The following is a 115,343-nucleotide window of genomic DNA, read 5'->3' as shown; positions in this document are numbered from 1 at the left end:
TGTCCCTACTCCAAAGCGACACGGGGCAATATCGATGTCATAATGAGGATCGTCTGATTTGACCTACATCGCTCTTCGGCGTTGAAGCTTTTGGCACCTCGCTCCCAGTCTGTTCCGGGTCAGATCATGATCATGCCCACATCGACGTGAATGTCCGCTTTCGATATCCGCGGGCTCGAAGCTGCCGGTCCGTTGTCGGCCCCATCAACGACGTTCGAGACCTTGATGCTAGGCAATGCCGACGACCCCACCTATCCCCCCGCCAACCGCGGCAGCAGAAAAATCTCCGCCCCTTCCGGCAGTTCCTTCGACCAGGTGTCGCGATAGATCGTCCCGTCGATGGCGACGGCGATGCCGCGATCGATGTATGGCTCGAGGCCGGGATACTGTTCGGCCAGTTTCCTGAACAGCTCCCGAATATCCTTGGCCTCGATTTCGACCTTGCTCTTGCCTCCGGCGATCGCGCCGAGCGACCCCCAGAGCGTTACTTCGACCATCAGCCTCCCCGTTCCGCCTCGAGCGCCGCCAGGATGCGCGGCGGCGACATCGGAATGTGCGTCATGCGCACGCCCGCGGCGTTCGACACCGCATTGGCGATCGCCGCCAGCGGCGGCACGATCGAGGTCTCGCCGACGCCGCGCACCCCGTAAGGATGGTTAGGATTGGGGATCTCGAGGATCTGCGTGTCGATCATCGGCAGGTCCGAGCAGACCGGGATGCGGTAATCCAGGAAGCCAGGGTTCTGCAGCCGCCCGTCCTTGCCGTAGATATACTCCTCGTTGAGCGCCCAGCCGATGCCTTGCGCGGCACCGCCCTGGTACTGTCCCTCGACATAGGTCGGATGCACCGCCTTGCCGGCGTCCTGAACGACGGTGTAGCGCAGCACCCTGGTCGAGCCTGTCTCGGGATCCACCTCGATATCGCAGATATGGGTGGCGAAGGAGACGCCGGCGCCGTCGGCGACGAGCTCACTATGGCCTGCGATGGGTCCGCCCGTCTTTCCGGAAGCGGCCGCGATCTCCTTCAGCGACAGCGGCGAGAGGTTGCCGTGCGTCGCGCCCTTGGCAATCGCATGACCCTCTTCCCAGACCACGTCGTCGACGGGTATGTCCCACATCTGCGCGGCGCGCTGCCTGAGGACCTTGATGGCGTTGCGAGCGGCGGAGATCGTCGCCATCGAAGACGAGAAGGTGCCGCGGCTGCCGTCCGTCATGTCGTTGTAGCCGAGGCTGGAGGTATCGGCGACCACCGCCTTGATCTGCTCATAGGGGATACCGAGCTCCTCCGCCGCCACCAGCGACAGCGACGCGCGGGAACCACCCACATCGACCGTGCCGACGGCAAGCGAGACCGAGCCATCCATGCCCATGTTGAGGTCGGTGCAGGTCTGGCCGCCGAAGTTGAACCAGAAGCCGCAAGCCATGCCGCGGCCCTGATTCTTGCCGAGCGGCGCCTTCATGTGCGGATGGTTCTTGGCCGCCTCCAGCGTCGGCCCGATGCCGATCGGCCCATATACCGGGCCGTAGGACGATCTGGTGCCTTCCTGCGCCGCGTTCCTGATCCGAAACTCGACCGGGTCCATGCCGATCTCCTTGGCCAGCTCGTCGACCGCGCTTTCCACCGCAAACGCTGCCATCGGCGCCGACGGCGCCCGATAGGCCGCGGTCTTGGGCCGGTTGACCAGCACTTCGTAGCCGACCGTCTTGACGTTCTCGAGCTTGTAGCAGGCAAAGGCGGTCATGGCGCCGATCTCGGCCCACATGCCGGCATAGGGGCCGCAGGAATAGCGCAGCGTCGCCTCGGCCGCCGTAATCGTGCCGTCCTTGCGGGCGCCGATCCGAACATCGATCGAGGTGGCGCTGGTCGGGCCGGAGGCGCGGAACACCTCGTCGCGCGTCATGACCAGCTTGACCGGCCGGCCGGCCTTGCGTGACAGCGCCAGTGCCACCGGCTCGGCCCAGACATGGGTCTTGCCGCCGAAACCGCCGCCGATCTCCGACGAGGTGACGCGCAGCTTCGAGGCTTCCATGCCAAGCAACTGGGCACAGTGCTGGCGGTAGACAAAATGGCCCTGCGTACAGACCCAGAGGTCGGCGGTGCCGTCGGAGCTGACATTGGCCACGCAGGCATGCGGCTCGATATAACCCTGGTGCGTCTGCTCGGTCTTGAAGGAGCGTTCGACGACGTAATCGGCCTGGCCGAAGCCTTCATGGATGTCGCCATGGCCGTACTGGGTTCGCTTGGTGACGTTTGAAGGCTTGACGGGCTTTTCCTCGAGGCCCTCGGTGAAGATGGCGTCGTTGATCAGGGGTGCGGAGTGCTTCATCGCCTCGTCGACGTCGGTGACATGCGGCAGCACCTCGTAGTCGACCTCGATCAGCTTCAGTGCCTGCCTCGCCGTGCGGGCATCGACCGCAGCGACCGCGGCCACGGCATGGCCGTCATAGAGCGCTTTCTTGCGCGCCATGCAGTTGTCGAGGATGTCGTACATGGCGGCATCGCCGTCGGTCAGGTCGGGCAGGTCGGCCGCGGTGATCACCGCCTTGACGCCGGGGAGCATCTGCGCCTTCGACGTGTCGATCTTCCTGATCGTGGCATGCGCATGGGGGCTTCTGAGAACGCGCCCGACCAACTGCCCGGCCATGTTGAAGTCGGCGCCATAGCGTGCGCGGCCCGTCACCTTGTCGACACCATCGGGACGAATGGGACGCGTGCCGACAGAGGTGAAATTGCGTCCGGAGTAACGCGGATCGAAATTCATCGTTATGCTCCCTTCATCACGCTTGTTTCATTACGATGGCGGCGTCCTGAACGGCACGCACGATCTTGTCATAGCCGGTGCAGCGGCAGAGGTTCCCGGCGAGGCCGAAGCGGATCTCCTCCTCGGTCGGATCGGGGTTCTTGGCCAAAAGGTCCTTGGCCGCCATGAGGAAGCCCGGCGTGCAGACGCCGCATTGAAGTGCGGCGTGCTCCAGGAATTTCTGCTGCAGCGGATGCAGCCTGTCGCCATGCGCCATACCCTCGATGGTCTCGAGGTGACGGCCCTCGGCTTCCGCACCGAGCACCAGGCACGAGCACACCAGCCGATCGTCGAGGATGATGCTGCAGGCGCCGCAGTCGCCGGTGCCGCAGCCTTCCTTGGCGCCCGTCAGCCCCAGGCGATCGCGCAGGACATCAAGCAGCGTCTCGTCCGGCTGGCAAAGGAACTCGACATTGTCGCCGTTGATTGTCGTTGATACTGCTACACCGGCCATCACTTGCCTCCTGCACGTGCATAGGCGGTCGTGGCGGCCCGCTTGGCCAGCACACCCGCAACTTTCCGTCTGAATTCGATAGTGCCTCGCTTGTCGTCGATCGGACGGCAGGCGCCCGAGCAGACTTTGGCGAGCCTTTCCAACGTGGCTTCGTCCAGCTTGGAGCCGATGAGAACCTCGGCAGCCTCCTCGACCAGAACCACCGTCGGCGCCACGGCGCCTAGCGCCAGGCGGGCGGATTTGACGCGACCTTGCTCATCGAGCGTCAGGTTCACGCCGGCGCTGACCACCGCGATGTCCATCTCGGTACGCGGAATGAAACGCAGATAGGCATCGCCCGAACGCGGCAGACGTTTGTCGAGCAGGATTGCCTCGATGATCTCGCCCTTGGCCAGCGACGTCTTGCCCGGCCCAGTCGGCACCGCTTCCACGGCAATCGGTCGCCTGGTTCCAGGGCCGACGACCACCGCCTTGGCGCCAGCGGCCACCAGTGCCGGCACGCTGTCGGCGGCCGGCGAGGCGTTGCAGAGATTGCCGACGATGGTGCAGCGTCCCTGCACCTGCTTCGAGCCGATCAGCTTGGCCGCTTCGACGACGCCGGGCCATGCCTTCTGCAGGGCCGTGTTCTCGCCCAGCACGGCGCATGGGACCGCCGCGCCGATGCTGAAGCCCTCGGCTGTTTCCCTGATCTCGCCAAGCCCGTCGATCGCCTTGATGTCGACGATCAGGTCGGGTTCGATAAAGCCGCCCTTCATTCTTACCAAGAGGTCGCTGCCTCCGGCGAGGATGGCGGCCGTGCCGGCTGAGTCGGCCAACAGGCCGGCGGCGTCTTCAATTGAAAGCGGACGTATGTAACGCATCGTCTCCCCTTACTGGTCATAGTCACATCAACTGATATAACCGTCTCTCGACAATGGCCATCCTGTTCGTGCATTCGCGGATTGGGCCAGGCGCCGCAATTTCATTTTGCTCGTCCAACTGGACGCACCGCCAGCCACTAATGCTCGATCGGCCCCTTCGGCATGACCAGCGCCGTGCCGGCTGTCGTCGGGCGCTCGATCATGCGGCGGACGCGCGGTGGCTCGTTGCCGCTGTGCAGCGCCCTTATACGCTCGCCGATGACGGCGTCCGCGTAGGTGGCGCGCCGATTGTGGCGGATATACTCGACCCAGGTCGGCGTGTGGTAGTGCTCGATCCATATCGACGGATTCTCGAGATCGCGCGCCAATGTCCAGTTGCGGGCGCCGTCACGGCGGCGGATGCGGCCGCGCTCGGCCATGGTGGCGAGGAATTCCGGCACGTCCTCGTTACGGATGACATATTCGATCATGATGGCGATTGGACCGCTGCGCGGCTTGAGATCAAGCGCCAGATGCGGCTCCTGGAAGCGGTTGAGCGGATCGAGGTTGAGCACCGCCTGCTGCGGCAGCGGCAGCAGCAGGCCGATGGCACCTCCCGCCAGCATGGCGACGCTGGCCGCCATCAGGGCGACTTCGGCGCCATGCGCGTCGGCGACGACGCCCCAGACCCAGCTGCCGAGCGCGATGCCGCCGAAGGTCGCGGTCTGGTAGACTGAGAGCACGCGGCCGACCACCCAGCGCGGCGTCGACATCTGTACGGTGACGTTGAAGTGCGACAGCGCCGTCACCCAGCAGGCGCCGCCGACCAGCAGGCCGAGCGACGTCTGCCACGCATGATTGCTGACGGCGGCGTTGACGGCGCAGACGGCGAAACCGGCGAATGCCGTGCGCACCATGGTTTCGCTGGACAGCAGCTGCCGTAGCCTGACGCTGATCAGCGCGCCGCCGACGGCGCCGATGCCGAAGGCGCCGAGCATGATGCCGTAGCTCAGGGCATCACCCTTGACGACGTCACGTGCGACCAGCGGCAGCAATGCCAGGACCGCGCCGGCGCTGAAGCCGAAAGCGGAGCTCCTGACCAGCACCTTGCCGATGTTAGGCGACATGGCGACGTAGCGCAGGCCAGCGCCCATTGCGGCGCCCAGCGTCTCGCGCGGCAAGGTCGATGCCGGCAGTTCCGGCTTCCAGCGGGCCAGCACGACGATGAGGCCGACATAGCTCAGCGTGTTGACGGCGAAGGCCGCGGCGGCACCTGCCGCGGCAACGATGATACCACCGATCGCCGGGCCGACGCTGCGCGTCAGGTTGAAGCCCATCGAGTTGAGCGCGATCGCCGCCGGCACCTTGGTGCGAGGCACCATGTCGCCAACCGAAGCCTGCCAGGACGGGCTGTTGAGCGCGGTGCCGCTGTCGATCAGGAAGGTGAAGGCGAGCAGCGTCCACGGCGTCATCAGGTCGAGATAGGTGAAGACGGTCAGAAGAGCCGAGACGACGAGCATGAACATCTGCGCGATCAGCATGATTTTGCGCCGGTTGAAGCTGTCGGCGATAGCGCCGGCCAGCAGCGCAAACAGCATGATCGGCAAGGTGGTCGAGGCCTGGACCAACGCGACCTGGTAGGACGAGGTGGCGATCGTCGTCATCATCCAGGCGGCGCCAACGCCCTGGATGAGACCGCCGAAATTGGAAACCAGGCTGGCGGACCACACCGCCCGGAAGATGCCGTGCCGGAACGGCGCCAGCGCCGAGGCGCTTTCGCTTTCCGGTGTGTCGTCCCTCATAAATGCTTTCCCGGGCTCAAATGCGTTTGTTCTTCCGATGAATCGGCCCCTCAAGCCATGGATTCAAAAAATAGAACATCACGTCGCAAAGGGCGAACGCATTCTGGAAAAACATCATGGTCCAACAACAAGATAGCGCCGGCCCGCCGTGGCGCTCGCCGCGCCGAGTGCGCCATATGAGTTGCGGGCACGGCGGCACTTTTAGCGGTCCTCGAAACCGGTCAGCACGCCGACGGCGTTGATGCCGATCTCCTCGACGGCGTAGCCGCCTTCCATGACGAACAGCGTCGGCAGGCCGAGCCTGGCGATGCGGCGGCCGATCCTGGGATAGTCGCCCGTTTTCAGCTTGAACTGGCTGATCGGGTCCTTCTCGAAGGTGTCGACGCCGAGCGAAACCACGACGACGTCAGGAGCATAAGCCAAAAGCCTCGTGCAGGCGTCCTCAAGTGAGGCGTTCCACACCTCCCAGCCGGTGCCGAAGGGCATCGGATAATTGTCGTTGAAGCCTTCGCCGTCGCCCTCGCCGCGCTCGTCGGCATGGCCGAGGAAGAAGGGATATTCGGTCATCGGATCGCCATGCAGGTTCAGCACCTGCACGTCGCCGCGGCGGTAGAAGATCTCCTGGGTGCCGTTGCCGTGGTGATAATCGACGTCGAGGATCGACACGCGCCCGGCGCCATGGTCGCGAAACCATTGCGCGGCGACGGCGGCGTTGTTGATGAAGCAATAGCCGCCCATGAAGGCTGCGCCGGCATGGTGCCCCGGCGGTCGGCAGAGCGCGAAGGCCGAACGGTCACCGGCCTTGACCAACGCGGCGGCTGTCAGCGCGACGTCATAGGACGACTTGATCGCGTCCCATGTACCTTTGACGAACGTCGCGCCGCCATCGAAGGAGTAGAAGCCGAGCAGCGCATCGATGCCATTCGGTCGCACGTCGCCGCGCAGGCCGCGCGTCGGCCAGGTGAAGGGAATGGCCGAACCGCTGCGGCCCGATGCTTCCCAGAGCGGCCACACGGTCGGCAGGAAATCGATGTAGTCGCTGTCATGCACCTTCCTGGCGGCGGCGAGGTCGTGGATTTCCGGCGGCAGGATCGGACCGAGTTTTTCGCTCTCCACCCGCGCCCTGATGAACTCGGCGCGCGAAGGCTTTTCAAATGCGGGCACGATGGCGCCGGCGATCAATTCGACATTGCCGGAATGGCCGGCATGGAGAGGCGAAAAAACAGTCTTCATGAACTTGTTCCGTGGTGAGACGCGGCGACCCTAACCGTCCTGCATGGCCCTCCACAAGGCGCTGGGCCAACCGGCCATGGCTTGCTGGCCCGGCAGCCGGTCGTCTAGCCTGTCGGCAGCGCAACCGAACCGCGGGTAATCATGAGTTCAAATGCCGACCTGATCGTCACCAATGCCCGTGTGCTGACCATGGACGAAGGCAATCCGACGGCCGAGGCGGTGGCGATAAAGGACGGCAACATCCTGGCGGTCGGCGATCGCCGGACGGTCGAGGCGCTGAAAGGGCCGGCCACGAAGGTCATCGATGCGCAAGGCGGGTCGGTGGTGCCGGGCTTCATCGAAGCGCATATGCATCTTTTCGGCGGCGCGGCCGAACTCGACAATCTGCACCTTCAGGGCGTGCATGGCTTCGATGCGCTGAGCGAAGCGATCCGTGCCTACGCGGCGGCACGACCGTACGCCAAGCTGCTGCTTGGGGCCGGCGTCGACTACACCATCCTGTCCAGGGAAGAGCCGGTCACCCGCCACCATCTCGACCGCATCATCCCCGACCGGCCGTTCGCGATGTCGGCTTCCGATCACCACACGATGTGGGCCAATACCAAGGCGCTGGAGCTGGCCGGCATCCTGCACGGCAGACAACTCGGGCCCGGCAACGAGATCGTCATGGGCGCCGACGGCCTCGCGGCCGGCGAATTGCGCGAGGGCGAGGCGTTCGGGCCGATCCTCGAGCTTTCCGGGCAGAACCGCGTGCGGCTCGGCCTTGCGACAGGCGGCGAGCCCGAGCCGTACCCTTCCGCCGCCGAAGTCGCTGCCGATCGCGACCTGATGCATCGCGGGCTGGAATGGTGCGCCCGCCACGGCATCACCTCGATCCAGAACATGGACGGCAATTTTTACCAGCTCCAGCTGCTAGCCGGGCTGGAACAGGAAGGGCGGCTGCTCTGCCGCACCAAGATACCTTTTCATTTCAAGAATTTCATGACGCTCGACATGCTGGAAAAGGCATCGAGCATGGCCAACTCCTACCAATCGGAATGGCTGTCGTCCGGCATGGTCAAGATGTTTTACGACGGCGTGCTGGAGGGCTGGACCGCGGTCATGGTCGATGACTATGCCGACCGGCCGGGCTGGCGCGGTGAGCCGCTGTTTACGCCCGAGCATTTCGCCGAGGTGGCGCTGGAGGCCGACAGGCGCGGCCTGCAGATCGCCGTGCATTCGATCGGCGACGGCGCGGTGCGCGCGGTTCTCGACGGTTACGAGGCGGCGCAGCGGAAGAACGGCAGGCGCGACAGCCGGCACCGGGTCGAGCACATCGAGGTCACAACTGCCGCCGACGTGCCGCGCTTCGCCGAACTCGGCGTCATCGCCTCGATGCAGCCGCCGCACCCGCCCGGCGCCATGGACTTCCCGCTGGAGCCGACGCTTTCGCGCATCGGCCGCGAAAGATGGCCGCTGAGCTATGCCTGGCGGACACTGAAACAGGCGGGCGCGCATGTCGTCTTCGCTTCCGACTGGCCGGTGTCGCGGGTCGACCCGATCCTGGGCATTCAGGCGGCGGTGCTGCGCAAGCCTTGGGCAGAGGGCGATCCAGACCAGAGCTTCTCGCTGATCGAGGCGCTTGCCGGTTATACGGTCGAAGGTGCCTATGCCGAATTCATGGAACACCGCAAAGGCCGGCTGAAACCAGGCTATCTGGCCGATCTGGTGGTGCTGTCGGCCGATATCGAGGCAACTGAACCGGGTTTGCTACACAAGGTGCATCCGGTCAGCACCATCTGCGGCGGCAAGATCACTTACCAGGGTTGATGATGACGCTGACGATGGCACGGAGCTTGCATTCTGAACCGAGGTCCAGATGCATGGTTGCCAAGCCGACCGGCATATGCTGACAATCGAATGGGAACTGGATCCGCCATCAAGAGCGGACATGAAAATGGGGTAATGCGTGCCGGATCAACCGGGTAAGAGTGCAATCGAGGTCCGCGGCGTCCGCAAGGTGTTCGGTACCGGGGACGCCCAAGTCGCCGCTCTCGACACGGTTTCGGTGTCGATCCGCGAGAACGAGTTCTTCACGCTGCTGGGGCCGTCGGGCTGCGGAAAGACGACGCTGCTGCGGCTGATCGCCGGCTTCGATTTTCCCAGCGAAGGCGAAATCCTGCTGCACGGGCACGACATCGCGCCGCTACCGCCGTTCAAGCGGCCAGTCAACACCGTGTTCCAGTCCTACGCGCTGTTCCCGCACATGACCGTGGCCGAGAATATCGGCTTCGGCCTGGAGATGCTGGGCAAGCCGAAGACCGAAATCAAGGCGCGCGTCGCCGAGATGCTGAAGCTGGTCAAGATGGAGGCGCTGAGTGCCCGCCGCACCAGCCAGATCTCCGGCGGCCAGCAGCAGCGCGTGGCACTGGCGCGCGCGCTGGCACCGCAGCCAAAAGTGCTGTTGCTCGACGAGCCGTTGTCGGCACTCGACTACAAGCTGCGCAAGGAAATGCAGATCGAACTGAAACGGCTGCAGCACCAGACCGGCATCACCTTCATCTTCGTCACCCATGACCAGGAAGAAGCGCTGACCATGTCGGACCGCATCGCGGTGATGTCGGCCGGCAAGATCCTGCAGGTCGGCACGCCGCGCGATATTTACGACCGGCCGGCCGAGCGCTTCGTTGCCGACTTCATTGGCGAAACCAATTTCCTCAAGGGCACTGTCGTGTCGAAGAAATCCGGTATCGCGATGGTGAAGATCGCCTCCGAAGCGACGGTGGCGGCGGGATTTCCGGAAAACTTCGACCCTTCCGGCGCGGTGACTGTTGTGGTGCGGCCGGAACATGCCGATCTCGTCGCCGATGCCGCCAAGGGCATGGTCTCGGGAACCCTGGCAAATGTCGTCTATTTCGGCACCGACACCCACTATCACGTGAAGCTCGACGGCGGCGACGATTTCATCGTGCGCCACCAGAATAGCCGCTCGGGCGCCGTCTCATTCGAGCCGGGCGTCAAGGTCGGTGTCGTGTTCGAGGACGATGGCGCGCGCATTTTGAGGGATTGATGGCAGTCACGTTTTCCAAGGCGGCGGTATTCGAAGCGGAGGCGGAGAAAGCCACTGCAAGGCGCCACCGCCTGCTTTCGCTACCGGCTTTGGTAATCATCGGCATCTTCGGCGTGCTGCCGCTTCTCATCATCCTCATCTATTCATTTCTCGCCGCAGCACCCTATGGCGGGGTGCAGTGGAAGTTCTCGACAGACGCCTATCTGAACTTCCTGTTCCAGCGCGATATTTTCGACGACACGCTGCAGTTCACGCCGGATTTCCTGATCATCTATTTGCGCTCGTTTCTGTTTGCCGTGGTGACGACGATCATCTGCCTGCTGCTCGGCTTTCCGACCGCCTATTTCATGGCGACGCGACCGCCGGCGCAGCGCAACTGGTGGGTGCTGCTGATGACCATCCCATTCTGGTCGAACCTTCTGGTGCGCACGCTCGCCATCATGTTCATCATCCGCGACGAAGGCCTCATCAACAACGCGCTGATGGCACTGGGGGTGATCGAGAAGCCGATCACCATGCTCTACACCAACTTCGCCATCCAGCTCGGCCTGCTCTATTCGTTCCTGCCGTTCATGGTGCTGCCGCTCTATTCCAGCCTGGAGAAGCTGGATTTCCGGCTGGTCGAGGCCGCCTACGACCTCTACGCGACACGTCGGCAGGTGCTGTGGCGCGTGATCATCCCGCTGTCGCGGCCCGGCATCATCGCCGGCTGCCTGCTGGTCTTCATTCCGGCCCTCGGCGCTTATGTGACGCCGCTGATCCTGGGCGGCGGCATCCATCTGATGATCGGCGATCTCATCGCCCAGCAGTTCGGTTCCGGGCGCAATTGGCCGCTCGGTTGCGCGCAGGCGCTGATCCTGATGGCTGCGGTGCTGGTGGCGCTCTACTTCTATGTCCGCAACACGTCGGGGAAGATGGCGCATGGCTGACCCCCGCAGTACCGATATCAAGGACCAGCCGGGGTTCCGCTCGATCGCCATCATCTGCCTCTGCGTGCTCTACGCGCCGATCCTGATCCTGATGATCTTTTCGCTGAATACAGGGTCTCTGGTGACGCGTTGGGAGGGCATCGGGTTCGGCTGGTATGGCAGGGCGCTGTTCAACCAGGAATTCCACAACGCCGCCAAGAACACGCTGATCATCTCTGTCACCGCCACGATCGTTTCGACGATCGCCGCGACGCTGGCGGCAATCGGCATGACCCGCGTGAAGCCGTGGCGCGGGCTGTCGGCCGCCTTCATGGTCATCAACCTGCCGCTGATGGTTCCAGAAATCATCACAGCGGTGGCGACGCTCTCTTTCTTTGCGTTGATCGCGGGCACTTTCGGGCTCAATTTCGGCATCGGCAATCTGATCCTCGCCCACACCGTTTTTTGCATTCCATTCGCCTATATGCCGATCCGGGCGCGGCTCGAGGACATGGACCTGACGCTCGAAGCTGCGGCGGCCGACCTCTATGCCACGCCGTGGCATGCTTTCAGGCGCATAACGCTGCCATTGCTGGTTCCCGGCATCCTGTCAGGTGGGGCGCTCGCCTTTATCGTCTCCTTCGACGATTTCACCATCACGCAGCTGGTCGCCGGCCCCGGGCAGACGACGCTGCCCCTCTACATCTGGAACCAGATCAGGCGGCCAATGACGCCGGAGATAAATGCCATCTCCACCATCCTGCTGCTGGTTTCGATCCTGTTCGTCTCAATCTCGTTCCTGATCGCGCGCCGACGCGCCAAGTAAATTATAGGCCAGTGAATCAATGCGAAGGCAAAGGAGAGCGTGATGTCTAGGAAAATGATGGCTGCCGTGTCGACGGCGGCGCTTTTATGGGCGGTGCCTGCGCTCGCCGACGGTGAGCTGCACATCTACAATTGGGGTGACTACACCAACCCGAAGCTGATCGAAAAATTCGAAAAACAGTACAACGTCAAAGTGACGCTGGACGACTACGATTCGAATGAGACGATGCTGTCGAAGGTACGCGCCGGCAATTCCGGCTATGACATCGTCGTCCCTTCCGACTACACCGTGAAGATCATGATCGATGAGGGCCTGCTCGAAAAGACCGAGCCCAATGCGATGCCGAACGGCAAGAACCTCGACCCGCGCTTCGTCGACATCTACTGGGACAATGGCCGTCACTACACCGTCCCGTGGCAATTCGGCACCACTGCGTTCGAAGTCAACACCGACAAATACAAGGGCGACATCGACACGCTGGCGATCCTGTTCGATCCGCCAGACGAGTTGAAGGGCCAGATCAACATGCTCGACGATGTCAACACTGTGATGCATGCGGCCGAGCGCTATGCCGGCGTGCCGCGCTGCGGCGCCGACAAGGCCAATCTGAAGAAGGTCAACGACATACTGATGGCCGCCAAGCCGTCATGGAAGACCTTCAGCTACGACACCATAACCAAGATCACCTCCGGCGACGTGATCGTTACCGAGGCTTGGAATGGCGCAACCTATCGTGCGCGCCAGAAAATCCCGGCGATCAAATATGCCTATCCCAAGGAAGGCATCGAAGGCTGGATGGACAATGTCGCCGTGTTGAAGGGCGCCAAGAATCTCGAAAACGCCAAGCTGTTCCAGGATTTCGTCATGGCTCCGGAAAACGCGGCGCTGATTTCGGAATTCGCCGGCTACGACAACGGCATTGCCGGCAGTCACAAGTTCCTGCCGCCCGATTTCGCCAGCGCGCCGGAAATCAATCCGCCGGCCGGTGCACCGGCGGCGGAATTCGTACCGCCTTGCCCACCGGAAGTGGTCGAGATCTACAACAAGATCTGGACCAATTTGCGCAAGTAGCCTTGCTCTAGGATCAGACTGAAGGGAGGCTTCGGCCTCCCTTCCTTGCGCAAGGGGGTTGGATGAAATCTTACCGCAACAGCGAACCGGCGCCGCCGATCATGCAGGGTTCGCCGCCGCAGATGGTTCCGCCGAAGCTCGACTGGGACCGGCCGCCATGGAACCGATGGGCGTTCCAGCATATCCGCGAAATTCTGCCGACCGTCGAAGTCTGGCGCGGCAACGGCCATCGCCACAGGCTGGACCGGGCCGAGGTCGATTTCGATGCGCTGCCGGTGAGCGACAGCACGGGTAAGGCGACGACGCTGGCCGGGCTGCTCGACGAGACCTACACCGACGGGTTCCTCGTGCTCAAGGACGGCAAGGTCGCCTATGAGCGCTACTTCAACGGCATGACCGAGCGCACGCTGCATCTGTCGCAGTCGATGGCGAAGTCGGTCACCGCATCGGTGTTCGGCATACTGGTCGGACGCGGGCTGATCGATCCGGCTTTGCCGGTGACGACCTATCTGCCGGAGCTGGAGGCGACCGGCTGGGCAGGCGCCAGTGTGCAGCATGCGCTCGACATGACGAGCGGGGTGAGCTTTTCCGAGGAATACACCGATCCCTATTCGGACATCGGCCAGGTCGATGTCGCCACCGGCTGGAAGCCGGTGCCGCCGGACAGCGATCCGGCCTTCCGCTGGCCGTCGCACATATTCGAGTTGATCCTGGGGCTTAAGGAAAAGAGCCGACCGCACGGCGCTGCCTTCGAATACCGCTCGATCGAGACCGACGTGCTTGCCTTCATCATGGAACGGGTGAGCGGCAAGCGCCTGGCGCAGCTGGTCTCGGAAGAGCTCTGGCAAAAGCTCGGCGCGGATGAAAGTGCCTGCTTCACCGTCGACAGCGCCGGTTATGCAGTTGCCGACGGCGGCTTCAACGCCACGCTGCGCGACTATGGCCGCTTCGGCCAGCTGATCCTCGACAATGGCGGCGGCGTGGTGCCGGCCGACTGGATCGAGGCGACGCGCAATGGCAGGCATGGACCGGACTTCAGTCCCAGCCTGCCGGAAGGCAGCTACCGCAACCAGTTCTGGATCGAGGACCCGCGCTCGCGGGCACTGATGTGCCGGGGCGTGTTCGGGCAGCTGATCCATATCGACTGGAACATGAAAATGGTCGTGGTGAAGCTTTCGAGCTATCCGGATTTTACCAACGTCGCCTATTCGGTGGCGACTTTGAAAGCCGTGCACGCGATCGCCGCGGCGCTCGCCTAGAACGCCAAGACCGAAGGAAGCTCCAATGGCCGGCAGGACCGCGTTCGAGACCAGGTATGGCTTTGCCCGAAACCAAGTGCTGCTCGGCAATTGGCGAGAAAGCCCGTTCAGCCGGTGGTCGTTCCAGAATGCCGGCGAGCTGGTGCCGAGCGCTGCCGTGGCGGCAAAGCCGGGCAGCAGCGAGGCGCCGGCGCAGGATTTCGGCGGGCTACTTGGTGAAAAGGTCGCTCTTGCAGGCGGCGCGGGGACTGTCGCAGCTTTTCTCAAGCGCTCCGATACCGACGCGCTGACGATCATGAAAGGCGGCAAATTCGTCGGCGACTGGTTCGCACCGCATATGGAGTTCGGGGCGCGCCACATCGTCTTTTCGATCAGCAAGTCGCTGACCGCGATTGTTGCCGGGATATTGGCAGGCGAGGGGATTTTCGATCCGCAGGCTCCGGTAAGCCGCTATCTGCCCGAAGCTGCCGGCTCGGCCTATGGCGATGCGAGTGTGCGGCACGTGCTCGACATGGGTGTCAGCCTCGACTTCGAAGAGGCCTATCTCGATCCGGAAAGCGCCTTCGCCCGCTATCGCCGCGCCATGCTGTGGAATCCAGGCGGGGGCACCGAGAGCCTGGCCACTTTCCTCATGACGCTGCAGGGCCTGGCCGAGCCGCATGGCCGGACGTTCCGCTACCGTTCGCCCAATTCCGACCTGCTCGGCATCCTGCTCGAACGTGCGTCGGGCCGGCGCTTCGCCGATCTGATGCGCGAGAAATTATGGGAGCCGCTCGGCGCTGTCAGCGAAGCTTCGGTAACCGTGGACATGGAAGGCACGGCGCGTACGGCCGGCGGCATTTCGGTGACGCCGCGCGACCTCGCCCGGGTCGGCGAGATGATGCGGCAAGGCGGCATGGCCAATGGCTGCCGTATCGTGCCGGAGAGCTGGGTGCGCGATACGACCGAAACTGGCGGTGACGCCGAGGCTTGGCAACGCGGCACGATGGCGTTCCTGTTTCCGCGTGGCCGCTATCGCAACAAATGGTACCAGACGGGCGCGGCAAGCGGCGCCTTCTGCGGCATCGGCATCCACGGCCAGTGGCTTTACGTCAATCCGAAGGCCGAAATTGTAATCGCAAAGATGTCGTCGCAGCCGGTACCGGTCGACGATCCGCTCGATCTGGATATGATTTCTTTCTTCGAGGCGCTGAGCCGGATGGTCTGATCCGATCCAGACAGCCCGCAGCTTCCTGTGGACCTCTCAGCGGGTTGAAAACGTCGCGGTTGGCGCAGCGGGCGTCTCCGCCTATGGTCGCTGCTCTTTTCGACCAACGACAGGTACGACATGGCATCCGACATCAAGCGCATCGCAATCATCATAGCCGCCGAAATCGGCGCGCGGCCCGAACAGGCTGCGGCGGCGATCGGTTTGCTGGACGACGGCGCGACAGTGCCGTTTGTGGCGCGTTACCGCAAGGAGGTCACCGGCGGCCTCGACGACACGCAGCTGCGCGATCTTGCCGAGCGGCTCGCCTATCTGCGCGAACTCGACGCGCGCCGCGACACCATCCTTGGTTCGATCCGCGAGCAGGGCAAGCTAACCGAGGAGCTTGAAGCGAAAATCGCTGCTGCCGTGACCAAGGCGGAACTCGAAGATATCTACCTGCCTTACAAGCCGAAGCGCCGGACCAAGGCGGAGATCGCGCGCGAGCATGGGCTGGGCCCGCTGGCGGAAGCTATTCTCGCCGACCGTGCGGCCATGCCCGCCGAGCTGGCGCTGGCCTACATCAGCGAAGACGTGGCAGACGCCAAGGCAGCGCTCGAGGGTGCGCGCGACATCCTGTCCGAGCAGTTCGCCGAGAATGCCGACCTGGTCGGCAGATTGCGGACTTATATGAAGGAACGCGCATTCCTGCGGTCGCGCGTCGTCGACGGCAAGCAGGAGGCCGGCGCCAAATTTTCGGACTATTTCGACCATGTAGAGCGCTGGGCCAACGTGCCGAGCCATCGCGCACTGGCCATGCTGCGTGGCCGCAACGAGGAGGTGCTGTCGCTCGACATCGAGGTCGATGCCGACGATGTGTCACCGGTGAAACCGGTCGAGCGGATGATCGCCGACGCCTACGCCATCGGCCGCCAGTTGCCAGGCGACCGCTGGCTGATGGAGGTCGCCGGCTGGACCTGGCGCATAAAGCTGTCGCTGCACCTGACGCTCGATCTGATGCGGGACTTGCGCGAGCGGGCCGAGGAGGAAGCAATCCATGTCTTCGCCCGCAATCTCAAGGATTTGCTGCTTGCCGCGCCCGCCGGCTCACGGCCGACGATGGGCCTCGATCCGGGCATCCGCACCGGGGTCAAAGTGGCGGTGGTGGACGGCACCGGCAAGGTTCTGGCGACGACGACGGTCTATCCGTTCCCGCCGAAGAACGATGTCCGCGGCACGCAGGCCGAACTGGCGAAGCTCATCCGGCTGCACAAGGTCGAGCTGATTTCGATCGGCAACGGCACTGGCAGCCGCGAGACCGAAAGGCTGGTGGCCGACATGCTGGCTGATATGCCGGCCGGGTCCGGGCCGAAGCCGCTCAAGGTGATCGTCAGCGAGGCCGGCGCCTCGGTCTATTCGGCGTCGGCAACGGCGGCGGCGGAATTTCCCGGCCTCGACGTGTCGCTGCGCGGGGCGGTGTCGATCGCGCGGCGCCTGCAGGATCCGCTCGCCGAACTGGTCAAGATCGAGCCGAAGTCGATAGGCGTCGGCCAGTATCAGCACGATGTCGACCAGTACCGGCTCGGCCGCTCGCTGGAAGCGGTGGTCGAGGATGCGGTCAACGCCGTCGGCGTCGATCTCAACACGGCGTCAGCGCCGCTTCTGGCGCGGGTTTCGGGTCTCGGCGCATCGCTGGCCGAGGCGATCGTCGCGCACCGGGACGCGACCGGCCCGTTCGCCAGCCGCCGCGAACTGTTGAAGGTCTCCCGCCTTGGACCCCGCGCGTTCGAGCAATGCGCCGGCTTCCTGCGCATTCCAAACGGCAGCGAACCCCTCGATGCCTCGGCCGTGCATCCGGAAGCCTATGGCGTTGCCAAGAAGATCGTTGCGGCCTGCGGGCGCGACGTCCGCTCGCTGATGGGCGACAGCGCCGCACTCAAGGCGCTCGATCCGCGCGTCTTCGTCGATGAGCGCTTCGGCGTGCCGACGGTGCGCGACATCCTGGCGGAGCTGGAAAAGCCCGGCCGCGATCCGCGCCCCGGCTTCAAGACCGCGACCTTTGCCGATGGCATCGACGACATCAAGGATCTGAAGCCCGGCATGCAGCTTGAAGGCACCGTCACCAATGTCGCGGCTTTCGGCGCCTTCGTCGATATCGGCGTGCACCAGGACGGATTGGTGCACGTCTCGCAACTGGCTGATCGGTTCATCAAGGACGCGCATGAAGTGGTCAAGGCGGGCGACGTGGTCAAAGTGCGCGTCGTCGACGTCGATATCAAGCGCAAGCGCATCGGCCTGTCGATGCGCAAGGACGGCGACGGTGGCGCACCGAAGCCACGCGACAATGGCAGCAGGCCGGTGCCGCGCGCGCCGGCGCCCCAACGCCAGCCGGAGCGGCCGGCGCAGCAGGGCGCGTTCGGCGCCGCGTTGGCCGATGCGTTAAAGCGGAAATAATTTCGCGAGCCGGGCTGTGCCAGGTCAGACGGCGGCGCTCGACATTGATGATCCATCACCAATGCTCATGGATCGGCGAAGCTATTTCGTTTGATTTTTTTAGGACGGGAGCCGATAAGCCGCGCGTTTCAAGATTTCTGTTTCGATGCATGTCGTTATCTCCAGGCTGCCGAACACCCTCGGGTCAGGCCCGCGGGCAAGCTTTGGGCGACATGCATGAGTTTGGGAGACCGAGAGCCATGGCCGCCGACAAGAACGCATTCGTCTGGGATGATCCTTTCCTGATCGAGGACCAGCTTTCGGAGGACGAGCGCATGGTGCGCGATGGCGCCGCGGCGTTTGCCGCCGACAAGCTCGCTCCGAAGATCGAGGAAGCCTACCTCGAGGAAAAGACCGACGCCGGGATCTTTCGCGAAATGGGCGAGGCGGGTCTGCTCGGCATCACCATCCCCGAGGAATATGGCGGGCTCGGCGCCAACTACGTCACCTACGGGCTGGTCGCGCGGGAAGTGGAGCGGATCGATTCCGGCTATCGCTCGATGATGAGCGTGCAGTCGTCGCTGGTGATGTATCCGATCCATGCCTATGGCTCGGAAGAACAGCGCAGGAAATACCTGCCGAAGCTGGCGTCGGGCGAATGGATCGGCTGCTTTGGCTTGACCGAACCTGATGCCGGTTCCGACCCGGGCGGCATGAATACGCGGGCCGAGAAGACCGCGAACGGCTACAGGATCTCCGGCTCGAAAATGTGGATTTCCAACGCGCCGATCGCCGACGTTTTCGTGGTCTGGGCAAAGTTGTCCGACGAAAGTGGGGGCGCGCATGACAACCAGATTCGCGGCTTTATCCTGGAAAAGGGCATGAACGGGCTGTCGGCGCCGAAGATCGGCGGCAAGCTGTCGCTGCGCGCCTCGATCACCGGCGAAGTGGTGATGGAAGGCGTCGAGGTCGGCGAAGATGCGTTGCTGCCCAATGTCTCGGGCCTGAAGGGTCCGTTCGGCTGTCTCAACCGGGCGCGCTACGGCATCTCCTGGGGTGCCATGGGCGCGGCCGAGGATTGCTGGCACCGCGCCCGCCAGTATGGCCTTGATCGCAAGCAGTTCGGCAAGCCGCTGGCCGGCACGCAGCTTTTCCAGAAGAAGCTCGCCGACATGCAGACCGAAATCGCGCTCGGCCTGCAGGGTAGCCTGCGCGTCGGGCGGCTGATGGATGAAGGCAAGATGGCGCCCGAGATGATCTCGCTCGTCAAGCGCAACAATTGCGGCAAGGCGCTCGACATCGCCCGCCAGGCCCGCGACATGCATGGCGGCAATGGCATCCAGATCGGCTACCACGTCATGCGCCACGCCCAGAACCTGGAAACCGTCAACACCTATGAGGGCACGCATGACGTGCATGCGCTGATCCTCGGACGGGCGCAGACCGGGTTGCAGGCGTTCTTCTAGCATTGGCAGGGGTCCTCCGCTTCCAGGGCGCCATTGCCTGGCATCCCCGCAAGGCGGGCGATCGGCAGCTTTCGTCGGCGGTGTCACATTTTGTTCTTGCTTTGTGCCGGCAGCTATGCTATTAATTTGGGTATGGTGCCAATGGGCGCCGACGACCCGCCCACCGAGGCGGGTTTTTCTTTCAGCTTCTTTTCGACCAAGCATCGCGCGTGCTGCCGATCATCGATATCGGCGGGACAGCGCCCGATGCTAACCCGCCGGCCTTCGGCCCAGCACCGTTGCAACGTCATGCCGCCACGCCGCGGAATCCCCGGGTCGGCGCTCCGTTTCGTGAAGCTATGAAAGCTGCTTGATTTAGGTGCAGCGCAACATCTCTGCTTGGAGAATGCTCAGCATTCGTGTCAGGGTTCAGCGAACTCCTTTTGAAACACCGACCTCAGGGGCACCATGGCAATTCTGGCAGCCGTCTATCACCTGACCCACTACAAATACGACAGGCCGGTCGTCTTGGGCCCGCAAGTCATAAGGTTGCAGCCTGCGCCGCATTCCCGCACGAAAGTGCTCAGCCATTCGCTGAAGGTCGGGCCGGCAAATCACTTCGTCAATTTGCAGCAGGACCCCTACGGCAATTTCCTTGCCCGCTTCGTCTTCCCCGAGCCGGTGACGGAACTGAAGATCGAGGTCGATCTCGTTGCCGACATGACGGTCTACAATCCGTTCGATTTCTTCGTCGAGCCCTCGGCCGAGACGTTTCCGTTCGAATACCCCGAAGAGATCAGGGACGATCTGACCATCTACCGGACGCCGGAACCGGCGGGGCCGCTGTTGGAGGCATTCCTCAAAACCCTCGACCGCGGCCCGACCAACACCGTCAATTTTGTCGTCGACCTCAATGCGCGGCTGCAGCGCGAGATCGCCTATATCGTGCGCATGGAAACCGGCGTCTTCTCGCCCGAGGAAACGCTGGCCGCCGGCAAGGGGTCGTGCCGGGATTCCAGCTGGCTCCTGGTGCAGATACTGAGGAACCTCGGCATCGCTGCGCGCTTCGTCTCCGGCTACCTGATCCAGCTGAAGCCCGACCTCGTCGCGCTTGACGGACCGCCCGGCACCGCCGTTGACTTCACCGATCTCCATGCCTGGTGCGAGGTGTATCTGCCGGGCGCCGGTTGGATCGGCTTCGACCCGACCTCCGGCCTGCTCACCGGCGAAAGCCATGTGCCGCTCGCGGCAACGCCGCATTTCCGCAATGCCGCGCCGATCTCCGGCATGGCGAGCTTCGCCAATGTCGAGTTCGGCTTCGACATGCGGGTCGACCGCATCGCCGAGCATCCGCGCATTACCAAGCCGTTCTCCGACGAGAGCTGGCAGGCGCTGGACGCGCTGGGGGTCGAGGTCGATGCCGCGCTCCAGGCCGGCGACGTGCGGCTGACCATGGGCGGCGAGCCGACCTTCGTCTCGATCGACGATTTCGAGGCTGCAGAGTGGAACACCGCCGCCGTCGGGCCGACCAAACGCGAAAAGGCCGATGCGCTGATCCGCCGGCTACGCGAGCGCTTCGCGCCGGGCGGCTTCCTGCATTACGGGCAAGGCAAGTGGTACCCCGGCGAAAGCCTGCCGCGCTGGACCTTCTCGCTCTACTGGCGCACCGACGGCGAGCCGGTGTGGAGCGACCCGTCGCTGATCGCGCATGAAAAGAGCGAGGCGGATGTCGGACCGATGCAGGCCGAGAGCCTGCTGACCGCGATTGCCGACGAACTCGGCATCGACAAGACGATGGTCAGCGAAGCCTATGAGGATCCCGCCGAATGGCTGCTCAAGGAGGGCAAGCTGCCTGACAACGTCGATCCTTCCAATTCGAAGCTGGAGGACCCGGAGGAGCGCAGCCGCATGGCGCGGGTGTTCGAACGCGGGCTGACCAAGCCGTCGGGCTATGTGCTGCCTGTCCAGCGCTGGAACAGCCAGGCGTCAGGACCGCGCTGGCGCTCGGAGAAGTGGAAGACGCGGCGCGGCAGGCTGTTCCTGGTGCCGGGAGATTCACCGGTAGGTTACCGCCTGCCGCTCGGCACGCTGCCTTACGTGCCGCCGGCGCAGTTCCCCTACATCGTGCCGGTCGACCCATCGCTGCCGCGCGGACCATTGCCGGCGCGTGAGGCGATCTTGCCCGATTCTGCTTCTTCGCCTGCGTCGGCCGAACTTGAAGGCGCCGACGAAATGGCGCGACGTCAGCAGGCCGTTTCCTTCACGGCCGTTACCGGCCAGCAGGACCGCGTCGAACAGGAGATCACCGAGATCGGCGGCGCCGTGCGCACGGCACTTTCGGTCGAGCCGCGCGACGGACGGCTTTGTGTGTTCATGCCGCCTGTCGAGGCGCTGGAGGACTATCTCGAACTGGTCGCGGCGGCGGAGAACGCGGCAAAGGCTATTGGCCTGCCTGTGCATATCGAGGGTTACGGCCCGCCGCACGATCCGCGCCTCAACGTCATCCGTGTGGCACCTGATCCCGGCGTCATCGAAGTCAATATCCACCCCGCTGCCAATTGGCAGGATTGCGTGGCGACGACCACGGCGATCTACGAGGAGGCGCGGCAGACGCGGCTTGGCGCCGACAAGTTCATGATCGATGGCCGCCATACCGGTACCGGCGGCGGCAACCACGTCGTCGTGGGCGGCGCAACGCCCAATGACAGTCCGTTCCTGCGCCGCCCCGACATGTTGAAAAGCTTGGTGCTGCAGTGGCAGCGGCATCCGTCGCTGTCCTATCTGTTCTCCGGCCTGTTCATCGGCCCGACCAGCCAGGCGCCGCGCTTCGACGAGGCACGCCACGATTCGCTCTACGAACTCGAAATCGCGATGGCGCAGGTGCCGCATCCGGACAAGGGCGCGGCACCCCTGCCGTGGCTGGTCGACCGGCTGTTCCGCAACCTTCTGACCGACGTGACCGGCAATACCCATCGCTCGGAAATCTGCATCGACAAGCTATTTTCGCCGGACGGGCCGACCGGCCGGCTCGGGCTGGTCGAATTCCGCGGCTTCGAGATGCCACCCAACGCGCGCATGAGCCTGGCGCAGCAATTGCTGGTGCGCGCCATCATCGCTCGGGCCTGGAAGAACCCGCTCGACGGCCGCTTCGTGCGCTGGGGCACCTCGCTGCACGACCGTTTCATGCTGCCGCATTATGTCTGGGCTGACTTTCTCGATGTGCTGGACGACCTCAAGCTGAACGGCTTTGCATTCCGTCCGGAATGGTTCGACGCCCAGCTCGAATTCCGCTTCCCGTTCTGCGGCGAGGTCCAGCATGCCGGTATCAAGCTGGAACTGCGGCAAGCGCTGGAGCCGTGGCATGTGATGGGCGAGCAAGGCGCGATCGGCGGCACCGTGCGCTTTGTCGATTCCTCCGTCGAGCGGCTGCAGGTGAAGACCGAGGGACTCAACCCGGAGCGTCACGCGGTCGTCTGCAACGGCCGCCTGGTGCCGATGAAGGTGACCGACAACCGCGAGATCGCGGTGGCGGGCGTTCGTTTCAAAGCCTGGCAGCCGGCGTCGGGCCTGCATCCGGCGCTGCCGGTCAACACGCCGCTGGTCTTCGACATCTATGACCGCTGGTCGGGCCGCGCGGTCGGCGGCTGCGTCTACCACGTCGCGCATCCCGGCGGGCGCAGCTACGACACGTTCCCGGTCAACGGCAACGAAGCGGAGGCGCGGCGGCTCGCCCGCTTCGAGCCGCGTGGCCATACGCCGTCCAGCTATGTGCTGCGCAACGAAGAAGCCTCTGAAGATTTCCCGATGACCCTTGACCTTCGGCGACCGCAAAGACTCTGATCAGCCATGGCGAAGGGGAATCACAAAAGGCTGCGCAGCAAGCCGCAGACCCACAGTCTGCTGGAGCACTACCAGCCGATCGACGGCGTCGTCGACGAGATGGTCGATGCGTCGGGCAATCCGCGGCCGGCCTGGCGGCACTTCATCGAGGCGCTGGAGGACCTGGGGCCGGAAAAGCTTGCCCAGCGCTTCGCCCGCGCCGACCAATACCTGCGCGACGCCGGCGTCTACTACCGCGTCTATGACAAGGCCGGCGCCAACGAGCGGGAATGGCCGCTGGCACATGTGCCGCTGCTGATCGAGGAGCAGGAATGGGCTGACATCAGCGCCGGCCTGATCCAGCGCGCCGATCTGTTCGAGGAGACCATCGCCGACATTTACGGGCCGAACCGGCTGGTCGAGAAAGGCATTCTGCCGGCCGGATTGATCGCGGCCAGCCCGGAATATTTGCGGCCGGTCGTCGGCACCAGGCCGGCCAGCGGCCATTTCCTGCATTTCTGCGCCTTCGAGCTCGGTCGTGGCCCGGACGGCCGCTGGTGGGTGCTTGGCGACCGCACACAGGCCCCATCTGGCGCCGGCTTCGCACTGGAAAACCGCGTCGCCACCACAAGGGCGCTGTCCGACATCTACGGCGAGATGCATGTGCACCGCCTGGCCGGCTTCTTCCGCCGTTTTCGCGATGCGCTGATCGGCATGGCCAAGCAAGCCGGTGGCCGTGTCGCCATCCTGACGCCGGGACCGCTGAACGAAACCTATTACGAACATGCCTATATCGCCCGCTATCTCGGCATCATGCTGCTCGAGGGCGAGGACCTGACTGTCTCGAGCGGCAGGCTGATGGTGCGCACGGTTTCGGGGCTGATGCCGGTGAGCGTCTTGTGGCGGCGGCTCGACGCCGCCTTCGCAGATCCGCTCGAACTGCGGCCGGACTCGCAGATCGGCACGCCGGGGCTGGTCGAAGCGGTCCGGCAGGGGGCGGTTTCGGCCGTCAACGCGCTGGGCTCCGGCCTGATGGAGACACGCGCGCTGCTCGCCTTCCTGCCGAAGATTTCGCGCGCCCTGCGCAATGAGGAGCTGCTGCTGCCGACCGTCGCGACGTGGTGGTGCGGGCAGGAGGCGGAGCGCGAGCATGTGCTCGCCAATATCGATAGCATGGTGATCGGTCCGGCGCTGTCGACGCGGCTCGCCTTCGAGGATGACGGCTCGACCAAGCTCGGGTCAGCGCTGTCGGTCGAGGAGCGGACCGAACTCGTCGCCCGGATCGAACGGGACGGCGGCGACTTCGTCGGCCAGGAAGCGGTGACGCTGTCGACCACCCCGGTCTATGTCGGCGGCTGGCTGGAGCCGCGGCCGGCCAGCCTGCGCGTCTATCTGGCGCGCACGCCGGAAGGCTGGACCGTGATGCCGGGCGGTTTTGCCCGTGTCGGCTTTTCGCTCGACCCGACGGCCATCGCCATGCAGCGCGGCGGCCAGGCGGCGGATGTCTGGGTGGTCAGCGACAGGCCGGTGGAGCGCGAGACGCTGCTGCCGCAGGAGCACGACAGCTTTACCCGAACCTTGCCAGGCAGCCTGCCCAGCCGCGCGGCGGAAAACCTGACATGGCTTGGGCGCTATATCGAGCGGTCGGAAGACACGGTGCGCATCCTGCGCGCCTACCATGTGCGGCTGGCCGAGACATCCGATCCCGAGATGCCGCTGCTCGCCGATATCAGGGACCATCTCGCGCCGTTCGGCATCGATGTCGAGACGGCAATCCCATTGGGGCTCATCAGCACCCTGGACAGCGCCGTGTACAGTGCCGGACAAATCCGAGACCGTTTCTCGCCGGATGGCTGGCTGGCATTGAAGGATCTGTCGAAGACCATCCATCAATTTGCCGCCACGGTGGCGCCGGGCGATGACGCGACAAGGGCAATGACGGTGATCCTGCGCAAGCTGGCCGGGTTTTCCGGTCTGCTGCACGAGAACATGTACCGCTTTGCCGGCTGGCGTTTCCTCGAAATCGGTCGCAGGCTCGAACGCGGCATCCAGATCGCCCGCACGCTCGCGCGGCTGACCAGAGCCCAGGCGCCTGAAGGCGCACTCGACATGATGCTGGAGATCGGCGACAGCGTCATGACGCACCGTCGGCAATATCCGGTGCAGGCGGGGCGGCGCACCGTGGTCGACCTTCTGGCGCTCGATCCGCTCAACCCACGCTCGATCCTTTTCCAGCTCGAACGGCTGAAAGCCGAAATCGCGCTGCTGCCCTCCGTCGGGGCTGAAGGCCATATGTCGCCGGCGGCCAAGGAAATTCTGCAGCTCAACACGTCGATCGCCATCAAGGAGCCCTCGGACATGACGGCCGAGGCCCTCGGCGATCTCGCCAATGAAATCGGCGGGCTCTACAACAGCCTCGCCAAAGCCTTTTTCGGGTAGAGACAGCATGCTCTACGACATCAGGCTTCACCTGCGTTACGACTATGATGCGGCGGCCGGCGGCGGCCGCCATCAGGTGCGCGTGCTGCCGCCGACCATCCCTGGCGTGCAGCGCGTCGTCGCCGCTTCACTGTCTTTTGTGCCGGCGCCCAGCGAACGCTCCGACTTTTCCGATTTTTTCGGCAACAGTGTCACCTCGATCGCCTTTCGTGACGCGCATGATGCGCTCGACATCAGGATGAGCGCGCGTGTTTCAGTGTCGCGGCCGGAGCCCGGGCTCGACGTATCGCCGGACATACGCCGGCTGAGGGAAGAACTCGGCGCCGTGCACTCGCTGGCGCCGGCGTCGCCGCATCACTTTCTGGCCGCCAGCGATCATGCCGGCATCGACGCGGCAATCACTGCCTATGCGAAAGGCAGTGCCGGCAGTTCGACAGTCGGCACGGCCATGGCTCTGTGCAACCGCATTCACCGCGATTTCACCTATGACGGCGATGCGACCACCGTGCAGACGCGGGCCAGCGACGCCTTCGGCCTGAAGCGCGGCGTCTGCCAGGATTTTTCCCACATCATGATCGCCGGCCTGCGCGGCCTCGGCATTCCTGCCGGCTATGTCAGCGGGTTCCTCCGCACCATCCCGCCGCGCGGAAAGCCGCGGCTCGAAGGCGCCGACGCCATGCATGCCTGGGTCAAGGTGTGGTGCGGGCGCGATGCCGGCTGGCAGGAATTCGATCCGACCAACGGCATGCGGGCAAGCAACGACCATATCACGGTCGGCTATGGCCGCGACTACTCCGATGTGGCGCCGATCGTCGGCGTGCTGAAAACCACGGGCGGGCAGGTTGGCGAGCAGGCAGTCGACGTCATACCGGTCGTGCTCGAAAAGGCGTGACGGTCTCGGGAACGCGAGCGTGATCATTCCATCGTCCAATGCGGCGGCAATCGTCACCGGAACGCTGGCCACGCTTCGGTCCGAGGCCGAGGTGATCGGCAGGTGCTGCTAGTCGACAATTCTTTCTGGATGACGACGCCTGCTGGCAGACGCCCCTGAACGAGCTGTCCCATGCCGTCGCCACCTGCGCGAGGAAGGCCTTCGCCATGCTTCGTTGCAGGACTTCTGTATCGAAGAGTTGTGAACACCTAAGCTTTTACCAGGAATAACCCCCTGCCAACATTGACCCCGCACCAGAGTCGGTAGAGTTTGACGCTGATATTTACTTGAGGGGTTCAAGGTGGCTTCCCATCCGTACATTTCCGGTGCACGCAACATTACCCAGATGATCGGGTTTCTGCGTAAAAGTTTTCCAGCCACTGTGTCGTCTGACACGGTCAAGAAGTTGGGCCTGGCGCCCAAGAACGAAAGCTACGTTATTAATGTGCTCCAGTTCCTCGGGATTATTGATAGCGAAGGTAAGCGCACCGACACGGGACATGCAGTCCTCACGAAGCATGAGGATACGGAGTTTCAGCAGGCATTCGCGGAACTTGTGAAGGCAGCCTACTCTGAACTTTTCGAGCTGCGCGGCGACGCTGCTTGGGAAATGAGCCGGGACCAGTTGATTGGCTACTTCCGAAGCGCCGATAAAACCGGCGACGTTATCGGAGGCCGACAAGCTGGCGTCTTTATGGCTTTACGAGAGTTAGCCGGTCACAACACGAGTGAGTCTGCTTCAGCGAGACCCAAGGCTTCCAGCGGGCCTAAGAAGCAGCAGCCTCCCAAGAAAGCGACTAAAGCTTCCGCGACCACCAAGTCCGAGGAGGTGATGGGGGAGCCGCCAACTGCCACGGTCTTGAAGGGACAAAAGGGCGACGTGGCGCTGACCGTCCGCATCGAAATAAACCTGCCAGCGGAAGGCACTCAGGAAACCTACGACGCCATCTTCAAGAGCATCCGGGCCAATCTCTTTCCATGAGCGTAGCGCTTGAGATTTTTGAACGGATTGCGCGCGCGACAAAGAGCGTTGGCCAGACCTCGCCTGCGGAAAGCCGGGGCGTCCACCCGTTCGATGAGCGCAACATCCACCCCGACATCGCGACCGTGTCTCAAAAGCTCTTCGATGACGGGCATTTTTCCCAAGCCACGTTCGAGGCCTTTAAGTTCATCGACAACCAGGTGAAGGTGCTCTCGGGCATTCAGGACAGCGGGTTTAACCTAATGATGAATGCTTTCAACGAAAAGGCACCGAAGATTCAGCTGACAGATCTTGTCTCGATAAGCGACAAGGACGAGCAACTGGGTTACCGGTATATTTTTGCCGGTTCAATGTCCGGCATCCGCAACCCCCTTGGTCATGACAATCGAGTCGACACCATCGGCCTCTGCCTTGACCACCTTTCAGTGGCTTCGGTGCTTTTGCGCAGGCTGGAGGCCCGCAAGGCCCCATAGTCCCCACAACTGGCGGCCAGAGCCATATCCAGCTTCAGTACCGCTCGCATGGTCTCGGCAGTGTGGTCGTCGCCCACGAAGAGCCTATTTGCTTAATGCGCGGTGCAACCGGCGCAGCTTGAGCTGGCGCACGGAATTAGTAGACGCTGGCTTTCTGCTATCCTTGGAAATCCGCCATATAAGGGATCGGCGGATCGGACAGCAATCGTCACGCAAGACGCCGCCGAGCAATTGTCGCCATTGCGCGTCCCAAAAGCAGTCCGCGATGCCGGCGACTCCCGATGCCCCGGCTTGTTGACGAATATTCAAAGTCGGTGAGCATGACGCCATTCTGAAGCGTGCCGGAACCAGCGGCCGGTCCGGCGCTTATCTATGGAAAAATTTCCGTGGAGAGGACATGCTCGACAAATCCGGATCGTCGTCTGGCCGATCGGCTGTGAGGAAAGCTGCACCAAAGAACGGGGTGCCGCAGAACGGGGCGCTGGAGAATGGCGCGCAAGCCTCGGCCGTTCGGGCCTCGCTCAACTATGTCAGCGACACTGAGCCCGGTATTCGCCGGCTGCGTTCGGGCAAGGGGTTCTCGTACAAAGGACCCGACGGGCGGATTGTCGACGGGGAGGCGCTGGCACGCATCAAGGCGCTCGCCATCCCACCGGCCTGGACGGATGTCTGGATCTCGCCGGATGCCGATGGTCATATCCAGGCGACCGGTAGGGACCAGCGTGGACGCAAACAATACCGCTATCACCCGCACTGGGCGGAGGAGCGTGACGGCGTCAAATATTCGAGCCTGGTCGCCTTCGCGGAGAGCCTGCCCGAACTGCGGCGGCAGATCGACGTCGATTTGCGCCGTCACGGCCTGCCGCTGGAACGCGTCGTTTCGGCTATCGTCTGGCTGCTCGACAACACGATGATCCGTGTCGGCAATGCCGCCTACGCGCGCGACAACAAGAGTTTTGGGCTGACCACCCTGCGCGACCGCCATGTCGACATCAAGGGCTCGAGCCTGCGCTTCGCCTTCATCGGCAAATCCGGCAAGGAATGGAGATTGAAGCTTGTCGATCGCCGGATTGCCAAGGTCGTGCGCGGAGCGCAGGACTTGCCGGGGCAGAAGTTGTTTCAGTATCTCGACGAGGACGGAAACAGGCATCCGGTGCGCTCAGACGACGTCAACCGCTATATCAGGGAAAACGCCGGAGCGGAGTTCAGCTCCAAGCACTTCAGAACCTGGGGCGGCACCATTCATGCCGCGTCGCTGTTTGCCCAAACCGAACGTCCCGAAAGCCAGGCGCAGCAAAAGCGGGTGATGAACAATGTCATCGACAAGGTTGCCGAGCGGCTCGGCAACACACGCGCGGTCTGTCGCCAATGCTACATCCATCCGGAAGTGTTCCGTGCCTGGTCCGAAGGACGGCTGCTTGACGAAATGGCGGATGCCAACAAAGGCAAGCGCTCGGTCGCCGGGCTCGACGACGAGGAGGCCCTGGTCTTGAGATGGCTGAAGGCGAGAGAAAGCTGACGTCGGACCGCGGCGTATTTTTTTGTCGACGCCATGTCGGCATCGGTCCTAGTGTTTCGTCCTTTGACAGAGAAAAGGACGAACCATGCTCTACGCGATCCTCTGCTATGCCTCTGAAGACGTCGTCTGCTCCTGGAGCAAGGAGCAGGACGATGCCGTCATGGAAAAACTTCTGGGTGTGCAGGAAAAATATGCCCAGGCGGGCCGGCTTGGCCCGGTGGCGCGGCTTTTGCCGACGACCGCGGCGACGACGCTGAGGAAGGTCAAGGGCGAATCGATCGTCATTGACGGCCCGTTTGCCGAAACCAAGGAACAGTTCCTCGGCTTCTACACGCTCGAATGCGCCGACCTCGATGAGGCCGTCGACTTCGCGCGTGAGCTTTCCGAGGTCAACCCGAGCGGCGGCTCCTATGAAATCCGGCCGGTCTCGCTCTTCAATCCCGCCAAGGTTTCCGCATGACCGAACTCGCCTGGATCAGCACGGCAATCAGCACCGCTCGCCCGCAGGTGATGGGGGCATTGCTGCGCTACTTCCGCGACCTCGACGCGGCGGAGGAAGCATTCCAGGACGCCTGCCTGAGGGCACTGAACAACTGGCCGAAAAACGGTCCTCCGCGCGATCCGGCCGCCTGGCTGATCTTCGTCGGCCGCAACAGCGGCATCGATGCCGTGCGCAAGCGCGCCAAGCAGGCGCCGCTGCCGGAGGAGGACCAGATCTCCGACCTGGAGGATGCCGAGAGCGACGTCGCCGAGCGGCTGGACGGGGCGCATTACCGCGACGATATTTTGCGGCTGCTGTTCATCTGCTGCCATCCCGACCTGCCGGCCACACAGCAGATCGCGGTGGCGTTGCGCATCGTCTCCGGCCTGACGGTCAAGCAGATCGCGCGCGCCTTCCTCGTCGGTGAGAGCGCCATGGAGCAGCGTATCACGCGCGCTAAGGCGCGCATCGCCGACGCCGGGGTGCCGTTCGAGACACCGGGAGCGGTCGAGCGCTCCGAACGCCTCGCCGCCGTCGCTGCCATGGTCTACCTGATCTTCAACGAAGGCTATTCCAGCAACAGCGGCGAGGCATCGGCGCGTGCGCCGCTTTGCGAAGAGGCGATCCGGCTGGCCCGGCTGCTGCTCAGGCTGTTCCAGACCGAGCCGGAGATCATGGGGCTGACGGCGCTGTTGCTGCTGCAGCATGCACGCGCGCCTGCCCGCTTCGACGAGAACGGCGAGATCGTGCTGCTCGAAGACCAGGACCGCAGCCTGTGGAGCCGCAAGATGATCGATGAAGGCCTGGCGCTGGTCGATAAGGCGTTGCGCCATCGCAAGCCCGGTCCGTACCAGGTGCAAGCTGCGATCGCCGCACTGCATGCGCGGGCGGAAAAGCCCGAGGATACGGACTGGAACGAGATCGACCTGCTCTACGGCTTGCTCGAGCAGATGCAGCCGTCGCCGGTGGTGACGCTCAACCGCGCCGTCGCGGTCTCCAAGGTGCGTGGACCGGAAGCCGCACTCGACATGATCGAGCCGCTGGAGGGGCGGCTTTCCGGCTATTTCCATTTCTTCGGCCTCAAGGGCGGACTGCTGATGCAGCTTGACCGCGGCGAGGAGGCGCGCGTCGCTTTCGACCGCGCCATCGCGCTTGCCAATACGGCCGCCGAGGCAGCGCATATCCGCATGCATATCGACCGGCTGATGAAAGAAGGCGCCAAGCAAACGGCGCATTGATCCGACGCCTTCGCCTGGTTCAACGGTCTGACCTTTGCTTAGACCATGCCGGGGTGGCGATTTTTCCCTGAAACGAGTAATGCCACGCCATGACAGCGCCTGGTGTGCCAACCGGCAGGGGGCGGGTATGGCGCCAGGCTTGGACCGACGCCATATGAGCGACGGGATCTGAAAGGGATGAAAATGACGATTGCGAAGGAAACGGCCGGGCTTCTGGCGAAACTGGGCGTTGCCGAAGGCGCGCTCACGGGCGGCGACCTCATCGTCCGCAGCCCGGTGACCGGCGAGCAGATCGCCGCGCTGAAGACCATCTCGCCGGCCGATGCGGCGACGACCATCGACAATGCCTACAAAGCTTTCCTGGCGTGGCGGCAGGTGCCAGCTCCCAAGCGTGGAGAACTGGTACGGCTGCTCGGCGAGGAATTGCGCACACACAAGGCCGAGCTTGGCCGGTTGGTATCGATCGAAGTCGGCAAGATCCCATCCGAGGGTCTTGGCGAAGTGCAGGAGATGATCGACATCTGCGATTTCGCCGTCGGTCTTTCCCGGCAACTGTACGGCCTGACCATCGCCACCGAGCGTCCCGGCCATCGTATGATGGAAACCTGGCATCCGCTCGGCGTCGTCGGGGTCATCTCGGCCTTCAACTTTCCGGTCGCGGTATGGTCGTGGAACGCAGCACTTGCGCTGGTCTGCGGCGACGCGGTGGTGTGGAAGCCGTCCGAGAAGACACCGCTGACGGCGCTCGCCTGCGAAGCGATCTTCAAGCGTGCAGCAGAGCGTTTCGGCGATGCGCCGAAGGGGCTGGCGCCGGTTCTGATCGGCGATCGCGCCGTCGGCGAGATCCTGGTCGATCATCCCAAGGTGCCGCTGGTCTCGGCGACCGGCTCGACGCGCATGGGCAGGGACGTCGGACCACGGCTGGCGAAGCGCTTTGCCCGTGCCGTGCTGGAGCTCGGCGGCAACAATGCCGGCATCGTCTGCCCGACGGCCGATCTCGACATGGCGCTCCGCGCAATCGCCTTCGGCGCCATGGGCACGGCCGGCCAGCGCTGCACGACGCTCAGGCGCCTGTTCGTGCATGAGAGCGTCTACGACCAGCTCGTTCCGCGCCTGAAGAAGGCCTTTGGAAGCGTCTCGGTCGGCAATCCGCTGGAGACAAGCGCTCTGGTCGGCCCGCTGATCGATAAGGCTGCCTACAAGAATATGCAGAAGGCGCTGGAGGAGGCGGCTTCGCATGGCGGTAAGATAACCGGCGGAATGCGGGTCGAGAACGGCCATCCCGAGGCCTACTATGTGCGTCCGGCGCTGGTCGAAATGCCGCGGCAGGTTTCGCCAGTGACGGAGGAGACCTTCGCGCCCATCCTCTACGTGATGAAATATTCGGACTTCGACGCCGTGCTAGAAGAACACAATGCGGTGGGAGCGGGGCTGTCATCGTCGATCTTTACCCGCGACCTGCAGGAATCCGAGCGCTTTCTTAGCGTCGACGGATCGGACTGCGGCATCGCCAACGTCAATATAGGCACGTCAGGGGCCGAGATCGGCGGCGCCTTCGGTGGCGAGAAGGAAACCGGCGGCGGCCGCGAGAGCGGTTCCGATGCCTGGAAGGCCTATATGCGGCGCGCTACCAATACGGTGAACTATTCCAAGGCGCTGCCGCTTGCGCAGGGCGTGTCGTTCGACATCGATTGAAATGCCAGACCTCCGTCGCGGCGGCGCCAAGGCCGCCACGACGGCGTTCGGCTTGCGGTTCAGCTGGCGTCGGGAGTTACAACACAATTGTCGAAGGCTGAATCGATGATGGCGAGCTTGACCGCCTGGGCGGTCATGTATTCCTGATAGAACTCGCTCGACACCCACATGACCGAATGACCGCGCTGGCCCAGCCAGCCGATGCTGCCGAGTTCCTCCGCATCGCGCAATTTGCGTGAAAGGTGGGTCCGGGAAAGCTTGAGCCAGTTCGCGAAATCTCCGATTGAGACGACACCGGTCGGAATTCGGTCCAGGTCGGCATGATCGGGATCGACGCCGGACATCAGCCAATCCATCACGATGCCGCCATTGTCGAGCCAGGTGAACAAGGAAAAAGTCTGTCTTGGCTCGCGCACGGCATGCGACGAAAGCAGGCCGTCGGCCACCAGCGGCTGCAGTTTGGCGAGCACGTCCGGTTGTGCGACGAATGCAGCCAGTCGAGATCCACCGTCCAGGCTGTCCAGCGTTTTCAGATGAGCCATGACCCAGCCGGCAACCGTCTCCAGAGTGCCCGCGACCGGCTCAAAGGGGCGGATGCGCCCGTATTTAATCGGCAGATGCCGGATGAAACCGTAATGCAGCATCTCCTTCAGGAAGGCATCGGCGGTGTTGCGGCTGGCCACCGAATGCCGGCGGATTCCGTCCATGAACCGTGCGGACGTAAGTCCCTTGCGATGGTCGTCCGGCTCTCGATCGAAATACAAGGCAAGGCCGATATGGGCCATCAGCCAGCGTTGTTGCGTGGCGAACACCGAAGCCAGCCGCGGGTTCGCTTCATAGGTCTGGAGCAGCGCCCGCGACTGAGCCTGGACGTGCCGACGCAATGCCGGATGGCTGGCAATGTCTTCAGAAACCAGCGCCATCCCCGCCGAGCCCAACAATTTGCAACTGGAAATACCGGTCACAATTTCAGCCTTCGCGGACCGTGTCCAGAGCCGGCGCATCAGGATACGAGCTGAATCCCGCCGGCCAGCAATTCCGCGACTTGGTCGCCGAGGACCTGATCTCGCGAGGCGCTGATCTTGCCGCGCGAGACTAGCCTGCTTGAACCCATAATGGTGGCTTCGCCTGGCCAGCCGGCATTCCCCGACGCGGCGCGGAACCAACACCAGTTTTGCTCGTTGAAGAACGCCGATTGGACCGAGACAGTGAGGAATTACAAAATGGAGAATGGGCTTTTCGCCACGCCGCCTGCAGCGTTCCGAAAAACAGAGTCGGTTTGGCTACGGGCGCTCAAGTGGCTGTTAAGCCGGGTGCGCAGCGCCTCCGACAGCTCCGGAACCATGTTGAAGCCAATCCTTGCTGGACCGGAGGATGATGGCGGGGTCCACTCCGCCTCGACGCGTTTGAGCCGATCTCGACGCGTTTGAGGCCGACCGCGCTGCGATTTTGACTCCAAAAATAGCCGCTCACATATTTTTTCTTTTTATGGCCGCCGCCGCAACCTCGCCCATAGCCGCTTCGAAGGCCGGCCACGGCGGCGTGTCGGCCTGATGCAGCAGGCGGGAACCATCGGGCATGCTTGGCTATTAGATACAGGCGGCTGCTGGTCTGCCGAGCCAGGAGCCATTGCTTATGATCATCGATCCCCCACCGAAAAGCGCCATCCCGGCATCAGTTCCGTCGGTCGATCCAAAAGCCGCCCCGACGCCTCGCAATGCCGAAGCGGAGGTCTTTTATATCGAAGCGATCCGCGAGCTTGTCGCGACCGGCATCCCCTTTCTCGTCGCCGGCACCTATGCCGTAAGCGCCTATACCGGGATCACCCGCCCGACCAAGGATCTGGACATTTTCTGCAAGGCCGGCGACTGCGCGCGCATCCTCGCCCATTTTAAGCAGATCGGCTACGCCGTCGTGGTCGAGGACGACCGGTGGCTGGGCAAAGTGTTCAAGGGCACGCATTTTTTCGACGTCATCTTCACCTCGATGAACGGCACAATGCCTGTCGACGACCAGTGGCTGGAGCATGCTCGCCAGGCCGAATTGCTGGGCAGCCAGGTGCGGATCATCGGCCCAACCGAGCTTATCTGGTCCAAATGCTTCATCCAGGATCGCGGCCGCCACGATGGGGCCGACGTCGCGCACGCCATCCTCAAGGCGCACGACCAGATCGACTGGCAAAGGCTGCTTTCCTACATGGAAGTCCATTGGGAAGTTCTGCTGATGCATCTCTTGAACTTCCGATGGATCTATCCGACGGAGCGCGACCGGGTGCCCGCGTGGCTGCTCGACGAACTGCTTGACCGGCTGGCCAAGCAGCGCGAATTGCCGCCTTCCCGGATGCGGATCTGCCGCGGGCGCATGCTTTCACGAACCGACTATGAGATCGACGTCAAGCAATGGGGCTTTGCCGACGTCGGCGGTGAAGGAGAATATAGCGATGGCTGACGAGCTCGAATCTGCTTCGGCAAAGGCGGAAAATGGCGGCACTCTCAAGGTCGCCGCCATCGGCGATCTGCATGTCGGCAAGGAGGACCAGCCCTCGTACCGCGACCTTTTCGGCGAAATGTCGCGGGAAGCCCAGGTTCTCGTGCTGACGGGCGACCTTACCAATCTCGGCAAGCCTAGGGAGGCCGAAATCCTTGCCGAGGAACTGCGTGCCTGCACGATCCCGGTCGTCGCCGTGCTTGGCAACCACGACTATGAGTCAGGCGCCGTCGAGCAGGTTACCGATATTCTGCGCCAGGCGGGCGTTCACCTCCTCGACGGCGAGGCGACGGAGATTCACGAGGTCGGGTTCGTGGGGGTCAAGGGTTTCGTTGGCGGTTTTGGATCGCGCATGCTCGGCTCCTTCGGCGAACCGGCCATCAAGTCGATGGTGGCGGAAAGCGTGAACGAAGCGATGCGGCTTGAAAACGCTATGCGGCAGGTCCGCGCCAAACGCACGCTTGTCGTTCTGCACTACGCGCCTGTCGTCGAGACGGTCGAAGGCGAGCCGCTGGAGATCTTCCCGTTTCTCGGTTCGTCACGTCTGGCCGAGACGATAGACCGGTTCCAGGTCAGCGCGGTTGTGCATGGTCATGCGCATCGCGGCGCTTACGAGGGCCGCACGCCGGGCGGGGCGTCGGTCTATAACGTTGCCATGCATGTCGCCAAGCCGACCGGCCGCCCCTACGCCATGCTCGAAATCTGACAGGCGGCGCCACTGGCGCAGGCAATCGCAGTACTTACTGCAGAACGATCACGGCAATTGCCGGCTAAAAAGCCGTCCGCTTCGGTGGAATGTCGTTTTCATCCGGGTTGGGAACGGGGTCCTCGTCGGGGAGCCTGTCGGGGTCCGGCTCACGCACGGGCTTGGGATCGGGAATAGGAGGCGGTGGCACCGGCGTCGGTGTCGGCTCGGGTGTGGGGATAGTGGCCATCGTAATCATCTCCTCTTGGCGCAGAACAACGCAACAGGTCGGCTGGTTCCCGGCTTGCCCGTTTTTGGAAAACCACACCGTCGCACTTGCCGGTCAGCCCATTTCGGGATTCGGCTGGCTGCCACCCGACTTGCTTGACCGCAGCAGCAGCGCCAGCGGAACCAGCAGGGCGGTTGCCACCGCGCAGTAGCGGAAGACATCGACATAGGCGAGCAGCGTGGCCTGGCGGGCGATCAACTGACCAAGCCAGCCGATCGCATGCTGCTTCGCCTCGACCATCGGCGAACCCTGGGCGACGAAATGCTCAGTCGCCTGCCGAAGCGCCTGCTGATAGGCGGGCGACGATTGCGCGGTGTGGCCGACCAGATTCGATTGATGGATCTGGGAGCTTTGCGAAATGACGGTGTTGGACAGCGAGACGCCGATGCTGCCGCCGATATTGCGTGCAACGTTGATCAGCGCCGACGCCTGGTTGGTCTTCTGCGGGGGCAGGCCGACATAGGCCGCGGTTGAAATGGGAATGAACAGGAACGGCAGCCCGACCATCAGGAAAACACGGGCAAAGGCAAAGAAGCGGAAGCTGGCGTCCGGAGTAAGCGAGGTCATGTGCCAAAGGGCCACTGCGACCACCGACATGCCCATCATGATCAGATATTTGGGCTGCACGATGCTGCCTACAAATCCGGACACCGGCATCAAGATCAGCATGGCGATGCCGCCCGGCATCATCGAAAGGCCCGAGAGCGTCGCGGTGTAGGCAAATGTCGTCTGCTGCAGCTGCGGCACGATCTGGGTGGTGCTGAACAGGATAGCACCGACTGCCATCATGACCAGGAACGCCGTGCCGAACTGGCGCGTGAACAATAGGTGCATGTCGACGACCGGATCGCTGCGACTGATTTCCCATGGGATAAGCAGCAGGAACGCGATCGCGGAAATCACTGCGAAAGTGGTGATGAAATTCGAGGCGAACCAATCGTAGCGCTGGCCCCGGTCGAGAAAGATCTCCAGGCACCCCAAGGCTATCGCCACCAGGACGAAACCGACCCCATCGATCTTCAGGCCGCCTTTCAGCCGTTCCTTGCGTTCGCGTTCGAGTACGTCCGGTTCGACCAAGAGCCACTGCACCAGCGCCAGCGACAGGATGCCGAACGGCACGTTGATGAAGAAGATCCAGTGCCAGGAGAAATGGTCCGTCAGCCAGCCGCCGATCGTCGGCCCGACCGTCGGTGCGACGATGACCGCAATGCCGTAAAGCGCGAAGGCCTGCGAGCGCTTTTCTGGCGGGAACGTATCGGCAAGGATCGATTGCTCGCTTGGCGCCATGCCGCCGCCGCCGAGTCCCTGAAGGACCCTGAACAGGATGAGCAGTTCCAGGTTGGGCGCCAGTCCGCACAGCAGCGACGCGACGGTGAAGGTCGCAACGCAGAGCATGTAGTAGCGCTTGCGGCCGATGACGTTTGCCAGCCAGCCGCTGACCGGGATGATCACCGAGTTGGCAACGAGATAGGTGGTAATCACCCAGGTGCTTTCGTCCATTCCGGCCGCCAGGCTGCCGGCGATATTGCGCAGGGCGACATTGGCGATCGAGGTGTCCAGCACCAGCATGAAAGTGGCGATGGAGACGACGACGGCGATAAGCCAGGGATTGTGCGTCCCGGCGGCGGATCGGCTTTCGCCCTGATTTCTGGCGGTTTCGCCGTTCATCGCACCTTGACCGTCGGCACCACCGACAGGCCGGGACCGAGAAGCACATCCGGCGGCTTGTCGAAGACGATCTTGACCGGCACGCGCTGCACCACCTTGACGTAATTGCCGGTGGCATTTTCAGCCGGCAGGAGGCTGAAGGCGGTGCCGCTGCCGGCCTGGATGCTGTCGACGCGGCCATGGAAGGACTTGTCCGGGTAGGCGTCGATGTCGATGTCGACCGGCTGTCCCTGCCGCATCAGATCGAGCTGCGTCTCCTTGAAGTTGGCCTTCACCCAGACCTCGTCGGGAACGAACATCATCAATACCTGGCCGGGTTGGGCGTAGGTGCCGTTCGCGGCGGAAATGCTCGTTGCGCGCCCGGCTGCGGGTGCTGTGATAGTCGTGCGCGACAGCGTCGTGCGAGCTTGCTCCTGGCTGGCCTTGGCCTGCTCGAGCTGCGCCTCGGCGCTCCTGGCCTGTGCCTGCAAGACCGAAACCTGGCTTTTTGCCGAGGCGACATTGGCCTCGGCGCTGTCCAGCGCGGCCTGGTCCTGACGCAACGTCGATGCCGCCTGCTGCGCCTGCTGCTGCGTTGCCGTGCCCCTGGCCAGGAGTTCGCGGTTGCGTTGATCCTCGGCCTTGGCGAAATCCAGCGCCGCCTTGGCCTGGGCAACCTGCCTCTGGGCAGCGTTCACCTTTGCGTTTTGAGCCTCGACCTGGGCGGTGACATTGACGATTGCGGCCTCGGCCGCAGCGACGCCGGCATCGGCCTGCTTCAGGTTTGCCTGATAGTCGCTGTCATCGATACGCAGGAGGACATCGCCGGCCTGTACATGCTGATTGTCGGTAACCGCCAGCTCGGTAACGCGGCCGGCTATTTGCGCGCCGATCGTCACCGTGCGCGCGTCTATGAAGGCGTCGTCGGTCGATTCGTACTGGCGAGCGTTCAGCCACCAGATCGCGATGCCTGCCGCGACGAGCAACAGCGCAAGTGCTATCGCTGCGGCCGCATAGGGATGGCGCCTGGGAAAGCCGAGCAGACCGGCCTTTCGTTGCGAGGCATTCCCGTCGGGCTGTTCCTGCCGGGGCTCTGCCGATCGCCCACGAGATTCTCGCACCCGGGCCGGTTGCTCCCGAGTTTCATTTACAGGCTCGACGTCTTGTTCGACGCTTTGAGGCTTCGTGTCCAACGGAATTGCTTTCAAGACTGATATTGCAGCCGCCGAAGCGGACGCAAAGCCAAACGGCAAGCTTCCGCAAAAGTTCCTGTCCGGAACGGGGTGGTCGGGTTAACGGGTCGACTTCGAACCCACCGAGCGGTGCCGGCGCGTTCGAACTAGAGCGCCGTTTCACCGGGCAGGTGATTCATATGCTTCATGTTGCGGCGGTCCGGCCTTGTCAGCGCTCCACGGCGCGATAATTGCTCATAAAGGCGTGGGCAAATTCACCTGTCGACAGGAGCCGACCATGAAACATCAAACACTCGACCAACTGCAAGCCGTCGCGGAAGTTGAGTCCTTCGCGGCGTATCCGGCGATGACTCGAAACCAGCGGATTGAACGTTGGGCGGAACTTCTCGAACAAAACCCGACGCGATGCCTTGGGGCGCTTCCAGGCACCGAATATATGAACAGGGAAGCGCGCGACAGATCGCGTGGTGCTGGAACGCCGCTCACCGTCGCCTTCGAGGATCCGGTTCTGCGTGCCATGGGGCTGAAGGACGATACCTACGGTGAGGCAAAGCGCTTCTTCGAACTGAGCGATCGGCAGTTGCACCAAATCGTTTGCCATTGCCATGTCGGTGCTACGATGCAAGCGCGATGGGCCGCTGCCAGGGTGCGCGGGATAGTCCGCGGCAACAGATTTGTTGCCTGGTTGAAGGGATTGATCGCGCATTGACGCGGTACGAGGAACGGCGGAACACGCGTTCTTTCCGCGCCGTGGAGAGCGCTTCCGAACTTGGAAGGGCACGTGCCACGTCGGGCCGCGCAGATTGTGAAAGTCCTCGACGCTTGGCTGCGCCTTGTCGCGGCCATGCGTCCGTTTTGATGCGAGAATTTGAGTTGGCCCGCCGCAAGTGAGAGCCGTCGTCCGACCGGCGTCCGAGCGCAGTCGAGGCAGGTGCGATCTGGCTAGGATGGACCCGCGACCCTTTGACGTGGCTAACGATCGATTTCTCCGAACACGATGTCGAGCGAGCCGATGATCGCGGCGACATCGGCGATCATATGGCCTCGGGACAGGAAATCCATCGCCTGCAGGTGGGCGAACGAAGGTGCGCGGATCTTGCATCGGTAGGGAACATTGCCTCCGTCCGAAACGAGGTAGACGCCGAACTCGCCCTTCGGCGCCTCGACGGCGGCGTAGACTTCACCGCTCGGCACGCGAATGCCTTCGGTGTAGAGTTTGAAATGGTGGATCGTCGCTTCCATCGAGCGCTTCATCGTGGCACGCGGCGGCGGCGTGATCTTGTGGTTCGGGATCGCGACCGGTCCCTGGCCTTCGGGTGAGCGCAACTTTTCCAGGCATTGCCGCATGATCCGGACCGACTGGCGCATTTCCTCCATGCGTACAAGATAGCGGTCGTAGCAGTCGCCATGCTTGCCGACCGGAATATCGAAATCCATCTCCGAATAGCATTCGTATGGCTGCGCCTTGCGCAGATCCCAGGATGCCCCCGATCCGCGCACCATCACGCCGGAAAAGCCCCAGGCCCAGGCATCATCGAGGCCGATCACGCCGACATCGACATTGCGCTGCTTGAAGATGCGGTTCTCGGTCAACAGCTCTTCGAGATTGTCGCAGACCTTGAGGAAGGGATCGCAGAACCTCCAGATGTCGTCGAGGAGTTCCGGCGGCAGATCCTGATGCACGCCGCCGACCCTGAAATAATTCGCGTGCATGCGGGCGCCGGACGCGCGCTCATAAAAGACCATCAGCTTCTCGCGCTCGGCGAAACCCCAGAGCGGCGGCGTCAGCGCGCCGATGTCCATGGCTTGCGTGGTGACGTTGAGGAGGTGCGATAGCAGCCGGCCTATTTCGCAGAAAAGCACGCGAATGAGCTGTCCGCGTTTCGGAACCGATATTTCGAGGAGCTTCTCGGCGGCGAGACAGAATGCATGCTCCTGGTTCATCGGCGCGACGTAGTCGAGCCGGTCGAAATAGGGCAAGGCCTGCAGGTAGTTCTTGTACTCGATGAGCTTTTCGGTGCCGCGATGCAGCAGGCCGATATGGGGATCGGCGCGTTCCACGATCTCGCCGTCGAGTTCGAGCACCAGCCGCAGGACGCCGTGAGCGGAGGGATGTTGTGGCCCGAAATTGATGGTGAAGTTGCGAACTGCAGCCTCGACCATGACAGTCCTCCGCGATCAGGCGGGCTTTGGTTCCGTGCCGGAGCCGGCTTGTCCGCTTTCAGCCGCTCACGTCGTCGTCTGGATGATCAGCGTCAGCGTGCCGTCGCCGTCGATATTGGCCGCCACGACCTGCGTGGAATTAAGCCCATTCGCCGCCAGTGCCGATGCCGCCTGCGGCGATGCGTCGATCGAACTTTGCAGGATGCGCAAATCCTCGGCGCTGGTCTGGGTGACGACGGCCTCCGCCTGTGCCTTGATGTCAGGAGGCAGATCCTCCATCGCCACGATTGTCACTGCGGTGAAATTCTGGGCGGAGAACGCATCCTCCGGTGTAGCCTGGTCGGGAGTGGTCCCTTGGGGCGTGGCTTGCTCTGGCAAGGTTTGCGGCGCCGTCGGCGGCACAGGGGCAAGCTCTGGTCCCACGGATTGCGCATAGACCGGCGAGGCAAGGGCCAGTGCCGAAAGTGTGGCAATTGTCGTCGATAGGCGCATGGCCGTTCCTTCCGTTTGCTCAGCGGACGATCAATTCGGTGACGACAAAACCATCGTGTCGAAATATGGTTCCGTGACTGAGGTGCTGTCTTGTACTGAGTGCTGTCTGGCCGAAAGCCGTGATTGTCGCGGAGAGCAGGGCGCGAAATCCGGCGTTGCCTGTCTCAGGCAGCGGCGTGGCTGCGATCGGGCTGCGGCCAGCGCTGCAAGGCTTCACGGCCCTGAGCGGTCAGTTCGTAGATCCCGCGATCGGTGCGCGCGAACCAGCGATACACGTTGTGCAGCAGAATCTTGGGTGCGTTCGGCAGGTTGGGCTTCAAGTCACGCGGCCGTTTTGGGCCGTCGGCGAGTGCTGCGGCGCATGCCAGTGCCTGCTGGCGATAAGCGGTCATGATCGGCGCACGTGAGCCGCCGCCGGCGACAGGATCGCCCTGCCGACGCCGATGTTCGTCGATTAGTTTCGAGCGGCGCCGGGGATCCCGACGCGGGGCCAATGCCGTCGGGCTGAGCAGCACCTGAACCTCGCCGTTCGGTCGCACGCCAAGCAGGCCAAAGCCGAGCCGACGGCAGAGATTGCGGTATCTCACATCGCTCTCGCGGCCCTTGCCACGGGCCGACATGCATGCCGCGAGCCAGACCTCGTCGCTCGCCGCCATACGGTCGACGCCCTGGAGGATGAGCTCGAGATTGAACTTCAGCTTCAGCTCGCAGATGACGACGATCGGTGGAGAGTCGGCACTCAGCGCCAGCAGGTCGCAGCCGCCGATCTCGCCCTTGACCATAAATCCCAGGCCTTCGAGGAAGGCCTTGACCGGGCTGTAGAGTGACGTTTCGAGCATGGGCCTTTGTTGGCTGCGAATCATCCCGCCGATCGGCGGGTCAGCGCGATGATCGCTCTTTGCCGTTGAACAGAGGTAAACGACGGGCAAACAAGTGGTCAGAGCAGTGCCGCGGCCGCTTGCGAATTTGGTATGCTGGTATAATGTGTACCTGAGGTAGCATGCTCCGCGTAGCTGCGCTGGACATCCGGGCGCCCGAGACACGTCCAGGCATCGTCATTTGAGCGACGGCTCCCCGCGTTTTTACCCGCCAGCCGGCGGCAATGTGCATACAAGTCAATGAGATGACGATCGGTAGGGCCGTCGTTGGAATTCAGGAGTAACGACATATGACAACGATTGCGCTGTTTGGTGCAGGCGGCAAAATGGGTTACCGTCTGGCAACCAATTTTCGCGGATCTTCGTATACGATACGCCATGTCGAGGTCAGCGACGCCGGCCGCGAGCGGCTGAAGTCGGGCCTCGGCATCGATGCCGTCAGCGCCGATGAGGCGCTTGATGGCGCCGATGTGGTGATCCTGGCGGTGCCGGACACGCACATCGGCAAGGTCGCGGCGAGTATCGAGAGCAAGCTTGCGTCAGGCACGATGGTCGTCGTGCTCGACGCCGCGGCACCTTTCGCCGGGCATTTGCCGAAGCGGCCGGATCTGACGTATTTCGTCACCCACCCCTGCCATCCGCCGATCTTCAACGACGAGACCGACATGGCGGCCAAGAAGGACTATTTCGGCGGCGTCAAGGCCAAGCAGCATATGGTCAGCGCCTTGATGCAGGGACCGGAGGAGGATTTCGCCAAGGGTGAGGCGATCGCAAAGATCATCTGGGCGCCGGTCATGCGCTCCCATCGCGTCACTGTCGATCAGATGGCCCTGCTCGAGCCCGGCCTTTCGGAAACGGTATGCGCTTCGCTGCTCGTCGTCATGAAAGAGGCGGTCGATGAGGTGGTGGCGCGCGGGGTCGACAAGCAGGCGGCGCTCGACTTCCTGCTTGGTCATATGAACGTGCTTGGCGCCGTCATCTTCGGCGAGACCAAAGGCGTGTTCTCCGACGCCTGCAACAAGGCGATAGAGTTCGGCAAGCCGGTTCTGATGCGCGACGACTGGAAACGGGTGTTCGAGCCGGAGGAGATTGCCGCGAGCATTCAGCGCATCACTTGAGGGCAGCGACGCGTTTTCGGAACATGTCACCTGAAATTGTCATTGACTCATTATACCAGTTGCCTTAGCTGTTCGATGGATCGGACCGTCAAGCTTCGCAGCAGGCTCAGGGGCCAGATGAGTGGAGGGTAGTGGGAAGCGATCCGTCGAAGTGAAGCCGGCAAAGGCTTGTGAATCTGACGCGACCCGCCACCTACGGCCGGCTGGCGAAATCGAATGCATATAGCCTTGGGACAAGGCGCGGATTTTCAACGGGAGGAATACATGAAACTGACACGCAGAATGACGCTTGCGGCTTTCGCCGGCATGCTGGCGCTTGGCACCGCCGCACCCGCCTACGCGGCGGATCTGATCGCCATCATCACGCCCTCGCACGACAATCCGTTCTTCAAGGCGGAAGCTGTCGGCGCGGAGGCCAAGGCCAAGGAACTCGGTTACGAGGCGTTGGTGCTCGTCCATGACGACGACGCCAACAAGCAGTCCGAATTGATCGACACGGCGATTGGCCGCGGCGCCAAGGCGATCATCCTCGATAATGCCGGCGCCGACGCCACCGTCGCCGCGGTGCAGAAGGCCAAGGACGCGGGCGTTCCTTCCTTCCTGATCGATCGCGAGATCAATGCCACCGGCGTTGCCGTCGCGCAGATCGTCTCCAACAATTATCAGGGCGCCCAGCTCGGCGCACAGGAATTCGTCAAGCTGATGGGCGAGAAGGGTAATTTCGTCGAGCTCGTCGGCAAGGAATCCGACACCAATGCCGGCATCCGCTCCAAGGGTTACCATGACGTCATCGACGACTATCCGGACCTGAAGATGGTGGCGCAGCAGTCGGCCAATTGGAGCCAGACCGAGGCCTATTCAAAGATGGAATCGATCCTCCAGGCCAATCCAGATATCAAGGGCGTGATCTCCGGCAACGACACGATGGCGATGGGCGCTTATGCGGCACTTGCCGCTGCCGGCCGCAAGGACGTGATCGTCGTCGGCTTCGACGGGTCGAACGACGTGCGCGACTCGATAACCTCCGGCGGCATCAAGGCGACGGTCCTGCAGCCGGCCTTCGCGCAGGCACAGATGGCGGTCGAGCAGGCCAACGACTTCATCAAGAACAAGAAGTCTCCGGCCGAGGAAAAGCAATTGATGGACTGCGTCCTGGTCAATGGCGACAATGCCGCCAAGCTGGAGACGTTCGCGCTCACCAACTGAGCCGGCGTAACATCAGCAGCAAGGGACGAGCCTCCGGTTCGTCCCTTGCTTCCATTTCGCCCTTGCTTCCATTTCTCTGGGTGCTCCTGACCGCCATGCCGAACGAGCCGACATGTTCAACACGCTGACCCGGCCGATCCTTGTCGTATCGCTCCTTGCAGCTATAGTCAGCCTGACCGCCTGCAAGATCCTGCCGACGCCGTCAGCGGAAAATGGCGGCACTGGCTCGGCCTTCAATCCCGACAAGAAGGTCGAGGACATCTGGGCGGCGAAAGCGATACCCTATCTGCAGCAGAAGGCCGGCCCGTTTGCCGAGGTTCATGCTTTGGCGAAGACCGATCCCGCCGCTGCCGGCGCCAAATACGGCAATCCGAAAAAGCAGGCGAATTCGCCATGGACCTTCGCCGTCCGGCTCGGGGGCAAGGTCGTTGCAGCCAATACACAGTCACGCGCGGCGACAATGGACGTCGATGCCGACGGCGACGGCAAGGCGGATGCGCGGGTGCAGATCGGACCCGCCATGCGCGGTACAGCGCTGCGCGACAGCCTCGACTTCATTCAATTCAACGATTTCACCAACCAGATCGACTTCGCCCAGTTCGGCAAGGCCTTCAACGCCTACGCCGACAAGACCGTGCTTTCCAAGCTGCCGCGCGAGGCACTCGAGGGCCGAAGCGTCAAGATCCTCGGTGCCTATACGCCAGGCAGCGGCCGGGACCTGCCGCTGGTGACGCCGGCGGAGGCAGAGCTCGGGCCGAAGCCATGACCGGCGATCAAGACGTCATCCTGAAGCTGGAGGATGTCTCGAAAGTGTATTCGGGCACCGTCGCGGTCAAACGTGCGAATTTTGAGGTGCGCAAGGGTGCGGTCAACGTGCTGGTCGGCGAAAACGGGGCCGGCAAATCGACGCTGATGAAGATCATCGCCGGCGTCGAGCAGCCGACGCTCGGGCGCATTCTGCTGGACGGCGAGGAGGTCTCCTTCTCGTCATCCGGGGACGCGGTAAATCGCGGCATCGGCATGGTGTTCCAGGAGCTCAACCTGTTCGGCAATCTGACCGTCGCCGAAAATATTTTTGCCACCCGCGAGGTCACCAACCGCTTCCGCAAGATCGACCGCAAAGAGCAGGAGCGCCGCGCGGCGGAATTTCTTGAACGCCTGGAGGCTGGCATCCGGCCGGACATGCTGGTCGAGGATCTGCGCATCGGCCAGCAGCAGCTGGTCGAGATCGCCAAGGCGGTTTCGCTCGATGCGCGCATCCTGATCATGGACGAGCCGACCTCGGCGCTCAGCGCGGCGGAAGTCGAGATCCTGTTCAAGGTGATTGCCGACCTCAAGGCGGGCGGCGTGGCAATCGTCTACATCTCGCATCGGCTCGAGGAATTGATCCGCATCGGCGACACCATCACGGTGCTGCGCGACGGGCGCATCACCGGCCAGGCGGAGATGAAAGACGTCGACACCCAGTGGATCGTGCGGCAGATGATCGGCTCGGACGCCAAGGACTTCGCCAAGGCCGACGGCCATGTGCCGGGCGAGGAGATATTCCGCGCCGAGGATATTTGCCTACCGCGCGTCACCGGCGGGCTTGCGGTCGACCACGTCTCGCTGTCGCTGCGCGCTGGCGAGATCCTCGGAATCTACGGCCTGATGGGCGCCGGACGCAGTGAGCTGTTCGATTGCATCATGGGCCGCCACGGCCATTCGACCGGCGCGATATTCATTGCCGGCAAAAAGGTGCACGAGCGCGACACGACACGGCGCATCCGGCGCGGGCTGGCGCTGATCCCCGAAGACCGCCAACGCGAAGGGCTGGTGTCGATCCTCTCCGTCGCCAGCAATCTGACTCTGGCCAGCCTGTCGCGGTTCGTGCGCCTGTTCCACATTCGTGGTGCCGCCGAACGACAGGCGGTGACTCAGACGGTGCGCGAACTGGCCATCAAGGTCGCCGATCCGACGCAGGAAGTCTCGTCGCTGTCGGGCGGCAACCAGCAGAAGGTGGTGATCGGCAAGGCGCTGCTCACCGGACCGAAGGTGCTGCTGATGGACGAGCCGAGCCGCGGCATCGACGTCGGCGCCAAGGCCGACGTTTTCCGCACCATGCGCAAGCTGTCGCGCGACGGTCTGGGGATCTTGTTTGCCACCTCCGATCTCGACGAAGTGATGGCGTTGTCCGACCGTATCGCAGTGATGAGCAATGGAAAATTGACCGGTATCTTCGATCGCGCGGAGGCGACTGAGGCCGCGCTCGTCGCTGCCTCGGCCCTCGGCCACGGCCCGGTCCCGCACGGAGAGCAAGGCGCATGACTGACATTCCAGCCAAGGCGGTGGTCAACTCCATTTCGAGCGGCTCGGTCCTGCTGACGCTGATGAAGGCGAGGACGTTCATCGCGCTGATCGCCGTGCTGTTATTCTTCTCGATAGCTGCCCCTAATTTCCTATCGGCCGCCAATCTTATCCTGATGTCGAAGCACGTGGCGTTGAACGCATTCCTCGCAATGGGCATGACCTTCGTCATCATCACCGGCGGCATCGACCTGTCGGTCGGCTCGATCGTCGGCCTGTGCGGCATGGTGGCCGGCTATCTCGTGCTGAACGGCATCGACCTGCAGGTCGGCTACACCATCTACTTCAACGTCTTCGAGATCGCGCTGATCACGCTTGCCGTCGGCATATTGATCGGCGCCGTCAACGGCTTGCTGATTACCAGGCTTAACGTTGCGCCGTTCATAGCCACGCTCGGCGTGCTCTATGTCGCACGCGGCCTGGCGCTGCTGTCGTCCGACGGGCGCACCTTCCCCAATCTCATCGGCAAGCCAGAGCTCGGCACCACGGGGTTCGGCTTCCTCGGCGCCGGCCGGCTGCTCGGCTTGCCGGTTTCGATATGGATCTTGGTCGTCGTGGCACTGGGGGCGGCCTATCTCGCCAGATACACCCCGCTCGGCCGCCATGTCTTCGCGGTTGGCGGCAATGAGCGGGCGGCGCGGATTTCGGGCGTCCGCGTCAACATGGTGAAGATGTTCGTCTACATGTTTTCCGGGTTCTGCGCGGCGATTGTCGGGCTGATCATCTCGTCCGAACTGATGGCCTCGCATCCGGCGACCGGAGAGAGCTTCGAACTCAACGCCATTGCCGCGGCAGTGCTCGGCGGCACCTCGATGTCGGGCGGACGCGGCACCATCGGCGGCACCATTGTCGGCGCCTTCGTAATCGGCATCCTTTCGGACGGGCTGGTGATGATGGGGGTGAGCTCGTTCTGGCAGATGGTAATCAAGGGCCTCGTCATCATCGTAGCCGTTGTCGTCGACCAGGCACAGCGCCGGCTGCAGAGCCGTGTCACGCTGATGCAGATGGCAAAGGCCGGCTGACATGGCGGAGCTGCGTGGCGCGCTGATCGGCTGCGGCTTCTTTGCCGTCAACCAGATGCATGCCTGGCGCGACATAGAGGGTGCTTCGATTGCCGCCATCTGCGACCGCGATCCGGACCGGTTGAGGGTCGTCGGCGACCAGTTCGGCATCACGCGGCGCTATACCGACGCGGCTGCGCTGTTTGCCGGCGAAAGGTTGGATTTCGTCGACATCGCTACCACCGCACCAAGCCACAGAACGCTGGTGGAGATGGCGGCGCAGTATGGCGTTCCGGTAATCTGCCAAAAGCCGTTCGCGCCGTCGCTTGCCGACGCCAAGGCCATGGTGAAAGCCTGCGCCGACGCCGGCGTGCCGTTGATGGTGCATGAAAATTTTCGCTGGCAGTCGCCGATCCAGGCGGTGCGTGCGGTGCTCGACAGCGGCGAAATCGGCACCCCCTTCTTCGGACGGATCTCGTTCCGATCGGCTTATGACGTGTTTTCCGGCCAGCCCTATCTGGCGACCGGAAGGCGCTTCATTATCGAGGATCTCGGCATCCATATCCTCGACATCGCCCGCTTTCTGCTGGGCGACGTCTCGACGGTCACCGCGCGAACGGCGCGCGTCAATCCCGGCATAACCGGCGAGGACGTTGCGACGATGCTGATGGACCACACGGGCGGCGCCACTTCCGTGGTCGACTGTAGCTACGCCAGCAAGCTCGCGACAGAGCCGTTCCCCGAGATGCTGATCGAGATCGACGGCAAGGACGGCACGATCCGGCTGGCGCAGGGCTACCACCTCACCGTCACCGGCAGGAGCGGGACGGTCGTTAGCGACGTCTCGCCGCCGCTGCTGGCCTGGGCATCGCGGCCGTGGCACAACATCCAGGAAAGCGTCGTCGCCATTCAAAAACATTGGGTCGATTGCCTGACCAACGGAACCGAGCCCGCGACCTCAGGCGCGGACAACCTCAAGACATTAGCGCTGGTCGAGGCAGCGTACGCCGGCGCCGCAAGCCGGGAGCCGGTGCAACTCGACGCCTTGCTGAAATGACAGCCGACCCCTTCCTCCTCTACGGCACACGTGCCGTTGAAGCCGAACCGGTCAGGCTGCAAGCCGGCGCGCTGACGGCGGACTTCGTCAACGGCAATCTGCGCACCATTCGGCATGGCGGCACCGAAGTTCTGCGCGCTATCGCCTACATCGTCAGGGATCGCGACTGGGGCACCTACGAGCCGAGACTGGCCGATCTTGCCATCAAACAAAATGCCGAGGCTTTTTCCGTCAGCTATACGGCAAGTTGCCAAGCACCGGACGGCAGCCGGCTCGGCTTTCGTGCGACCATCAAGGGCTCCTCCGATGGCCAGCTGGTCTTCGACGTGAGCGCTCTTCCCGACAGCGATTTCGAAACCAATCGCTGTGGCTTCTGCATCCTGCATCCGATTGCCGGCTTGGCCGGCAGCCCGGTCGCGATCGAGCATACCGATGGCAGCGTGGTCGCGACCAGGCTTCCAGAGCTGATCGATCCCTGGCAGCCTTTCAAGGATCTGCGGGCGATCACCCATGAGGTCCGGCCGGGCGTCACCGCTGAATGCCGGATGGAAGGCGACATTTTCGAGATGGAGGACCAGCGCAACTGGTCGGATGCCTCCTACAAGACCTATGTCCGGCCGCTCGCGCTGCCATGGTCATACATGCTGCCTGCCGGCGAGACCTTCCGCCAGACCATCAGCTTGCGGATGGAGGGTGGCGGGAAAGTGCCGGCTGCCGCGGCAAGCGCCGAACCGATTCGTGTCACGCTCGGCCAAGCCGGACCGGCGCTGCCGGATATCGCCGTGATCATCTATCCGGATGAGGTCGAGGCGGCGCTGGGCAAGCTGCCGATGCTGTCCGAGCTTGGCCCGCAGCAATTGATGTTCCACTATGACCCGACGCGCGGCCACGAGCTCGATGCCTTGCGATCCTACGCCCGGCTCGCCGCCGCCTATCCGGTCCGGACAACGCTCGAATGTGTCATTGCCGGCGACGGCGATCTCGACGCCGAGCTTTCAGGCGTCGCCGACAGGGTGCGGCAGGCCGGGCTCAAGCTTTCGGCCATTGCCGTTTCGCCCTCGGTCGACCGGCAGTCGACGCCACCGGGCAGCGCGTGGCCGCACTGCCCGCTGCTCGAGGACGTCTATGCCGCGACGCGGCGCGCCTTTCCCGACAGCCGCCTCGGCGGCGGCATGTTCAGCTATTTCACCGAACTCAATCGCAAGCGCGTGCCGGCCGATCCGCTCGATTTCGTCACGCATTGCACCTGCCCGATCGTGCACGCCGCCGACGATCTCAGCGTCATGCAATCGTTGGAGGCGCTGCCTTCCATCACAGCCTCGGTGAGGGCGATCTTCGGGCCAAAACCCTATCGGATCGGGCCGTCGACCATTGCCATGCGCCAGAACCCCTATGGCGGTGCGACCAAGGCCAATCCCGACAGTCAGCGCATTGCCATGGCCGACCGCGACCCTCGCCATACCGGGCTGTTCGGAGCCGCATGGACGATCGGCTATGCCGCACGTGTTGCGCCGGCCAAACTCGAAATGCTGACGCTCTGCAGCTTCACCGGACCATTCGGCGTGCTGGCCTCGTCGGGCGAACCTGTCGAAGAAGGTACACCCCGGCCGATTTTCCACGCGGTGAAAGGACTTTGCGATCTGGCCGGCCATGCGCATGTGGCGGCGACAACGACCGATGAGAGGCGGGTGCTGGCACTTGCCGGCCGCTCCGAGACAGGCAAGATCATCATCTGGCTGGCGAACCTTACCCCGGTCGACGTTCCGGTCGATGTTTCCGGGCTCGGCTCCGATCAGGGTCCTCTCATGATTTGGAATGGACGACTGTCACGCCAGATTCCGCGCGATACGTCGGGCCGAGACCATCTTGTGATGACACCCTACGCAATCGTCAGGATCGGCTGAAGTCATTTGCCGAGGCTCATGGGTAGCCTTCCGTAGTGGTTGCGTGTAGCCGCAGCACTCCGCTGCCGAGTTGTCACCGGATTTGCTTTCGAAACTCGCCCGGTGCCATTCCAGTTGTCTTGGAAAAAAGACGGCTGAACGAGGCGACGTCCTGATAACCCACCCGATAGCAAATTTCTGAAACGCTCAGTTTCGTTTCCTCAAGCATGGACCTTGCTAACTCCAGCCGCCTTTCCTGGATCCATTTTCCCGGCGTTGTCTGGAGTTCGTCGAAAAACCTGCGAGACAGGGTTCGCGAAGACATGCCCAATTCGGTTGCCAGAAATTTCAGATCGATTTCCGACATCTTGTCTTTCGAGAGCTCACGCAACTTGTCCTCGAATGGGCTGGCTCCGTTCGAAATTCCATCGAGGGAAAATTCGTAGGGACTCTGGAATGTGCGCGGCGGCGGGAGAACCAGAAGTTTTCGAATGATCCGCTCTTCCTTCGAGAAGCCCAGATCGATCAGCAAAGCCCTGGCGAGTTCGAGTCCGGAAAACCCGCCTCCGCATGTGTAGAGGCGGTCCTGGCGAATGAGGAGGCGGGAAGCGTCCCATCGCACTTGCGGAAACCGGCGGCTTGCCTCGGCTCTCAGCCACCAGGATATCGTCGCGCGTTTACCGTCCAATAATCCCGAATTGGCGAGCAGATAACATGCGCCGCAATGTGCTGCGATGATTGCGTCCTGCTGCTGCGCGAGCGCGATCAGCGGTTTTGAATGTTCGCTCTCCTCGTCGAGCGAGCGCAGAAGCTCCGGAATCTCTACACCCGGCATGGCAATGAGGATCAGGACATCCATTTTTCGGGATGGTTGAGCCTTTGTCGGGAAGGAAATTCCGGTGCTTGACGTCGACGGCGCGCCCCTTGAAACAAACTCACAGGAGAGAACCTGCGAACGGCAGACGTCATTCACAAGCTGAAACATTTCCACGAGCGTCGAGACGACGGCCGAATAGAAATTCGACGGCAGCCAGATCACAACGTGGAGGCTCCTGACAGCCATTGCGGTACTCCAGTGTCGTTCTCGTGGATGGCAAGCCTAGCATAGTCTTTGCAAGAATTGCCAATTCCAGAACAAGCGCGCGGGCTCCAGGAGGGCCTATGCGGGCTTGCTGATGAAGGCGGGGCCGCGGAAATCCATGGCTGCGAAGATGCAAATGCTGAAATCGTTGAATGAAAACACGCGGCAAATACATCGGATTCAGAGGGCAACAGAAAACTGCGTCGGTCCGGGCTCAGGCTGATCTGTGGTCAGTCAGTAGGCCGAGAGCAAGGTGCCGGCCGCTACGCCGGTCCGGACCTTGCTCTTGATTTTCAGCTGCCGGAGTTCATCACGTAAAGCGCACGCGAGCGTTCGAGGTGCTTGATCATCGCCTTCTCGGCGCCATCTGCATCCTTGGCTTCGATGCGTCCGATGATCTCTTCGTGCTCGGTCAGCGTGAACTTTTCCTTGCCGGTCCAGATCAGCATTTCGGTGTGGTATTCCTTTAGCCAGCCAAGCATTGCCTCGCTGACCGCGACATAGATCGGGTTGCCGGATATTGCCGAGATCTGGGTGTGGAATTTCATGTCGGCGGATATGAAGGCTTCCGAGTCGCCACGATGGCTGCGCTGCTCTGCAACCGTCGCGCGCAACCGCTGCACGTCCTCGGCGGTTGCCTTCTCCGCGGCTTCCCTGACCATGCCGCGCTCGAAGAAGATACGTGCGTTCTTGAGGTGCTCCAGCGTGTCCTTCGACGACGACAGGATGATCTTGGCGGCGCCGTCGACCTGTTTGATGATCGACTTGGCGGTCAGCTGCAGCACTTTCGCCCGCTCGCCATGCGAGATCGCGACGAGGCCCATATTGCTCAACGCCTGCATTGCCTCGCGGATCGCCGGCCTGCCGACCTCGAAGCGCTCCATCAATTCGCGCTCCGATGGCATGTCGTCACCCGGCAGCAATTCGCCGCTGGTGATCAGGCGCTTCAGTCTCAAGAATACTTCGTCGGAAAGCTTGCGCCGGACGATCGGCTCCGAACGGTTCATCGTCGCGAATCACTCCTTTGACCGGCCCCTATCTAGCATTTCCGGCGCGAATTCCGGAACGCCTGCTGCCGGCTCGCCCGGCTCTGCCCAGCCGGATAGGGCTTGCAAAGCTTATGTACTCATTATACCAGATTTCAAGGGCCAAGGAACCTTTTTCGAACCACCCCGGCAGGCCGCGCGAATATGATTGTTCTCACCTATCGCATCGAAACGCCCGGCAATATCGAGGCGCTGGCGGCCAAGATCGCAAGCGACCAGTCGACCGGAACCTTCGTCGCGCTGGCCGGCGAGACCGAAGAACTCAAGGCCAGGGTCGCGGCGCGAGTCCTGGCGATACGGCATCTGCCGGATGCGGATCGGCCGTCTCTTCCCGAAACCGGTCCCGAAGCGCGCAATGGCCCGGTCAAGCGCGCCGACGTCGACATCGCGTTTCCGCTAGACGCCATCGGCACCGATTTGTCGGCGTTGATGACCATCGCCATCGGCGGCACCTTTTCGATCAAAGGCCTGTCCGGTATCCGGGTCGTCGACATGAGGCTACCCGAGGAGTACCGGGGCGCGCATCCGGGCCCGCAATTCGGCGTCACGGGCAGCCGCAGGCTGACCGGTGTCGCGGATCGTCCGATCATCGGGACCATCGTCAAGCCGGCGCTGGGGCTCCGCCCGTCCGAGACGGCTGCAATGGTGCAAGAGCTGATTGCCGCCGGCGTCGATTTCATCAAGGACGACGAGAAGCTGATGAGCCCGGCCTATTCACCGCTGTCGGAGCGGGTGAGGGCAATCATGCCGTTGATCCTCGACCACGAGCAGAAGACCGGCAAGAAGGTCATGTATGCCTTCGGCATTTCACATGCCGATCCCGACGAGATGATGCGAAACCACGACCTGGTGGCAAACGCCGGCGGCAATTGCGCCGTGGTCAACATCAATTCCATCGGTTTCGGCGGCATGGCTTACCTTCGAAAACGCTCCAGCCTTGTGCTCCATGCCCACCGCAATGGCTGGGACATTCTCACCCGTCATCCTGGCCTCGGCATGGATTTCAAGGTCTGGCAGCAGTTTTGGCGGTTGCTCGGCGTCGACCAGTTCCAGATCAACGGCATCGCCTCGAAATACTGGGAACCCGACTGGTCCTTCGTCGAATCCTTCAAGGCGGTGGCCTCGCCGATCTTTTCGCCGGCCGATTGCGCATTGCCGGTCGCCGGTTCCGGCCAGTGGGGCGGGCAGGCGCCTGAAACGTTCCAGCGAACCGGCCGGACGGTGGATCTTCTCTATCTGTGCGGCGGTGGCATCGTCAGCCACCCGGACGGGCCGGGCGCCGGCGTGCGCGCCGTGCAGCAGGCCTGGCAGGCGGCGGTCCAGGACATTCCGTTGTCGGATTATGCCTTGAGCCATGTCGAGCTGGCGCGGTCGATCGAGAAGTTCGGCGACGGCAAGGCGGCCTGACGCCATGCAGAACCTGCTTCTGAGTTATTATGGCGACGACCTGACCGGCTCGACCGACGTGATGGAGGCGCTCGAGCTCGGCGGCGTGCCGACCGTCCTGTTCATGCGCCAGCCGGACGAGGCGCTGCTTTCGCAATTTGCGCATTGCCGCGCCCTTGGGCTGGCCGGCACCAGCCGCAGCGAGACGCCGCAGTGGATGGACACGCATCTGCGAGATGCCTTCGCCTGGCTGAAGACCCTTAACGCCGAGATCTGCCACTACAAGGTCTGCTCGACCTTCGATTCCAGCCCGGTGATCGGCAGCATCGGCCGGGCGATCGAGATCGGCTGCTCGGTTTTCCGGCAAGACGGCGTGCCGCTGGTGGTCGGCGCGCCGCAACTGAAGCGCTACACCGCCTTCGGCCATCTGTTCGCGGCCTATCGCGAAAAATATTTCCGCATCGACCGCCATCCCGTGATGAGCCGCCATCCGATCACGCCGATGGACGAATCCGACCTGCTGATCCACCTGTCGCGCCAGACCAGCCTCGCCTCGGGCCTGATCGACCTGGCGACGCTGCAGTCTGCGTCGCGGTCGGAAGCATTCGATCGGCTTGTGGAGGATGGCACAGGTATCGTGCTTGTCGATGTCGACAGCCTGGAAACCCAGGCGCTTGCCGGCAAGGAGATTTGGCGCGCTCGCAAGCCGGGCGGTTATTTCGTCGTCGGCTCTTCTGGCATCGAATATGCGTTGCTGGTCGAATGGGCATCGAACCGCATCGTGGATGCCAAACCCGCCTTTTCGCCGCCGGGCGCTGCCGACAGGATCGCCGTGGTCTCGGGGAGCTGCTCGCCGACGACGGAACGACAGATCCGGCATGCCCTGGCCGAAGGCTTCGACGGGATCGAGCTCGACCCGGTCGAACTGGTTTCTGAGGCTTCGAACGACGCTATTGCGCGCGCGGTCGCAACCGGCCGCTCCAGCCTACGGGCCGGGCGGAGCGTCATCCTCTACACCGCGCTAGGACCTGCGGCCGACCGCGGTGCTGAAATCGATCTCAGGGAAGGCGCCCGCCATAAGCTAGGCCGCGGCCTTGGCGAGCTTCTCCGCGAACTGACGCTTCAAGAGAAGCTACCGCGCGTGGTCATCGCCGGCGGCGACACGTCGAGCCATGCACTTGGCCAGATGGGCGTCGACGCGCTGACGGTGCGAATGCCGCTGCCGGCATCGCCGGGCTCGCCGCTTTGTGTGGCGCATTCGCGCGTAAAGGCGATCGACGGGCTGGAAATTGCCCTCAAGGGCGGGCAGGTCGGAACCGACCGCTATTTCTCCACTATTCGCGATGGGGTCGGCGGTTGAGAGCGGGAAACATCAGTTCAAATCGGTGATGCTCGATCGAGATCAGGGATAGTCATCAGCCGGCAAACCAGAAACCCCAGACATTTTAGGTCGGCGGCAATGCGACTCATTCCGCTGTCTTGTACGGCCCATTGCCCTGCTTGGATGATACTGACGGGCATAGGCGACACAGGCGTCCACCGTGCTGACACAGAGCGCATCGCGGTTGTTCGGCAGGTTGTTGTCGCCGGCGTAGGCAACCTCGGCAACACGACCGTCAACCATTCGAATTTGCGTGTTGCAATAGCCGCCGGGGGCGACGTTGACGGAACCTCCGAGCGCAGGGACCGGGCCAATGGCCACGGTCGGAACCACAATGTTGAGATTGCCGCGTTGTACGACCCGCTGATAGGTCCAGATCTGGCCGGATTTGCCGACATCGGCAGTGGCGGTCGGAAAGCCGGCGCACATTCGAACGTCCGCCTCGCTAAGGCCGACCATCTCCTTGCGAGCTGCCGCCGCCGTGGCGTCTTCCCTCGCGGTGCTCGAGGTGTCGTCGGCCATGACGCAGGAAGACAGGATGGCGGCGCCTGCCGATAGAAGGAGAAGGGCAAGCTTTCGGGTGTGGAAAGATGTCATACCGACTTCGGATTGCACGGGAGCCCCGAATGCCAGCCTAGGAAGTGGGCCAATCGTGTCAACCGGCAGAAAATTCACGAAGTCGTTTGGCACGTCATTCCGCCGCGCGCATCTGCTGCAAGAGGTTGAGGCTGCCGCCGTGACCCTCGCGCCCTACCTTCCGCCTGGGCATCGGATTCCCGATCCCTTCTTGTCAGATGTACTGGCGCACGGTGCTGTGACTTTGGTTCGGCCGACGGTGTGCTATTTTCCAGCCAATTGCTCCGGAGACGTCATGCCTATCAAGCTGCAAGAAATCGCCCTCGCTCTTCTGCTGCTGGTTGCCGGAACTGGGGTCGGTCATACGGAGACGGCCCAGCGGCCGCCGCCCACAGGCGGGGTTCTCTCGCTCCTGCCACCGCCGCAGACTTCCGATCATTCGATCGTCATTGCCGGACGGACGCTCGATTACGAGGCCAGGGCCGGCACGCTGTCATTACCGTCCGGCAAAGGCGATATCACCGCCGAGATTTTCTATGTCGGCTATGCTCTGCACGCCGGGAAAGAAACGGGACCGGATCCGCGTCGCCCGATCACCTTCGTTTTCAATGGCGGTCCGGGAGCAGCTTCCGCCTATCTTCATTTGGGCGCGCTCGGTCCGCGGGTTCTGGCGACAGCGGCCGATGGAAGTTTCCTGCCGCCGCCGCAGAGGCTGTTCGACAACCCCGACACTTGGCTCGACATGACCGACCTGGTCTTTGTGGACCCTGTCGGAACCGGTTACAGCCGTGAAGCGCCCGGCACGGAAGCACACAGCTTCTGGGGCGTCAGCCAGGACGCCGCGTCGATAGGCGCGTTTATCCGGCTCTATCTGGCGCAGACCAGCCGTACGGCATCGCCTGTCTTCCTGGCTGGCGAAAGCTATGGCGGCTTTCGAGCAGCATTGCTCGCCAGGAAGCTTCAGGAAGACATCGGCATCAGCCCGAGCGGCGTCGTGCTGATTTCGCCGGCCCTCGAATTCACGCTGGTGCGCCCGGACGAGTTCCAGCCGCTCCACTGGGCGCTGGAACTGCCGTCGCTGGCGGCAGTGCGCCTGCACAGCGAAGGCGTTTCCGGCCCGGCCCTGCAGAAGCGGCTGGCGGAAGTCGAACGCTATGCGCTCGGCGATTATCTGGCCGCGCTGGCAGGTGGGCTGGAGCAGGGTGGACGCCTGGCGAGTCAGCGTGTCGCCGCAATCACCGGTCTGCCGCTCGATCTCGTCCAGCGGCACTTTGCACGCATTCCCATAGGGCTGTTCGCCAAGGAGTTTGCACGGGCAAAGGGCAATGTTCTCAGCACCTATGACGGCAACATCGCAACGGCGGACGTGGCGCCAGAGAGCCTGGGAGTCGAGGGCCCCGATCCGGTGCTCGACCGAAGCGTGCCGGCGCTTACCTCCGCTTTCGTCGGCTATGTGCGTGATGAATTGAACTTCCGTACGGATATCAGCTATCGGCTGCTCAACCGCGAAGTCAGCGGCAATTGGGATTATGGAACGAGCCCGACGCGTCAGGGCTATGCGGGTGTCATGGACGACCTTCAGCAGGCGCGCACGCTGAACCCCAGCCTCGGCGTGCTGATCGTCAACGGCTATAGCGACCTGGTGACGCCGTACTTGGGCTCGCGCTACCTGCTTGGTCAAATTCCTTCGCTTGCCGGTGCAAAGCCCATTCGCAGCGAGGTGCTGGAAGGCGGGCACATGATGTATCTGAGGCCGGACGGGCGGGCGGCGCTGAAGCAGGCTGCGTCCGAGCTTTACCGAACGACGCAATGAGACGATTTGCGCAAAAAAGCGCCGGATGCGCTGTTCGCCCTCTCATCAGGCCCTAGTTCCATCGCGATTGATCGGTTACACACCTAGGATGGCGTCTTTTAGCGACGTTCGACAGCGGATTAGCCGGCTCTCCAGAATCGCGCCACTGGCGCGGCGTGCTGCCGAGCGGGCCATTCGGAATACCAGGCCGCACAGGCTGACAAGCCTCGTTGACCGCTGGAATGCGCTGTCGCTGGCCACGCAGTTCCTGCTCGCGGGTGGTCTATTCTCCCTGTCGGCCATGGTGGTGGTGGGGATTTCAGTCACGAACCACATAGAAACCGTGGTCACGCAGAATTCGGCTTCCGCTACGGCTCTTTACGTGGACAGCGTTATTGCACCGCTGCTTCCGGATATGCGCAAGAGCGAAGTCCTCGACGAGAGCGTAGCCCATGCGCTCGATGAAACGCTGGGACAAGGGGCACTCGGCACAAGGCTCGAATCCTTCAAGCTCTGGCGTCGCGACGGAACCATCCTGTATTCGACCGACAAGACATTGATCGGCAAGCGCTTTGAACCCAGCGACAATCTCCGGGCGGCATTCGCCGGCCAAATGGTTTCGGAGTTCGACAGGCTCGACGATCCGGACAGCGAGGCCGAAAGAGCCAGCGGCTTGCATCTCCTCGAGATCTACAATCCGGTGCTGCAGCCATGGTCGGGGGAAGTGGTGGCCGTTTCGGAATTCTACGAAGTCGCCACTGATTTTGAAAGAAACCTGCATCAGGCACTCATTCGAACCTGGCTGGACGTTGCCGCGGTCACAGCGGCCTTCTTTCTCGGGCTGTCGGCGATCGTGTTCCGTGGCAGCCGCACGATCAGTTCGCAGAGCCGCTCGTTGAAGCAGCGCATTGCCGAGCTTTCCGATCTGCTCGCTCAAAACAGATTTTTGAGGCTGCGGGTGCAGCGCGCTTCGCAGCGTGCCACCGCACTCAACGAACGCTATCTCAGGCGCATCGGCGCGGACTTGCACGATGGCCCCGCGCAACTGGTTGCTCTTGCGGCGCTGGGGATCGATAGCCCGGTCATTGCCGATCCTGCTACGTCGCAATCGAAGCGTGCGCAGGAATTGCGGGCCATCAAAGCACATCTGGACGATGCCATGCGCGAGATCAGGAGCATCAGCAAGGGCCTTGTCCTGCCGCATATAGAGCATGCCGAACTGGGTGAAATTCTCCAGATTGCCGTACAGGCGCACGAAGAACGAACCGGCGTCAAAGTGAGACTATCGATGACCGGCGGCCATACACCGCTGTCGCCGGCGGCCAGGATCTGTATCTTCCGCTTCGTCCAGGAGACGCTGAACAATGGATTCCGTCATGCCGGAGGTGAAGGTCAGTCGGTCGAGAAACATTTCGACGGCGAACGCGTTTGTATCGAAGTGTCCGACGCCGGCCCCGGCTTTGATCCACAAATCGTGCGTCCCGAGGGGCTGGGGCTCGTTGGGCTGCGAGAGCGGGTGGAAAGCCTCGGGGGCCAGTTTACCGTGACGTCCTCACAAAGTGGCACGATCGTGAAAATGGCTCTCAACATCGTTGAAATGGGGCAGACATGACAGCAGCCATCAGGCTCGCCATCGTTGACGACCACCCGCTGTTCAGGGAAGGCGTTGTGCGCACGCTCGATCAGATCGGCGGGTTCGAGATCGTCGGCGAAGGAAGCAGCAGGGATGATGCCTTGCGGATAGTCGAAGACCGGCGGCCCGACATTCTGCTGATGGACATCTCGGTGCCTGGGGGTGGTCTTGCCGTGATCGAACCGGCCCTGGAACGGCATTCGGCACTGAAAATCGTGATGCTGACCGTTTCGGAAGAAAACCAGCATGTGATGGCCGCGTTGCAGAGCGGGGCGAGAGGCTATGTTCTGAAAGGGGTCGGGTCGAGGACGTTGGCTGCGATCCTGCGCACGGTAGCCTCGGGCGAACGATATGTTTGTCCACAATTGTCGGCGCGCCTGCTGGCCGATCTGTCGGCTCAATCAAAAGAGCCAGCGAAAGTTGACGGACTTGCCGAACTCACCAGCCGCGAAAGGGAGATCCTGACGCTGGTTGCCGCGGGCCTGAGCAACAAACGGATCGGGCTTCGGCTGAACCTGCATGAGAAAACGATAAAGCACCACATGACGCGAATCCTGGCCAAGCTCAACGTCAGCAACAGGACCGAAGCCGCAATGACTTTACGCGATGCGACTGAGCGCCGGCATTCGCCTGTTCGCGATCATGCTTGAGCCGAAACAGCCTCACGGGGCGGCTGTGTGATCTGGCCGTCAGTTGATCATTTCAAGCAACCTGTCCCGATCGGAACGCGTCGCCAGGCGCCGAATGATGGTACGGCCCTTGGCATCGCGCATTTCATATTGGCCGCTATCAACGCGCTCGCTGAGGCCGTTCGAATGCACCACGCCAATGCTCGGCCCACTCACCTCGATCCGGTCTCCCGTGGTTGCATTGATAAAGAGTTTTGGCCTGCTGCCCGGGGTTACCGCGGCGGCGGGATCAGGGAGATTGTCGTCCTGCGACTTTGCTTTGCCCTTGCCGGCTCCGGCATTCGAGTTTGAATTGCCGGAGTTTCCACCCGGATTGCCGGAATTGCCGCCCCCATTCCCATTTCCGTTCCCGCCATTGCCGTTGCCGTTCCCGCCGTCTTTGGCCCAGGCAGCCAGCGGGCCGAGCGGCTGCGATAGTCCGTCGAACACGACGCGATAGGGGCTCACGACGAGAACGAAGGTCAAAACGACTACAGAAATGCCGACATGACGTCCTCGCGAAGATCCGGCCCTTCGTCTCCGGGTCGTCATCAATGAACTTGCCAGTCGCATGGCGGAAATCCCCTTAATCATACGGACCTTTCGTGCTGCCTCCTGTTCGAATTCGTGCGAATGCTTAAAACAATGGTTTGTATCGGTAAGGTCAAGACCCACCAGTCCCACGAGGGTAACTGGTGGGTCTCGCTGGCGCAGGAAGGGACTATTTACTGCGCAAGTCTTTTGCCTTCGCTTCGTTGCGTCTCTCGGCGGGGGCGCCGAGTTCTCACCGTCAGCCAACAATAAATCCAATGGCTGCGATCCCGAAACACAGGCCAAATAACGGAAAAAGCAGCCAACGCGCCTGGTGAACGCTCGAATCCATAGCGGCCTCCTGTAACAGTCGGCATCGCAACGGGGCTCTTCTGAACTCGGTTCCTGAAACTCTCGCGTTTCGGGCTTTTGCGATAGCAGCCTCGGACCAAAGTTCGGCTGTGCAGGCCCTTGGTCGACAGGCCTACAGACTGAAGTCCCTATGCAAGGAGCCGCCTGCATTCGGCGACCTTTGTGTCCACCAGGCGGCGCGATCCACCGGTCCCTTCGAATGCTTTACCTTCCTGGCTCTATGGCGAAGCGACATTGGTCCACTGCATGTCATTGAAACGTCACCAGTAGAGACCCATATGCGGATTGCGTCGGATGTCTCCTCCCATTGCGTCCGGCGCGTTCCCCTCTGGAGGTTACAGACCTTCACGCTTGGCCGGGCTCAACAGTCCGGCCTTTTCTTTTGGTCATCGCTGTCTGGGTCGAGCATCGTTCTGCCGCAGCGCGCCGCCTCAGCTGCGAGGTGGAATTTGCTGGACAGACCATGTGTTGCCGTCGGGATCCTCAAAGAAGACAAATCTGCCCCAGGGAAAATCCTTGATATCGCTGACCTCGATGCCTTGGGCGGCCAGGTGCCGGTGTGCCTCATCGATGTCGGGCACAACCAGCTGCAGACCCCGTATGGATCCCGGGGTGCTGTCGACGATGCCTTTGCCCATGGCAATCGAACAGGCCGAACCGGGCGGCGTCAATTGCACGAAACGTATCTCGTCGCTTACCGTGTGATCATGATCGAGGTGAAAGCCGACCTTCCCAACATAAAAGGCGATGGCATTGTCGACGTCCGATACGGGGACCGGGACCAGTTCCAGCTTCCAATCCATGACAACCCTTTCGCAGCTTTCGCCAAGTGGTGCCGAACACCGTGGGCGACATCCCGCCATCTTCCCAATGCCATTGTCGGCGCGGGCCGCTCAATCGGTCAAGAGATATCCGGCAAAAGCCGGGTTCGGGCAACGTGAGGACTGGTCTCATTGCTGACGGCGTTCGGAACCGATAAGCGCAAGCTCAGTGTGAGCGAAGGCGTTCTCGTGCTTTCCGCCACGCCCGAACCGGGCAGGGTGGCCGGTTCGGCCGAGTTTGCCGCGCGCTATGCAGCGCGCTTCGGACCGATCGGCAATTATGCCGTGAACGCCCACGATTCGGCCTGTCTTCTTCTTGCCGCGATCAAAGACGCCAGCACTGTATCCAAGGGACATCCGAGCCGGTGCAACGTTCTAGCGGCAGTGCGCGATATCCGTTTCAAGGGAATCGCCTATCGCGAGACCGTACGGTGGAATGAAAGGCGACAATCTGGCCGCGGTGACTGCACTCAATGTGGTGGCAAACGGCCACTTCCGACAGATCGCCGAAATCCGGCAGATGCAGAGTGTCGAGCAGACCAACCCCGACAGGCTCTCCGACCGAAACCGCTTTCCGCCGCTTTGCCAGGCGATTTTCACAGGACCGCGAAACAATTATCTCCGGTCGCCGTTTCGCCCGCAGAACCTTTCGAGGAGGCGACGATGAGTGCAACCGGCTTGGACGTTTTTGACAAAACGCTGCAGATAACAAACATCTGGCTTGACGAGATCATGGCGGATCTTGGTCCGGATCGACACGTCGCCTGGCATACATTGGGCGCCGTTCTGCGAACCCTTCGGGACCGGCTGCAGATCGGACTGGCGGCCAAATTGGGAGCGGAACTGCCGCTGCTCGTGCGCGGCGCCTACTATGATCGCTATCGGCCCGCCGACATGCCCGACAAGACACGCTCGCTCGAGGAGTTCCTGCAACACATCGCCGATGAATTGAAATCGACCCGTCCTGTCGATCCCGAGGATGCGGCACGCTCGGTGCTGCGTGTGCTTGCACGGCATATCGACCTTGGCCAGTCGGCAAAGGTGCGGGATGCGCTTCCAAAGGAAATCCAGGCGCTCTGGCCTGAAAGCGTGGGCGTTAAATAGCAGCGGCCCGCTTATGCGGACGCACGACGGACCGAAACTTCGAACGTACGCGCGGTTGGGTCTGGTCGACCCCGGTGACGCTATGTGACACGCTCGATGGCGAGGCTTAGCTAGGCAGCCGATGTGAACTGTCGCGGCTTAACCTGGAAAGATCGTGAAACCGCCATCGACGCGGATTACCTGCCCGTTGATGAAGCGCGCGCGCGGACCGGCGAGGAAGGCCACCGCTTCGGCGATCTCTTCCGGCTCCGCATACCGGTTCAGCGATTTCTTGCTCGAGTCCATACGCTGCGGATCGACCACGCGGCTCGCCTGGAAGCGTGCCGTTTTGGTGGCGCCAGGGCTCACCGCATTGATGCGTACGCCATCGTCGATCAATTCCTTGGCGAGGCAGCGCGTATAATGGACGACAGCCGCCTTGAGCGTCGAGTAGACCACCTCGGGCGAGCATCCGATATGCGCTGCCGCCGAGGCGATGTTGATCACCGAGCCCGAGCCGCGCTTGACCATGGGCGGAACAAAGGCCTGGCAGACCAGCATCGTGCCTATGAGGTTGTTCTCGGTCAGAACCTTGATGTCTTCGTAGTCGATATCGAGTGCGTTGTTGGGATTGGGCTTTACGCCCTTGGCGCCGATGTCGCCGCCGGCGCAGTTGACCAGAATGTGCACGTCGCCGAGATCGGCCTCGATCTTCCTCTTCATCTCGGCGACAGCTTGTTTGTCGCCTATATTGCCGGTGACCGCGGTCACCCGCGTCCCATGCTTCTCCAAGCCCCGGGCAGAGTCGCCGAGATCCGCGAATTCGCCATATTGAGATGGCCGGGTCCAATCGAGGTCGTGGACCGCGACGTTTGCGCCAAGTCCGGCCAAGCGGTCGGCCATCACGCGGCCGAGGCCGCGTCCCGAGCCGGTGACGAAGGCAGTCAGGCCGCTGAGTTCTCGAGCAGTCATGCTGATTTCTCCATTGCAATGAAATCGAACTTCTTCATGTTGGCGGCGCTGCGCCGGATCATGTCGAGCTCGTACGAAACGAGCGCGCCGTCATCGTCCCGTTCCCATGGCGTGCGGTAGTCGGCGTCGTCCGCAAGGCGGTTCACGCGCGCAGCACTCAGGCACGCGGCGAACTCCCGGGCGGTCTTCTGCGCATATCCGTTCCACCAGTCGTCGGTGAGCCAGCGAACGTGACGGGCCTCAAGCGCGCCTGGCTCAAGCACCGCCGTCAGCGTGTCGTGGTGCTCGCCAAGGATGGCTGCCAGTTCGGCGAATGGCACGGCGCCGTCGCCGATCGCGCAGCGGACCAGACGGTAGCCCTCATCCGTGAACTGAATGCGATAATCCTTGAGGTGAACATGGCGGATATGGGGCGCGATCCGGCGCGTGAAGGCAAGCGGCGCCTCGCCGACAGGAAAGGTGTTGCCGGTGTCGTAGGTGATGCCGACACCCGGCCCGCCGAGTTCGCAGAACGCAACAAGTTCGTCGCTGCCGAAATCCTGGTGGTTCTCGATGCCGAGCACGCGGCCCTCGGCCGCCGCACGCGGCCCCCATTCCGTCAAGGCAGCGCGAATCGTTGCGTTGAACTCACTCCATTTCGGACCCCACGCATTGCGGTCGCCGCACAGGACGGGCGTCAGTGCGATACGGATCGTCGTCGCCTCGAGCAGGCGCGCAGCCCGAAAGGCGTTGTCCAGCGGACCTGCCACTAGAAGTCCGCCGCTCACCACCGGGACGATGCCCAGCGCGGCAAGACGCCTGCGCAGAGCGACGATTTCGGCGTCAGTCAAGTCGGTCAACCAGGGTTCGTAGATCTCGAGCGTGCGTGCGCCTAGTTCCTGCGCCAGCGTAATGAAGCCTTCCAGCCCCACGCCGTCCGGATTGTGCCGCGGCGTGCCGCGGCCCTGCAGTCCGAGATGATAGGTCAGTCCGTAGGGGTTGAGGCCGAGACGAAGCATCAGCTTGGCGGTTCCAATGGAGAGCAGAGAAGCGTCACTAGCGCAGACCGGCATCGACGGTAATGGACTGTTTGGTGATCATGCGGCTGTCGTCGGCTGCCAGGAAGAGCACTGTGCGTGCAATCTCCTCGCCCAGCAGGACGCGGCGGATCAATTGCCGCTGCACCGTCTGGTCGACTGCCTCCTGCGTCTTGAACCACAGCTCGCGCTGCCGCTCGGTCATGACGGCGCCGGGTTCGACCGCATTGACGCGGATGTTATCCGGTCCGAACGAGCGCGCCAAAGCACGCGTCAGCGCCACCACAGCCCCCTTGGCGGTGGCATAGGCCACCATCTGGTCCGCTCCGAAACGCCAGGCGATGGAAGAGAAGTTTATGATCGAGCCGAAGCCGAGTTCCTTCATATGCGGATGCACAGCCTGCGCGGCGAAGAAGTGATGCCTCAGATTGACGTCGAAGCTGCGGTCCCAATAATCGGCCGTTACCGCGTCGATGGGATGGCGTTGATCATTGGCGGCGTTATTCACCAGGGCGGCAACCGGACCAAGCCGCGCGCGCACGCCTTCGACCGACGCCTTTAGCGCATCGACGTCGGTAACATCGCAATGGAGATATAAGGGAGCCTGCCCGGCGGCACCAGCGAGCTCGCGCACCAACGCCTCCGCTGGCTCGTCTTGCACGTCGAGAAAGGCTACCCGGGCGCCATTCGAGGCGAAGGCACGGACCATATCGGCGCCGATGCCGGAGGCGCCGCCGGAGATCAGCACGACCCGATCGGTCAAGCTCGGATAAGTCGCGAATTGTACGGACATCGATTACAGAAGCGCCTTGGTTGTTGGATCGAACAGACAGGCGCGCGACATATCGATGCCCAGCGTTATCGTCTCGCCCATGACTGGAGCGTCGTCCGGCTCGAAACGGCCGGTGATCTCCAGGTCACCCAGCCTGAGCACGGCAAGCGTCTCGGCCCCGGTCGGCTCGACCAGTTCGACCGGCGCCTGCATGGACGCCACATCAGGTTTGCGCGACTTCAGATCGGTCGTGAAACGGTAGATGTGTTCCGGCCGGATACCGAGCACGACGTCCTTTGGCGCACCGGCGGACATCGGCGCGGCAAGAGCAAGGCTGGCATCGCTGCCGTCAGCGGCGCGTACCGAGATGCTGGTCGAGCCGGTAAGCCGGGCGGGGATGAAATTCATCGCCGGCGATCCCATGAAACCGGCAACGAACATGTTGGTCGGCCGGTCGTAGATCCGCTTCGGCGTGTCGAACTGCTGGACCGAGCCCTGGTTCATCACCGCAATGCGGGATGCAAGCGTCATCGCCTCGACCTGATCATGGGTGACGTACACCGTGGTCTTGCCGACGCGATGGTGAAGCTTCTTGATTTCGGTACGCATATCGACGCGCAGCTTGGCGTCCAGGTTGGACAGGGGCTCGTCGAACAGAAACAGCTTTGGGTCGCGTACGAGGGCGCGCCCCATCGCGACGCGCTGCCGCTGCCCGCCCGAGAGCTGGCCGGGCTTGCGTTTAAGCAACTGTTCGATCTGCAGGAGCGCGGCAACCCGTTGGACAGCTTCCGCCTGCGCCGCTTTTGGCACGCCGCGGCTTTCCATGCCGAAGGTGATGTTCTGGCGCACTGTCATGGTGGGATAGAGGGCGTATGACTGGAACACCATCGCAATGTCGCGGTCCTTGGGTTGCACGGAGTTCACCAGCCGGTCGCCGATCCATATCTCGCCCGACGTGACGGTTTCGAGGCCGGCGATCATGGCGAGCAAGGTTGACTTGCCGCAACCCGACGGGCCGACAAGGGCGACGAATTCTCCGGTCTTAGCCTCGAGATTGATGCCGGCAAGAATCTCGAGCGAGCCGTAGCTCTTGTGAAGGTTGCGGATCATCAACGCGGACATGGGCGACGCCTCATTTGATGGCGCCCTGGGTGAGGCCGCGCACGAAGTATTTTCCACCGAACAGATAGATCAGCAGCGGTGGCAACGCGCCGATCAGCACGGCTGCGCTCATCACATCGTAAGCACGCGCGGTCGTGCCGCCGGCCGTGAGCGCGACCAGTGCCGCGGTAATGGGCTGCTGCTGGCCTGATGTGAAGACGACGCCGAACAAATACTCGTTCCAGATGCCGGTGAACTGCCAAATGACGGTGACAATCAGAATGGGCGGCGACAGGGGCAGGATGATCTTGCGGAAGATCCGCCAGAAGCCGGCGCCGTCGATGCGTGCCGCCTTGATCAGGTCGTCCGGTATGCTGACGTAGAAATTGCGGCAGAACAGGGTGGTGAACGAGATGCCCTGGACGACGTGGATAAGCACCAGCCCATATGTCGAATTGGTCAGGCCGAGCTTGCCGAGCAGGAACGCCCACGGCATCAGCGAAATCTGGCCGGGCATGAATACGCCAAGCAGCATCAGATTGAAGATCAGTTCGGAACCCCTGAAGCGCCATTTGGAGAGGATGTAGCCGTTCATGGCGCCGAGAATGGTCGAGATGATGGTGGCGGGGATCGTCATCGCCAGCGAGTTGAAGAAATTGCGCTTCATGCCCTCGCAGGTACCGCTGACGCAGTAGGATCCCCAGGCCTGCGCCCACGCATCGAACCGGAAGCTGCGCGGTACGGAGATGAGGCCGTTGCGGGCAATCTCCGACTGCTCGCGCAATGAGTTGAAGATCACCACCAGCAATGGCACAAGATAGACGACCGCGAAAAGCGTCAGCACGGCATAGACAAGGAAGCGGCTCCAGAAATGCCGGCGCGTGGCAGCGGCTTCCTCCGGATCAAAACGGGCATTAGGGGCAACTTCAGCCATTGCGGCCCTCCGCCCGCCGGCGCCAGACGATCCACAAGGAGTACGGCACCAGCACTACCGCGACCGCCGCGAGCATCATCATCGCCGCGGCGGCACCCTCGCCGATTTGGCCGCGCTGGAACATCAGGTCGTAGACATAGATGGCGGGGAAGGTCGTGGACACGCCCGGCCCGCCCCGCGTCAATGCCGCCACCAGGTCGAAGGTCTTGATGGCGAATTGTATCTGAATGACCGCCACCGCCAGGAATATCGGAGCGATGGTTGGCAGGATGACCCTCCGATAGGTCCGGAAAACCGACCCGCCGTCGATTTGCGCGGCTTTGACGAGATCCGGATCGACCGATCGCAGACCGGCCAGGAAAAGTGCCATTGCGAAGCCGGACGACTGCCAGATACCGGTTATGATCACCGCATAGATCGCGGTGTTGCGGTTGGCCGTCAGGGCGAAGCTGAAGTCGGTCCAGCCAAGCCCGCGAACGAAGGCCTGGATACCGTCGACAGGGTTATACAGCCAGCTCCACACCGTACCGGTGACGATGAAGGACACCGCCAACGGATAAAGGAAGATGGTGCGCCAAACCGCCTCGCCGCGGACGCGCTGGTCGATCGCGATCGCAAGCAGCAGGCCAACCGCCATCGAGCCAACGATATAGAAGCCGCTGAACAGGAAGAGATTCGTATAGGCGATGTTCCAGCGCCGGTTTGCCCACAGCGAAGCGTAATTGTCCAGGCCGACGAATCCATAGGTCGGCAACAGCGACGAATTGGACAGCGAGATGTAGAGCGTTCAGAATGTGAAGACGAAAACATAGATGAAACTCGCCGCAATCGACGGCGCCAGCACCAGAATGGGCACCATCGTGCCCAGGCGCTCGCGCCACGGTCGGGCCGCGGCAGCTGCGGCTGGTACAATCAGATCATGGGTGGACATCGGGCTGCTCCGGCGAGGTCTGGCCGGGAGCTTCGCCCCCGGCCATCATCGGCAGCGTCACTTCTGCGCTTCGGCCGCATCCGCCATCGCATTGGCCGCGTCCTGCGCACTCATATCCGGCGTTGCTACAAACTCCGTGATGCTATCCATTATTGCGCCGCGGACCTTTTGCGGAACCGTCATGTTGTGCGCCATTGAACGCACGAGCATGCCGGCGGCGATCGAGGCTTGCAGATCCTTTTGCGAGAGTTGCTGGCAGGGATTGAAGCCGTTCGAAAGATCGACGTCGAGGCGGGCCGGGATGGACCCTTTGGTCTGATTGAAAATGGTCTGAAATTCGGGCGACAGGATGATGCTGGCAAGCAGCTTCTGTCCCTCGATGTAGTCCGGGTCCTTTTGCTTGAAGAACACGACCGAGTCCGAATTCAAGATGAAGCCGGGCTTGCCCCAATCGGTCGGCGCCTGTGCGCAGACATAGTCGGTGCCCTCCTTGAAGCCGCCGGCCGTCAGCAGGCCGATCGTCCAGTCGCCCATGATGTGGAAGGCGGCCTCGCCGCGGCCGACGAGATGCGACATGGTATCCCAGTCACGCCCGTTCATGCCGGGGTCCATGTACTTCGAGGTCATGGTGCGAAACTGCTCGAAGGCCTTGATCATGCCGTCGCTACGCATGGCATCGACGTCGCCCTCGACGAAAGCTTTCCTGTAGAGATCGAGGTCCTGACCGTACACGACCACTTCGAAGACCGTCGAGTCGGTCCAGTCCGCGGTCGAGTGTGAAATGCAGATCTTGCCGCTGGCCACGATCTTGTCGCAGGCGGCGTTGAACTCCGCCCATGTCTTCGGCATCTCGTTGACGCCGGCATCCTTCATGACCTTCGGCGATGCCCACAGCCAGTTGATGCGGTGGATGTTCATCGGCGCTGCCACCCAATTCCCGGTCGGCTTCATCACCGGCAGCAATTCGGGAGCGACGACCTTCTCCCAATTTTCCGCCTTCGCCAGGTCGTCGAGATTGGCTGTCATGCCCGTCTCGTTCCATTCGGCGATCTCGGGGCCCTTTAGCTGCACAGCGGGAGGTGCGTTGCCGGCGATCACATCGGCACGCAGTTTGGCCAATGTATTGGCCGTATGGCCTGCGATGGAGGTCTGCTGCCAGGTGCCACCCTTGGCGGTAAACATCTCGCCGAGCTTGGCGATAGCCTGGGCGTCCGATCCGGTGGCCCATTGATGCAAGAGGTTGGTCTTCGGCTCCGCGAGCGCTGTTCCGGTAATCAAGGTGAAGGCGGTAGCGGCCGCAAAGGCCGTCCTCAGGTATTTCATCGTTTCACTCCCATATGTGATGCACGGTTCGTATCGACCGCTTGTGGCCTGCGATTTGAGGTCGTGGCCGGCGAGATGCAGTAATCTCCGTTCTTTCCAAGATGACATATTTGAGCTATCAGTCAACATGCTTTGTGCTCATCATGAACAAACCTTCGCTTAGAAATTGGCTGATCGACAGGCCGTCCGCGTCGCCGGAGAGCCTGATCGTCCGATGCTTGCGCGAGCGCGGCGTGCTTTCCGCGTCGCAAATTACCCGCATTACCGGTTTGGCGCGGTCGACGGTTTCAACCGCGCTCAACGGCTTGAGAAAGTCAGGGATGGTGATCGAATCCTCGGCCCATCATGACGCGGCCAGGGGCATTGGCAGGCCGGCCACGGCATTGACGCTCAATCCCGCTGCGGGCACCTGCGTCGGTATCCACCTGGGCCTCGACGAGATGCGGTGCGTCGTCGCCGACGTCTCGCATTCTTTCGTTGCTGAACAAACTATCCCCATGGGTCTGGACTACCAACCGCAACAGGCGGCCCAGCTTGCCAAGTCAGTAATTGCCCGATGCTACGAAGAGAACGGTCTGCCGATGGCGGGGCTCCTGGGGGTTGGGGTCTCCGTCTCGGGCCCAGTCAGCCGCGAAGGAGTGGTGCTGCGCGCGAGTATTGTTCCGACCTGGGCCGGGGTCAACATCCGCGATGTGTTCGGGCCGGTCCTCGAACAGCCGATCTTCGCCGACAATGAGAGCAACTGCTCGGCAATTGCCGAGCTGATGTGGGGTGCGGCCGTCGGCCACGACGATTTCGTGCTGTTCAAGGTCGATCTGGGCGTGGGCGGGGCCATTGTCCAGCACGGCCGGCTGGTGAGCGGCATCGCCGGCGGCGCCGGCGAATTCGGGCACATCAGCATCGATCCCGGCGGCGACCTTTGCCGGTGCGGCAATCGCGGATGCCTGGAGCTCTATGCCAGCTTTGCCCGGCCGCTCGAGCAGATTTCGCGCATCGTGCGGCGGCCGGTCACGATGGACGATGTGATCATGATGGCCGAGCAGGGCGACGTGAGGGCGCTGCGGATGATCGAGGACACCGCAGAGTTCGCCGGCCGTGGCCTTGGCCTGATCGGTTCGGTGCTCAATCCGCCGCTCATCATAATCGGCGGCCGCATGGCCTTGGCGGGCGACATTCTCCTGGCGCCACTGATCGCGTCATATGAACGCCATACGCTCATCAAGTCCCGCGATGTGGCGCCTGCGCTGCGCACGCGGATAATCGTTGGCAAGCACACGGAGAACGACGCACTGCTCGGCGCGGTCGGCCTCGTGCTGCGCCACAACAGCCGGCTTCAATGACCTGACTCCGCTCCGGGTGGTACTCTGAGGCTCGTTGTTCCAAATCGGTGCGCACCCGCATCGCAGCCAAGTCCCTCCGGCCTTTGGACTGGTTCACTCTGGCGCGTTAGAGCGTGGCCGATGATGAGCGTGCCGAGAGGTGTCACAAGAATCGCGTAGGTTTATGGTGTTAACGGGCAAAGCTTGGGGAGCAGTCGTCAATGCCGTATTGCTGCAGCAGGCCGAGCCCTACCTCTCGCCCGGCCGGGAAAACTGTAAGATGAAGCAAAGCGGAGTTGTCTTGCCGCACGGCGGTGGGCGGGTGGTGCCGGCTCTCGGGATCGACGTCCATGTGTGGCGGGTTGCTCTCGATGCTCCCCTTTCGCAGTCGGACATGGCCGTGCTCAATCCAGCCGAATTGACCAGGGGCGGACGGTTTGTTTTCGAGCAGGATCAGCGGCGCCATCTGGCAGCTCATGCCGGCTTACGCCGGGTGCTGTCCATGTACACCGGCCGAGCGCCGGGAGAACTCGATCTGCGGGAGACCCCACAGGGAAAGCCGTTCCTTGCGGACGGGCGCCTCGCCTTCAACCTTTCGCATTCGGGGGATCTTGCCCTTGTGGCCGTGGCTGCCGCCGGGCAAGTCGGCGTCGATGTCGAGCGCGTCGCCCCGCGGAGCGGCGAGATGTCCATGGCCCGTTCTCTGTTCGCGCCCGGCGAGATCGCACAACTTGAGTCACTGGCGCCAGAGGCCCGCCGCCTCATGTTCTGCCGGCTTTGGACTTGTCGCGAAGCCGTGCTCAAGGCTGCCGGCGTCGGCCTCTCCGGGGTGGGACTCGAGATTGGGATGGACGGGAGCGGCGAGGCCTATATCCTCTCGCCGCCACTGGAATTGGTTGAACCCCTCAGGCTCATTGAGTTCCGCCCAAGCGCGCACCACGTGGCCGCCGTCGCCTGGAGTGCACGCAGTCCTCAGGTCGTCGCACGCCGCTTCGATTTCGACTTGGGATTGCGTTGACGCTCCGGAACGGGCCTCGGGGATGCCTGTTTTTGGCGACGAGGATCGAGCGGACGGGTTTCTCTTCAAAAGCAGCCACATCGGCCTAAAAACTAATCAAATTGGCCTAAAAAGTAATCAAATCGGCTTAAAAGACACATTTTGCGATAAAAATGCTAACCTGGCGAGTTTTGCTCTTGGAGCTTCCGTTAGGACATGCACTTAAATACGCCGTGACTGTAAGTGCGCCGTGGGTTGGGCAACCCACGGTGTATACTAGGCGGGGGTCTGGGCATGAACATTCATCGTGGGGGCGATGCCCCTCAGCAGGTCATTGAGTCAACACAGCCAATCGCAGTTATCGGAATTGGTTGCCGGTTTCCTGGAGGAATCCAGGACGCGGACTCGTACTGGAACTTTCTCCTGGAGAAGAACTGCGGCATCGTCGATATCCCGGCGGATCGATGGAATGTCGATGCATTCTATGATCCGGAGCCCGATGCCCGGGGAAAGATGCGGACGCGCTGGGGTGGGTTTCTTGCCAGCGACGTTTTCGGCTTCGACCCGAGTTTCTTCGACATGTCGCCCCGCGAGGTGACAACGATGGACCCGCAGCAGCGCCTGGCGTTGCAAGTGGCCTTCGAGGCCGTCCAGGATTCCGAGCGCACATTGGCCGACCTGCGCCGCGGGCGCACCGGCGTGTTCATCGGAATCTCGACCAACGATTTCGCGCAGAACCTGCGCCGCGGACGTGTCGGTGGTGGGGATATTTTTGCCGGCACCGGTTCGGCGTTCTCGATCGCGGCCAACCGAATATCCCACCGTTTCGATCTGAAAGGGCCGAGTATCGCCGTCGACACGGCATGCTCGTCGGCGCTCGTTGCCATCGACCAAGCGGTGCGCCACCTGAGCACCGGCACCTGTGAGACGGCGCTCGCCGGCGGCGTCAACTGCATGCTCGATCCAGGCCCGTTTATCGCATTCTCCAGCGCCAACATGCTTTCGCCGACCGGCGGAATCTACACCTTCGACGAAAGGGCGGACGGGTTCGTGCGCGGCGAAGGCTGCGGTTTCGTTTTGCTGAAGCCTCTTGACCGGGCAATTGCCGACGGCGACCGGATCTATGGCGTGATCCGTCATTCGATGGTCAATCAGGACGGGTATACGCCCACCCTGACCTCGCCGAGCGGGGAAGCACAGCAAGAGATGCTGGAGGCGCTGGTGGAAGGCGCCGCCATCGATCCGGCCGATGTCGACTATGTCGAGGCCCATGGGACAGGCACGCCGGTCGGCGATCCAATCGAGGCGGCTGCCATCGGCCGCGTGTTCGGTGTGAATTCACGGTCAAAGCCGGCCTATGTCGGATCGTTCAAGCCCAATCTCGGCCACCTCGAATCAGCGTCCGGTATTGCGGGTTTCATCAAGACGGTGCTGACGGCGGGAAAGGGCATCGTGCTGCCGAACCGGAATTTCGAGCGCCCGAATCCGAGCATTCCGTTCGACGCGCTCAACATCGCTGTAGCAACCACGCCGACGCCGATCGACCATCACGGCCGGCCGGTCCTGGCCGTCGTCAACTCCTTCGGCTTTGGCGGCACCAATGCCTCCATCGCAGTGGAAGGATGGCGGGGGTTGTCCGCGAACGCCAACCGTGCGCCAAGGCCGGTGATAGCCGGCCATCCGATAGCCGTCCCGATCTCGGCCGGCAGCACGGCGGGACTGGAACTGTGGGCCGGCCGTCTAGCCGATGCGCTGGAGCAGGGAGGCTCCCTTGCGGAGACGCCGGTCGAAGACATCACCGCCCATTTGAGCAGCGCGCGCGATAACTTCGCCCAACGGGCTGCGCTCATCGTCGAGCCGGAGCGTGCCGCGCTCCAGACCCAACTGCGCGCATTGGCTAAGGGAGCCATCGAGCAAAGCGCGGAAGGGCCAACCATCATCACCGGGAGGGCATCCAACCGTCGGCTCGCCATCGCCTTCTCGGGCCAGGGCGGCCAGTGGTGGGCCATGGCGCGCCGCCTGTTGAAGGAAGACCGTGCGTTTCGCCGAACCGCCGAGATGTTCGACGAAGTGCTGCGTCCGATGGTCGGCTGGTCGACCGTCGAGGAGATGCTGCGGGACGAGACGAAGACCCGCATCAACGATGCCGACGTTACCCAGGCATCCATCTTCACCACGCAGATATCCCTCTACGAGCGCTGGACAAAGGCCGGCGTGCGGCCTGAGCTTCTGATCGGCCACAGCTTCGGCGAGGTCGCGGCCACCTACGTTTCAGGTATCATCGATATCGAGACGGCGGCTCGCATCATTGCCAAACGCGGCCTCATCCCGCTGAAGAGCGAGCGGCGCGGTGCAATGGCCACGATAGGGCTGACGGTCCATCAACTCGAACCTTTGCTGCCCGGTGACGAAAGCGTTGTCATTGCCGCCTACAACGGCCCGATCGCGCAAACGATTTCCGGCATGGAGGACGCGGTGCTTGGCGTGCTGGCCAAGGTCGCGGAAGCCTATCCCGATGCGACGGCCCGCCGGATGACCATGGATTTCGGATGGCACAGCGCGCATCTGGAAGACTGCAAGGAATGGTTCCTCGGCGAACTGGGTCCGGTCGCCTGGAAAGAAGGCCGTCTGCCGATCATCTCGACGGTCACCGGCATATTCGAGACGAAGTTCGACGCCGACTACTGGTGGGCCAATTTGCGCCAACCCGTCAGCTTTACCAAGGCCTTGGATTTCACCCTCGATTTCGGCATCAATACTTTCCTGGAAATAGGTCCGCACCGCACGCTGACGCCGCTCATCCGAGGCATCTCGCAGGAGCGCGGGGTAGACGCCGCCGCGGTGAACTCGCTCGATCGCAAAACTGACGATTTCTGGACGCTGGCGCGGGCCGAGGGCAGCCTTCATGTTGCCGGCGTCGAATTCGACCGGCCGAAATCGTTGAGTGGCCACGTGGCCGTTCCCAAGTTACCCTGGAACAACCAGCGCCTGCTGAATACATCCGAGGAAACCAAGAACTTCCTGTTCGAGGCACCCCGGCACGCACTGCTTGGATGGCGCGACTTCACTGCGGCGCCGTCCTGGACGAACGAAATCACGCTCAGAGGCTTCAAATTCCTGGCTGACCATCGGGTCAGCGGCGATTGCCTCTTCCCGGCCGTCGGTTACATCGAAATCATGGGGGCCGCACTGCGCGACCATTTCGGCTCTGAGTCCGTGGAACTGCGTGATTTCAAGCTGTACGAAGCGCTTTCCATCGCGGAGGACGACGTCGTACTGTTTACGACGACGTTCGATCCGGTCGGTAGCAGGCTGCGCATCGCCACGTTCCATCGAGGTTCGGAGGATGGCTGGAGGACGCGTGCCGAAGCTTATGGCTTCAGCCACAAATATGAACTTGCACCAGCTCCTGCCGACCTGCTGCTGGATCGCCCGAACCTAGTCGAAAAGACGGAATTCTACCGTCTCGCCGAACGGCACGGGCTTGAATACGGTCCCTATTTCCAGTCGGTGAACGCACTCGACATTGTCGGCGACCGCCTGGTTGCCAAGCTGTCAAGCAAGGATCCCAACTTGGCGAAGCAGTATTTCGCCTTCCCCGGATTGCTGGACGCGGTGCTCCAGGCCGGCATCGGCCTGGCTTCACATCGAGACGGCGTGTGGGTTCCAGGTGAATCGCTGCCGCCGGCTAATGAAGACAAGGCCCAGTATCAGTTGCGCCTGCCGACCGGCGCCCGCAAGATCCTGCTGGGCGCTCCTTTGACGCCCGAGGTGATCGTCGACATCCAGCCGGGTCTCGACCCGTACTCGATGCGGTTCAGCGTGTTCTCGCCGGAAGGGCAGCCGCTCATCGTTCTCGACAACCTTCAGACCAAGGCGCTGGGCAAGGTCAGGAGCAGCAGGGCCAAGCAAGGTGCCGGCTCGGGCTCCAGTGTTTTCGAGGAGCATTTCGAGAAGCAGGAAGCCAAACCGGCAGCGCCCTCATTGCGTTGCGCCCACTGGTTGGTGGTGGGTGATGGAACGCAGCGCCTCGAAGCGACATTGGCTGAGCTGGTTAGCCGCGGAGCGACGGTCGAGGTCGCAAACCCCGCGCCGTTCCTGAACCTCGATGCGGATGAAGCGCTCGCCACGATCCGGGCATTCATGACCAAATCGGGTGGGACAGGTGGCATCCTGTTCAGCGCCGCCACCCCCGAAAAACTCGACGACAAAGCAGGCGGGGACGAGCTTCTCGCCAGGATCACGCCTATCGTGCACCAATTGATCACGCTTGGAAAAGTCATCGACCGGCTGCACAGTTCGTCCGAACAGCGGCCCGAACTGGTTGTCGTCACGTCCGGCAGCCGGCTTGTGCAAGGTGACCAGCCGATGAGCCTTTCAGGCCTGAGTGAGAGCGCCTTAATCGGCATTGCTCGCACAATGGCAAACGAGTTCAAAGGTTTGGGCATCCGCCTTATCGATGCGGATCCCACATCGCTGCAGTCGGGGGTGAGCATTTCGGGCGCCGTGCTGGAGGAAACCGCAGAGACGGAATTCATCCTGCGTGGCGCCGAACGCTATGTCCCGCGGCTGGAGCAACTGGCTTTGCACGAAGTGGCGCCGTTGCGGCGGACGCTGGAGACCGCGCGGGATTCTTCCAACTTCGCCGTCACCATGACGGGGCCTGGCACCATCGACAACATCGTACTACGCGAAATCGCCGATCCCGAATTGGCGCCAGACGAGGTCATGGTCGAGGTCGCCGCGGTCGGATTGAACTTCCGCGACATCATGGCGGCCACCAGCATCTTGCCGGACGAGTTGGAGAATGACGAGGCATACTGGCGCAATCTCGGGCTGGAGTTCGCCGGCACCGTCCGCAGGGTCGGCGAACGGGTGACCAATCTCAAGCCCGGCGATCGCATCATGGGTATGGGCAAGGGCTACCTCAGACGCTTCGCCAAGCTCCGGGCGGATCTCGCCATGCGCGTACCCGATGGTATTGATCTGATCCAGGCCGCGACCCTCCCGACAGCCTTCCTTACCGCTCACTACGCTCTCAAACATATCGGCCGATTGGCACAGGACGAAACCGCGCTGATCCATCTGGCTTCGGGTGGTGTCGGGCTCGCCGCCATCCAGGTCGCGCATGATGTGGGGGCTCGAGTCTTCGGCACTGCAGGCAGCGACACAAAACGCGCCTTCCTGAAGACATGGGGCGTGGATGAGGTCATGAACTCGCGCGCTCTCGATTTCGCCGACGAGGTGCGTTCCCTTACGCGTGGCCGCGGCGTCGACGTGGTGCTGAACGCGCTGTCTGGCAACGGCATCGACAAGAGTCTGGAGTGCCTGGCGCCCTTCGGCAGGATGGTCGAAATCGGCAAGCGCGATCTCGCCGACGACAAGCCGATCGGGCTTCGCTCGCTTTATCGCAACAACGCCTATTCGGTCATCGATCTCTCGACGCTCCCCGTCGAGAAGGAGAGCCTCTTCAGGCAATTGCTGGTGGAGGTGGAGGCTAAGGTTGCCGCCGGCGTCTATAAGCCGCTGGAGGCGACCCGCTTCCCGGCATCGCGCGCGGCAGAAGCCATGCGCATGCTTTCGCGAGCGCTGCACATCGGTAAGGTGATCGTCACTTTCGACGAACCTTCCGTGGACATCGAACTTGACCTCGGCGCACAGTTCGCCGTCTCCGCTCAGGCTTCCTACCTCGTCACTGGTGGGCTCAAGGGATTTGGCGTTGCGATCGCCGAGTGGCTCAGTCAGAAAGGCGCGGGAACCATCATCCTTGCCAATCGAAGCGGTGTTCCAGATGCCGAAGCGGCTGTGGCCATCGAGATCATGGAGCAACGTGGCACGCGCATCGTTCGCGCCGCTCTGGACGTGACCGATGCTACTGCCGTCGGCAGGCTGATCGGCGAATATGCTGGGGGTGACGCTCCTCTGCGCGGCATCGTGCACGGCGCCGCGGTGATAGAGGACGCTTTCGTCTCGCAGCTCGATGCAGGCAAGATCGACCGCGTGCTGAGGCCGAAGATAGCCGGCGGGTGGAACTTGCATGTCGCCGTTGTCGAACACGATATTCCGCTGGATTTCTTCGTGAATTTCTCGTCGATCGCGCAGGTTATCGGTTCGTCTGGGCAGGCCAACTACACAGCGGCCAACTCTGTTTTGGACGCAATCGCCACGTACCGCAGGGGTCGCAACCTGGCCGGCTCGTCCACCGCCTGGGGCATGATCGCCGGCAGTGGATTCGTTGCCAGGTCGGAAGCAATGACCAACTATCTCGATAGCGTAGGCATCAAGCCGGTTCAGGATTCTGAAGCGGCGGCGGCCCTGTCCTATCTTGTGCGCGCCAGATCGGAGAATCTCGGCTTTGCCAATATCGACTGGGCTGCGATCGCTCGCACGAACCCCGGCGCAGCGACGAATCCGAGGATTTCGCCGCTGCTTGGAGACAGAACCGGAGGGCGGTCTCGCATTCAGGCCGAGCTTGCAGCCGCGCCGCGCGAGGCGTGGGACGACCTGCTCGCCGACATGATCCGGCGCGAAGTGGCGAAAGTCCTCAAGGTCGAGGCAAGCGCCTTGGCGGATGACCGCAAGCTCAGTGAGCTCGGTCTCGACTCCCTCTCATCGTTCGAACTGAAAAATCGCGTCGAGGCTCAGGTCGAAGTCGACATCCCTGTCGCCAAGTTCCTGCAAGCGCCGACGATCGCGGGACTGTCGCGCCTCGTTGCTTCCGCTTTTGAGGCGAAACTGAAGGCGTCCGCCTTGCAGGTCCTGGCCGCACAAGCGAGTTCCGATGGCGTTGCAGCGCAGGAAGCCTTCCGGCCTCTTGGCCGCCAGGTCAATGCGATGATGCTGGACGGACTGCCGATGTCGTCGGCGGTCGCAAAGGCGGACAATCAGATCCTGGTCGAGACGAGTATTGAGCCTGGCGTGTCGCTGGCCGCGCTTGCGACAAGATTGGCGCGACTGGTCGAGCGACACGACGCGCTCCGGATGACCGGTGCGATATCGGCGTCCGGCGCCGTGGAGATAGGCTTCGAGGCTCAACCGATTGTTGAAGTGCTTTCGCCGGGCGGTCGTTTGGGCGATGTGGCGCTGCCTGGTCCGCTATGGCGGATCGGCGCGTGGCAGCGGCAGGATGGCGGTCACGAGCTACAAATCCGGGCTCATCGCGCGGCTGCGGACACGTTGTCGGTTCATCTTTTGCTTGCGCAGCTTGTGCAAGGCGAAGCAGAAGCGGTCGAAGCAGGGCCTAGTTTTACCGACTACGCGCGCGCAGCTCATCCGATGCCCGGATCGAGCGAGTATCGTCGCGACCTCGCCTATTGGAAGGAGATACTTCACCACGCGCCTGCGATCGCACCGATCCCCGGCCGCAGTCGTGCCGCGTCTCCCGTCGGTATGGGAACCAACAGGGGCCGTGTCGGGTTGCTGGAGATCACGCTTCCAGCAGCAGCATTCGCGTCGGGATCGGAGTTGCCGGCCGCGCGCTTTCTGGCCGCCTATGCCAAGGCCTTGGCAAGCCGCCTCTCGCTCCGATCAATCGTCGTCGACCGCTGGTATAGCGAGCGCGGGCAGGGAGCACCAAGCGGATTGATAGGCCCCTTGGATGGGTCCTATCCGATTGTCCTGCGAGCCATGAATGAACTCGGTTACGATCTGCTGAGGAAGGTCGAGCGTGCCGACGCAAACGGCCACGCGCATCGGTCAATGGATACGTCGTCTCTGGAACTGGCGCTCGAAGAAGATCTGCGCATTCGCCATGTTTCGCTGCGCCAATTCGGCTTCGCTTTTCTCGACCGTAGCCAAGTTACGGCGCTCGCCGCCTTGGACCATCCTCTCGATGCGATCCCCGCATCCGCGCACGAGATACAATTGTCCGCAGCGACCAGCGAAGCCGGCGTTGTCTGCCGGCTGACCGTGGATCTCGACGTTGTCGAAGAAGCAGCAGCGCGGTTGCTACTCGATCAGTTTCTCGACGAGCTTTCCTGCGAGCTCGAAACGTCAGGCCGCCTGGTGCCCATCGCAATGGGCTGGAGTCTGCGCGAGTGGTCCGGTCAGCCGAGTGGAGGCCAGGATGTCGAGCGCTCACCGCTCGACGGCGTGCCCAACGTCGAAAGAGAGATAGCAGTAACTAGCACGCAATTGGGATTACTGCGTTTCCAGGAACATCCAGACGCGACTTCGCATGCGCGTGCCGCATTCATTGTAAGCAAGGAGTTCAAGATCCGGCCGCAAATGGACGCCGATCGTCTCAGACGGGCGATCGAAACGGTCATGGCGCGACACGAGGTGATGCGTACCCGGTTCTTCCGCAAGGGGGCTAGATACGGCGCGTATCTGGAAAGGACGCCGACCGATTTCTTCAGGGTCGAGCAAGTCGCCGACGAATCCGAAGCGTTGGAGCGCGCAACCGAACTCGCGCAGGAAGGCATAGATATCCAGGCGCCGATGTTCCGTGTCACCGTCATCCGGTTCGGCTCCGAGAGCGACCTTATCGTCGCCAAGGCACATCATCTCGTTGTTGACGGCTATTCCCTCGGCCTCATCGTCGAGGAAACAGTCAAGGCTTATCTCGGCCTGCCTCTTGATCCGGTGGAAATGAGTATCGACCGATTCATCCGGGATTTCGACCATGTCGGAAAGCCTGGTTCGTTCGAACGGCGCGACGCATTCCTGCGCAAGGTATTCGCCGAGCCCTTGCCGCAAATTCCCAATCTCGGGCGCAAGGCGAAAGGCCGCCGGACGAATGTCAACCTGATCGATTGCAGCCTTAGCGAGGACGTGACGCTCTCGATAGCCAGCGACCAGCAGGATGCGCTGCGCAAGCGTGCCAGGGCAGCCGGCACGACGGAAACGGCCATGATCATCGCGGCCTTTGCGCAGACCATCGGGTCGCGCGGCGGCGTGGACGATATGGTGATGCAGGTTCCAGCAGCGTTGCGCCACGACCGGCGGCTGGAGAACTATGTCAATTTCGTCGCCTCGGACGTCCCTGTGCGTGCGCGGCTGTCTCGGTTCGAGACAATCGAAGCGTTAGCCGGTTCGCTCGGAGAAGGGATCGAAGAGGCTATCCAGTTCGCGCCCTTCATGGATTCGAACTACTTCGGAGACGTGCATGACGAAGTCGTGGCCAAGGGCTCCTATACCTCCCTCTTCGTCGCCGGCACCCAAACAGTCGACAGATGGACACGCGCCACGCAGTCGGCCCCCCTTCAAAGGGCCCATGCCGGTGGCGAACTTGATCTCGGCATGTTCAAAGTGACGCCCCTGCCTGACATGCGACGAGAAAAACCACGTACCAGCGAGATGGATCTGCGTACCTTTCCGACCGCGAACGGTCTTGGTCTGACCTTGATATTCGACCAATTGGGCTATGACCGTGCAGAAGCAGAAGATATCCTGAGGGAAGTCATCGAACGACTGTTGGCTGGGCAACCGGCGGTCGATGCAGCCGAGCAGGCGGCGATATAGTGATGCGTCGATTCAGGGGTCAGCGGGGCCGGTGGAAGCCGGTGCAGGTAAAAGGCACGTGATTCGCTTCATCTTAATCTTGTTTGCCGTTCTGGCGGCAGTCGGGCTCTTTTCTGGTTGGTATATCTGGCCTGCTCAGGTGGAGTCCTATGTCGCCCAGCGAAGGCTGATCGCGCGTGAAATCGCCGGACCCGGCCTCCTTGGTGCAACCAACCAGGTCGTCGTGACGGCAAGGATCCAGGCATTCCTGGCCGACGTTCGCGTCGACCGGAATGACGAGGTAAAGACCGGCGATATCCTCGCCACGCTAAACGCGACTGAAATCGAGTATCAGCTTGCCGCAGCGGTCGCCAACGACCGGGCCGCGGCGGAGAGCGTGCGCGAGGCCGAATTGGAGCGTGACCGGCTGGTTATCGCCGCCCGTACTGCAAAGGCAGATCTGGATCGCAGGAAGAGCCTGCTCGCCAGCAAATCGATTTCTCAGGCCGAGTTCGACCTCTTCGAAGGCACCCAGAAGCAAGCCGAGGCCGCATTGGCGCGAGCGACCGCTAGCATCGAGCGCGCAAAGGCCCAGGCCGCGGCCGCCTCCGCCGAGGTCGAGCAGATACGGAGCCGTTTCGGCGAAACCTCGATACGCTCGCCTGTCAATGGGGTGGTGGTTTCCCGCAGCCGCACGGTGGGAGACCTGCTTTCTCCGGGCGTCGAACTGATGCAGATCGTCGACCCGACGTCATTGCTGGTCATGGCGCGCTTCGACGAATCCGCGATGGGGTCGCTTCGGCCGGGGCAAGTAGCCAAAGTCACCTTCTCATCGGATCCGCAACGGCCCTACGCTGCTTCCATTGCGCGGATCGGCCGGCAGGTCGATCAAGAGACGCGCGAGTTCACGGTCGATCTTAAATTGCGCGAGGTGCCGGCGAACTGGGCTGTGGGTCAGCGTGCAAGCGTCACCATCCAAGCGGAATCGCCGTCACCGGGCATCGCGGTGCCACAGCGATTCCTGGCGAGAAACCAGGGACGGGTGGGTCTTTGGATTGCACATGACGGGCGGGCCTATTGGGCTCCTGTTTCGCTGGGCTACTCCAGCGGCACCGATATCGAGATCACGCGCGGCCTAAAGGTCGGTGATGTCGTGCTCAGTCCGACAGGCCGCTTCCAGTACCAAGCGGTTAACCTCCAGGCATTGAGCAGGTGAATCTCGCGGTCAAAGATATCAGGCATAACCTGCTGAGGTTCATCCTGACCGTTTTCGGCGTCGGCCTGCTGATGGCGGCGACGATCGGCATGCTGGGCATGTATCGCGGCATCGTCTACGAAGCCTTGATCGTGATCGACGGCATTGGTGCCGACCTCTGGGTCGTCGAAGGGGGAAAGTCCGGACCGTTCGCCGAATCCTCCGCCGTACCGGCCAATCTCGATCGCCGCGTGGCCGGTGTGGCCGGTGTGGCGGCAACGCGCCGGTTCATCCAATACAACCAGCAGTTCGAAATTGACGGGCTTCCGCTGCGAATGTCCGTCACTGGTGTGGACTATCCAAGCGACAGTGGCAGCTGGATACCGTTGATCGCCGGCCGGTACTTCCAATCAAATCGCTACGAGGCCATAGCCGACAAGACTTTAGGCCTGGTTGTGGGTGACGAGATCCGGCTTGGACGAGATAGCTATACGATTGTCGGCGTGTCGTCCGGGCAGGTCGACATGGGTGGCGACGGATTGTTGTTCGTCACCATCCCGGACGCGCAGGTCATCAACCGACTGCTGCCCAGCGAGGCGATCCTCCTCAACCGTGCGGCCAAGGGCAAGACGCGCATGGGTCTCGGCGACGAGACCGGAAGTGTCGCTGCGGTCATCGTCGAAACTCTCCCGGGCGCTGACAAGGAGGTCGTGCGTGACTCGATCAAACGCTGGGGCGACGTCGAGGTCCTCACGCAGCAGGACCAGGAAACGCTTCTACTGGACGGCCGCCTCGGCAAGCTCCGCGTCCAGATCCTGGCTTTCACGACGATGACGCTGCTGATCTGCTGCGCCGTCATAGCACTGACCATCTATACGATGACAATCGAGAAGGTCGCGCAGATAGCACTTCTGAAGCTGATCGGCGCCCGTGACCGGGTGATCATCGGCATGATTGCGCAGCAGGCGGGGCTGATCGGCTTTTGCAGCCTCGTTCTGGCCATAGCCATCTCGTTTACGATCTATCCGAGATTTCCGAGAACTGTGCTGATGACCGAATCCGATCTTGGCGTGTTGTCGTTCGTGCTGATGGCACTCAGCCTTGCGGCCAGCTGGTTTGCGATTCGTCGCGCGCTCGCGGTCCGTGCCCAGGAAGTGTTGGCCTGATGTCGAAGCGCCGCCTCGCCACGCTGGAGGTTCGGAATGCCAGCAAGGTCTACGAGAGCGGCGGCTCGCCGGTCACCGCGTTGGCGGCAGGTTCGCTGACCTTGAGCCCCGGCAGTGTTACCGGTATCGTCGGGCCCAGCGGCTCCGGCAAGACGACGCTGCTGATGATTGCCGGTCTGCTGGAGACACCGACAACGGGAGAGGTCCTGTTCGACGGCAAGGTGATTTCGCGTCCCGGTGCGAAGCTCAACGAGCTACGGGCCTTCAGGCGGACCCATCTTGGGTTTGTGTTCCAGAAAGCGAACCTGATCCCCTTTCTCACGGCCGCCGAAAACATTGCCATCGCCATGCAGGTCAATGATGTCGGTCGCCAGCAGGCGCAGGCGCGAGCCAGCCGGCTTCTCGCCGCGTTGGGCATCGAACATCGCGGCTCCAATTATCCTTCCCAACTTTCCGGCGGCGAACAGCAGCGTGTTTCAATCGCCAGGGCCTTGGCAAACGATCCCACCGTTATTCTAGCCGACGAACCTACCGCCGCACTGGATGGTACACGGGCGGAGATGGTGATGAAGGTGTTCAGGCATCTGGCGGACAGCCGCAATGTCGCGATCTGCGTTGTGACCCACGATACGCGCTGGAAAACTTATTTCGATTCGATGCTCGAGCTCGAGGATGGGCGGGCACGAGAGCCGTCTCCCTTTGGCATGATGGCTGAACGGCATTGATCACCGCTCGACGCGGCCATGGCGGTGTTCCCGCTGAGAAGATGTTATGGCGATCCAACACGCGCCGCCTTCAATGTCATGGGCTGCACCGGCCGAAAGGACTGTCAAAGACTTACGAGTTGCTGGCCGAAGCGGCGGTGCTGAGGTTCACTACGCGACACGCACCGTGCGCTGCCTCGGCTTGATCGCTGTGGCGAGCAGCAGGCCGGCGATGATGAGGGCGGCGCCGGCGAGATCGTAGTCGTGCAAGCTTTCGCCGAGGAACAGATAAGCGAGAACAGCGACGAAGGCGGTCTGCAGATAGAGCAGCATGCTGGCGCGCCCGGCGCCAAGCGTCTCGACGCTACGGTTGTAGAGATAGTACATCAGGGCGCCGCCCGGGCCAGCAACATAGGCGAGGGCCAGCAGGCCGTTCGCATGCAGCGCCGAACGATCCCCGAAAAACAGTTCCCAGAGATAAAGGGGCAGTGCGGCCAGCGCGCCGGCTCCCAGCAGCAGGACCACCATCGGCAGAAGCTCGATAGCGAATTTGGCGCGACGCAGCAGCACGGTGTAGAGGCCCCAGCAAAAGGCGCTGCCGACGATCCACAACTCGCCGGGATTGAATTGCAGCTGCATCAGCGCGGCAAGGTCGCCGCGCGCCACGATCACCACCATCCCGGCCAGAGCGACCAGCGCTCCAAGCGCTTTCCAGACACCGAGGGGCTCGCCGAGCACGAAGCGGGCAAGCACCATTGTCATGATCGGCGACAGCGCCATGATGATGCCGGCGGTTGTCGCGTTGGTGTAGTTGAGGCCCGTGTAGATCATGCCCTGACACAAGGTCAGCCCGATGGCGCCGATGACCAGCACCTCGATCACCCGGGAATGGATCAGCACGAGCATCGCCCCGTGATGACGATGGACGATAGGGAGCAGGATCGCGCAGGCAACCGTCAGCCGCCAGAAGCAGAGCGCCCAGGGCGGCATCTCGGGGGCAACCCACTTGGCGGCGATATAGACGCCGGCCGACAGGAGCCAGCAGAGCGTCGCGAGGGAATAGGCGAGCGGAAGTGATGCGCCGGGTGTCGCCTTCGCTACACTTGGATGTGCTATCGGCAGCGATTGGATATCCGTCTCCTCCCACCGCAGACTTTAGCAGATTTGCAGCGCCTTGCTAAGCAGCGACAACAGCTGTTTCACCAGCCAGTGCAATCGGTGGGTCATTGTGGGTCCCGCCGTTCACGGTCTCGTTCCTTTCCAACGCATGTTGGCCCATGAGCAACTCGATACCGAAAAGCGCAAGCCGTATCGATTTCGCGCGATACGAATGTGAGATTCATATCGCGCGACAGATATTCGGGCGGTTGCCACAATCTCCTCGCGCCATATTTCTACCGAGAGCAGATCTGTCGCGAATTCCTGGCCCTCGGATCACGCGCCGCTGTTTCGAAGCAATTGGAAGAATAAGCCACTGATTTCCGTTTACACAAAGAGCACGACGCAAATCCATGCGAAGGGACTTCCGATGCATGCCGGCTTCCGAGGAAGCGTACTCGTAGCGGTGTTGGGAGCCGTCATGGCGAGCTGCGCTGGCATTCCGGCGCAAAAAGCCGAGGCAATAATCGGCTATGGCCCCAACCCCACTTTACCGAAACCAAGACCGACGCTGATCCCGACTGTTAACATCGCCGAGGCGAAAGGCTGGCAGAAAGGAGGTATGCCGACCCCGGCGAAGGGGCTGGCAGTGAACGCCTTCGCTACCGGCCTCGACCATCCGCGCTGGCTGCATGTGCTTCCGAACGGCGACGTGCTGGTTGCTGAAACCAATGCCCCTGCCAAGCATGACGAAGGCTTCAGTCTTAGAAAGGTCTTCATGGACCTGGCTATGAAGCGGGCCGGCGCCGCAACCAAAAGCGCCAACCGCATCACGCTCCTGCGCGACACTGATGGCGACGGCATTGCGGATGTGCGAACGACGTTCGCGGAAGGCCTCAATTCGCCGTTCGGCATGACGCTGTCCAAAGGCAAGCTCTTTGTCGCGAATACCGACGCGCTTGTCGCTTTCCCCTATTCCAACGGCCAGACCCGAGTCAGCACGTCGCCGGAAAAGATCATCGACTTGCCGGCCGGGGACCTCAACCATCATTGGACCAAGGACGTGATCGCAAGTCCGGATGGACGCAAGCTCTATGTCACCGTTGGTTCCAACAGCAACGTTGGAGAAAACGGCATAGCCGCGGAGAAGAACCGCGCCGCTGTCCTTGAAGTGGATCGGTCGAGCCGTCGTACTCGGGTCTTCGCCTCGGGCCTGCGCAACCCGAACGGGCTCTCCTGGAATCCTGAAACTGGCGAGCTTTGGGTCGCCGTGAACGAGCGTGACGAGATCGGCGACGACCTTGTGCCGGATTACATGACCTCGGTTCGTGACGGCGCCTTCTATGGTTGGCCCTACAGCTACTACGGACAGAACGTCGACGAACGCGCCAAGCCGCAGCGCCCCGATCTCGTGGCGACGGCGGTCAAGCCCGACTACGCCCTGGGCTCTCATACCGCCTCGCTGGGACTGACCTTCTCCAAAGGCGCCCGGCTCGGTCCGGCCTACGGCAACGGCGCCTTCGTCGGCCAGCACGGCTCGTGGAATAGAAGCGTGCATAGCGGCTATAAGGTGATCTTCGTGCCGTTCCGTGGTGGCAAACCGAGCGGCCCTCCGAAAGATGTGCTCACTGGCTTCATCGGGCGTAATGGCGAGGCGATGGGCCGTCCGGTCGGCGTAGCTATCGATCAGACTGGCGCACTGCTCGTCGCCGACGACGTCGGTAATGTCATCTGGCGGGTCCGCCGGGCGAATGGCCGTTGAGCGCAGGTGCCTTTCTGATTCCGACCTCAGCCTTCGGCTACAGCGCCACGCCCGATATGACTTCATTCGGCTGCGACTCGATGCAAATGCCAGTTGACGACACCGCGCCTGCCGCATGTCGGCCGCTACGGCGAGGTCTATTTTGCGCATGGCTATTCGGGCCAGGGGTGATCCTGTCGACGCTGCCGTTCCTCGGCGGCACGGCGCTGAGCGGCCCGCTCCACGTGCTCGGCATGCTTTGGTACGCACTGCGCGACCGCATCAAACATTGAGCGCAGGCAGTGGCAACTTCTGTCCCGCAGGATCAAGCCTGCGTAGACGTGCCTGCTTTTCCGCAGCTAATAGATAGATATGATTGCAGGATTAACCATTTCATAGCCCAGGCGCGGCTCCGATTTGTCTTTCGAAATCCCGCTGGAGACAGTTCCGGTTGAACTGCGATCCAGCTTTGTTTCCCTGGTTTTCTTGATCGTGCTGCGCGACAGGTCGGCGCAGGCCGACGCTGTGTTGACCACCCTCTTTTTCTCGTGCGCAACGGCGGCGGTGGATACGGCAATCACCATTGCCGCACAAATAATCACCAATCTCATTGATTTCCCCCTTAGAGCACCGAAAACGTGTGGTCGACTGCCTTGAGACGCCGGCGAAGAGGTTACTCGCGCCTGGCCGATCCATGCGGCTTCCGACTGCCCAAGAATGTGACTACATTAGCTGAAGCGCAAGTAACCATTTCGGACTAGGCAGCGGGTTCACCCTTCGACGGAAAGCGGCTGAGCTGCCGGCGAAAAGGCAGGCGTTTTAGCCGTTTCCGCCGCCGGGCGCCTTCTGAGAGCGACGCAGTCGATCGCGACGGAATGCGGCTATGCAGGAGGCTGGCAGAATAGACCGACAGCTCTGCTTCGAGCGCAACGCTCGCCGGCCAGAGGCTCGGAATCACCAAAGTCGACGACGGGATTTGGCTCGTCTCCGTCATGGACATACGTGCTCAAGGCTCACTCGGCGCAGCTTCGTTGCGGCACCGGCGGGCGCGTACAGCGGAGTGCTGGAATGGCAGCTATTCACCTCCCGCCAGTCCGCTTCCGGCGGACTGCAGCAACGCGGCATTTTCCACTTTGAGGCGAAGTAATTCTCAACTATGCTTGAGCTAGGCTTTTGGCATGGGGGATATTGCCGATGGTTTCGTCACGCAGGGGTGTCGTGCTCGGCGGCCTGGCGCTGGTCGCGGTGGGTGCAACCAGCAATATTGCTCAAGCCGCGGCGGCAAAATCCTTTTTCGCGGGTACCGCCAGCGACAACAATTTTGTCTATCGCAAGACCAACTTCGCCAAGATCGACAAGAGATGGCATCGCCAGATCGTCAAGTATTTCAGCAGCGAGCCGGTCGGCACCGTCGTGGTCGATACCCGCCACCATTTCCTCTACGTCATCATGGAAAACAAGACCGCCATCCGCTACGGCGTCGGCGTCGGCAAGGACGGCTTCAAATGGTACGGCCGCGCGACGATCGACCGCCGCGCGCTGTGGCCGGATTGGGTCCCGCCCCCCGAAATGCGTAAGCGCAGGCCGGAACTACCGCCCATGATCGCAGGCGGCGCGTCCAACAATCCGCTCGGGCCGCGCGCGCTCTATCTGCACCGCGACGGCGCTGACACCGGCTACCGCCTGCATGGCACGCTGGAGCCATGGAGCATCGGCACCGACGCTTCCAGCGGCTGCATCCGCATGTTCCCGGAAGACATCATCGACCTCTACCAGCGCTGCCCGATCGGCACCGCGGTGCAGGTCCTGCCGCATATCGCCGACCAGGCGCCCGCTTCCACCACTGTCGAATGATTGGCGCCTCATGAACCGCATGATTGAAAACACGCGCCGGCTGCTCGCTGCCGGCCTGCTGATGCTGGTCGCATCCTGCTCGACCAGCAACACGCTCGCCCCTTCCACGCCTGACATCACCAACACCGAGGTTGCCGGCTTCCAGAACGTGCAGCCGGGCAGCGAGGAGGATTTTATCCTCAATGTCGGCCGCCGCACCTATTTCACGCAAGGTTCGGCCGCGCTCGATTCTGTCGCCAAGGCCACCCTCGACACCCAGATCGCCTGGTTAGCAAAGCATCCGCGCTGGCTGCTCAAGCTGCAGGGGTTCGCCGACGATCCCGGCGCAAGTGAAATGGCGCTGTCGCAGCAGCGCGCCGATGCGGTGATGGACTACCTCGCCGCCGGCGGTATAGACCGCAATCGCATGTGGGCCAAGGGCTACGGCAAGGACAGGCTCGTCCGCGACTGCCCCGACACCGCCTGCAGGTCGCAGAACCGCCGCGTTGTGTCTAATTTGCGCGATGAGAGGGACGAGTCGTAGAGGTTGCTGTTTTTCTTGTGACCCGAAGCAGAGTCTCACATACGACGGCGGCATGGCTGCTTTGCGCCTAGGGCAGTCATACAGAAACTCAATGCCGACACTTTGAAGCGGACGTTGAAGGGAGCGCCCTGTGTGCGGCGATAACGCTGTTCCGGATCGCTGGGATACGCCCGCAGCCTCGGTGGCAAGCATAACGAAAGGAACCAAGCTGCCAGGGCCAGTTTCGAAGCCGGTTCCTGAAAAGGTCAATCCATGTCGCGCGCGTGTCGCGTGGATTTGCCGAGTGTCGCAGGAAATCCTTGCAAATCACCGGTAGCTGCTTGCAACATGGCGCGAAACACAATCGGCCAGCTTTAAGGGCTAGCCGATTGTCAAGTTTACTTGAGAAATTCTTGGTAGTGGGAGACCGCTACATCGCGACACCCACTATTGAGGCGGCGCTTTTTTGCTATCGTTGGCAAGCGGCCTGACAGCAAATCGAGATCGAGCAACCACGAACTCGACGATGATGGATGGGACGAACTGCGCCGAAAAAGCTGACAAATTCGGATACTTAACGTAAAACCTTGGGTCATGCGGTACCGAATGCAGTACCGTTCGGGCGATCAACCAACGATTGGCGAAATTTTGAACGGGCTACCATTACCGATGGCCTAAACACCATCTTCGTCCTTCGTTGCCGCAAGAAAGGTTCCCCAACCGCCGGATCAATCCGATCAGCCTGTGCCAACGCGCAGCGGCTCCAATACTCAAACGTTTCGGGCGGGACTGAAGAGGTTGATGACTGCCGCACCCGGAGCAGTTCGACGTATTTCCTTATTTCGCTTGGCCTGCTGAAATGCAGCCGCGTTTTTAGAAGGAACGACCGTCTGGCAGGACGACGCAAGCACTTGATGGCAAGGCCGTCGAGCGGATGGAGAAAGTCAGCGACGAACAATACCGCCGCTGAACCTTACCGGGCCGCAGCGTCTCGCACTTGGCGAAGTCTTGCGCTGCCGAGTCCTGCAATAGTGACAGGCACGCTGCCAACTCACCCCAGCCAATACCTCGGCCCCGGCCCCTTGCGTCCTGCCATATCGGCAGGGTTCGCAAGGCTACACCGGTCGATCGACAGACAGCCGCAACCGATGCACTCGGTAAGCCCGGACCTCAGGCGCTGCAACTCGGCGATGCGCTGGTCGATGCGCTTAGTCCACTGGCCCGACAACCGCGACCAATCCCGACGCGACGGCACGCGATCGGCTGGCAACTTGGCCAGCTCGGCGCCGATCTCCTCAAGAGTCAGCCCAATTCGCTGCGCGAAGACGATGAAGGCGATCCGGCGCAGCACGGATCGCGGATAGCGTCTGTGTCCCGAGCCGGCCCGCTCGGACGCGATTAGGCCGCGCTCCTCGTAGAAGCGCAGGGCCGATGAGGCGACGCCGCTGCGCCGCGACACGTCGGTAATGGTCAGCATGGAATCCATGCATGAACGAAAGCACGATTCCCGCTTGACTTCAAGTTAACTTGAACTTGTAGCAAGGGCCATAAAGCTTGAAGGAGCACCGGTAATGCAGTCGAATATTGATCTTCAAGGACTTCGCGTGGCGGTCACGGGCGGCACCTCCGGGCTCGGAATGGCGCTTGTGCGGCAGCTGACCGCGCAGGGTGCGTGCGTGGCCTTCGTCGCTCGCACCGCCGCGAATGTCGAACGCATTGCTGACGAGACGGGCGCGCACGGCATTGTCGGCAACGTCGGCAAGAAGGAGGACACCTACTCGATCGCGCTACAGGTCACTGCCAGCCTCGGCGGGCTCGACGTCCTGATCAACAATGCCTCGAGCCTCGGCCCTATCCCTCTGGCGCTCCTCGCCGATACTGAGTGCGAGGAGCTGGAAGTGGCGCTCGCGGTCAACCTGGTCGGCGCGTTCCGGCTGACGAAGGCCCTGTTCGGTGCGCTTGCCGCGTCCGCACGCGAGGGCCGTGGCGCGATGGTGATCAACATCTCCAGCGACGCGGCGGTGAACGCCTATCCCGGCTGGGGCGCGTATGGGGCGAGCAAGGCCGCTCTTGCCCATCTGACGGCGATTTGGGAGGAGGAGGCGAAAGCCGACGGCATACGGCTCCTCGCACCCGACCCTGGCGACATGGACACCCCGCTGCACGCGCTAGCGCTTCCTGACGCCGATCCGTCTACATTGAAACGCCCCGAACTGGCTGCTGCCGAGATCATCGAAAAGATGATCGACGCGTTACAGGTCCGCGCTACGCTTCACGCCGGGGCATGCGCATGATTGCCGCCGATCGTTCCGATCGGCGCGCAGCCAGGCTGTTGGTCGTCGAGGCGGACGGCACGATGCGCGACCTGCCGCGCGCTGGAATCGCGACGCTATTCGGTCCCGGCGATCAGGTCGTCGCCAATGACGCCGCGACCTTGCCTGCCAGCTTGCACGGCACGCACGTCCCAAGCGGTGAGGCGATCGAGATCCGCCTGGCGGGCTGGCTGTCACTGCCCGATCCAACCCGTTTCGTGGCGATTGCCTTCGGCTCGGGCGATCACCGCACGCGCACGGAAGACCGGCTGCCTCCACCTCCGCTGTCACCAGGCGATCGCCTCCGGCTCGGCTCGCTTGACGCCGTCGTCGAGCGCCTTCTCGACCATCCACGCCTTCTCGAGTTGCACTTCCCAGGCAACCGCGCAGCGGTGCTTGCAGGACTGGCGCAGCACGGCCGGCCGATCCAATACGCGCATGTTCCCCAGCCGTTGGCACTATGGGATGTTTGGACGAAGATTGCCGCCGGGCCGGTCGCGTTCGAGGCGCCGTCGGCAGGCTTCGCGCTCGACTGGCGCACGCTCCAAGCCTGGCGTCGGCACGACGTTGGCTTTGCAACACTCACGCATGCTGCGGGCGTGTCTTCCACCGGCGATCCCGCGCTCGACTCGCGCCTTCCCTTCGACGAGCCATACCGCATCCCTGGGCGCACCGCGGCGCAGGTCGCGCGGGCGAAGCTGCGCGGCAGCCGCATCATTGCGATCGGCACAAGCGTAGTGCGCGCACTTGAAGCAGCCGCCAATCCCGGCGGCAATGTGCGTGCCGGAAATGGCATTGCGACAGGGCGCATCGCGCGGGGCACGCGGCTTCGCGTGGTCGATGCGATTCTCACAGGCGTCCACCAGCCCGGCGAAAGCCATTTCGAGCTCCTCCGCGCCTTTGCCGATGATGCTCTGCTCGCTAAGGCCTCCGCAGCCTTCACCGCGTATCGATACCGCGCGCATGAATTCGGCGATTCCATGCTGCTCAATCGCCAACCGCTGCTTCTATCGCGCGAACGGAACCGTGCCGAGGTGCTCGAGACGAAGCCTCTACTCGAGGCGTGGCTATGATGTCGGCAGGTTCGGTGGCATTCCGGGCCGCACCGCGAACGTCAGCTTCGGAGAAGTGGAACAGACCCAAGGTTGATTGACGATTCTCCCCAGGTCCACCCGGTTCCGAACCGGCACAACGCGCCAATTGCCGACCTTTCCGGCGAGTGTACCACTACCCACTGCCGCCCCGAGCATCCCCGACACCGAGCCGTCGGCATGACGTCGACCGATCGCTCCGCCGCGGCCTGGATCGACCAATCGCTGGCCCACGTCGCTGAAGCCATCGGCCGCATGGACGACGATCGGTTCCTGGCCGAGCACCAGTCCGCCCACGATGAACCGCGCTCGCCGTCTGTGGACATGGTTGCCGCGGTGCTTGAGTGGTGGCGCCGGTGGCCGGTGGGGCGCGACGAATGAAGCGCCGGCCCAGTTCAACCTGGGCGACGCCGTTCAAAGCTGGGGGGATCGATCTTCACCAAGCGGTCTGCGGCCTCGACCGCAGCTCGTATCCTGCTGCGCAGCGCGAGATTCTTGGCCAGCATTTCTTCAGTGCGTTGAAGCGCGAGCTCGGTCCGATGGATGCGCTGCCTGGCAATGGCAACTTCCGATGTCAAAATATCGGCCGCTATCCCGTGGCCGTGGGGTTCCATAGTGTCCATCAGTTTCTAATACATGGGGGGCGATATCGTTCCCTGATATCGGGCGAGCGGGGTGCCGCCGTTCCTCTATCAGTGATGAGCGCTGCCAATATGGTCCGGCCGTCTTTGCAGCCGCGACAAAAAAGCGAGATGGGCCGAATGACCAAGGCGCTCCCTGTCAAAACAGCGCCAGAAACAGGGCGCCTCCTCGATCCGTCCTGATGCGGCCCGATGAACTGCGGGATATCAAATCAGCGGCCGACTACGCTGGCCGCGATGACAGGACCATTCGTTGTGGGCAAAGCGATATGGGATCGGGCGCCAGAGTGGACGAGGTGCGCCCCATCGAAATTAGCCTGCCAGCCTTGGAAATGGTTCATGGCGAATGGGAGGCGCTGGAGAGGCTGCGCGCCGGCGACAGATCAAATCGATGCTGCGGCGGCGCTCGAGTTTCAAACGGGCAACCGGCATTGGAGACGGTCGCCGGCCGCTTCACGTAACGGCGCGGCGGGCGAACGCCGCCGCATCAACCCAGGGTAGCACATCGCCGTTCCGATCAAGTTCCTCCGCGACGATACGTCGGCCCGGTTCCTCGACAACCGCATATCCTCGTCGGGCGCCTCCATAGATTCGTTGAACCAACGACTGGAAAGGGTCGGTGTTTCGCGTTCCGTCAGAGTCGCAAGAGCGTGGGGTGAGCGGTACTACATCCACCCGGCCAGACGCCATTCCAACCGCTGATCCGTCTCGACGCTTTCGGCCGCCTCGGCCGTTTCGCTAGGTCGCTTCGCCCCGCTTATGGAAGTTCGATCTCGCCGTCCACCACGTGGTTGAGGCCGGTGCCTTCCGCCGTCAGCGTCATGCGGACCTTCAGCTTCTTGCCTCCGATTTGCCCTTCGCGCACCGTCTCCTCGATCTTGCGCTGGGAGGTGACGCCGACTTCCTTCAGGAACTTGCGGATCGACATGTTGACGGCGTCTTCGCTCATGGCGGAACTCCTCTGTATCCGGAAGGGATTGTAAGGGAAGGCAAGGGATCAAGGAAGCAGGACGGTGTGACGCACGGTTTTATAGAAATAGACCTGGAGCCGGGAGGAGACGTCGGGTCCTTAAACTTGATCGACCCCTGGCAGGAGGAGTGGAACCGATCGACGTCTTGCGCAGAAGGAGCACTATGACGGCCATCTCGGCCTTGCTCTGACCGACCAGGGAAAGAGTGATCTGATCGAGTACCTCAAATCGATCTGATCAGCACTCGGCGCTTCTTTGGGTACGATTGGGAGGAAAGATCATCAAAGAAGATCGTGGTGAGATAAATTGCGGGTCGGCACAACGTGAGCCAGGCCAAGCGCTGTCTCGCCGGAAATTCTTAAGGTGTCGATGACCGGCGCGGCGACTGCCGGTGCAGGTGGGCTTGCTTCCTGCATGACAGGTCAGCCTGCGGCGCGGCGCCGAAACAACCCCAAAAGCCTGTGGCGCTTTATTAGGATGTTCCAAACAAAGGTCGCCGCTGCGCCGGGTGCTCCCATTTCCTGAAGCCGAATGCATCCGAGATTGTCGCCGGTGAAATTAGCCCCGATGGTTGGTGCCGCTTTTACAAAGCACGGCCTGCCTGATCGGCAGAGCCCAGCGGAGACTTTCGTTGTCTGCTGCGCTGGCGGGTGATGGTCTGCAGGCCTCGCGTCGAGGATGTCGGGTCACATTAGGCATTCAACAAGTCCGGAGTCAGAGCCGAAATGATCGACGACCTTTCCAACATTTGCCTTCGCCATTGACCCCTCCCGGTCAAGCAACCCAAATATCAGCGTTCCTCTGGCGGCTTGACGTTCTGGAACTGCATCAGCAGCAGCAGATCATAAATGATTTTGAGTGTGCCGCAGATCAGGAGGGGCCATGCCCGGAACGAGGCAGCGAACAGAGCGCCCGCCAGGGCGGGACTGGCTGCGGCAGCCAAACTGCGCGGTACCGATGTGAAGCTCGCGGCGGCTGCCCGCTCCGCCTCCGTGACGACTGCCATGACGTAAGATGAGCGCGTCGGGACGTCCATCTGCGAAAGCGCGGCACGGATCAGCAGCAGGGCGAGCGCCAGAGGGAGCGTCGGCGCAAGCGCCGCCAGCATCAGGGCGATGCTGGACGGAATGTGTGTGAACACCATCGTGTTGATGAGTCCGATGTGCCGCGACAGCCAGGCGGCAACGGGGGATGAGAACGCCGAAAGGACGCCGGACCAGAAGAAGAAAAAGCCCGCTTCCGAAAGCGACAGGTCGAATTTTTCGAAAAGCCACAGGGCAAGCAACGACTGGACGAGGAAGCCGCCGGCAAAGGCATCAAGGCTAAAAAGGGCCGCAAGCCTGAAAACGATATTCCGCGAGGGGCCAAGCGCGGACGTGCTGCCGGAGTCCGACGTTGGACGGCGCTGCGGGATCTGCGCGTAAAGGAGACCGCCGAGCAGGCCCAGCAACGCATAGAGCACGAACATCGCCTTGATGCCGGTGAGTTGATCGAGGCCGGCTGGAGCCAGAAGATCAGGTGTCGCCGAAGCGAGCGCGCCAACCGCGGCTGCGAGCGCACCCACAAGGCTGTAGCGCGCGAACATCTTGGTCCGCGCGGCGTCGGTGACTTCGCGTGTTAGCACGGCATGCTCTAAGGACACGAATACGCTGACGCTGCCGGCCGACGGGTTGATGGTGCCTGCGAAGGCGATCACCAAAAGCAGCGCGTAGTCGTGGACGACAGCAAAGGCCACACCCGTGGCGACCATCAGACTGGCGGCGGTAAGCAGGAGTTGGCGGTGATCGTGTCGGGCACCAAGGAGTCCGACGGCGATGGTCAAGAGCGCTGAACCGAGCAGCGATGCGGTTGCAATGATGCCGACCTGCAGAGGCGCGAAGCCTAATGCGAGGAGATAGACCGGCAACAGAACGGCCACGAAGCCGTCGCCCATGTCCCGCAGGGCTCGGGCCGCAAAAAGAAAAGTCGCCGGGCGGATCTGCTGCACTGATCTAGCCTGACCTCGTCACCTGCATTGGCGTCACCGGCTTTGGCAGCGTCGCTCGACAGGGCCGGAAAGATCATGACGGAGTCGCATTAGACATTCCAGCAAGGCGAATATCGGATTCAATCCTCGGGCTACCGCCCAACAATGCTGAATCATATCGTGTCAACGGCTTGCAACGACCGAAGACGCAACTGGCGCATATTGCACTTGGCTGTCAAGGTCGGGAATGAGGGTCAGAACCTGCCCGTGATCTTGCATTCAGGGAAGGTCCGAGAAGGGTCGGATCGCGAAGTTCCCTGCATTGAACGTCCCAAGATGGCGATAGTGCCGTTTCGGAACCCGGTGGACCGGGAGCAGGATCGCCAATCAACCGGGGATCATGTTGCAACCAAGTTCGAATGTCGCGTTGCTGGCAAGTAGAAATGTCGCATTGGGACGTTTCAGGGGTAGGCGCCAGGTCAGGATTGCGGGGTGACGTGCATCCTGGCTTCGCCGTGAGCGCCCAATCGGGGGCGATCAAGTATGGCACTTCGGCTTAACTACCTTTGAGAGCGGCCACTTACGCGCGAGCTTCGTTGGCCGGTGTCGGTTGCGGGTGATCCGATATTCGTCCAGCATCGCGACGACATCTGCAATGCGAAGCTTGGCGAAGAGTTTGACGGCGCAGATCAGCGCAAGATGTCCGACAGGCTCTCGGGCTTCTTCTCGCCAAGTGACAGATCAAGGCCCGACAGAAGTTCGACGAGATGGCTTCGCATCAGGTCGGACGCGTTTTGTGCGTCGTGCTTTTCGATGGCATCGACGAGGGCGTGATGGGCGTGGCTTTCGCAGGTGGTGTCGCGGCGGCGCCAGTAGAGCGCGATGATCAGCGACGACCGCGACAGCAGGTCTTTGACGAAAGCGGTCAGGATAGAATGGCCGGCGATTTCGGCTATGCCGACATGGAATTTTGCCGACAGCATGATGGCGTCGCTGTCGCGGCCGGCATGCAGGGCCTCGTGCTCTTTTTCGAGATGAAGCCGCAGTTGCGCGATCTCGGCCGGCTTTGCCACTTCGGCGGCAAGCGCCGCGACCTTGGGCTCGATCAGCGCCCGCGCCTCGAAGACCTCGCGCGCTTCCTGCTTGGTCGGCTGGGCGACGAACGCGCCGCGGTTCGGCTCGAGCCGAGCCAAGCGGTCATGCGACAGCGCCTGCAGCGCCGCGCGTATCACCGCGCGGCTCACCGAATAGATCGAGGCGAGTTCGTCCTCGGGTAGTTTTGTGCCCGGTGCGAGGCGGTGGCTGACGATGGCGTCGCGCAGGCCGGCATAGACCGGAAACCAGCGCATCGTCGGCTTGTCGCCATCCCGTGGCTTTGGCCCAAGCAGGTCCATCGTCTCATTGTCCCGGCGGCCGGATCGCATAGCGGCACGAACACCGCGTTTCCGGCCGCACATCGAACATCCTGTGTGGGAATGTCAACAATTTTGCACGCATCAGGATAGACGGCCGGAGGGCGAAAAGGGCGCAAAGATTCCGGCGAAGGATTTTTCGAGTGGAACCTGGTAGCCGCCGCGCTTTGAGGTCGACAGGCCAAGGCCGACGAGGCTCTCGCAGAGTTTTACTGCGCAGGCGACGCCGTCGAGCACGGGAAGGCTATGTTCGCGGCTGAGCGCGGCGGCGAGGTCGGCCATGCCGGCGCATCCCAGCACAATCGCTTCGGCCCGGTCGTCGCGGATGGCGCGCTCGATCTCCTCCGAAATTCGATGGCGGGCGTTGGAGCCGGGCACTTCGAGCTCCAGAACGGGAACGTCGCTTGCCCGCACCCTGGCGCAGCGGCTGGCGAGGCCGTAGCGCACCAGATTGTGCTCGATCGCCGGCACCGAACGCGACAGCGTCGTCACCACGCTGAACTTGCCGGCAATCAGGCTCGCCATGTGAAACGCCGCTTCGCCGATGCCGACCACCGGCATCTCGCCGACGCAGCGTACTGCGTCGAGGCCGGTGTCGTCGAAGCAGGCGATGACGCAGGCGCTCGCCGCCGGATGTCTCTGGATCTCGCCGATCATTCCCGGGATGGCGAAGACCTCGTCGAAATAGCCTTCGACGCTCGGCGGCCCGTCCTTCGGATTGACGGCGATGATCCTGGTGCCGGCCGAAGCCGCGCGGCGCGCCGCCTCGCCGATCTTTTCGGTCATGGACGCGGTGGTGTTGGGATTGACGACGAGTACGTCCATTTGCGCTTTCATATTTCGCCGCCGAGATAGAGTTTCTTGACCCGGTCGTCGCCAAGCAGCTCAGCCGAATGTCCGGCCAGCGCGATCTTTCCGGTCGTCAGTGCGTAGGCGCGCTGCGAGATGCGCAGCGCCATGCGCGAATTCTGCTCGACCAAGAGAACACTGACCTTTTCGTCGCGATTGATCGCCACGATGGAGCGGGCGATGTCCTGAACGAGCTTCGGCGCGACGCCGAGCGAGGGTTCATCGAGCAGCAGAAGCTTCGGTTTGGCCATCAGCGCCCGCCCGATCACCAGCATCTGCTGTTCGCCGCCGCTCATCGTACCCGCCGTCTGGGAATAGCGTTCCTTCAGGCGCGGGAAGCGCCCGAGCACCATGTCCAGCGTCCTTGCGATTTCGGCCTTGTCGATGCGGGTGAAGGCGCCCATCATCAGATTGTCGCGCACCGTCATGTAGGAAAAGACGCGCCGACCCTCCGGCACCATGGCGATGCCCATCCTGACCAGCTCGTCAGGGCGCGTTCCGTCGATGCGGTGGCCCTGGAAATGAATCTCGCCGCTGCGGACCTTCTTCAGGCCGGTGATGGCGCGCAGGATCGAAGATTTGCCCGCGCCGTTCGCGCCGATTAGCGCGACGGTCTCGCCCTCGTTGACGTTGAGCGACACACCCTTCAGTGCATAGACATGGTCGTAGTAGAGTTCGACGTCGGAGACTTTCAGCAGTTCGCTCATGGCTAAAATCCGATCGTCTCATCTTCGGCGCCGAGGTAGGCCTCGATGACCTTTTCGTTCTCCTGGATTTCCTTCGGCGTTCCCTCGGCGATTTTCACACCGAAGTTCAGGACGACGATTCGGTCGGAAATGTTCATGACGGCGGGCATATCGTGCTCGACCAGCAGGACAGTCACGCCGCGCTTCCGCACGCCGCGCACCATCTCCACCGCGCGCACGGTTTCGTCATGGTTCATGCCAGCGAAGGGCTCGTCGAGCAGAAGGACGGTCGGGTTCGTGGCGAGCCCGATGGCAATCCCGAGCGCGCGCAGATGGCCGTGCGGCAGCGTGCTGGCGATCTCATGCCGTTGCGCGCCGAGACCGAGGAAGTCGATGATCTCGTCGGCCGAGCGGCCGAATTCATCTTCGTCGCGCCGTGCGGTATTCGTGCCGAGATAGAAGCCGGCAAGGCTGGCATTGGAACGCAGGTGATGCGCGATTATGACATTGTCGCGCACCGTCATGCCCTTGAAGATCGTCGTCTCCTGGAACGTGCGCACGACGCCCTTCCGGGCGACGATATGCGGCGCCAGGCCTGAAATCCGCTCTCCCCGGAACAGCACTTCGCCCGAGGTCGGATTGAGAAAAGAGGAAATCAGCTTGAACAGCGTCGATTTGCCGGCGCCGTTGGGGCCGATGACGGAAAGGATCTCGCGTTCGCGGACCGCGAAGGAAACATTGTTGACCGCGACCAGCCCGCCGAAGCGTTTGGTCACTGCCTTGATCTGGAGAAGGTCAGTCATGGTCCTAGCCCTGCTTCCTGCCGAACAGCCGGAGGCTGAGCAGGCCGTTGGGAAGGAACAGCATCAGCGCGATCAGCACCGACGAGAAGATCAGCAACTGGAACTCGCCGGTCTCGAACAGGAAATCCCAGCCGAAATAGAGCACGAAGGTGCCGATCATCGGCCCGAAGACGTAGCTGAGCCCGCCGAGGAAGCAGTTCAGCATGAAGTTCACCGAGTCGGTGACGGTGAAGCTGGACGGATAGATCGACTGAGAGATGGCGACGAACATCGCGCCGCCGAGACCGCCGAGGAACGAGGAGATGGCGTAGGCGATGACGCGCAGATAGGCGATATTGACGCCGATCGAGGAGGCCAGTTCCTCGTTCTGCTGCAACGACTGGCAGAGTTTGCCGATGCGCGAATGGACTAGGCGGTAGAGCGCTGCAAAGCACAGCACCATCAGCACAACCGACACCAGATAGAAGGCGGGACGCGGATTGGCGAGCGTCGCGAAATCCGGAAGGATGGTCAGCCCGAATATCGAGATGCCGCCGGGGAGCGGAATGCTGACCATGCCCTTGGCTCCGTTGGTGATCGGCAGTGCCAGTGCGAGCAGCCGCGCCACTTCGGTCAAAACCAGCGTGACCATGGCGAAATAGACGCCGCGAAGCCTGAGGATGGGCAGCCCGATCAGCACGCTTGCAGCGGCGCAGAATAGCCCAGCCAGCGGCAGTGTCAGCCAGAACGACACACCATACTGGACGACAAGGATGGCCGAAACATAGCCGCCCATAAGCGCGAAGGCACCCTGGCCGATATTGATGCGGCCGATGTAGAAAGTCACCCACACCCCGGCGCTGGCGATGCTGAGCAGCGCGACCGAAGTCAGCGTGTAGTAGAGGTCGAGCCGACCCGTCGCCTCGATCAGCCAGGGCACGCCGATGAGTACGACCAGCAGGAAGACAGCGACGCCGAGGATGTTGCGTGTACGCTTCATGTCGATCACCCCCACGGCTTGCCCATGAGCCCGTTCGGGCGGATGCTCAGGAACACCATCAGCGCGGCGAAGATGACGAGATAAGTGACGTCGCCATATTGGCGTAGCACCGTCAGGCCGACCGATTCCATCATGCCGAGGATGAAGCCGCCGGCGATCGCTCCGCTGACCACGCCGGCGCCGCCGATCATCACCATCAAGAACGCCTTGATCGAGATCGGCCCGCCGATGCCCGAATTGACGCCGGTGATGGCGACCAGCAGCCCGCCGACTATGCCGGCAAGCATCGCGCCGAGCGCAAAGCCGATCATCGAATAGCGGTCGACCTCGACGCCCATAAGCTGTGCCGCGACCCGGTCCTGCGCCAGCGCCCGCATGGCGCGTCCCGGCTTGCTGTACTGCATGAAAAGCACGAAGGAGGCGATGAACAGTATGGCGAGTGCGCCGACCAGCAGCCGGTCGTAAGGCATTATGAGGCTGTCGGAGACGAAGACGCCGTTGACGATCTTCGGCACGCCGCGCTGCTTTTCGCCGAACAGGAGGAGGATCACGGCGTCGAGGAAGAATGCGACCGCCGCCGCGAGAAGCATCGTACTTTCCTCCCGCACGCTTCGCCTAATGACCGTTCTGAAAAGGAATTTCTCGACCAGCGCTCCAATGACCAGCAGCGTGATCCCGGACGCGACGAGCGCGACGACGAAAGGCATGCCGAGCTGGCCATAGACGGTGTAGGTGATGAAGCCACCGAGAACGTACATCTGCCCATGGGCAAAGTTTAGCACGTTCATCAGAGCGAAGATCAGGGTCAGACCGAGCGCGATCAAGGCGTATTGCGCACCAAGATAAAGCCCGTTGGCGATGACTTGTTCCATCAGGATGGTTCCCGGCCATTCAGAGGCTCAAGGCGAATGCACGAGCCTCTGCGGCAATCCGCTTCAGTGCAATTGCGTCAATCGACTTGAGCGACGAAGAGCGTCTCGAACTTGCCGTCGCGGTATTCCGTGACCACCATCGGGACCGAAAGCTGGCGCTTCTGGCCAAACGACGTCATTCCGACATAGGTCAGCTTGGCATCGCCCTTCAGATAGGGATTGGGCGCCGAGAAAGTGTCGATCGTCTTCTTGAACTCCTCGACATTGTCGATCGCGGCCGGGTTCGCCTTCAGCGTCTCGATGATGTATTCGAGCGCGTAGACCTTGGTGTTGGACTCGTCATTGTATTCGCCAAACATTTTCGTATAGCGGTCGACGAACTCCTTCATCATGTCGGATGCGATTTCGGGCGTCGATGCGCCGCCGACTGAGATGAAACCGTTGGCCAACTCGCCCGCGCCCTCTTCCAGCACCTTGGCATCCTGCGCCGTTTCGGTGGAGATCAGACCTTCGTAGCCGAGCTCGCGCGCGGCGCGGATCAGCAGCGGAGCATTGCCGGGCGCGACACCCGAAAGCACCAGCAGGTCCGGTTTTTGCAAAACGATCGGCGTCAGTACCGGCGTGAAATCGCGGGTATCGTTTTGGTAGACGTCCGTGGCAGCTACAACCTCAAGCCCGAGCGCCTTTGCCGCGGCAACACCGCCATCCCGTTGACTCAGCGGATCGGATTCGTTCGCGGCGACAAAGGCGACTTTTTTCACGCCCCTGTTTTCCATGAGATATTTGTAGATCGCCGGAGCTGACTGGTAGTTGGCGATCATGCCGAGCACGGCGTTGGACGCCGGCGGGGTGTAGAGTTCCTTCGGGAATGCGTAAGGAAAATAGATGATGCCCTTGGATTCTGCCACGGGACGCACCGCCGCCGCGCCGTCGTCGACATTCGGACCGACGACATAGTGGATGCCCTCCTGGGCCATCTTCTCCATGCCGGCGATCGCCCGCTTCGGGTCCTTCTGATCGTCGAAGGTGACGATTTTGATGTCATAGGTCTCGTCACCAATCTTCACCCCGCCGGTTTCGTTGATCCAGGCGGCGCGCGTCTGCATCGAGCGGACGTTGGATGTGCCCCACGCAGCGGCCGCGCCACTCGTCACGCCGACAAAGCCGATCTTGAGTTCCTTGTTGGCGGCTTGCACTGTGATTGTGCCGCCGGCCATGATTGCCAGCGCAGAGACGGTGCCGAGCGCGGCGAATGTGATTATTGAACGTCTGTTGAGCATTGTTCTTTCCCCTTTGGAGGCCGCGCATTGTTTGCGACAGAACTCGACCGATACGCGGATTTTTGTGAGTCAAGGCTCAAATCAATTATCTGTCAACAAAACTTTTACAGATTGTTGACAATCTTATGCGGTCGTAGATGAAGGACGTAGGACCGACACGGCTTCGTGTCGGCGAGGGTGCGGCATCCACAAAATAGGAATATATTCCGCCGTCAAGGCACATAGACTTCGTCCCGCCCTCAGCGCATGCTCTCGGGGAGCTGAAGGGCAACATGGACGCGATCAACGCACAAAGAGGGGCTATGAAACTGGGAGCAAACGATGACTGTCCAAAAAGAAGACTATCGAACCAACAGAGCCGACTACGCCACAGCTGCGATGCATAGCCGAGCGACCGCTGAGGGCGATCGTCACGATTTGGTGGCGAGGAAAAAGTCCCTGTGGGTAACAGATCGGCGATCTGCAAAATTGGCTGCAAACCCGTCCGAAAGCTCGCCAGAACCCAAGGCAAAAGCGCGCGGTAAGTGAATCGTGCCAGCCACTTTCTTACCGCCGCGTACTTCGTTCGCATGGTTTAATTACATTAGATTTGTCCAATATGCTAACCAGCCAGTCGAGCATTCCCGAACGCTCGCTGGTCAGGCCAAGCGGCCCCTAACCCAAGCTGCTGGGCCGCCCCCTAAGGAAGTGCGTGTATCCCTGATGCGGTCGTCGGTGACCCGCCTCCGTACCGCGGCCAGGATCGCAACCACGTCATCGATCCAACGCCCCGCATCGGTACCGCTCAAACGAATGGCAATTTTCTGTCTAGATGCGTTTAGTATCCATTCTCGGGAGACCCACGCGTGGTCGCGTGGGAGACAAGTGACTCCCCTTTAAAGGCATCGAGATGCTCCGAGCACTGAAAAGTCAGTTCCTTAGACCTAAAGATCGGGCGATTTGCCAGCGGGTTGTCGACCAGATAACCGCCGACGCTAAATGGTACAGCACTTCGATAGACGGTCAGATTCTGGTCTCGACCACGCTGAATCTCTTTCAATCAGGGGTCGTAAACGAAACGAATTTGCTGGCACATGTTCGCGCGCGGCGCCACGACTTCACTAAACTGACAGCCTAGCTCCACCCGGGCGGAAACAGCGCGCTAAGCTGACGATGAGCTGGTCTACCTTATAGTCACTGCGGCCCCGGCCTTCGGACTGTCAGTCGCGTTCGACCTCCACGAATAGTCCTCCCGGCAGCCCATTGGTTCGACCTCAGGTGTACGTCGGGACGACCGATCCGGGGTTGTGGGACCAAAGGCGGATCGAGGCGCGCTCTATAGGGTCGAGAGGGCAGGGGGGCCTCGCGCGAGCCAGTAATCCGATCCCCTGCTGAGAAATTTCTACCAAACATTCCGCCCATCATTCAAAGGAACAAATCCGCTCGCGGTGCAGTTCGGTCCTTTTAAGCATGCAGGCCCGAACATGGCTGAAATCAATAAAGCCAAACAGAAGGTTATTGCCGAAGTTGTGCGGCGGTGGATCACTTCAGAGGTAATCCGCAATCACCTTCGCAACCTGCTAAATCTGCCTGTAGAACGGGAGCTGCCGGCTGAGCAAAAGCATTTGCTGCAGGAACTTGATAGGGCCGACAAAGAGTGACTGTATGGCACTCCATTGGTTCTCCCCTCCGGTCCCCGTCAAGACCGAGCGTCCCGGGACCCTTCGCAACGTCAACAACGCCGAGACAGCCGGCGAGGAGCTGCTGAAGTGGACGAAGCGTGGCCCTTGCTGGGACCTCGCGGTGAGCGTTTGCATGGCCGTGATATTCGACGAGATGGAAGCTGAGGAGGCCCGTAAGGCATTCCTGGCTGCCGCTAAGGAGGAGGGTAGGCTTTTTCCTGATTAGCAGGTCGCATCGCTCTTCGCGCGAGCCAAATTCGATCACCGGCCCAGACATCTCTACCAAACATTCCCACCCCCTCTAATTATCCCTCAATGGCAACCCATTGGTTCGTCCCTCCGGTGTTCGTGAAGACTGAAACCGGCGACAGGCATGGCTGCAACAATGCGAGGGCAGCCCTTGAGCAACTCAAGAGGTGGACCCGCAGAGGACCCCGCTGGCACAAGGCGGTGAACCTTTGCCTGTCAGATCTAGAGAGCGATCCGATTGACCCTCAGGTGGTACGAAAGGCCTTTGAGGCTGCCGCCAAGGAAGCCAAGGTGTATCTCTCACCAGAGTAGGAACCCTCCACTCGTGTTCATCGAACCGGTTCGCCATCCGGTCCAGCAGCTTACGGGATGCCGCAATTACGCGGCGGGTTTCATCAAGGGAGAGCCGAAGGTCATCGATGTCTGCGCGCGCGCGACGCTCATTCAACCGAGAACTCGCTATTTGTAAGCGAGAGCTGTCTATTAAATGATACCAATTTGAAACCATCTTTGCAGAGCTAGCGCGCCCGCATCTCAAACTTGATCATAGCCTCTAAGAACGTCTCGTTGGACTCGTCGCGAACGGTCATCACAAATTCTCGAGAGGGACCATCCGGCAGCTTATCCTTGGTAATCTCGACCAAGGCTTTCACCGCCTCTTGCTTTGCAGCTTCGAGGTCCGGGAGATCGGTACCCACAACGTCAAGGAAGACTTTGCCAGTGTCGGTGAAGTCGAAGAAATAGCGCGGCACGCCGTCGATCCAAAAGTAGTTGCCGAGATCAACAATCTTCTAGACCAGTACGCCGGGGCGGTACCGGTGCCCGTTCACAAGCTCGCCGCGGTTGTCCGGCTGCGCCTCAGAAGCCATCTTTCCATCGCGACTATTGAGGCGCTGATCGTGGACGAAGCCGAGTGTCGCCACCTGCCCATGCTGTTCGAACTGCCGGCAACACATGCGGCTGTAGTTTCATCTGCTCTGGGCCGTGCGATTTGAAGTTTAGGCGCTCTGCCCGTCTCGCAACGAAAGCGGACCTCTGGCTCGCGAAGCGCTATGCCCACGGCCTTCGATGATGAGCGCAGAGCGGCCCCGTCATGGCAACCCATTGGTTCTCCCCTCCGGTGTACGTCAAGACCGACCGACCTGGGGTCACCTACGGCTGCAACAATGTCGAGGGTGCCGCCGAGGAACTCATGAAGTGGACCGAGAGGGGACCGAAGTGGAATCTGGCGGTGCAAGCCTGCAGCGACGCCTTTGAGGGCCGGGTCTCGCCCAACGATGTCCGTAAAGCCTTCGAGGAAGCTGCCGAGGAGGAGGGGGTGCTACGCTAAATCTAGCTAGGTCTCCATTCCGCTTTCCACCGCGTCCCACGTCTGATTACTGGTCGTTCTCAGACATTGGGAGAGAATTTATGTCTGATTTCAAAGTTGGCGATGTGGTGGAGCTAAAGTCTGGCGGTCCTAACATGACGATCAACGAGGCGCAGAGTGCCGGCGGGTTTATGTGTCAATGGTTCAACAACGACGGCGGGGCGTACAAGCTTGAGACCGTCAGGATTAAAGGTGAAATGCTCAAAGCCGTGCCGAAGTAGTCGCCGCGCCTTCCTGACAGGGGGTCCCACGTTGCCTTTGATTGTTACGAACGGAGCATTGCTTGATGGCGCTGATCTTGGAGAACGTTACCAAAGCCCAGAACCTCATGAGCAAGATCGGCCCACCCATCTGCCGATGTGGGCTTATCACGGCAGCAACTTCGCGGGCATGTGCCTAGAGTTCGATACTGCTGACCTCATGATCAGTGACTTCCATGCAGAGAAACTGCGCCCGGTGACCTATGCGCGCGCAACGCTCTGCCATCGCTCACGCTCGCCGACATGGGGGCGCAGCATCTCGAAGAGGCGGTGATTGCTCGCATCACGCGCAAGCGCGGTGAATGGGCTCACGAGAAGGAATGGCGCTTCGTTACTGGCCAAGCCGGGCCTAAGCACTTTCTCGACGATGCGCTTCGTCGCGTGTGCCTGGGTCCCCGCGTCAAACCTGAACACGCCGCGCGGGTATGCGAGGTGATGGACCGGCGACCGGTGGAGGGGGGAAATCAGGGGTTTTGAACTAGCGTTTCGCAGCATTAAGCCAGCTAGGCCGCTGGGCGAATGCGAGCGGGTCGGCATCGGCAAGTTCGATCCCGTGGAGGACCTGTTCGCGGAAGCGGAACTGAAGCAGTTTCTGACGGTGCCATTCGAGGCACTTCTTGAGGAATGCCGCCGAACAGCTTCGAGGCCGAACATGGAGGCAATGGCCGGGATTGATCTCGCCGGCAGCAACAGAAACGCCATTTACTTCTGGACGACCTATAAGCTCCGGAGCGGCCGTGAGGTCTTTCACAAGCGTTACTTCGACCGACGATTGCGCCTTGTCCTCGGGAAGGACTAAGTGGGGCCAGAAGACGGGATCGGGAGCATTGCCGTGGAAGGTTTGGACGAAGACACTCGGAAACGGCGGGAGACGCTGACTGCAGTTCAGTATGGCGGGATTTATCCCCCTCACGAAGCGTTCTACATCCAGTCGATCATCTACGCCGAGCCGGCTTTCGCCCTAATGGCCGAGCGTGGCACAGGACGCTATGTCGGGAGCGCCTTTATCACCTTGAACCGGGAGATGCGGGAACGCTTCACTTGCGGCCGAGGAGTATGAAACGTGCGGTGCCCCCCGCCGCAGCGACAGCCTTCGCTATTCCTTCTTGTCGACCAGCGCCCGTAGTGCCGAGACGTCATGCAGCAATAACCTGCTGCCGCGCTTTTCGATCAGGCCTCTCTTGGCGAGGTCGCTCATTTCGCGCGAGACCGCTTCCCTGTGCGTGCTCATCGTTGCCGCCAGCTCGGAATGCGTCGGTGCCGGGCTTATGGACACCTCGCCGTCCACGAGTGCGGCTTTCTCCGCCCGATGCAGGATCTCGACGATCAGCCGTTTTCGCACGACCAGAGTGCTGTATTCGAATACCCGCTCGGTCATGCGCCGGAGCTGGGCAGACAGATGCTCAAGCAGCACCCAGGCAAAAGTCGGGTGGGTCATCACGATATCCCGGAATGCTGTGCCGGACAGCCGTGCAGCGCGGGTTGCCTCCAGCGCGACTACGCTGGCAGAGCGTGCAATCCCGTCAATGCCTCCGAGCTCCCCGAAAATGTCACCCGGTTCGACATCGCGATACGCTATCTCCCTGCCGTCCGCTGAAACCAGTGTCACGCGAGCACGTCCTTCCAGCAGGAAGAAGACATCGCGACCAGTGTCGCCGTGGGAAATGATTAGCTCGTTGTGTCGATAGCTGCGCTCGTGCCACCGTTTGGTTAGCGCGGCGAGGTCGGCGTCGCAAAGTCTTGAGATGAAGGCCAGAGAGCCTGTCACAACGGTCTCTTGTTCAATCAAGTGTACTTCACCCTACTCCCTATCCAAGGAAATTTGATGGCCGCAGGCCCCGCATTCCGGGATGCAAACTGGGAGCGGATTTCGCCAATGTTTTCCCCGGTGTGGGAATTCCCACAGCCGAGCCTGGTTCGACTGTCATATCCTTGTTGCAACGTCAGGCCCGCCGGCTCGTGTGCAAGCCGGCGAAGGGAAAGGGAACAGTCATGAAATTCTTGGCTCCCGTCACAAAACTTGCTGCGGGGTTTCGCAAATTCGTCGCGCCGCGCTACCGCCCGGAGCTTTATTACATGCGTGGCCCGGGGCCGGCCGCCGCCCGCCGTATGGGCACGCCGCGGCAAAACCAATCCATCGACCACTACGCCTAATTTGCCTCGCGGACGGCTGACGCTCTCGCCCGGAGTGCCGTTCGCGCCGTTCCGTACCGGTCAATTCAGATCAATGAAGGGAGGATCTGATCATGGTTATAATTCATGCTGCCGCCATTGGTCCATTTCGCAGGTGGTTACGCCTCCGCGCCGAGCGAAAAGCTCTCTTGTCGGCAACGGACCAGTTGAGCCGTTTACCCGATGACGTCCTTGGCGACATCGGCATCTCACGTGACGAAATCATGTGCGATTTGCGAAGCCGCGCCATCCGTCATGCGGAGGCAGGCGCGGCCGGCACGACGATCGAGCGCACCAGGATCGCTTCGGCCTCGATCCCGAAACGGTTGGCCGCCGGCAGTGGCTACGCCTCGGCCGAGATCCCCTTTGGCTGGTCCACGAGCGCGCGATCGAGCCTTACATCGAGGCTTCGACAAGCAGCGGCGCGCGGACGGGACCTTCGAACGGCACTACACCTGCAACCCCAAGGACTGGATGTTGACCGACGGGAGCTGGGGAGGATCTCAAAATGATCATGTCAGTTGTTAAGTCCCTCGCGCCTGTGACGCTCGGCACCGTGCTGATCGCAATCAGTCCGGCTTCATTGTCGGCTTCTGACGCTCAGGACCTCGCGTTCGCTCACGCTGACATGCCAATCAAACAGCTGAAAGACGTCTATTTGGATTGCGAGCGGGGAGGCCGCCGGTGCGCTGGGGACGGACGATGTGATGTACTGTTCGATGCGCGAGTTCCGATTAGGCGCGCGATAGCAGTTTGCGCATAATCAACGATGCATGGCCTTCTGCACCGTGTGACGCGGCCCTGCGATCGACCACTTCGAACCATGTTTGGACCGCGCACTTCGCCGATCAGCGCAGTAACCAACCCGCGGAGTTCCGCGAGCGACAGCCTTCAAACGAATCAGTCGGTGGTAGCGTCACGCATAGGGTGAATCACGAACGCGCTCGCCTGCAAACCCCTTCGCCCGGAAATCTGCCCCGGTTACGCGGTTCGCCAGCAGACTGAGAAGGAGCGGCTTCAGCCGATCGCCGATGCTATTTGTTATCTTTGTGCCGAATGGCAGCTTTGCGCCCCGATTTCGGCCGTTCGACTATATCGTTCGAACTCCCGAAAGCTGTCGGGGCTCCGGCCCTCTCAAACCCTCCACCGCCGTTGTCGTGCATGTGCCGCGTGCCACCTGCCGTGCTTTCAGCGAGCCGACCTTACCTCCAGTCTGGAACCTAGCAGTCGCCCAACTGGTTCAACCTTCCGCCACGGCCGGGCAGGGGAGGGCGTGCAAAACGGTAGGCGCGACCTAAGAAACGGTCGCGGTTCGAGTCGGTAGAGGGATACCGCCAATACAGTGCTGTGACCGAGTTCGTTTGCTGACGGGGCCTCTTAATCAGCGCAAATAAGTCCGACTCCGGACTCTGCAACCAGTTTCAGCATAAATCACTAATAGTCGCGATCTGACCAAAGCCCCGCCGGAAAAAACGGCAAGGCCTTTTCCACGGCAGGTTTGGCGAAGCGCGGAAGGGCACTCGGCCGCCCACGTAACCGGCGTGCACGGTGAAGACGAGAAGGACGCTCTTCCAAGCGCGGAGTTCGAATCCTCCCTCACCGAAAACGGCGTATTCGCGGCACGTCAGCTTACGACACAAATATGCGGGGTTGATGGTTCGACCTGGTAGATGGCAGAGATCAACTTCGGCCTCGCTAAGCGAAGTCGTGGGGTTTATCCGACAGCGGAATCAGGATACGCGACGAGCACCCCGTGCCGGGTCAACCTCGCCGTCGGCAAGTACCGATCGGTGCGGAACCAAGCGGATTCACGCTTGTCGGCAGCGGACGCCGGCGGTGGCGATCAGCACCCGAGCAGGCTCCTCATTAGCAAGACAAACGTCCAGAGCGGAGGCCAATCTTGGCACGCGACTGCGCCATCCTGAACGACCGCTCTCCTCGGCTTAGTCAAACATACCTGCGGAATGATGCGCCTGGCCGGTGACAAATGAATCTCTGCTGGACCGCGGATGATATGGGGAGGCGCTCGCAAATCGCGCCCTACGCGCGGGTTGATCGGTTGATTAACATCAAAGCTTGAATATCAGAAATGCGCCAACTGTGACGGCGGTGGTCACCGTGGCTCGAGTGTCAGCAGATGTGGTAAGGTTGAGTGTCGGCGAGTGGCAGAGGTCGAGCAACAATGACTTTGAGGCGAACCAGAGCTTACGGCACATCCGGCTTGGTTCTAGCGGTTTGCACTGTGTTTGCTTGGCAGAACGCCGCTGCCGCTCAAAATTGCGACGCAGCCGCGACGCCTGGCGTCAATTGGCAAGAGTGTGACAAGAAGCTTCTCATCCTAGAAGGACAGGACCTGAGCGGGGCGAACCTGTTCGGTGTTGATTTCACTTCGACCGACCTCAGGAACACCAATCTCCGTGCGGCAAATCTTGAGAAGGCAACGCTTGTGCGTGCTTCCTTGGCCGACTCGACCGCCAAAGGCGCCCGGTTCGACAGAATCGAGGGCTACAGGACCGACTTCAGCCGTATGGACGCGCAGGGCGCTGTGTTTGCGAGCGCGGAAATGCAGCGCTCGAATTTCCAGGACGCCAATCTGACCAATGTTGATTTCACAAAGGCAGAACTGGGGCGTGCGCAGTTCCATGACGCCGATATCAGCGGCAGCCGCTTCTCGTTTGCCAATCTCGCACGGGCGGACTTCCGAGGAGCGACGTTCACCGCGCCGATAGACTTTGACCGCGCCTTTTTCTTTCTGACCCGTATCGAGGGCGTCGACCTTTCCAATTCGGTGGGTCTGTCCCAGTGGCAGCTCAACATGGCTTGCGGAGACGCCCGGACCGAGTTGTCTTCTGGCCTGACGAGGCCTGAAGATTGGCCCTGTCAATTCCAGCAGGAATAGTTGTCGGCAAGCGAACCGCGGCAATGCTGCGCCCGACAGGATGAAACTGAGAACCCCTATGTCATCGTTTGCGCTATATAACTTTTGCGACAGCCGGGGGCGGATGAATGGAATCGGGCGTATTTCTCCACTACCCACGCGGTCAGAGGCGGCAGAAATGAGGCCGAGCAGACCGTCCGCTGCTAGGGTACCCAGCACGCGAGCGGACATGTGAGACCTCGGTGCGAAGGTCCGGGATCAGGCCCATTGCGGACGTACGTGTTGGTTCGCCTGTTGGCGCCGAAGCGCCTTATCGTTCAGTCTCGCGGCACACATAGATCAAATGAACCGTATCGTCATCGATCAATGTGCTCGACACCAGTTGCAGGGGAGGCCTTGCTTGCCCCTGCCGAGCACGAACGGCCTCACGTGCAGGTGATATTCCTCGATCAGGCCGGACTGGAGGGCATGGTATCGAAGCGCATCGGCAGCGCCTGGCTGAACTGGATACGGATGTCCAGCGGGATGACGCCCAGGAACTCGCGGCGCTCCTCGACGGCCATCTCGCGCAGATCGTGACCGTTGACCGTTGAGGTGCAGGCGCTGCTCGCCGGCCTTCTGCGCGTCGGCGCCGATCCCGATATTGAGGCGCTGGAGCGAACATGCCAGTTCGTCGCCGAGAACGCCGACGAGCTGCGCAACAAGAACCTCGCCTGCTGGCGCCTTGGAGTGAAAGAAACGAACCCCCTCCCTCGCTCTTGGCCCGTAGTTCCAAGCAGGCACTTGCTGGCGGACCTATTGAACCAAAAGACCTAGCAACGAACTGAAATCGACAGGGTCCCTTCATAGCGGAATTAGTCGCGCTAGGGGCCCGTAAGTCACCGTGTCGGGCCTTGGCGCACAATGGCATGTGGATAGCTAAGTTTGACCCGCGGCAAGCGTCGCTGGATGGTCACGAGAGGGCGCCACTCGCACAGTCCTAAGCGACAGCGCACACTAGGCGCGCTGCCACCGCTATCGAGACATCGCCGTCACAGCTACCGCACCGATTTTGCAGCGTCGATGATCACGTCTGCGACCGAACGAGGTTTGGTCAACATGATCAAGTGATTGCCCTCGAGCTCGGTGATATGCGCTTTGATGGCCTTGGCCATCGACTCTTCGAACGCCGGCGGGATCGCACCGTCAGCCTTCGCAACCACGAACCAACTGGGCTTGGTCTCGGACGCCGCCCGGGTCAGCCGTTCGTCGAAGAGACGGGCCGCCGATGGCTGCTGCGTCGCCGCGAGAACCGCAACCTCCTCCGGCGTCGCGTCCTGAGCGAAATACTTGCCCAGCCCCTCCTGGGGTACGGTCAGGAAGTCGCCGCTGTCCTTCTGCAGGGTCGACGTCCAAGGCGCCGGCGGACTTCCCGCCGTAGCGCTGGTGACTGACTGGCCCTTCGGCAGGGCGAAGGCGGCAACGTAGACCAAGGCTTTGACCTTGTCCGCCGTTCCGCCCTCGGTGATCACCATTCCGCCCCAGGAGTGGCCAACGAGGATCACATCTCCCGGCGCGGCCTCGATGGCCCGTTCAGTGGCAGCGACGTCGTCTGCAAGCGAGGTCAGTGGGTTCTGGACGGCAACGACGCGAAGTCCGGCGCTCTGCAGCAATGGAAATGACCTTGCTCCAGCTGGAGCCGTCTGGGGGCGCTACCACATATGCATGATTTACTAGTTATTTCAGTAACTTATTTGAGCGGCCCGAGACATAGGTGACGATTTGTACCGGACACATAGGTAACACTTTTCGGTTTTTGCCGGGAGGTGTTGATGCCGTGGAGAGAGTGTTCGGTGATGGAGGAACGTCTTCGCTTTGTGGCTCGCCTGCTCGACGGAGAAGGCATGAGCGCGGTGTGCCGGGAGTTCGGGATCTCGCGCAAGACCGGCTACAAGATCTTCAACCGCTACAGGCAAGAGGGGTTGGAGGCGCTTTGCGACCGCTCGCGGCGGCCGGTACGCTATGCCAACCAACTGCCCGAGCAGATCGAGCGGCTGATCGTCGAGAGCAAGCGCGACAAGCCGCACTGGGGCGCCAGGAAGATCAGGGAGCTGCTGATCAGGAAGCTCGCCGGCGATGTGCGCATCCCG

Annotated in this window: 101 protein-coding genes and 3 pseudogenes (1 of these 104 running past the window's edge); 63 read left to right on the top strand and 41 right to left on the bottom strand. The window is 62.1% G+C overall.

Going from position 1 to position 115,343, the window contains the following annotated elements; genetic code table 11:
• Positions 1-57, top strand: the final stretch of a protein-coding gene (locus tag NKH50_RS07615; RefSeq protein WP_352877709.1) for an Ohr family peroxiredoxin. It extends 363 nt beyond the left edge of the window; only the last 57 of its 420 coding nucleotides appear in the window; its start codon lies off the left edge, out of view; its stop codon occupies positions 55-57.
• A gap of 194 nt (positions 58-251) precedes the next feature.
• Here the strand turns inward: NKH50_RS07615 and NKH50_RS07610 are convergent, their stop codons facing one another.
• The 6 genes from NKH50_RS07610 to NKH50_RS07585 all read right to left on the bottom strand — a co-directional run bounded on the left by NKH50_RS07610 (position 252) and on the right by NKH50_RS07585 (position 7,128).
• Positions 252-497, bottom strand: coding sequence for a MoaD/ThiS family protein (locus tag NKH50_RS07610; protein WP_023675441.1), 246 nt, complete (start codon positions 495-497; stop codon positions 252-254).
• The gene (locus tag NKH50_RS07605; protein ID WP_352877706.1) at positions 497-2,761 is read right to left on the bottom strand and encodes a xanthine dehydrogenase family protein molybdopterin-binding subunit; all 2,265 of its coding nucleotides are present in this window, start codon (positions 2,759-2,761) and stop codon (positions 497-499) included. The genes NKH50_RS07610 and NKH50_RS07605 overlap by 1 nt, the downstream gene beginning before the upstream one ends.
• Positions 2,762-2,777: 16 nt before the next feature.
• Positions 2,778-3,254 (bottom strand): (2Fe-2S)-binding protein, encoded by a 477-nt coding sequence (locus tag NKH50_RS07600; protein WP_352478287.1) that lies wholly within the window; start codon positions 3,252-3,254, stop codon positions 2,778-2,780.
• On the bottom strand, positions 3,254-4,114 hold the full coding sequence (locus NKH50_RS07595) for an FAD binding domain-containing protein (RefSeq protein ID WP_352702836.1): 861 nt from the start codon (positions 4,112-4,114) through the stop codon (positions 3,254-3,256). Before NKH50_RS07595 ends, NKH50_RS07600 begins: the two co-directional genes overlap by 1 nt.
• A 137-nt stretch (positions 4,115-4,251) precedes the next feature.
• The gene (locus tag NKH50_RS07590; RefSeq protein WP_352702838.1) at positions 4,252-5,895 is read right to left on the bottom strand and encodes an MFS transporter; all 1,644 of its coding nucleotides are present in this window, start codon (positions 5,893-5,895) and stop codon (positions 4,252-4,254) included.
• Between the two features lie 201 nt (positions 5,896-6,096).
• Entirely contained in the window at positions 6,097-7,128 is a 1,032-nt protein-coding gene (locus tag NKH50_RS07585) for a histone deacetylase family protein (protein ID WP_352702840.1), read from the bottom strand.
• A 141-nt stretch (positions 7,129-7,269) separates the two neighbouring features.
• Here NKH50_RS07585 and NKH50_RS07580 point away from each other — a divergent pair, with 141 nt between their 5' ends.
• The 18 genes from NKH50_RS07580 to amaB all read left to right on the top strand — a co-directional run bounded on the left by NKH50_RS07580 (position 7,270) and on the right by amaB (position 32,882).
• The gene (locus tag NKH50_RS07580) at positions 7,270-8,937 is read left to right on the top strand and encodes an amidohydrolase (protein ID WP_352702842.1); all 1,668 of its coding nucleotides are present in this window, start codon (positions 7,270-7,272) and stop codon (positions 8,935-8,937) included.
• A 139-nt stretch (positions 8,938-9,076) separates the two neighbouring features.
• Complete coding sequence (locus NKH50_RS07575; protein ID WP_352702845.1) at positions 9,077-10,177, top strand: ABC transporter ATP-binding protein; 1,101 nt, start codon at positions 9,077-9,079, stop codon at positions 10,175-10,177.
• On the top strand, positions 10,177-11,106 hold the full coding sequence (locus NKH50_RS07570) for an ABC transporter permease (protein WP_352590641.1): 930 nt from the start codon (positions 10,177-10,179) through the stop codon (positions 11,104-11,106). Before NKH50_RS07575 ends, NKH50_RS07570 begins: the two co-directional genes overlap by 1 nt.
• Positions 11,099-11,911: an ABC transporter permease gene (locus NKH50_RS07565; protein WP_352702849.1), complete on the top strand. Its 813-nt coding sequence runs from the start codon at positions 11,099-11,101 to the stop codon at positions 11,909-11,911. The genes NKH50_RS07570 and NKH50_RS07565 overlap by 8 nt, the downstream gene beginning before the upstream one ends.
• 42 nt (positions 11,912-11,953) lie before the next feature.
• The gene (locus tag NKH50_RS07560) at positions 11,954-12,982 is read left to right on the top strand and encodes an extracellular solute-binding protein (protein ID WP_352702851.1); all 1,029 of its coding nucleotides are present in this window, start codon (positions 11,954-11,956) and stop codon (positions 12,980-12,982) included.
• A gap of 62 nt (positions 12,983-13,044) precedes the next feature.
• Positions 13,045-14,241, top strand: coding sequence for a serine hydrolase domain-containing protein (locus tag NKH50_RS07555; protein ID WP_352877699.1), 1,197 nt, complete (start codon positions 13,045-13,047; stop codon positions 14,239-14,241).
• A gap of 25 nt (positions 14,242-14,266) precedes the next feature.
• Positions 14,267-15,448 carry a serine hydrolase domain-containing protein gene (locus NKH50_RS07550; protein ID WP_352877696.1) on the top strand — a complete coding sequence of 394 codons (1,182 nt, stop codon included), beginning with the start codon at positions 14,267-14,269 and terminating at the stop codon, positions 15,446-15,448.
• A gap of 120 nt (positions 15,449-15,568) precedes the next feature.
• Positions 15,569-17,881 (top strand): Tex family protein, encoded by a 2,313-nt coding sequence (locus NKH50_RS07545; RefSeq protein WP_352877693.1) that lies wholly within the window; start codon positions 15,569-15,571, stop codon positions 17,879-17,881.
• 239 nt (positions 17,882-18,120) lie between these two features.
• On the top strand, positions 18,121-19,326 hold the full coding sequence (locus NKH50_RS07540; protein ID WP_352877691.1) for an acyl-CoA dehydrogenase: 1,206 nt from the start codon (positions 18,121-18,123) through the stop codon (positions 19,324-19,326).
• Positions 19,327-19,773: 447 nt separating this feature from the next.
• A complete protein-coding gene (locus NKH50_RS07535; RefSeq protein WP_352877688.1) occupies positions 19,774-23,145 on the top strand; it encodes a transglutaminase family protein in 3,372 nt (1,123 codons plus the stop codon).
• A gap of 6 nt (positions 23,146-23,151) precedes the next feature.
• Positions 23,152-25,563, top strand: coding sequence for a circularly permuted type 2 ATP-grasp protein (locus NKH50_RS07530; RefSeq protein ID WP_352877685.1), 2,412 nt, complete (start codon positions 23,152-23,154; stop codon positions 25,561-25,563).
• 7 nt (positions 25,564-25,570) lie between these two features.
• Positions 25,571-26,455: a transglutaminase family protein gene (locus NKH50_RS07525; RefSeq protein WP_352877682.1), complete on the top strand. Its 885-nt coding sequence runs from the start codon at positions 25,571-25,573 to the stop codon at positions 26,453-26,455.
• A gap of 340 nt (positions 26,456-26,795) precedes the next feature.
• Positions 26,796-27,476, top strand: coding sequence for a DUF5343 domain-containing protein (locus tag NKH50_RS07520; RefSeq protein ID WP_352877679.1), 681 nt, complete (start codon positions 26,796-26,798; stop codon positions 27,474-27,476).
• Entirely contained in the window at positions 27,473-27,949 is a 477-nt protein-coding gene (locus tag NKH50_RS07515; protein WP_352877676.1) for a TIGR02391 family protein, read from the top strand. Before NKH50_RS07520 ends, NKH50_RS07515 begins: the two co-directional genes overlap by 4 nt.
• 397 nt (positions 27,950-28,346) lie before the next feature.
• A complete protein-coding gene (locus NKH50_RS07510; RefSeq protein ID WP_352877673.1) occupies positions 28,347-29,468 on the top strand; it encodes a DNA topoisomerase IB in 1,122 nt (373 codons plus the stop codon).
• A gap of 85 nt (positions 29,469-29,553) precedes the next feature.
• Positions 29,554-29,928 carry a YciI family protein gene (locus NKH50_RS07505; RefSeq protein WP_254817007.1) on the top strand — a complete coding sequence of 125 codons (375 nt, stop codon included), beginning with the start codon at positions 29,554-29,556 and terminating at the stop codon, positions 29,926-29,928.
• Complete coding sequence (locus NKH50_RS07500; RefSeq protein ID WP_352736962.1) at positions 29,925-31,187, top strand: RNA polymerase sigma factor; 1,263 nt, start codon at positions 29,925-29,927, stop codon at positions 31,185-31,187. Before NKH50_RS07505 ends, NKH50_RS07500 begins: the two co-directional genes overlap by 4 nt.
• A gap of 183 nt (positions 31,188-31,370) precedes the next feature.
• Positions 31,371-32,882: an L-piperidine-6-carboxylate dehydrogenase gene (gene amaB, locus NKH50_RS07495; RefSeq protein WP_352877671.1), complete on the top strand. Its 1,512-nt coding sequence runs from the start codon at positions 31,371-31,373 to the stop codon at positions 32,880-32,882.
• 59 nt (positions 32,883-32,941) lie between these two features.
• Here the strand turns inward: amaB and NKH50_RS07490 are convergent, their stop codons facing one another.
• Complete coding sequence (locus NKH50_RS07490; protein ID WP_352689986.1) at positions 32,942-33,805, bottom strand: hypothetical protein; 864 nt, start codon at positions 33,803-33,805, stop codon at positions 32,942-32,944.
• A gap of 712 nt (positions 33,806-34,517) precedes the next feature.
• Between NKH50_RS07490 and NKH50_RS07485 the strand changes: the two genes are divergently transcribed.
• A complete protein-coding gene (locus tag NKH50_RS07485) occupies positions 34,518-35,330 on the top strand; it encodes a nucleotidyltransferase family protein (protein ID WP_352877668.1) in 813 nt (270 codons plus the stop codon).
• On the top strand, positions 35,323-36,075 hold the full coding sequence (locus tag NKH50_RS07480; RefSeq protein ID WP_352877666.1) for a metallophosphoesterase family protein: 753 nt from the start codon (positions 35,323-35,325) through the stop codon (positions 36,073-36,075). Before NKH50_RS07485 ends, NKH50_RS07480 begins: the two co-directional genes overlap by 8 nt.
• Before the next feature lie 322 nt (positions 36,076-36,397).
• Here NKH50_RS07480 and NKH50_RS07475 read toward each other — a convergent pair whose 3' ends face one another.
• Together NKH50_RS07475 and NKH50_RS07470 are read right to left on the bottom strand one after the other, a co-directional pair.
• Entirely contained in the window at positions 36,398-38,011 is a 1,614-nt protein-coding gene (locus NKH50_RS07475; protein ID WP_352506286.1) for a DHA2 family efflux MFS transporter permease subunit, read from the bottom strand.
• Positions 38,008-39,111 carry an HlyD family secretion protein gene (locus NKH50_RS07470; protein ID WP_352506285.1) on the bottom strand — a complete coding sequence of 368 codons (1,104 nt, stop codon included), beginning with the start codon at positions 39,109-39,111 and terminating at the stop codon, positions 38,008-38,010. Before NKH50_RS07470 ends, NKH50_RS07475 begins: the two co-directional genes overlap by 4 nt.
• Before the next feature lie 349 nt (positions 39,112-39,460).
• Here NKH50_RS07470 and NKH50_RS07465 point away from each other — a divergent pair, with 349 nt between their 5' ends.
• Positions 39,461-39,892 carry a hypothetical protein gene (locus NKH50_RS07465; protein WP_254817079.1) on the top strand — a complete coding sequence of 144 codons (432 nt, stop codon included), beginning with the start codon at positions 39,461-39,463 and terminating at the stop codon, positions 39,890-39,892.
• Between the two features lie 263 nt (positions 39,893-40,155).
• On the opposite strand, the gene NKH50_RS07460 is transcribed toward NKH50_RS07465, so the two are convergent.
• From NKH50_RS07460 to NKH50_RS07450, 3 genes are all read right to left on the bottom strand, one after another.
• Positions 40,156-41,346: an NADH-quinone oxidoreductase subunit D gene (locus NKH50_RS07460; protein WP_352506284.1), complete on the bottom strand. Its 1,191-nt coding sequence runs from the start codon at positions 41,344-41,346 to the stop codon at positions 40,156-40,158.
• Positions 41,347-41,412: 66 nt separating this feature from the next.
• Positions 41,413-41,838: a hypothetical protein gene (locus tag NKH50_RS07455; protein ID WP_352506283.1), complete on the bottom strand. Its 426-nt coding sequence runs from the start codon at positions 41,836-41,838 to the stop codon at positions 41,413-41,415.
• A 164-nt stretch (positions 41,839-42,002) separates the two neighbouring features.
• A complete protein-coding gene (locus NKH50_RS07450) occupies positions 42,003-42,677 on the bottom strand; it encodes a DUF2161 domain-containing phosphodiesterase (RefSeq protein WP_352478434.1) in 675 nt (224 codons plus the stop codon).
• Positions 42,678-43,006: 329 nt separating this feature from the next.
• Between NKH50_RS07450 and NKH50_RS07445 the strand changes: the two genes are divergently transcribed.
• The 7 genes from NKH50_RS07445 to apnL all read left to right on the top strand — a co-directional run bounded on the left by NKH50_RS07445 (position 43,007) and on the right by apnL (position 51,348).
• Positions 43,007-43,834, top strand: a complete 828-nt coding sequence (locus tag NKH50_RS07445) for a phosphogluconate dehydrogenase C-terminal domain-containing protein (protein WP_352506281.1) — start codon at positions 43,007-43,009, stop codon at positions 43,832-43,834.
• A gap of 264 nt (positions 43,835-44,098) precedes the next feature.
• Complete coding sequence (locus tag NKH50_RS07440) at positions 44,099-45,040, top strand: D-ribose ABC transporter substrate-binding protein (protein ID WP_023675475.1); 942 nt, start codon at positions 44,099-44,101, stop codon at positions 45,038-45,040.
• 112 nt (positions 45,041-45,152) lie between these two features.
• Positions 45,153-45,806 (top strand): DUF2291 family protein, encoded by a 654-nt coding sequence (locus tag NKH50_RS07435; RefSeq protein ID WP_352877662.1) that lies wholly within the window; start codon positions 45,153-45,155, stop codon positions 45,804-45,806.
• Positions 45,803-47,347, top strand: coding sequence for a sugar ABC transporter ATP-binding protein (locus NKH50_RS07430; RefSeq protein ID WP_352877660.1), 1,545 nt, complete (start codon positions 45,803-45,805; stop codon positions 47,345-47,347). Before NKH50_RS07435 ends, NKH50_RS07430 begins: the two co-directional genes overlap by 4 nt.
• Positions 47,344-48,408, top strand: coding sequence for an ABC transporter permease (locus tag NKH50_RS07425; RefSeq protein ID WP_352877658.1), 1,065 nt, complete (start codon positions 47,344-47,346; stop codon positions 48,406-48,408). The genes NKH50_RS07430 and NKH50_RS07425 overlap by 4 nt, the downstream gene beginning before the upstream one ends.
• 1 nt (position 48,409) lies before the next feature.
• Entirely contained in the window at positions 48,410-49,444 is a 1,035-nt protein-coding gene (locus NKH50_RS07420) for a Gfo/Idh/MocA family protein (protein ID WP_352877656.1), read from the top strand.
• Positions 49,441-51,348 carry a D-apionate lactonase gene (apnL, locus tag NKH50_RS07415; protein WP_352877653.1) on the top strand — a complete coding sequence of 636 codons (1,908 nt, stop codon included), beginning with the start codon at positions 49,441-49,443 and terminating at the stop codon, positions 51,346-51,348. Before NKH50_RS07420 ends, apnL begins: the two co-directional genes overlap by 4 nt.
• A 73-nt stretch (positions 51,349-51,421) precedes the next feature.
• Here the strand turns inward: apnL and NKH50_RS07410 are convergent, their stop codons facing one another.
• Together NKH50_RS07410 and NKH50_RS07405 are read right to left on the bottom strand one after the other, a co-directional pair.
• Positions 51,422-52,390 carry a GlxA family transcriptional regulator gene (locus NKH50_RS07410; protein ID WP_352820693.1) on the bottom strand — a complete coding sequence of 323 codons (969 nt, stop codon included), beginning with the start codon at positions 52,388-52,390 and terminating at the stop codon, positions 51,422-51,424.
• A 311-nt stretch (positions 52,391-52,701) separates the two neighbouring features.
• Positions 52,702-53,415, bottom strand: coding sequence for a transcriptional regulator NanR (locus tag NKH50_RS07405; RefSeq protein ID WP_023720267.1), 714 nt, complete (start codon positions 53,413-53,415; stop codon positions 52,702-52,704).
• 183 nt (positions 53,416-53,598) lie between these two features.
• On the opposite strand from NKH50_RS07405, the gene oiaX reads away from it, so the two are divergent.
• Positions 53,599-54,861, top strand: coding sequence for a 3-oxo-isoapionate-4-phosphate decarboxylase OiaX (oiaX, locus tag NKH50_RS07400; RefSeq protein WP_352877649.1), 1,263 nt, complete (start codon positions 53,599-53,601; stop codon positions 54,859-54,861).
• 4 nt (positions 54,862-54,865) lie between these two features.
• Positions 54,866-56,200: a four-carbon acid sugar kinase family protein gene (locus tag NKH50_RS07395; RefSeq protein ID WP_352877647.1), complete on the top strand. Its 1,335-nt coding sequence runs from the start codon at positions 54,866-54,868 to the stop codon at positions 56,198-56,200.
• Between the two features lie 42 nt (positions 56,201-56,242).
• Here NKH50_RS07395 and NKH50_RS07390 read toward each other — a convergent pair whose 3' ends face one another.
• A complete protein-coding gene (locus tag NKH50_RS07390) occupies positions 56,243-56,743 on the bottom strand; it encodes a hypothetical protein (RefSeq protein WP_352877645.1) in 501 nt (166 codons plus the stop codon).
• Positions 56,744-57,092: 349 nt separating this feature from the next.
• Here NKH50_RS07390 and NKH50_RS07385 point away from each other — a divergent pair, with 349 nt between their 5' ends.
• From NKH50_RS07385 to NKH50_RS07375, 3 genes are all read left to right on the top strand, one after another.
• Positions 57,093-58,610: a S10 family peptidase gene (locus NKH50_RS07385; protein ID WP_352877643.1), complete on the top strand. Its 1,518-nt coding sequence runs from the start codon at positions 57,093-57,095 to the stop codon at positions 58,608-58,610.
• Positions 58,611-58,890: 280 nt separating this feature from the next.
• Positions 58,891-60,201 (top strand): sensor histidine kinase, encoded by a 1,311-nt coding sequence (locus tag NKH50_RS07380; RefSeq protein ID WP_352506397.1) that lies wholly within the window; start codon positions 58,891-58,893, stop codon positions 60,199-60,201.
• On the top strand, positions 60,198-60,872 hold the full coding sequence (locus NKH50_RS07375) for a response regulator (protein WP_352506270.1): 675 nt from the start codon (positions 60,198-60,200) through the stop codon (positions 60,870-60,872). Before NKH50_RS07380 ends, NKH50_RS07375 begins: the two co-directional genes overlap by 4 nt.
• Before the next feature lie 39 nt (positions 60,873-60,911).
• On the opposite strand, the gene NKH50_RS07370 is transcribed toward NKH50_RS07375, so the two are convergent.
• Both NKH50_RS07370 and NKH50_RS07365 read right to left on the bottom strand, forming a co-directional pair.
• Positions 60,912-61,376 (bottom strand): hypothetical protein, encoded by a 465-nt coding sequence (locus NKH50_RS07370; protein WP_352702887.1) that lies wholly within the window; start codon positions 61,374-61,376, stop codon positions 60,912-60,914.
• 848 nt (positions 61,377-62,224) lie between these two features.
• The gene (locus NKH50_RS07365) at positions 62,225-62,596 is read right to left on the bottom strand and encodes a VOC family protein (protein ID WP_352506268.1); all 372 of its coding nucleotides are present in this window, start codon (positions 62,594-62,596) and stop codon (positions 62,225-62,227) included.
• 681 nt (positions 62,597-63,277) lie between these two features.
• Between NKH50_RS07365 and NKH50_RS07360 the strand changes: the two genes are divergently transcribed.
• A complete protein-coding gene (locus NKH50_RS07360) occupies positions 63,278-63,718 on the top strand; it encodes a DUF2267 domain-containing protein (protein WP_352802260.1) in 441 nt (146 codons plus the stop codon).
• Positions 63,719-63,856: 138 nt separating this feature from the next.
• Here the strand turns inward: NKH50_RS07360 and NKH50_RS07355 are convergent, their stop codons facing one another.
• From NKH50_RS07355 to NKH50_RS07320, 8 genes are read right to left on the bottom strand one after another with little or no spacing between them, the layout of a single operon-like run.
• Positions 63,857-64,669, bottom strand: a complete 813-nt coding sequence (locus tag NKH50_RS07355; protein WP_352802018.1) for an SDR family NAD(P)-dependent oxidoreductase — start codon at positions 64,667-64,669, stop codon at positions 63,857-63,859.
• Positions 64,666-65,667, bottom strand: coding sequence for a sugar phosphate isomerase/epimerase family protein (locus NKH50_RS07350; protein ID WP_352877639.1), 1,002 nt, complete (start codon positions 65,665-65,667; stop codon positions 64,666-64,668). Before NKH50_RS07350 ends, NKH50_RS07355 begins: the two co-directional genes overlap by 4 nt.
• Before the next feature lie 37 nt (positions 65,668-65,704).
• The gene (locus NKH50_RS07345; protein WP_352877637.1) at positions 65,705-66,478 is read right to left on the bottom strand and encodes an SDR family NAD(P)-dependent oxidoreductase; all 774 of its coding nucleotides are present in this window, start codon (positions 66,476-66,478) and stop codon (positions 65,705-65,707) included.
• A gap of 3 nt (positions 66,479-66,481) precedes the next feature.
• Positions 66,482-67,579: an ABC transporter ATP-binding protein gene (locus NKH50_RS07340; RefSeq protein ID WP_352877634.1), complete on the bottom strand. Its 1,098-nt coding sequence runs from the start codon at positions 67,577-67,579 to the stop codon at positions 66,482-66,484.
• Positions 67,580-67,589: 10 nt separating this feature from the next.
• Positions 67,590-68,492, bottom strand: a complete 903-nt coding sequence (locus NKH50_RS07335; protein WP_254817037.1) for a carbohydrate ABC transporter permease — start codon at positions 68,490-68,492, stop codon at positions 67,590-67,592.
• Positions 68,485-69,246, bottom strand: coding sequence for a carbohydrate ABC transporter permease (locus NKH50_RS07330; RefSeq protein ID WP_352877632.1), 762 nt, complete (start codon positions 69,244-69,246; stop codon positions 68,485-68,487). The genes NKH50_RS07335 and NKH50_RS07330 overlap by 8 nt, the downstream gene beginning before the upstream one ends.
• A gap of 33 nt (positions 69,247-69,279) precedes the next feature.
• Positions 69,280-69,423 carry a hypothetical protein gene (locus NKH50_RS07325; RefSeq protein WP_352877630.1) on the bottom strand — a complete coding sequence of 48 codons (144 nt, stop codon included), beginning with the start codon at positions 69,421-69,423 and terminating at the stop codon, positions 69,280-69,282.
• A gap of 57 nt (positions 69,424-69,480) precedes the next feature.
• The gene (locus tag NKH50_RS07320) at positions 69,481-70,746 is read right to left on the bottom strand and encodes an ABC transporter substrate-binding protein (protein ID WP_352877628.1); all 1,266 of its coding nucleotides are present in this window, start codon (positions 70,744-70,746) and stop codon (positions 69,481-69,483) included.
• Between the two features lie 143 nt (positions 70,747-70,889).
• Here NKH50_RS07320 and NKH50_RS07315 point away from each other — a divergent pair, with 143 nt between their 5' ends.
• From NKH50_RS07315 to NKH50_RS07290, 6 genes are all read left to right on the top strand, one after another.
• A complete protein-coding gene (locus NKH50_RS07315; RefSeq protein WP_352702903.1) occupies positions 70,890-72,086 on the top strand; it encodes an ROK family transcriptional regulator in 1,197 nt (398 codons plus the stop codon).
• A 208-nt stretch (positions 72,087-72,294) separates the two neighbouring features.
• Entirely contained in the window at positions 72,295-73,083 is a 789-nt protein-coding gene (locus NKH50_RS07310; protein ID WP_352877626.1) for a 4'-phosphopantetheinyl transferase family protein, read from the top strand.
• 273 nt (positions 73,084-73,356) lie between these two features.
• The gene (locus tag NKH50_RS07305; protein WP_352820700.1) at positions 73,357-82,524 is read left to right on the top strand and encodes an SDR family NAD(P)-dependent oxidoreductase; all 9,168 of its coding nucleotides are present in this window, start codon (positions 73,357-73,359) and stop codon (positions 82,522-82,524) included.
• Between the two features lie 58 nt (positions 82,525-82,582).
• Positions 82,583-83,719, top strand: a complete 1,137-nt coding sequence (locus NKH50_RS07300) for an efflux RND transporter periplasmic adaptor subunit (RefSeq protein ID WP_352478377.1) — start codon at positions 82,583-82,585, stop codon at positions 83,717-83,719.
• Positions 83,716-84,864 carry an ABC transporter permease gene (locus NKH50_RS07295; protein ID WP_352506257.1) on the top strand — a complete coding sequence of 383 codons (1,149 nt, stop codon included), beginning with the start codon at positions 83,716-83,718 and terminating at the stop codon, positions 84,862-84,864. The genes NKH50_RS07300 and NKH50_RS07295 overlap by 4 nt, the downstream gene beginning before the upstream one ends.
• Complete coding sequence (locus tag NKH50_RS07290) at positions 84,864-85,589, top strand: ABC transporter ATP-binding protein (RefSeq protein WP_352478380.1); 726 nt, start codon at positions 84,864-84,866, stop codon at positions 85,587-85,589. Before NKH50_RS07295 ends, NKH50_RS07290 begins: the two co-directional genes overlap by 1 nt.
• Before the next feature lie 150 nt (positions 85,590-85,739).
• Here NKH50_RS07290 and NKH50_RS07285 read toward each other — a convergent pair whose 3' ends face one another.
• Complete coding sequence (locus NKH50_RS07285; protein WP_352878094.1) at positions 85,740-86,699, bottom strand: DMT family transporter; 960 nt, start codon at positions 86,697-86,699, stop codon at positions 85,740-85,742.
• A gap of 397 nt (positions 86,700-87,096) precedes the next feature.
• Between NKH50_RS07285 and NKH50_RS07280 the strand changes: the two genes are divergently transcribed.
• Both NKH50_RS07280 and NKH50_RS07275 read left to right on the top strand, forming a co-directional pair.
• Complete coding sequence (locus tag NKH50_RS07280) at positions 87,097-88,428, top strand: PQQ-dependent sugar dehydrogenase (protein WP_352736945.1); 1,332 nt, start codon at positions 87,097-87,099, stop codon at positions 88,426-88,428.
• A 93-nt stretch (positions 88,429-88,521) separates the two neighbouring features.
• A pseudogene (locus NKH50_RS07275) lies at positions 88,522-88,700 on the top strand (FAD-dependent oxidoreductase); the annotation flags it as partial.
• Between the two features lie 66 nt (positions 88,701-88,766).
• On the opposite strand, the gene NKH50_RS07270 reads toward NKH50_RS07275, so the two are convergent.
• Complete coding sequence (locus NKH50_RS07270) at positions 88,767-89,018, bottom strand: hypothetical protein (protein ID WP_352647464.1); 252 nt, start codon at positions 89,016-89,018, stop codon at positions 88,767-88,769.
• 583 nt (positions 89,019-89,601) lie between these two features.
• Between NKH50_RS07270 and NKH50_RS07265 the strand changes: the two genes are divergently transcribed.
• Together NKH50_RS07265 and NKH50_RS07260 are read left to right on the top strand one after the other, a co-directional pair.
• Positions 89,602-90,261 (top strand): L,D-transpeptidase, encoded by a 660-nt coding sequence (locus NKH50_RS07265; protein WP_352736943.1) that lies wholly within the window; start codon positions 89,602-89,604, stop codon positions 90,259-90,261.
• Between the two features lie 10 nt (positions 90,262-90,271).
• Positions 90,272-90,784, top strand: coding sequence for an OmpA family protein (locus NKH50_RS07260; RefSeq protein WP_352647462.1), 513 nt, complete (start codon positions 90,272-90,274; stop codon positions 90,782-90,784).
• Between the two features lie 1,030 nt (positions 90,785-91,814).
• Here NKH50_RS07260 and soxR read toward each other — a convergent pair.
• Positions 91,815-92,249, bottom strand: coding sequence for a redox-sensitive transcriptional activator SoxR (gene soxR / locus NKH50_RS07255; protein ID WP_127862987.1), 435 nt, complete (start codon positions 92,247-92,249; stop codon positions 91,815-91,817).
• Between the two features lie 85 nt (positions 92,250-92,334).
• Between soxR and NKH50_RS07250 the strand changes: the two genes are divergently transcribed.
• From NKH50_RS07250 to NKH50_RS07230, 5 genes are all read left to right on the top strand, one after another.
• Positions 92,335-93,057, top strand: a complete 723-nt coding sequence (locus NKH50_RS07250; RefSeq protein WP_352877622.1) for an SDR family NAD(P)-dependent oxidoreductase — start codon at positions 92,335-92,337, stop codon at positions 93,055-93,057.
• On the top strand, positions 93,054-94,148 hold the full coding sequence (locus tag NKH50_RS07245) for an S-adenosylmethionine:tRNA ribosyltransferase-isomerase (protein ID WP_352478392.1): 1,095 nt from the start codon (positions 93,054-93,056) through the stop codon (positions 94,146-94,148). The genes NKH50_RS07250 and NKH50_RS07245 overlap by 4 nt, the downstream gene beginning before the upstream one ends.
• Positions 94,149-94,346: 198 nt before the next feature.
• Positions 94,347-94,547, top strand: coding sequence for a hypothetical protein (locus NKH50_RS07240; RefSeq protein ID WP_352478394.1), 201 nt, complete (start codon positions 94,347-94,349; stop codon positions 94,545-94,547).
• Positions 94,544-94,990 carry a hypothetical protein gene (locus tag NKH50_RS07235; RefSeq protein ID WP_352877620.1) on the top strand — a complete coding sequence of 149 codons (447 nt, stop codon included), beginning with the start codon at positions 94,544-94,546 and terminating at the stop codon, positions 94,988-94,990. Before NKH50_RS07240 ends, NKH50_RS07235 begins: the two co-directional genes overlap by 4 nt.
• Entirely contained in the window at positions 94,990-95,268 is a 279-nt protein-coding gene (locus NKH50_RS07230; RefSeq protein ID WP_352702913.1) for a hypothetical protein, read from the top strand. The genes NKH50_RS07235 and NKH50_RS07230 overlap by 1 nt, the downstream gene beginning before the upstream one ends.
• Here NKH50_RS07230 and NKH50_RS07225 read toward each other — a convergent pair.
• The 10 genes and pseudogenes from NKH50_RS07225 to NKH50_RS07180 all read right to left on the bottom strand — a co-directional run.
• Positions 95,267-95,410: pseudogene (locus tag NKH50_RS07225) on the bottom strand (AAA family ATPase); the annotation flags it as partial. The gene NKH50_RS07230 and the pseudogene NKH50_RS07225 overlap by 2 nt on opposite strands.
• A 154-nt stretch (positions 95,411-95,564) precedes the next feature.
• The gene (locus NKH50_RS07220) at positions 95,565-95,756 is read right to left on the bottom strand and encodes a DUF6494 family protein (RefSeq protein WP_023679340.1); all 192 of its coding nucleotides are present in this window, start codon (positions 95,754-95,756) and stop codon (positions 95,565-95,567) included.
• An 812-nt stretch (positions 95,757-96,568) separates the two neighbouring features.
• Positions 96,569-97,711: an MFS transporter gene (locus NKH50_RS07215; RefSeq protein WP_352878092.1), complete on the bottom strand. Its 1,143-nt coding sequence runs from the start codon at positions 97,709-97,711 to the stop codon at positions 96,569-96,571.
• 722 nt (positions 97,712-98,433) lie between these two features.
• Positions 98,434-99,138, bottom strand: coding sequence for a GntR family transcriptional regulator (locus NKH50_RS07210; protein ID WP_352506251.1), 705 nt, complete (start codon positions 99,136-99,138; stop codon positions 98,434-98,436).
• Between the two features lie 102 nt (positions 99,139-99,240).
• Positions 99,241-99,981 carry an aspartate/glutamate racemase family protein gene (locus NKH50_RS07205; protein ID WP_352506250.1) on the bottom strand — a complete coding sequence of 247 codons (741 nt, stop codon included), beginning with the start codon at positions 99,979-99,981 and terminating at the stop codon, positions 99,241-99,243.
• A gap of 8 nt (positions 99,982-99,989) precedes the next feature.
• Entirely contained in the window at positions 99,990-100,712 is a 723-nt protein-coding gene (locus NKH50_RS07200) for an ABC transporter ATP-binding protein (protein WP_352478401.1), read from the bottom strand.
• A 2-nt stretch (positions 100,713-100,714) separates the two neighbouring features.
• Positions 100,715-101,494: an ABC transporter ATP-binding protein gene (locus NKH50_RS07195; RefSeq protein WP_352478402.1), complete on the bottom strand. Its 780-nt coding sequence runs from the start codon at positions 101,492-101,494 to the stop codon at positions 100,715-100,717.
• A 4-nt stretch (positions 101,495-101,498) separates the two neighbouring features.
• A complete protein-coding gene (locus tag NKH50_RS07190; protein ID WP_352702916.1) occupies positions 101,499-102,473 on the bottom strand; it encodes a branched-chain amino acid ABC transporter permease in 975 nt (324 codons plus the stop codon).
• Positions 102,474-102,478: 5 nt separating this feature from the next.
• Entirely contained in the window at positions 102,479-103,345 is an 867-nt protein-coding gene (locus NKH50_RS07185) for a branched-chain amino acid ABC transporter permease (RefSeq protein WP_352478406.1), read from the bottom strand.
• A 77-nt stretch (positions 103,346-103,422) separates the two neighbouring features.
• Positions 103,423-104,625, bottom strand: coding sequence for an ABC transporter substrate-binding protein (locus tag NKH50_RS07180; RefSeq protein ID WP_352877615.1), 1,203 nt, complete (start codon positions 104,623-104,625; stop codon positions 103,423-103,425).
• A gap of 1,463 nt (positions 104,626-106,088) precedes the next feature.
• Here NKH50_RS07180 and NKH50_RS07175 point away from each other — a divergent pair.
• The 3 genes from NKH50_RS07175 (at position 106,089) to NKH50_RS07165 (ending at position 106,847) form a co-directional block, all read left to right on the top strand.
• The gene (locus tag NKH50_RS07175; protein WP_352506244.1) at positions 106,089-106,265 is read left to right on the top strand and encodes a hypothetical protein; all 177 of its coding nucleotides are present in this window, start codon (positions 106,089-106,091) and stop codon (positions 106,263-106,265) included.
• Between the two features lie 4 nt (positions 106,266-106,269).
• Positions 106,270-106,512, top strand: a complete 243-nt coding sequence (locus NKH50_RS07170) for a DUF982 domain-containing protein (protein WP_352478412.1) — start codon at positions 106,270-106,272, stop codon at positions 106,510-106,512.
• Between the two features lie 89 nt (positions 106,513-106,601).
• Positions 106,602-106,847 carry a DUF982 domain-containing protein gene (locus NKH50_RS07165; RefSeq protein WP_352506242.1) on the top strand — a complete coding sequence of 82 codons (246 nt, stop codon included), beginning with the start codon at positions 106,602-106,604 and terminating at the stop codon, positions 106,845-106,847.
• 206 nt (positions 106,848-107,053) lie between these two features.
• On the opposite strand, the gene NKH50_RS28945 is transcribed toward NKH50_RS07165, so the two are convergent.
• Complete coding sequence (locus NKH50_RS28945) at positions 107,054-107,233, bottom strand: DUF6894 family protein (protein ID WP_502904015.1); 180 nt, start codon at positions 107,231-107,233, stop codon at positions 107,054-107,056.
• Here NKH50_RS28945 and NKH50_RS07160 point away from each other — a divergent pair.
• From NKH50_RS07160 to NKH50_RS07140, 5 genes are all read left to right on the top strand, one after another.
• Complete coding sequence (locus tag NKH50_RS07160; protein ID WP_352877612.1) at positions 107,195-107,530, top strand: hypothetical protein; 336 nt, start codon at positions 107,195-107,197, stop codon at positions 107,528-107,530. The genes NKH50_RS28945 and NKH50_RS07160 overlap by 39 nt on opposite strands.
• Positions 107,531-107,628: 98 nt before the next feature.
• Positions 107,629-107,865, top strand: a complete 237-nt coding sequence (locus NKH50_RS07155) for a DUF982 domain-containing protein (RefSeq protein ID WP_352506241.1) — start codon at positions 107,629-107,631, stop codon at positions 107,863-107,865.
• A gap of 80 nt (positions 107,866-107,945) precedes the next feature.
• The gene (locus tag NKH50_RS07150; protein WP_352478420.1) at positions 107,946-108,125 is read left to right on the top strand and encodes a YodC family protein; all 180 of its coding nucleotides are present in this window, start codon (positions 107,946-107,948) and stop codon (positions 108,123-108,125) included.
• Positions 108,126-108,717: 592 nt separating this feature from the next.
• Complete coding sequence (locus NKH50_RS07145; RefSeq protein ID WP_352737698.1) at positions 108,718-108,963, top strand: hypothetical protein; 246 nt, start codon at positions 108,718-108,720, stop codon at positions 108,961-108,963.
• Positions 108,964-108,996: 33 nt separating this feature from the next.
• Complete coding sequence (locus NKH50_RS07140) at positions 108,997-109,224, top strand: hypothetical protein (RefSeq protein WP_352506240.1); 228 nt, start codon at positions 108,997-108,999, stop codon at positions 109,222-109,224.
• A gap of 36 nt (positions 109,225-109,260) precedes the next feature.
• Here NKH50_RS07140 and NKH50_RS07135 read toward each other — a convergent pair whose 3' ends face one another.
• The gene (locus NKH50_RS07135) at positions 109,261-109,932 is read right to left on the bottom strand and encodes a Crp/Fnr family transcriptional regulator (protein ID WP_352478425.1); all 672 of its coding nucleotides are present in this window, start codon (positions 109,930-109,932) and stop codon (positions 109,261-109,263) included.
• A gap of 224 nt (positions 109,933-110,156) precedes the next feature.
• Between NKH50_RS07135 and NKH50_RS07130 the strand changes: the two genes are divergently transcribed.
• From NKH50_RS07130 to NKH50_RS28940, 4 genes and pseudogenes are all read left to right on the top strand, one after another.
• Positions 110,157-110,318, top strand: coding sequence for a hypothetical protein (locus tag NKH50_RS07130; protein ID WP_352877608.1), 162 nt, complete (start codon positions 110,157-110,159; stop codon positions 110,316-110,318).
• Positions 110,319-110,485: 167 nt separating this feature from the next.
• On the top strand, positions 110,486-110,848 hold the full coding sequence (locus NKH50_RS07125; RefSeq protein ID WP_352877606.1) for a YjiS-like domain-containing protein: 363 nt from the start codon (positions 110,486-110,488) through the stop codon (positions 110,846-110,848).
• 1,670 nt (positions 110,849-112,518) lie between these two features.
• Positions 112,519-113,235 (top strand): pentapeptide repeat-containing protein, encoded by a 717-nt coding sequence (locus NKH50_RS07120; protein ID WP_352877603.1) that lies wholly within the window; start codon positions 112,519-112,521, stop codon positions 113,233-113,235.
• Positions 113,236-113,811: 576 nt separating this feature from the next.
• Positions 113,812-113,934 (top strand): annotated as a pseudogene (locus NKH50_RS28940) (DUF4326 domain-containing protein); the annotation flags it as partial.
• Positions 113,935-114,251: 317 nt separating this feature from the next.
• On the opposite strand, the gene NKH50_RS07110 reads toward NKH50_RS28940, so the two are convergent.
• The gene (locus NKH50_RS07110; RefSeq protein ID WP_352877600.1) at positions 114,252-114,866 is read right to left on the bottom strand and encodes an alpha/beta hydrolase; all 615 of its coding nucleotides are present in this window, start codon (positions 114,864-114,866) and stop codon (positions 114,252-114,254) included.
• A gap of 159 nt (positions 114,867-115,025) precedes the next feature.
• Between NKH50_RS07110 and NKH50_RS07105 the strand changes: the two genes are divergently transcribed.
• Positions 115,026-115,343 (top strand): helix-turn-helix domain-containing protein (locus tag NKH50_RS07105; RefSeq protein ID WP_352877597.1); only part of this gene is annotated, 318 nt, incomplete at its 3' end.

Source organism: Mesorhizobium sp. M1027, from assembly GCF_040318745.1.
Taxonomy (GTDB): Bacteria; Pseudomonadota; Alphaproteobacteria; order Rhizobiales; family Rhizobiaceae; genus Mesorhizobium.
Note: the sequence above shows the minus strand (reverse complement) of the source record. Positions and strands in the feature narration are given on the sequence as shown.

What these genes read in the sequence shown, in the direction of transcription:
- NKH50_RS07590 (WP_352702838.1), bottom strand. Translation starts at nt 5,895, where the DNA reads ATGAGGGACGACACACCGGAAAGCGAAAGCGCCTCGGCGCTGGCGCCG.
- NKH50_RS07525 (WP_352877682.1), top strand. Translation starts at nt 25,571, where the DNA reads ATGCTCTACGACATCAGGCTTCACCTGCGTTACGACTATGATGCGGCG.
- NKH50_RS07350 (WP_352877639.1), bottom strand. Translation starts at nt 65,667, where the DNA reads ATGCTTCGTCTCGGCCTCAACCCCTACGGACTGACCTATCATCTCGGA.
- NKH50_RS07555 (WP_352877699.1), top strand. Translation starts at nt 13,045, where the DNA reads ATGAAATCTTACCGCAACAGCGAACCGGCGCCGCCGATCATGCAGGGT.
- NKH50_RS07385 (WP_352877643.1), top strand. Translation starts at nt 57,093, where the DNA reads ATGCCTATCAAGCTGCAAGAAATCGCCCTCGCTCTTCTGCTGCTGGTT.
- amaB (WP_352877671.1), top strand. Translation starts at nt 31,371, where the DNA reads ATGACGATTGCGAAGGAAACGGCCGGGCTTCTGGCGAAACTGGGCGTT.
- NKH50_RS07515 (WP_352877676.1), top strand. Translation starts at nt 27,473, where the DNA reads ATGAGCGTAGCGCTTGAGATTTTTGAACGGATTGCGCGCGCGACAAAG.
- NKH50_RS07450 (WP_352478434.1), bottom strand. Translation starts at nt 42,677, where the DNA reads ATGCTCGAAACGTCACTCTACAGCCCGGTCAAGGCCTTCCTCGAAGGC.
- NKH50_RS07505 (WP_254817007.1), top strand. Translation starts at nt 29,554, where the DNA reads ATGCTCTACGCGATCCTCTGCTATGCCTCTGAAGACGTCGTCTGCTCC.
- NKH50_RS07455 (WP_352506283.1), bottom strand. Translation starts at nt 41,838, where the DNA reads ATGCGCCTATCGACGACAATTGCCACACTTTCGGCACTGGCCCTTGCC.
- NKH50_RS07325 (WP_352877630.1), bottom strand. Translation starts at nt 69,423, where the DNA reads ATGTCCACCCATGATCTGATTGTACCAGCCGCAGCTGCCGCGGCCCGA.
- NKH50_RS07130 (WP_352877608.1), top strand. Translation starts at nt 110,157, where the DNA reads ATGAAATTCTTGGCTCCCGTCACAAAACTTGCTGCGGGGTTTCGCAAA.
- NKH50_RS07435 (WP_352877662.1), top strand. Translation starts at nt 45,153, where the DNA reads ATGTTCAACACGCTGACCCGGCCGATCCTTGTCGTATCGCTCCTTGCA.
- NKH50_RS07570 (WP_352590641.1), top strand. Translation starts at nt 10,177, where the DNA reads ATGGCAGTCACGTTTTCCAAGGCGGCGGTATTCGAAGCGGAGGCGGAG.
- NKH50_RS07335 (WP_254817037.1), bottom strand. Translation starts at nt 68,492, where the DNA reads ATGGCTGAAGTTGCCCCTAATGCCCGTTTTGATCCGGAGGAAGCCGCT.
- NKH50_RS07480 (WP_352877666.1), top strand. Translation starts at nt 35,323, where the DNA reads ATGGCTGACGAGCTCGAATCTGCTTCGGCAAAGGCGGAAAATGGCGGC.
- NKH50_RS07250 (WP_352877622.1), top strand. Translation starts at nt 92,335, where the DNA reads ATGCAGTCGAATATTGATCTTCAAGGACTTCGCGTGGCGGTCACGGGC.
- NKH50_RS07365 (WP_352506268.1), bottom strand. Translation starts at nt 62,596, where the DNA reads ATGGATTGGAAGCTGGAACTGGTCCCGGTCCCCGTATCGGACGTCGAC.
- NKH50_RS07190 (WP_352702916.1), bottom strand. Translation starts at nt 102,473, where the DNA reads ATGAAGCGTACACGCAACATCCTCGGCGTCGCTGTCTTCCTGCTGGTC.
- NKH50_RS07175 (WP_352506244.1), top strand. Translation starts at nt 106,089, where the DNA reads ATGGCTGAAATCAATAAAGCCAAACAGAAGGTTATTGCCGAAGTTGTG.
- NKH50_RS07375 (WP_352506270.1), top strand. Translation starts at nt 60,198, where the DNA reads ATGACAGCAGCCATCAGGCTCGCCATCGTTGACGACCACCCGCTGTTC.
- NKH50_RS07425 (WP_352877658.1), top strand. Translation starts at nt 47,344, where the DNA reads ATGACTGACATTCCAGCCAAGGCGGTGGTCAACTCCATTTCGAGCGGC.
- NKH50_RS07280 (WP_352736945.1), top strand. Translation starts at nt 87,097, where the DNA reads ATGCATGCCGGCTTCCGAGGAAGCGTACTCGTAGCGGTGTTGGGAGCC.
- NKH50_RS07360 (WP_352802260.1), top strand. Translation starts at nt 63,278, where the DNA reads ATGAGTGCAACCGGCTTGGACGTTTTTGACAAAACGCTGCAGATAACA.
- NKH50_RS07610 (WP_023675441.1), bottom strand. Translation starts at nt 497, where the DNA reads ATGGTCGAAGTAACGCTCTGGGGGTCGCTCGGCGCGATCGCCGGAGGC.
- NKH50_RS07210 (WP_352506251.1), bottom strand. Translation starts at nt 99,138, where the DNA reads ATGGACCTGCTTGGGCCAAAGCCACGGGATGGCGACAAGCCGACGATG.
- NKH50_RS07600 (WP_352478287.1), bottom strand. Translation starts at nt 3,254, where the DNA reads ATGGCCGGTGTAGCAGTATCAACGACAATCAACGGCGACAATGTCGAG.
- NKH50_RS07545 (WP_352877693.1), top strand. Translation starts at nt 15,569, where the DNA reads ATGGCATCCGACATCAAGCGCATCGCAATCATCATAGCCGCCGAAATC.
- NKH50_RS07315 (WP_352702903.1), top strand. Translation starts at nt 70,890, where the DNA reads ATGAACAAACCTTCGCTTAGAAATTGGCTGATCGACAGGCCGTCCGCG.
- NKH50_RS07380 (WP_352506397.1), top strand. Translation starts at nt 58,891, where the DNA reads ATGGTGGTGGTGGGGATTTCAGTCACGAACCACATAGAAACCGTGGTC.
- NKH50_RS07465 (WP_254817079.1), top strand. Translation starts at nt 39,461, where the DNA reads ATGAAACATCAAACACTCGACCAACTGCAAGCCGTCGCGGAAGTTGAG.
- NKH50_RS07565 (WP_352702849.1), top strand. Translation starts at nt 11,099, where the DNA reads ATGGCTGACCCCCGCAGTACCGATATCAAGGACCAGCCGGGGTTCCGC.
- NKH50_RS07500 (WP_352736962.1), top strand. Translation starts at nt 29,925, where the DNA reads ATGACCGAACTCGCCTGGATCAGCACGGCAATCAGCACCGCTCGCCCG.
- NKH50_RS07340 (WP_352877634.1), bottom strand. Translation starts at nt 67,579, where the DNA reads ATGTCCGCGTTGATGATCCGCAACCTTCACAAGAGCTACGGCTCGCTC.
- NKH50_RS07530 (WP_352877685.1), top strand. Translation starts at nt 23,152, where the DNA reads ATGGCGAAGGGGAATCACAAAAGGCTGCGCAGCAAGCCGCAGACCCAC.
- NKH50_RS07200 (WP_352478401.1), bottom strand. Translation starts at nt 100,712, where the DNA reads ATGAGCGAACTGCTGAAAGTCTCCGACGTCGAACTCTACTACGACCAT.
- NKH50_RS07595 (WP_352702836.1), bottom strand. Translation starts at nt 4,114, where the DNA reads ATGCGTTACATACGTCCGCTTTCAATTGAAGACGCCGCCGGCCTGTTG.
- NKH50_RS07235 (WP_352877620.1), top strand. Translation starts at nt 94,544, where the DNA reads ATGAAGCGCCGGCCCAGTTCAACCTGGGCGACGCCGTTCAAAGCTGGG.
- NKH50_RS07245 (WP_352478392.1), top strand. Translation starts at nt 93,054, where the DNA reads ATGATTGCCGCCGATCGTTCCGATCGGCGCGCAGCCAGGCTGTTGGTC.
- NKH50_RS07260 (WP_352647462.1), top strand. Translation starts at nt 90,272, where the DNA reads ATGAACCGCATGATTGAAAACACGCGCCGGCTGCTCGCTGCCGGCCTG.
- NKH50_RS07320 (WP_352877628.1), bottom strand. Translation starts at nt 70,746, where the DNA reads ATGAAATACCTGAGGACGGCCTTTGCGGCCGCTACCGCCTTCACCTTG.
- NKH50_RS07475 (WP_352506286.1), bottom strand. Translation starts at nt 38,011, where the DNA reads ATGAACGGCGAAACCGCCAGAAATCAGGGCGAAAGCCGATCCGCCGCC.
- NKH50_RS07305 (WP_352820700.1), top strand. Translation starts at nt 73,357, where the DNA reads ATGAACATTCATCGTGGGGGCGATGCCCCTCAGCAGGTCATTGAGTCA.
- NKH50_RS07240 (WP_352478394.1), top strand. Translation starts at nt 94,347, where the DNA reads ATGACGTCGACCGATCGCTCCGCCGCGGCCTGGATCGACCAATCGCTG.
- NKH50_RS07355 (WP_352802018.1), bottom strand. Translation starts at nt 64,669, where the DNA reads ATGACTGCTCGAGAACTCAGCGGCCTGACTGCCTTCGTCACCGGCTCG.
- NKH50_RS07155 (WP_352506241.1), top strand. Translation starts at nt 107,629, where the DNA reads ATGGCAACCCATTGGTTCTCCCCTCCGGTGTACGTCAAGACCGACCGA.
- NKH50_RS07445 (WP_352506281.1), top strand. Translation starts at nt 43,007, where the DNA reads ATGACAACGATTGCGCTGTTTGGTGCAGGCGGCAAAATGGGTTACCGT.
- NKH50_RS07165 (WP_352506242.1), top strand. Translation starts at nt 106,602, where the DNA reads ATGGCAACCCATTGGTTCGTCCCTCCGGTGTTCGTGAAGACTGAAACC.
- NKH50_RS07580 (WP_352702842.1), top strand. Translation starts at nt 7,270, where the DNA reads ATGAGTTCAAATGCCGACCTGATCGTCACCAATGCCCGTGTGCTGACC.
- NKH50_RS07265 (WP_352736943.1), top strand. Translation starts at nt 89,602, where the DNA reads ATGGTTTCGTCACGCAGGGGTGTCGTGCTCGGCGGCCTGGCGCTGGTC.
- NKH50_RS07290 (WP_352478380.1), top strand. Translation starts at nt 84,864, where the DNA reads ATGTCGAAGCGCCGCCTCGCCACGCTGGAGGTTCGGAATGCCAGCAAG.
- NKH50_RS07215 (WP_352878092.1), bottom strand. Translation starts at nt 97,711, where the DNA reads ATGGGCGACGGCTTCGTGGCCGTTCTGTTGCCGGTCTATCTCCTCGCA.
- NKH50_RS07390 (WP_352877645.1), bottom strand. Translation starts at nt 56,743, where the DNA reads ATGGCCGACGACACCTCGAGCACCGCGAGGGAAGACGCCACGGCGGCG.
- NKH50_RS07205 (WP_352506250.1), bottom strand. Translation starts at nt 99,981, where the DNA reads ATGGACGTACTCGTCGTCAATCCCAACACCACCGCGTCCATGACCGAA.
- NKH50_RS07395 (WP_352877647.1), top strand. Translation starts at nt 54,866, where the DNA reads ATGCAGAACCTGCTTCTGAGTTATTATGGCGACGACCTGACCGGCTCG.
- NKH50_RS07560 (WP_352702851.1), top strand. Translation starts at nt 11,954, where the DNA reads ATGTCTAGGAAAATGATGGCTGCCGTGTCGACGGCGGCGCTTTTATGG.
- soxR (WP_127862987.1), bottom strand. Translation starts at nt 92,249, where the DNA reads ATGGATTCCATGCTGACCATTACCGACGTGTCGCGGCGCAGCGGCGTC.
- NKH50_RS07405 (WP_023720267.1), bottom strand. Translation starts at nt 53,415, where the DNA reads ATGAACCGTTCGGAGCCGATCGTCCGGCGCAAGCTTTCCGACGAAGTA.
- NKH50_RS07170 (WP_352478412.1), top strand. Translation starts at nt 106,270, where the DNA reads ATGGCACTCCATTGGTTCTCCCCTCCGGTCCCCGTCAAGACCGAGCGT.
- NKH50_RS07120 (WP_352877603.1), top strand. Translation starts at nt 112,519, where the DNA reads ATGACTTTGAGGCGAACCAGAGCTTACGGCACATCCGGCTTGGTTCTA.
- NKH50_RS07550 (WP_352877696.1), top strand. Translation starts at nt 14,267, where the DNA reads ATGGCCGGCAGGACCGCGTTCGAGACCAGGTATGGCTTTGCCCGAAAC.
- NKH50_RS07180 (WP_352877615.1), bottom strand. Translation starts at nt 104,625, where the DNA reads ATGCTCAACAGACGTTCAATAATCACATTCGCCGCGCTCGGCACCGTC.
- NKH50_RS07485 (WP_352877668.1), top strand. Translation starts at nt 34,518, where the DNA reads ATGATCATCGATCCCCCACCGAAAAGCGCCATCCCGGCATCAGTTCCG.
- NKH50_RS07410 (WP_352820693.1), bottom strand. Translation starts at nt 52,390, where the DNA reads ATGGCTGTCAGGAGCCTCCACGTTGTGATCTGGCTGCCGTCGAATTTC.
- oiaX (WP_352877649.1), top strand. Translation starts at nt 53,599, where the DNA reads ATGATTGTTCTCACCTATCGCATCGAAACGCCCGGCAATATCGAGGCG.
- NKH50_RS07440 (WP_023675475.1), top strand. Translation starts at nt 44,099, where the DNA reads ATGAAACTGACACGCAGAATGACGCTTGCGGCTTTCGCCGGCATGCTG.
- NKH50_RS07510 (WP_352877673.1), top strand. Translation starts at nt 28,347, where the DNA reads ATGCTCGACAAATCCGGATCGTCGTCTGGCCGATCGGCTGTGAGGAAA.
- NKH50_RS07420 (WP_352877656.1), top strand. Translation starts at nt 48,410, where the DNA reads ATGGCGGAGCTGCGTGGCGCGCTGATCGGCTGCGGCTTCTTTGCCGTC.
- NKH50_RS07345 (WP_352877637.1), bottom strand. Translation starts at nt 66,478, where the DNA reads ATGTCCGTACAATTCGCGACTTATCCGAGCTTGACCGATCGGGTCGTG.
- NKH50_RS07605 (WP_352877706.1), bottom strand. Translation starts at nt 2,761, where the DNA reads ATGAATTTCGATCCGCGTTACTCCGGACGCAATTTCACCTCTGTCGGC.
- apnL (WP_352877653.1), top strand. Translation starts at nt 49,441, where the DNA reads ATGACAGCCGACCCCTTCCTCCTCTACGGCACACGTGCCGTTGAAGCC.
- NKH50_RS07540 (WP_352877691.1), top strand. Translation starts at nt 18,121, where the DNA reads ATGGCCGCCGACAAGAACGCATTCGTCTGGGATGATCCTTTCCTGATC.
- NKH50_RS07230 (WP_352702913.1), top strand. Translation starts at nt 94,990, where the DNA reads ATGCGGCCCGATGAACTGCGGGATATCAAATCAGCGGCCGACTACGCT.
- NKH50_RS07150 (WP_352478420.1), top strand. Translation starts at nt 107,946, where the DNA reads ATGTCTGATTTCAAAGTTGGCGATGTGGTGGAGCTAAAGTCTGGCGGT.
- NKH50_RS07220 (WP_023679340.1), bottom strand. Translation starts at nt 95,756, where the DNA reads ATGAGCGAAGACGCCGTCAACATGTCGATCCGCAAGTTCCTGAAGGAA.
- NKH50_RS07585 (WP_352702840.1), bottom strand. Translation starts at nt 7,128, where the DNA reads ATGAAGACTGTTTTTTCGCCTCTCCATGCCGGCCATTCCGGCAATGTC.
- NKH50_RS07460 (WP_352506284.1), bottom strand. Translation starts at nt 41,346, where the DNA reads ATGGTCGAGGCTGCAGTTCGCAACTTCACCATCAATTTCGGGCCACAA.
- NKH50_RS07270 (WP_352647464.1), bottom strand. Translation starts at nt 89,018, where the DNA reads ATGAGATTGGTGATTATTTGTGCGGCAATGGTGATTGCCGTATCCACC.
- NKH50_RS07195 (WP_352478402.1), bottom strand. Translation starts at nt 101,494, where the DNA reads ATGACTGACCTTCTCCAGATCAAGGCAGTGACCAAACGCTTCGGCGGG.
- NKH50_RS07490 (WP_352689986.1), bottom strand. Translation starts at nt 33,805, where the DNA reads ATGGCGCTGGTTTCTGAAGACATTGCCAGCCATCCGGCATTGCGTCGG.
- NKH50_RS07535 (WP_352877688.1), top strand. Translation starts at nt 19,774, where the DNA reads ATGGCAATTCTGGCAGCCGTCTATCACCTGACCCACTACAAATACGAC.
- NKH50_RS07430 (WP_352877660.1), top strand. Translation starts at nt 45,803, where the DNA reads ATGACCGGCGATCAAGACGTCATCCTGAAGCTGGAGGATGTCTCGAAA.
- NKH50_RS07185 (WP_352478406.1), bottom strand. Translation starts at nt 103,345, where the DNA reads ATGGAACAAGTCATCGCCAACGGGCTTTATCTTGGTGCGCAATACGCC.